This is a genomic window from Pseudoalteromonas sp. MMG024 (assembly GCF_021654175.1).
Lineage (GTDB): Bacteria > Pseudomonadota > Gammaproteobacteria > Enterobacterales > Alteromonadaceae > Pseudoalteromonas.
This window is the reverse complement of the sequence record NZ_JAKFZO010000001.1, coordinates 288,357-387,120: the sequence shown is the minus strand read 5'-3', so window position 1 is coordinate 387,120 and position 98,764 is coordinate 288,357. Positions and strand designations below refer to the sequence as shown.

At 39.6% G+C, this 98,764-nt stretch carries 100 protein-coding genes and 1 pseudogene (1 of these 101 running past the window's edge); 33 read left to right on the top strand and 68 right to left on the bottom strand.

Annotation, left to right across the window (positions count from 1 at the left end):
* Window positions 1–2: 2 nt before the first annotated feature.
* Window positions 3–206, bottom strand: a complete 204-nt coding sequence (locus L1068_RS01810; protein ID WP_237128799.1) for a hypothetical protein — start codon at window positions 204–206, stop codon at window positions 3–5.
* A 210-nt stretch (window positions 207–416) separates the two neighbouring features.
* On the opposite strand from L1068_RS01810, the gene purE reads away from it, so the two are divergent.
* Together purE and L1068_RS01800 are read left to right on the top strand one after the other, a co-directional pair.
* Window positions 417–899, top strand: coding sequence for a 5-(carboxyamino)imidazole ribonucleotide mutase (gene purE / locus L1068_RS01805; RefSeq protein WP_010560067.1), 483 nt, complete (start codon window positions 417–419; stop codon window positions 897–899).
* 1 nt (window position 900) lies between these two features.
* Window positions 901–2,046 carry a 5-(carboxyamino)imidazole ribonucleotide synthase gene (locus tag L1068_RS01800; RefSeq protein ID WP_237128798.1) on the top strand — a complete coding sequence of 382 codons (1,146 nt, stop codon included), beginning with the start codon at window positions 901–903 and terminating at the stop codon, window positions 2,044–2,046.
* Window positions 2,047–2,151: 105 nt separating this feature from the next.
* Here the strand turns inward: L1068_RS01800 and L1068_RS01795 are convergent, their stop codons facing one another.
* Window positions 2,152–2,445: a hypothetical protein gene (locus tag L1068_RS01795; protein ID WP_010560069.1), complete on the bottom strand. Its 294-nt coding sequence runs from the start codon at window positions 2,443–2,445 to the stop codon at window positions 2,152–2,154.
* A 307-nt stretch (window positions 2,446–2,752) separates the two neighbouring features.
* Here L1068_RS01795 and L1068_RS01790 point away from each other — a divergent pair, with 307 nt between their 5' ends.
* Window positions 2,753–5,230, top strand: a complete 2,478-nt coding sequence (locus L1068_RS01790; protein ID WP_237128797.1) for a prolyl oligopeptidase family serine peptidase — start codon at window positions 2,753–2,755, stop codon at window positions 5,228–5,230.
* A gap of 26 nt (window positions 5,231–5,256) precedes the next feature.
* Here L1068_RS01790 and rrtA read toward each other — a convergent pair whose 3' ends face one another.
* On the bottom strand, window positions 5,257–5,847 hold the full coding sequence (rrtA, locus tag L1068_RS01785; protein WP_237128796.1) for a rhombosortase: 591 nt from the start codon (window positions 5,845–5,847) through the stop codon (window positions 5,257–5,259).
* 66 nt (window positions 5,848–5,913) lie between these two features.
* Between rrtA and ggt the strand changes: the two genes are divergently transcribed.
* Window positions 5,914–7,653: a gamma-glutamyltransferase gene (ggt, locus tag L1068_RS01780; RefSeq protein ID WP_237128795.1), complete on the top strand. Its 1,740-nt coding sequence runs from the start codon at window positions 5,914–5,916 to the stop codon at window positions 7,651–7,653.
* A gap of 185 nt (window positions 7,654–7,838) precedes the next feature.
* Window positions 7,839–9,533 (top strand): NAD-dependent malic enzyme, encoded by a 1,695-nt coding sequence (locus L1068_RS01775; protein WP_100913400.1) that lies wholly within the window; start codon window positions 7,839–7,841, stop codon window positions 9,531–9,533.
* 50 nt (window positions 9,534–9,583) lie between these two features.
* Here L1068_RS01775 and L1068_RS01770 read toward each other — a convergent pair whose 3' ends face one another.
* The 7 genes from L1068_RS01770 to ubiG all read right to left on the bottom strand — a co-directional run bounded on the left by L1068_RS01770 (window position 9,584) and on the right by ubiG (window position 18,669).
* The gene (locus L1068_RS01770; RefSeq protein WP_237128794.1) at window positions 9,584–10,297 is read right to left on the bottom strand and encodes a nucleoside-binding protein; all 714 of its coding nucleotides are present in this window, start codon (window positions 10,295–10,297) and stop codon (window positions 9,584–9,586) included.
* Between the two features lie 239 nt (window positions 10,298–10,536).
* The gene (locus tag L1068_RS01765; RefSeq protein ID WP_237128793.1) at window positions 10,537–12,984 is read right to left on the bottom strand and encodes a TonB-dependent receptor; all 2,448 of its coding nucleotides are present in this window, start codon (window positions 12,982–12,984) and stop codon (window positions 10,537–10,539) included.
* Between the two features lie 155 nt (window positions 12,985–13,139).
* The gene (gene yfaE / locus L1068_RS01760) at window positions 13,140–13,403 is read right to left on the bottom strand and encodes a class I ribonucleotide reductase maintenance protein YfaE (protein ID WP_010560077.1); all 264 of its coding nucleotides are present in this window, start codon (window positions 13,401–13,403) and stop codon (window positions 13,140–13,142) included.
* Window positions 13,403–14,533 (bottom strand): class Ia ribonucleoside-diphosphate reductase subunit beta, encoded by a 1,131-nt coding sequence (nrdB, locus tag L1068_RS01755; protein ID WP_237128792.1) that lies wholly within the window; start codon window positions 14,531–14,533, stop codon window positions 13,403–13,405. Before nrdB ends, yfaE begins: the two co-directional genes overlap by 1 nt.
* A gap of 62 nt (window positions 14,534–14,595) precedes the next feature.
* Window positions 14,596–16,881: a class 1a ribonucleoside-diphosphate reductase subunit alpha gene (gene nrdA / locus L1068_RS01750; protein ID WP_237128791.1), complete on the bottom strand. Its 2,286-nt coding sequence runs from the start codon at window positions 16,879–16,881 to the stop codon at window positions 14,596–14,598.
* Window positions 16,882–17,282: 401 nt separating this feature from the next.
* The gene (locus L1068_RS01745) at window positions 17,283–17,957 is read right to left on the bottom strand and encodes an HAD-IA family hydrolase (protein ID WP_237128790.1); all 675 of its coding nucleotides are present in this window, start codon (window positions 17,955–17,957) and stop codon (window positions 17,283–17,285) included.
* Window position 17,958: 1 nt separating this feature from the next.
* Window positions 17,959–18,669 carry a bifunctional 2-polyprenyl-6-hydroxyphenol methylase/3-demethylubiquinol 3-O-methyltransferase UbiG gene (gene ubiG / locus L1068_RS01740; protein WP_237128789.1) on the bottom strand — a complete coding sequence of 237 codons (711 nt, stop codon included), beginning with the start codon at window positions 18,667–18,669 and terminating at the stop codon, window positions 17,959–17,961.
* A gap of 154 nt (window positions 18,670–18,823) precedes the next feature.
* Here ubiG and gyrA point away from each other — a divergent pair, with 154 nt between their 5' ends.
* From gyrA to L1068_RS01690, 10 genes are all read left to right on the top strand, one after another.
* On the top strand, window positions 18,824–21,520 hold the full coding sequence (gyrA, locus tag L1068_RS01735) for a DNA gyrase subunit A (protein WP_237128788.1): 2,697 nt from the start codon (window positions 18,824–18,826) through the stop codon (window positions 21,518–21,520).
* A gap of 122 nt (window positions 21,521–21,642) precedes the next feature.
* Window positions 21,643–22,722 carry a 3-phosphoserine/phosphohydroxythreonine transaminase gene (gene serC / locus L1068_RS01730; protein WP_237128787.1) on the top strand — a complete coding sequence of 360 codons (1,080 nt, stop codon included), beginning with the start codon at window positions 21,643–21,645 and terminating at the stop codon, window positions 22,720–22,722.
* Window positions 22,722–23,999 (top strand): 3-phosphoshikimate 1-carboxyvinyltransferase, encoded by a 1,278-nt coding sequence (gene aroA, locus L1068_RS01725; RefSeq protein WP_237128786.1) that lies wholly within the window; start codon window positions 22,722–22,724, stop codon window positions 23,997–23,999. The genes serC and aroA overlap by 1 nt, the downstream gene beginning before the upstream one ends.
* A gap of 108 nt (window positions 24,000–24,107) precedes the next feature.
* Window positions 24,108–24,797, top strand: a complete 690-nt coding sequence (gene cmk, locus L1068_RS01720) for a (d)CMP kinase (protein ID WP_237128785.1) — start codon at window positions 24,108–24,110, stop codon at window positions 24,795–24,797.
* 77 nt (window positions 24,798–24,874) lie between these two features.
* Window positions 24,875–26,542: a 30S ribosomal protein S1 gene (rpsA, locus tag L1068_RS01715; protein ID WP_054980726.1), complete on the top strand. Its 1,668-nt coding sequence runs from the start codon at window positions 24,875–24,877 to the stop codon at window positions 26,540–26,542.
* A gap of 64 nt (window positions 26,543–26,606) precedes the next feature.
* Window positions 26,607–26,894 carry an integration host factor subunit beta gene (gene ihfB / locus L1068_RS01710; protein WP_010560088.1) on the top strand — a complete coding sequence of 96 codons (288 nt, stop codon included), beginning with the start codon at window positions 26,607–26,609 and terminating at the stop codon, window positions 26,892–26,894.
* Between the two features lie 12 nt (window positions 26,895–26,906).
* On the top strand, window positions 26,907–27,170 hold the full coding sequence (locus L1068_RS01705) for a LapA family protein (RefSeq protein WP_021033007.1): 264 nt from the start codon (window positions 26,907–26,909) through the stop codon (window positions 27,168–27,170).
* Window positions 27,171–27,173: 3 nt separating this feature from the next.
* Entirely contained in the window at window positions 27,174–28,310 is a 1,137-nt protein-coding gene (locus tag L1068_RS01700; protein ID WP_237128784.1) for a lipopolysaccharide assembly protein LapB, read from the top strand.
* Window positions 28,311–28,357: 47 nt separating this feature from the next.
* Entirely contained in the window at window positions 28,358–29,056 is a 699-nt protein-coding gene (pyrF, locus tag L1068_RS01695; protein ID WP_237128783.1) for an orotidine-5'-phosphate decarboxylase, read from the top strand.
* Between the two features lie 86 nt (window positions 29,057–29,142).
* Window positions 29,143–29,532: a hypothetical protein gene (locus tag L1068_RS01690; protein WP_237128782.1), complete on the top strand. Its 390-nt coding sequence runs from the start codon at window positions 29,143–29,145 to the stop codon at window positions 29,530–29,532.
* 23 nt (window positions 29,533–29,555) lie between these two features.
* Here the strand turns inward: L1068_RS01690 and L1068_RS01685 are convergent, their stop codons facing one another.
* Window positions 29,556–30,392 carry a S1-like domain-containing RNA-binding protein gene (locus tag L1068_RS01685; protein ID WP_237128781.1) on the bottom strand — a complete coding sequence of 279 codons (837 nt, stop codon included), beginning with the start codon at window positions 30,390–30,392 and terminating at the stop codon, window positions 29,556–29,558.
* Complete coding sequence (locus L1068_RS01680; RefSeq protein WP_237128780.1) at window positions 30,392–31,726, bottom strand: DEAD/DEAH box helicase; 1,335 nt, start codon at window positions 31,724–31,726, stop codon at window positions 30,392–30,394. Before L1068_RS01680 ends, L1068_RS01685 begins: the two co-directional genes overlap by 1 nt.
* Before the next feature lie 207 nt (window positions 31,727–31,933).
* Here L1068_RS01680 and L1068_RS01675 point away from each other — a divergent pair, with 207 nt between their 5' ends.
* The gene (locus tag L1068_RS01675) at window positions 31,934–32,920 is read left to right on the top strand and encodes a rhodanese-related sulfurtransferase (protein ID WP_237128779.1); all 987 of its coding nucleotides are present in this window, start codon (window positions 31,934–31,936) and stop codon (window positions 32,918–32,920) included.
* 249 nt (window positions 32,921–33,169) lie between these two features.
* Entirely contained in the window at window positions 33,170–33,664 is a 495-nt protein-coding gene (locus L1068_RS01670; protein ID WP_237128778.1) for a hypothetical protein, read from the top strand.
* A 688-nt stretch (window positions 33,665–34,352) separates the two neighbouring features.
* On the opposite strand, the gene L1068_RS01665 is transcribed toward L1068_RS01670, so the two are convergent.
* The 15 genes from L1068_RS01665 to L1068_RS01595 all read right to left on the bottom strand — a co-directional run bounded on the left by L1068_RS01665 (window position 34,353) and on the right by L1068_RS01595 (window position 44,432).
* Window positions 34,353–34,904, bottom strand: coding sequence for a hypothetical protein (locus L1068_RS01665; protein WP_237128777.1), 552 nt, complete (start codon window positions 34,902–34,904; stop codon window positions 34,353–34,355).
* A gap of 536 nt (window positions 34,905–35,440) precedes the next feature.
* Window positions 35,441–36,148, bottom strand: a complete 708-nt coding sequence (locus L1068_RS01660; protein WP_237128776.1) for a hypothetical protein — start codon at window positions 36,146–36,148, stop codon at window positions 35,441–35,443.
* Window positions 36,149–36,229: 81 nt separating this feature from the next.
* Window positions 36,230–36,760 (bottom strand): HEPN domain-containing protein, encoded by a 531-nt coding sequence (locus tag L1068_RS01655; RefSeq protein ID WP_237128775.1) that lies wholly within the window; start codon window positions 36,758–36,760, stop codon window positions 36,230–36,232.
* Window positions 36,761–36,980: 220 nt separating this feature from the next.
* The gene (locus tag L1068_RS01650; protein WP_138632631.1) at window positions 36,981–37,676 is read right to left on the bottom strand and encodes a phospholipase D family protein; all 696 of its coding nucleotides are present in this window, start codon (window positions 37,674–37,676) and stop codon (window positions 36,981–36,983) included.
* A gap of 60 nt (window positions 37,677–37,736) precedes the next feature.
* Window positions 37,737–38,153, bottom strand: coding sequence for a hypothetical protein (locus tag L1068_RS01645; RefSeq protein WP_237128774.1), 417 nt, complete (start codon window positions 38,151–38,153; stop codon window positions 37,737–37,739).
* A 309-nt stretch (window positions 38,154–38,462) separates the two neighbouring features.
* The gene (locus tag L1068_RS01640; protein ID WP_237128773.1) at window positions 38,463–38,648 is read right to left on the bottom strand and encodes a hypothetical protein; all 186 of its coding nucleotides are present in this window, start codon (window positions 38,646–38,648) and stop codon (window positions 38,463–38,465) included.
* A 60-nt stretch (window positions 38,649–38,708) separates the two neighbouring features.
* Window positions 38,709–39,998, bottom strand: a complete 1,290-nt coding sequence (locus L1068_RS01635) for a zonular occludens toxin domain-containing protein (protein WP_237128772.1) — start codon at window positions 39,996–39,998, stop codon at window positions 38,709–38,711.
* Window positions 39,998–40,402 (bottom strand): DUF2523 family protein, encoded by a 405-nt coding sequence (locus tag L1068_RS01630; RefSeq protein WP_237128771.1) that lies wholly within the window; start codon window positions 40,400–40,402, stop codon window positions 39,998–40,000. The genes L1068_RS01635 and L1068_RS01630 overlap by 1 nt, the downstream gene beginning before the upstream one ends.
* The gene (locus L1068_RS01625; RefSeq protein ID WP_237128770.1) at window positions 40,399–41,679 is read right to left on the bottom strand and encodes a hypothetical protein; all 1,281 of its coding nucleotides are present in this window, start codon (window positions 41,677–41,679) and stop codon (window positions 40,399–40,401) included. Before L1068_RS01625 ends, L1068_RS01630 begins: the two co-directional genes overlap by 4 nt.
* Before the next feature lie 115 nt (window positions 41,680–41,794).
* Window positions 41,795–42,022: a hypothetical protein gene (locus L1068_RS01620; RefSeq protein ID WP_237128769.1), complete on the bottom strand. Its 228-nt coding sequence runs from the start codon at window positions 42,020–42,022 to the stop codon at window positions 41,795–41,797.
* A gap of 17 nt (window positions 42,023–42,039) precedes the next feature.
* On the bottom strand, window positions 42,040–42,279 hold the full coding sequence (locus L1068_RS01615; protein ID WP_237128768.1) for a hypothetical protein: 240 nt from the start codon (window positions 42,277–42,279) through the stop codon (window positions 42,040–42,042).
* Window positions 42,280–42,281: 2 nt separating this feature from the next.
* Window positions 42,282–42,599, bottom strand: coding sequence for a hypothetical protein (locus tag L1068_RS01610; RefSeq protein ID WP_237128767.1), 318 nt, complete (start codon window positions 42,597–42,599; stop codon window positions 42,282–42,284).
* Window positions 42,590–43,969, bottom strand: a complete 1,380-nt coding sequence (locus L1068_RS01605; RefSeq protein WP_237128766.1) for a replication initiation factor domain-containing protein — start codon at window positions 43,967–43,969, stop codon at window positions 42,590–42,592. Before L1068_RS01605 ends, L1068_RS01610 begins: the two co-directional genes overlap by 10 nt.
* A complete protein-coding gene (locus tag L1068_RS01600) occupies window positions 43,969–44,169 on the bottom strand; it encodes a hypothetical protein (RefSeq protein ID WP_237128765.1) in 201 nt (66 codons plus the stop codon). The genes L1068_RS01605 and L1068_RS01600 overlap by 1 nt, the downstream gene beginning before the upstream one ends.
* On the bottom strand, window positions 44,169–44,432 hold the full coding sequence (locus tag L1068_RS01595) for a hypothetical protein (protein WP_237128764.1): 264 nt from the start codon (window positions 44,430–44,432) through the stop codon (window positions 44,169–44,171). Before L1068_RS01595 ends, L1068_RS01600 begins: the two co-directional genes overlap by 1 nt.
* Before the next feature lie 160 nt (window positions 44,433–44,592).
* Between L1068_RS01595 and L1068_RS01590 the strand changes: the two genes are divergently transcribed.
* The 5 genes from L1068_RS01590 to L1068_RS01570 all read left to right on the top strand — a co-directional run bounded on the left by L1068_RS01590 (window position 44,593) and on the right by L1068_RS01570 (window position 50,195).
* Window positions 44,593–44,934: a hypothetical protein gene (locus L1068_RS01590; protein ID WP_237128763.1), complete on the top strand. Its 342-nt coding sequence runs from the start codon at window positions 44,593–44,595 to the stop codon at window positions 44,932–44,934.
* A gap of 122 nt (window positions 44,935–45,056) precedes the next feature.
* Window positions 45,057–45,962, top strand: coding sequence for an AAA family ATPase (locus L1068_RS01585; RefSeq protein WP_105171395.1), 906 nt, complete (start codon window positions 45,057–45,059; stop codon window positions 45,960–45,962).
* A gap of 3 nt (window positions 45,963–45,965) precedes the next feature.
* Window positions 45,966–46,940: a DUF58 domain-containing protein gene (locus tag L1068_RS01580; protein WP_237128762.1), complete on the top strand. Its 975-nt coding sequence runs from the start codon at window positions 45,966–45,968 to the stop codon at window positions 46,938–46,940.
* Window positions 46,933–48,879, top strand: coding sequence for a DUF3488 and transglutaminase-like domain-containing protein (locus tag L1068_RS01575; protein ID WP_237128761.1), 1,947 nt, complete (start codon window positions 46,933–46,935; stop codon window positions 48,877–48,879). Before L1068_RS01580 ends, L1068_RS01575 begins: the two co-directional genes overlap by 8 nt.
* The gene (locus L1068_RS01570; protein WP_237128760.1) at window positions 48,876–50,195 is read left to right on the top strand and encodes a Na+/H+ antiporter NhaC family protein; all 1,320 of its coding nucleotides are present in this window, start codon (window positions 48,876–48,878) and stop codon (window positions 50,193–50,195) included. Before L1068_RS01575 ends, L1068_RS01570 begins: the two co-directional genes overlap by 4 nt.
* Window positions 50,196–50,204: 9 nt before the next feature.
* Here the strand turns inward: L1068_RS01570 and L1068_RS01565 are convergent, their stop codons facing one another.
* The 4 genes from L1068_RS01565 to L1068_RS01550 all read right to left on the bottom strand — a co-directional run bounded on the left by L1068_RS01565 (window position 50,205) and on the right by L1068_RS01550 (window position 52,822).
* Window positions 50,205–50,648 (bottom strand): Mpo1-like protein, encoded by a 444-nt coding sequence (locus tag L1068_RS01565; protein WP_237128759.1) that lies wholly within the window; start codon window positions 50,646–50,648, stop codon window positions 50,205–50,207.
* An 86-nt stretch (window positions 50,649–50,734) separates the two neighbouring features.
* The gene (locus tag L1068_RS01560) at window positions 50,735–51,157 is read right to left on the bottom strand and encodes an acyl-CoA thioesterase (RefSeq protein WP_237128758.1); all 423 of its coding nucleotides are present in this window, start codon (window positions 51,155–51,157) and stop codon (window positions 50,735–50,737) included.
* Between the two features lie 2 nt (window positions 51,158–51,159).
* Window positions 51,160–51,975, bottom strand: a complete 816-nt coding sequence (locus L1068_RS01555) for a M23 family metallopeptidase (RefSeq protein ID WP_237128757.1) — start codon at window positions 51,973–51,975, stop codon at window positions 51,160–51,162.
* The gene (locus tag L1068_RS01550) at window positions 51,968–52,822 is read right to left on the bottom strand and encodes a 6-carboxytetrahydropterin synthase (protein ID WP_237128756.1); all 855 of its coding nucleotides are present in this window, start codon (window positions 52,820–52,822) and stop codon (window positions 51,968–51,970) included. The genes L1068_RS01555 and L1068_RS01550 overlap by 8 nt, the downstream gene beginning before the upstream one ends.
* A gap of 146 nt (window positions 52,823–52,968) precedes the next feature.
* On the opposite strand from L1068_RS01550, the gene fabA reads away from it, so the two are divergent.
* On the top strand, window positions 52,969–53,484 hold the full coding sequence (gene fabA, locus L1068_RS01545) for a 3-hydroxyacyl-[acyl-carrier-protein] dehydratase FabA (protein WP_010560104.1): 516 nt from the start codon (window positions 52,969–52,971) through the stop codon (window positions 53,482–53,484).
* A gap of 55 nt (window positions 53,485–53,539) precedes the next feature.
* On the opposite strand, the gene rmf is transcribed toward fabA, so the two are convergent.
* From rmf to L1068_RS01500, 9 genes are all read right to left on the bottom strand, one after another.
* Window positions 53,540–53,710, bottom strand: coding sequence for a ribosome modulation factor (gene rmf, locus L1068_RS01540; protein ID WP_010560105.1), 171 nt, complete (start codon window positions 53,708–53,710; stop codon window positions 53,540–53,542).
* 423 nt (window positions 53,711–54,133) lie between these two features.
* On the bottom strand, window positions 54,134–55,972 hold the full coding sequence (locus L1068_RS01535) for a serine/threonine protein kinase (protein WP_237128755.1): 1,839 nt from the start codon (window positions 55,970–55,972) through the stop codon (window positions 54,134–54,136).
* Window positions 55,973–56,060: 88 nt separating this feature from the next.
* Window positions 56,061–56,822, bottom strand: coding sequence for an SDR family oxidoreductase (locus tag L1068_RS01530; protein ID WP_237128754.1), 762 nt, complete (start codon window positions 56,820–56,822; stop codon window positions 56,061–56,063).
* Window position 56,823: 1 nt separating this feature from the next.
* Complete coding sequence (gene mmsB / locus L1068_RS01525; protein ID WP_237128803.1) at window positions 56,824–57,720, bottom strand: 3-hydroxyisobutyrate dehydrogenase; 897 nt, start codon at window positions 57,718–57,720, stop codon at window positions 56,824–56,826.
* 2 nt (window positions 57,721–57,722) lie between these two features.
* Entirely contained in the window at window positions 57,723–58,826 is a 1,104-nt protein-coding gene (locus tag L1068_RS01520) for an enoyl-CoA hydratase/isomerase family protein (protein WP_237128753.1), read from the bottom strand.
* A complete protein-coding gene (locus tag L1068_RS01515; protein WP_237128752.1) occupies window positions 58,826–59,602 on the bottom strand; it encodes an enoyl-CoA hydratase in 777 nt (258 codons plus the stop codon). The genes L1068_RS01520 and L1068_RS01515 overlap by 1 nt, the downstream gene beginning before the upstream one ends.
* A gap of 10 nt (window positions 59,603–59,612) precedes the next feature.
* Complete coding sequence (locus tag L1068_RS01510; RefSeq protein ID WP_237128751.1) at window positions 59,613–60,770, bottom strand: acyl-CoA dehydrogenase family protein; 1,158 nt, start codon at window positions 60,768–60,770, stop codon at window positions 59,613–59,615.
* A 35-nt stretch (window positions 60,771–60,805) separates the two neighbouring features.
* Window positions 60,806–62,296: a CoA-acylating methylmalonate-semialdehyde dehydrogenase gene (locus L1068_RS01505; protein WP_237128750.1), complete on the bottom strand. Its 1,491-nt coding sequence runs from the start codon at window positions 62,294–62,296 to the stop codon at window positions 60,806–60,808.
* A 51-nt stretch (window positions 62,297–62,347) separates the two neighbouring features.
* Window positions 62,348–63,544, bottom strand: a complete 1,197-nt coding sequence (locus tag L1068_RS01500) for an acetyl-CoA C-acyltransferase (RefSeq protein ID WP_237128749.1) — start codon at window positions 63,542–63,544, stop codon at window positions 62,348–62,350.
* A gap of 287 nt (window positions 63,545–63,831) precedes the next feature.
* Between L1068_RS01500 and L1068_RS01495 the strand changes: the two genes are divergently transcribed.
* From L1068_RS01495 to asnB, 9 genes are all read left to right on the top strand, one after another.
* Window positions 63,832–64,230, top strand: coding sequence for a MerR family DNA-binding transcriptional regulator (locus tag L1068_RS01495; protein ID WP_010560114.1), 399 nt, complete (start codon window positions 63,832–63,834; stop codon window positions 64,228–64,230).
* A 48-nt stretch (window positions 64,231–64,278) separates the two neighbouring features.
* A complete protein-coding gene (locus L1068_RS01490) occupies window positions 64,279–65,454 on the top strand; it encodes an isovaleryl-CoA dehydrogenase (RefSeq protein WP_237128748.1) in 1,176 nt (391 codons plus the stop codon).
* An 8-nt stretch (window positions 65,455–65,462) separates the two neighbouring features.
* Window positions 65,463–67,070 carry a carboxyl transferase domain-containing protein gene (locus tag L1068_RS01485; protein WP_237128747.1) on the top strand — a complete coding sequence of 536 codons (1,608 nt, stop codon included), beginning with the start codon at window positions 65,463–65,465 and terminating at the stop codon, window positions 67,068–67,070.
* A 9-nt stretch (window positions 67,071–67,079) separates the two neighbouring features.
* Window positions 67,080–67,847: an enoyl-CoA hydratase/isomerase family protein gene (locus L1068_RS01480; protein ID WP_237128746.1), complete on the top strand. Its 768-nt coding sequence runs from the start codon at window positions 67,080–67,082 to the stop codon at window positions 67,845–67,847.
* A gap of 11 nt (window positions 67,848–67,858) precedes the next feature.
* On the top strand, window positions 67,859–69,820 hold the full coding sequence (locus tag L1068_RS01475) for an acetyl/propionyl/methylcrotonyl-CoA carboxylase subunit alpha (protein WP_237128745.1): 1,962 nt from the start codon (window positions 67,859–67,861) through the stop codon (window positions 69,818–69,820).
* Window positions 69,820–70,719, top strand: a complete 900-nt coding sequence (locus L1068_RS01470; protein ID WP_237128744.1) for a hydroxymethylglutaryl-CoA lyase — start codon at window positions 69,820–69,822, stop codon at window positions 70,717–70,719. Before L1068_RS01475 ends, L1068_RS01470 begins: the two co-directional genes overlap by 1 nt.
* Before the next feature lie 34 nt (window positions 70,720–70,753).
* A complete protein-coding gene (locus L1068_RS01465) occupies window positions 70,754–71,452 on the top strand; it encodes a CoA transferase subunit A (RefSeq protein ID WP_010560120.1) in 699 nt (232 codons plus the stop codon).
* Between the two features lie 8 nt (window positions 71,453–71,460).
* Entirely contained in the window at window positions 71,461–72,117 is a 657-nt protein-coding gene (locus tag L1068_RS01460; RefSeq protein ID WP_038641568.1) for a CoA transferase subunit B, read from the top strand.
* A 442-nt stretch (window positions 72,118–72,559) separates the two neighbouring features.
* Window positions 72,560–74,221 carry an asparagine synthase B gene (gene asnB, locus L1068_RS01455; RefSeq protein ID WP_237128743.1) on the top strand — a complete coding sequence of 554 codons (1,662 nt, stop codon included), beginning with the start codon at window positions 72,560–72,562 and terminating at the stop codon, window positions 74,219–74,221.
* Window positions 74,222–74,272: 51 nt separating this feature from the next.
* On the opposite strand, the gene L1068_RS01450 is transcribed toward asnB, so the two are convergent.
* The 25 genes and pseudogenes from L1068_RS01450 to L1068_RS01330 form a co-directional block, all read right to left on the bottom strand.
* Window positions 74,273–74,668 carry a hypothetical protein gene (locus L1068_RS01450; protein ID WP_237128742.1) on the bottom strand — a complete coding sequence of 132 codons (396 nt, stop codon included), beginning with the start codon at window positions 74,666–74,668 and terminating at the stop codon, window positions 74,273–74,275.
* A gap of 95 nt (window positions 74,669–74,763) precedes the next feature.
* Window positions 74,764–75,597, bottom strand: a complete 834-nt coding sequence (locus tag L1068_RS22120) for a DUF3137 domain-containing protein (RefSeq protein ID WP_237128741.1) — start codon at window positions 75,595–75,597, stop codon at window positions 74,764–74,766.
* Complete coding sequence (locus L1068_RS01440) at window positions 75,551–75,847, bottom strand: hypothetical protein (protein WP_237128740.1); 297 nt, start codon at window positions 75,845–75,847, stop codon at window positions 75,551–75,553. Before L1068_RS01440 ends, L1068_RS22120 begins: the two co-directional genes overlap by 47 nt.
* A gap of 30 nt (window positions 75,848–75,877) precedes the next feature.
* A pseudogene (locus tag L1068_RS01435) lies at window positions 75,878–76,099 on the bottom strand (LemA family protein); the annotation flags it as partial.
* A 232-nt stretch (window positions 76,100–76,331) separates the two neighbouring features.
* A complete protein-coding gene (locus L1068_RS01430) occupies window positions 76,332–76,697 on the bottom strand; it encodes a hypothetical protein (protein WP_237128738.1) in 366 nt (121 codons plus the stop codon).
* A 151-nt stretch (window positions 76,698–76,848) separates the two neighbouring features.
* Window positions 76,849–77,274, bottom strand: coding sequence for a hypothetical protein (locus L1068_RS01425; protein ID WP_237128737.1), 426 nt, complete (start codon window positions 77,272–77,274; stop codon window positions 76,849–76,851).
* Between the two features lie 32 nt (window positions 77,275–77,306).
* Window positions 77,307–78,005, bottom strand: a complete 699-nt coding sequence (locus L1068_RS01420) for an IPT/TIG domain-containing protein (protein WP_237128736.1) — start codon at window positions 78,003–78,005, stop codon at window positions 77,307–77,309.
* Between the two features lie 131 nt (window positions 78,006–78,136).
* Entirely contained in the window at window positions 78,137–78,592 is a 456-nt protein-coding gene (locus L1068_RS01415) for a hypothetical protein (RefSeq protein WP_237128735.1), read from the bottom strand.
* 46 nt (window positions 78,593–78,638) lie between these two features.
* The gene (locus tag L1068_RS01410; protein ID WP_237128734.1) at window positions 78,639–82,802 is read right to left on the bottom strand and encodes an IPT/TIG domain-containing protein; all 4,164 of its coding nucleotides are present in this window, start codon (window positions 82,800–82,802) and stop codon (window positions 78,639–78,641) included.
* Between the two features lie 14 nt (window positions 82,803–82,816).
* Window positions 82,817–83,578, bottom strand: coding sequence for a TadE family protein (locus L1068_RS01405; RefSeq protein ID WP_237128733.1), 762 nt, complete (start codon window positions 83,576–83,578; stop codon window positions 82,817–82,819).
* A gap of 28 nt (window positions 83,579–83,606) precedes the next feature.
* Window positions 83,607–84,110, bottom strand: coding sequence for a tetratricopeptide repeat protein (locus L1068_RS01400; protein ID WP_237128732.1), 504 nt, complete (start codon window positions 84,108–84,110; stop codon window positions 83,607–83,609).
* Entirely contained in the window at window positions 84,101–84,442 is a 342-nt protein-coding gene (locus L1068_RS01395; RefSeq protein WP_237128731.1) for a DUF192 domain-containing protein, read from the bottom strand. The genes L1068_RS01400 and L1068_RS01395 overlap by 10 nt, the downstream gene beginning before the upstream one ends.
* A 3-nt stretch (window positions 84,443–84,445) precedes the next feature.
* Window positions 84,446–85,309, bottom strand: coding sequence for a type II secretion system F family protein (locus L1068_RS01390; RefSeq protein ID WP_237128730.1), 864 nt, complete (start codon window positions 85,307–85,309; stop codon window positions 84,446–84,448).
* Window positions 85,310–85,318: 9 nt separating this feature from the next.
* Complete coding sequence (locus tag L1068_RS01385) at window positions 85,319–86,167, bottom strand: type II secretion system F family protein (RefSeq protein ID WP_237128729.1); 849 nt, start codon at window positions 86,165–86,167, stop codon at window positions 85,319–85,321.
* Complete coding sequence (locus L1068_RS01380) at window positions 86,160–87,899, bottom strand: ATPase, T2SS/T4P/T4SS family (RefSeq protein ID WP_237128728.1); 1,740 nt, start codon at window positions 87,897–87,899, stop codon at window positions 86,160–86,162. The genes L1068_RS01385 and L1068_RS01380 overlap by 8 nt, the downstream gene beginning before the upstream one ends.
* 5 nt (window positions 87,900–87,904) lie before the next feature.
* The gene (locus L1068_RS01375; protein WP_138629737.1) at window positions 87,905–89,200 is read right to left on the bottom strand and encodes a pilus assembly protein N-terminal domain-containing protein; all 1,296 of its coding nucleotides are present in this window, start codon (window positions 89,198–89,200) and stop codon (window positions 87,905–87,907) included.
* An 8-nt stretch (window positions 89,201–89,208) separates the two neighbouring features.
* A complete protein-coding gene (gene cpaB / locus L1068_RS01370) occupies window positions 89,209–90,096 on the bottom strand; it encodes a Flp pilus assembly protein CpaB (RefSeq protein ID WP_010560141.1) in 888 nt (295 codons plus the stop codon).
* Window positions 90,097–90,114: 18 nt separating this feature from the next.
* On the bottom strand, window positions 90,115–90,345 hold the full coding sequence (locus L1068_RS01365; RefSeq protein ID WP_054979956.1) for a hypothetical protein: 231 nt from the start codon (window positions 90,343–90,345) through the stop codon (window positions 90,115–90,117).
* Window positions 90,346–91,023, bottom strand: coding sequence for a hypothetical protein (locus L1068_RS01360; protein ID WP_237128727.1), 678 nt, complete (start codon window positions 91,021–91,023; stop codon window positions 90,346–90,348).
* Window positions 91,016–91,921: a hypothetical protein gene (locus L1068_RS01355; RefSeq protein ID WP_138629731.1), complete on the bottom strand. Its 906-nt coding sequence runs from the start codon at window positions 91,919–91,921 to the stop codon at window positions 91,016–91,018. Before L1068_RS01355 ends, L1068_RS01360 begins: the two co-directional genes overlap by 8 nt.
* A complete protein-coding gene (locus tag L1068_RS01350; protein ID WP_237128726.1) occupies window positions 91,922–93,334 on the bottom strand; it encodes a pilus assembly protein TadG-related protein in 1,413 nt (470 codons plus the stop codon).
* Window positions 93,335–93,395: 61 nt separating this feature from the next.
* A complete protein-coding gene (locus L1068_RS01345; protein WP_010560146.1) occupies window positions 93,396–93,689 on the bottom strand; it encodes a hypothetical protein in 294 nt (97 codons plus the stop codon).
* Window positions 93,690–93,717: 28 nt separating this feature from the next.
* Window positions 93,718–93,984 carry a hypothetical protein gene (locus L1068_RS01340; protein WP_040641570.1) on the bottom strand — a complete coding sequence of 89 codons (267 nt, stop codon included), beginning with the start codon at window positions 93,982–93,984 and terminating at the stop codon, window positions 93,718–93,720.
* A gap of 128 nt (window positions 93,985–94,112) precedes the next feature.
* Window positions 94,113–94,709 carry a helix-turn-helix transcriptional regulator gene (locus L1068_RS01335; protein WP_237128725.1) on the bottom strand — a complete coding sequence of 199 codons (597 nt, stop codon included), beginning with the start codon at window positions 94,707–94,709 and terminating at the stop codon, window positions 94,113–94,115.
* A 14-nt stretch (window positions 94,710–94,723) separates the two neighbouring features.
* Window positions 94,724–95,443, bottom strand: coding sequence for a hypothetical protein (locus L1068_RS01330; protein WP_237128724.1), 720 nt, complete (start codon window positions 95,441–95,443; stop codon window positions 94,724–94,726).
* A gap of 135 nt (window positions 95,444–95,578) precedes the next feature.
* On the opposite strand from L1068_RS01330, the gene L1068_RS01325 reads away from it, so the two are divergent.
* Window positions 95,579–96,484 carry an OmpA family protein gene (locus tag L1068_RS01325; RefSeq protein ID WP_237128723.1) on the top strand — a complete coding sequence of 302 codons (906 nt, stop codon included), beginning with the start codon at window positions 95,579–95,581 and terminating at the stop codon, window positions 96,482–96,484.
* A 53-nt stretch (window positions 96,485–96,537) separates the two neighbouring features.
* On the opposite strand, the gene L1068_RS01320 is transcribed toward L1068_RS01325, so the two are convergent.
* The 3 genes in view from L1068_RS01320 to L1068_RS01310 are tightly spaced (each overlapping or abutting the next) and all read right to left on the bottom strand, a layout consistent with a single transcriptional unit that may run on beyond the window.
* The gene (locus tag L1068_RS01320) at window positions 96,538–97,740 is read right to left on the bottom strand and encodes an ABC transporter permease (protein WP_237128722.1); all 1,203 of its coding nucleotides are present in this window, start codon (window positions 97,738–97,740) and stop codon (window positions 96,538–96,540) included.
* A complete protein-coding gene (locus L1068_RS01315; protein WP_237128721.1) occupies window positions 97,733–98,521 on the bottom strand; it encodes an ATP-binding cassette domain-containing protein in 789 nt (262 codons plus the stop codon). Before L1068_RS01315 ends, L1068_RS01320 begins: the two co-directional genes overlap by 8 nt.
* On the bottom strand, window positions 98,518–98,764 hold the end of the coding sequence (locus L1068_RS01310) for a DUF3025 domain-containing protein (protein ID WP_237128720.1). The gene runs 563 nt beyond the window's last position; only the last 247 of its 810 coding nucleotides appear in the window; its start codon lies off the right edge, out of view — the gene reads right to left on this strand; its stop codon occupies window positions 98,518–98,520. The genes L1068_RS01315 and L1068_RS01310 overlap by 4 nt, the downstream gene beginning before the upstream one ends.

The following is a 98,764-nucleotide window of genomic DNA, read 5'->3' as shown; positions in this document are numbered from 1 at the left end:
CATTAGGCGCCTTTTTGTTGTTCTCGTTTTAGTTGATTAGGTAATAAGGTTTCAACAATTTCTTTTGCTGGAATGGTATATCGCGTTCCGTCAAACATTACCGAAGCATTTTCGTCAATGCCAGTAATGCCTGTGAGCGTCCAGCCTTCACCACGCTTATCACAATACACAGTTGTCGTTGGTGGTATCACTTTAAATTCAGGCATTGGTTTTTCTAACTAGTGAAACAATTGGCTTAATTTACCTTAGAGAATAGAGAATTCACAGTTTTTAATTGAGAAAACGAAGGGATTATTGGATAATTCGCAACTCGCAATCCCACATCGCGAAAACAATTTTTAACATTCACAATGCGCTTGTTAATAATCTAAAAGTGCAATTAATGTGAATTGAGTGCCTAACTATGAGGAGTGACTATGACTGTTGGCATTATTATGGGTTCAAAATCAGATTGGCCTACCATGCAACACGCTGCAGATATGCTTGATAAATTCGGTGTTGAATATGAAACAAAGGTTGTTTCTGCGCACCGTACGCCACAGTTATTAGCCGATTATGCCAGCACAGCAGCTGAGCGCGGTATTAAAGTAATTATTGCAGGTGCAGGCGGTGCAGCACACTTACCGGGCATGGCAGCTGCATTTACCAGCTTACCGGTACTGGGCGTTCCGGTTAAATCTAAAGCACTTAATGGTGTTGATTCACTTCTATCAATTTGCCAAATGCCAAAAGGTGTAGCGGTAGGTACTCTTGCGATTGGTGATCCGGGCGCTGCAAACGCTGGATTATTAGCGGCGCAAATTCTGGGTTGTCAGCAGCCTGAATTGCTAGCGAAAATCGACGAATTTAGAAAAAACCAAACTGACACTGTGTTAGCACATCCAAACCCAGCAGAATAATATGAATATTTTAGTTCTCGGCGCAGGCCAACTTGCCCGTATGATGAGTTTGGCAGGTGCGCCTCTTGATATAAATATCAAAGCCTATGATGTTGGTTCTAAGCACGTTGTTCACCCGCTAACGCTTGTCGTGTATGAGCAAGACTTAGTTGCTGCAATCGCAGAATGTGATGCGATCACCGCAGAGTTTGAACATATTCCTGATGATGTATTAGCGTTATGTTGTCAAAGTGGTAAATTTTACCCAGGTAAAGATGCCATTAAGGCTGGCGGCGATCGTAGCATCGAAAAAGCGCTATTAGATCAAGCGAATGTACCTTGTGCGCCGTATTTACTTATTACCGAGCGTGAACACTTAGACCGTGCCATTATCGATTTAGGACTGCCACTCGTGATCAAAACCTGTCAAGCAGGCTACGATGGTAAAGGGCAGTGGCGTATTAAAGCAGATTCTAATGTAGATCACATTTGGTCAGAAATGGCTGAGTTTATTGCTGCAGGTAGTGAAGATTTCCCACACACCATTATTGCTGAAAAAATGATTCCGTTTAAGCGTGAAATTTCAGTGATTGGTGCACGCGATAAGCAAGGCAATACTGCGGTTTATCCTGTGACTGAAAACGAACATACCAACGGTGTACTTACGTTATCAGTTGCCACTGATATTGATGATCAAATTCAAAGCCAAGCGTTAGCAGCATTTAATAAACTATCAGCAGCGATGGATTATGTTGGTGTACTGGCAATTGAGTTCTTCGATGTTGATGGCCAATTAATGGTGAATGAAATTGCACCTCGCGTTCATAACTCAGGCCATTGGACACAGCAAGGCACACTGTGTAGCCAGTTTGAAAACCACTTACGTGCAGTAGCTGGGTTGCCATTAGGTGATACCGCTATGATTGGGCCAAGTGCGATGATCAATGTGCTTGGTGAGCCGAGCATTCCTGCTGATGTGTTATCCGTTGCTGGAGTAACCAGTCATTGGTACGGCAAAGCAGTTCGCGCAGGTCGTAAAATGGGACATATTAATGTCGTAGCGAGCAGTAATGTTGAGCTAGGTAAAAAACTTGCAGTGCTTGCGAACTATTTACCAGAAGGTGCTTATCCAGGCGTCGCAGCACGTGCAGTTGAATTGTCTAAATAAGCTGTTTAGTTAACTATACAGCATGTGCATTAAAAAAACGGTTGTACGCGTTAGTGTGTATAACCGTTTTTTATGCGTTTAATTATACTTAAAAGATAAAACCATTTAATTTAATTCTGATTGAATATCTACTTCAACATAAAATGGTACTGCGTTGTTGGTAATGTATTTACCTTGCAATAACCGTTCGTGTCCTTCTAAGTATTGCTCATGGTGACTTTGTTTATTGTTTATCATGGTTTGCCAAAAACTTCCGATATCAAGCGAAATAATTGACTCGTTTCCATCACAATAAAAGTGTTGATAGCGTGACCAGTTTTCAAGTTCATCTTGTTTAAGCCATTTAGCTAAACTTGTTTTATCAGGTCCGCGATAAATACGTAATCTAAACTTGCTCATAACAGGCTATTCAAATTGGATATAGTTAAAGGGTAGTCAATGACTATCGGATTTGAGAAATTAAAATAAATTTTTTGAATAAATTTTGAACTAATCGATGAATCGCACGGTCTATTACTTTGAAACGAGAAATTACTTTTTCGTTTCGACCTAAATTGCTAGCGCAGAGTATTCGGCCAACACCTTGTTGGCCTTTTTTTGTTACAAATGTAATCGCTAAAATCACATAATAAAACGATAAGCGCAGTTTTATTATTGCCAATTGTTTGGTTAAATTAGTGTAATTTTAATTACAAAAAAACACACAATGTATAATAAATCTATTATTGCTCTTGCTGTAACTACGTGTATTAGTTTGGCTGGTTGTAAAACGACTGAACAATCTACCATCGCAGCTGCTAACGAATTTTCACCAGTAGTTGAAACAACGACTCACCAAGGCCCAGAAACGATTACGTTAAAACAAGCTATGGCACACCCAGATTGGTTAGGTCGTCAACCTGAGCGTGCATTTTGGTCGTTTGATTCTAAGTCGGTAAATTATGCGCGCAAACAAGCGGGTAACGAATTACGCGATACCTACACTCGTATGTTGGGCAAGCAAGGCAATGGTGATTTAGTATCGCTTGATAAATTGCACACACTCGGTGCGAAACAATTAACCTTTAGTCAAGATAACAAGTGGGTAGCATATACTTTTAAAGGCAATATTTTTGCTGTTGAGCAGGCAACAGGTAAATTAAAGCAGCTGACCTTAAGCGATGATAATGCATCACAGCTTTTGTTTTTAACTAGCGGTGAACTTGCATATCGAGTTAACAATAATTTTTACAAAATTAATGTAGAAACGGGCCTGCGTTCACAAATAGCCGCACTTAAAGTTGCTGATAAGCCAGAAGGCGTAAAAGAGCCAACAAGTTATATTGCTAAAGAGCAACATAAACTCATTGACTACGTAGCTCTAACCCACAAGAACAAACAAGATAAACACGCCTACAACGAATCATTAAAAACGCAAAACGAAAGCGTTATGAACGATACATATTACCTTGGTAAAGGTAATCGCATTGTCAGTGCAGTCGTATCACCAGCAGGCGACAAACTCATTACAGTTCTTACTAAAAGTTCACCGTGGCGTGATGATGGCGATATTATGCCAAACTACATTGGTCAAAACGGTGAAATTGTTGCTGAAAAAGTAAGACGTCGTGTTGCAGATACCAAGCCGTCTGGCTCAGAGTTGGTAATGATTGACCTCACTGATAACACCCAAACAAGCCTACCATTCGATACATTACCTGGGTTTGATGAAGACGTATTAGCAAGTGTAAAAGCCGAAAACGCAAAAGCACAAGGTAAAACATACAAATCAGAAAAAGCACCTCGTCATATTAATTTAATGATGGACTGGGGTTGGTCACAAAATGCAATTCAGTGGAATAGCGATGGTTCACAAGTGGCTGTGATGCTTGAAGCGTTTGATAATAAAGACCGTTGGATTGCAACTGTAGACTTTGCAAGCAATAAACTGGTCTCACAACATCGCTTACATGATAAAGCTTGGGTTAACTATACGTACAATAATTTTGGTTGGTTAAATCAACAACCAGATACGCTGTATTATTTATCTGAGGAATCTGGTTACAGCCATATTTATACAAAAGCGCTTAAGGGTAAAGCACAGCAGCTAACAAGCGGTCAGTTTGTGGTATCAGAACTAACACAATCTCGTAATAGCCAGTCAATTTTTTATAAAGCAAACAAAAAACACCCTGGCATATACGAAATCTACAAGTTAGATCTAACAACGGGTGAAAGCGTTGCCCAAACCGATTTAAACGGCATGACTGATTACCAGCTTAGCCCAGATGAATCAAAACTATTGTTAACGCACTCAAAATTAGCATTACCGCCAGAGCTGTACGTAACTAATGTTGATGGTGATACGGTAACGCGTTTAACCAATACCGTATCAGATAAGTTCCTAAATACGCAGCTTGTAGCGCCAAAAATTGTAGCCGTTCCGTCAACCCATACTGAGCAGCCTATTTATGCAAAAGTGTATTACCCGCGTGATTACAAAGAAGGTGAAACAGGTAAAGCACGCAAAGCTGTTATCTTTAACCACGGTGCAGGTTATCTACAAAATTCACATTTAGGTTGGTCAGGTTATTTCCGCGAATTTATGTTCCACTCATTCCTCGCAGAACAGGGTTATGTGGTGATGGACATGGATTACCGTGCATCTAAAGGTTATGGACGCGATTGGCGTACCGCAATTTACCGCCATATGGGTAAGCCTGAAATTGAAGATTTAGCCGATGGTGTAAAATGGATGACGGAAAACGCTAATGTTAATGACCAGCGTGTTGGTACATATGGTGGTTCTTACGGTGGTTTTATGACCTTTATGGCATTGTTAACCCGTCCAGAATTATTCCAAGCGGGTGCCGCACTTCGTCCTGTATCGGACTGGGCATATTACAATAATCCGTATACATCGAATATTTTGAACCACCCAGATGTAGATCCAATTGCCTATAAGCGCAGCTCACCGATTTATTTCGCTGAAGGGTTAGAAAAACCATTGTTAATTAATGCGCCAATGATTGACGACAATGTATTTTTCCAAGACGTAGTGCGCTTAGTACAGCGTTTTATTGAACTTGAAAAAGAAAACTACGAAACGGCAATTTACCCGGTTGAGCCACATGGCTTTAAACAGCCTTCTTCGTGGTTAGATGAGTACCGTCGTATTTATAAGTTGTTTGAACAAAACTTATAATTTAAAAAGGCCGCATAGCGGCCTTTTTACTGGGTGATATTTTCACGAAGTGCGTGACGATTTAATTTCGCATAAACAAAAATACCGGATATTGCGCCAATCAAGTGTGCTTCGGTTGCTACCCTTGCGTTAATTAGTTGTCCTAATTCAGCACTTGGTCCAGCATATTGCTCCCATGCGATTTTTAACCAAACACCAATAAACAAAAGATAACCCGTTTTCATACCTTTTTGGCAGTCAATTAACGCGCCAACAATGATTAAGCCATGTAAAACACCACTTAACCCATTATAAAGTGTATTTTCTGGATAAAAAATATAAAGCCCACCGCCGGTGTAGAGCGCCAATAAAAGAAGTGCTAATGCGTATTTTCTCGCATCATAATATTCACCGTGTAACGCCCAGATGAGCGCAACGCCTGCTAGGTTTAACATTAAATGGTAGCTATTTGAGTGACTAAAATGAGCAGTAACAAGTCGCCAGTATTCACCATGAGAAAATAAGCTTCGGTTATATTCAAATAATTCACTGAGCGGCGTTGCAAAAATAATTATCGCGGCAAAAATCAGAACAAGCGGGGCAATGATATAACGTTTATCGGTTGGAAGATTTAACATTCGCTATCTGTGTTAATCAATATCAAATGTCTGTAAGATTATCACAAATAATAGATTTGCTTAATTATGAAAACATTAAAACAGACTCTCTCACAAATACTTATCGCATCAAGCTTATTCTCATTCAATGTTGGCGCCACAATTGTTGGTGAACCAGAAGCAAATACCGGCTTTACTAAAAAACAACAAGTTGTTGCTGATAAGTTTATGGTTGCGGCTGCAAACCCCTATGCGGTAAAAGCAGGTCACGCAATTTTGGCTAAAGGTGGCAGCGCCGTTGATGCCGCAATTGCAGTTCAATTAGTACTCACATTAGTAGAACCTCAATCGTCTGGTATTGGCGGTGGGTTGTTTATGATGCATTACGATAAAGCCAATAGTCATTTAACCAGCTTTGATGGACGTGAAACTGCGCCAGCGAATGCGAGTGAATCTTTGTTTTTAGATGAAAATGGCAAACCAATTCGCTGGATTAATGCGGTAGTAGGTGGGCGTTCAGTGGGAGTGCCAGGGGCGTTAGCTGCGCTAAAAAATGCGCACAGTCGTTATGGTAAATTGCCATGGCATACATTATTTACTGATGCTATAAAATTGGCGCAAGATGGCTTTGTGATATCACCGCGACTTGAAAAATTGGTGAGTCTGCAAATAAACCCTGGAGTTGCTTTAATTGACGACACTAAAGATTATTTTATGCCAAATGGCGAGGCACTCAAAGCAGGCACAGTTAAAACGAATGTAAAGCTAGCGAACTTATATAAAGCGATTGCTAAAAACGGCATCGACGCGTTTTATCAAGGTGAAAATGCAAAGCAACTTGTTGAAACTGTAACAAATTCATCCATTGCGCCAGGCAAAATCAGCCTTCAAGATTTAGCCAATTATAAAAGTGTTGAGCGAAATCCCGTATGTGCACCGTATAGAACATATAAAGTGTGCTCTATGGCGCCGCCGAGTTCCGGTGGCATTACGGTACTGCAAATTATGGCATTACTTGAAAACACTAAAGCACCACTTAATACATCGTGGGAACTTGAATCAATTCATGCATTTACTCAGGCATCACGCTTAGCGTTTGCGGATCGTGATCACTATATTGCTGATCCTGACTTTATCGACGTACCTGTTGCGCAAATGTTGGATAAAAACTATCTACAAGAGCGTAGTAAACTAATTAGTGAAAAAGACATGGGCAGGGCGCAACCGGGTGAGTTTGCACCAGACTGGTCTGTCGCGCAGGTTAATTACGAGCAACCATCAACGTCTCATGTGTCAATTGTAGATAGCGCGGGTAATGCGGTTTCAATGACAACATCAATTGAAATGGGTTTTGGCTCAGCGTTAATGGTGAATGGTTACCTGCTTAATAACCAACTTACTGATTTTACCTTCAATCCTAAGATTGACGGTAAACCTGTGGCTAATCGTGTTGAGCCGAATAAGCGTCCGCGTTCTTCAATGTCGCCGGTTATGGTGTTTAATCATGACGGTAGTTTAAAAATGGTTATTGGTTCGCCGGGTGGTTCACGCATTATCAATTATGTAGCCAAAGCACTTGTTGGCGTACTTGATTTTGGTTTAACGCCACAACAAGCGATTGCGCTTGCCAACATTACTAACCGTAACCGTGTGACGACACTTGAAAAAGGTAGTAGCGTAACACGTTATAAAGCAGCGCTTGAAGCACGCGGTCACAAAGTCGTTATTCGCGATTTAAATTCGGGTATTCACGCGGTAATGATTGAGGGTAATAAACTTATTGGTGCTGCCGATCCGCGCCGTGAAGGCATAGCACTCGGAGAATAACCTGAGGCAAAGTAAATAGATTGATAGCAATACGTTAAACTTGGTTAATTTGAGGCAAGAACCATTGCTTTAACGTGTTGCTACTCAGATAATGTTTTCAATTATTCGTTATTTATCTTATAGTTTTGCATTTTTAAACTTTAGTCTAATAATTAAAGCTATTACAACACACCACCAAGAATACAATGACAGAACACACACATAAAAATTATTTGTACATCCCTTATGCTGGGCCGACGCTAATTGAAACACCGCTATTAAATAAGGGCAGTGCTTTTAGCCAGCGCGAACGCGAACAGTTTAACTTAGCGGGTTTATTGCCGCCAATTTTTGAATCAATCGAAGAACAAGTTGAGCGTTGTTATCAGCAGTACAAAAGCTTCACTAATAACTTAAATAAGCACATTTATTTACGTGCCATTCACGACACTAACGAGACCTTGTTCTTCCGTTTAGTGCGTGATCACTTAGAAGAAATGATGCCGATTATTTATACCCCAACAGTAGGTGAGGCGTGTGAGCGTTTTTCTGATATTTATCGTAAACACCGCGGTTTATTTATTTCGTATGAAGACCGTCATAGTATCGACGATATTTTACGTAACGCCACTAAAGGTAAAGTAAAAGTAATCGTAGTTACTGACGGTGAGCGTATTCTTGGTTTAGGTGACCAAGGTATTGGTGGTATGGGTATTCCTATTGGTAAATTATCACTTTATACTGCTGTAGGCGGCATTAGCCCAGCCTATACATTACCGGTAATGCTTGATGTGGGTACCAATAACCAAGCGCTACTGGATGATCCTATGTATATGGGTCGTCGTCATAAGCGTATTTCTCAAGAACAATACGACGAGTTTTTAGAGCTATTTATTAACGCAGTTAAACGCCGTTGGCCAAATGTTATGTTGCAGTTTGAAGACTTTGCACAACCAAACGCAATGCCGTTATTACAACGTTACCGTGACCGCATTTGTAGCTTTAACGATGATATTCAAGGCACAGCTTCGGTTACCGTAGGTTCATTATTAGCTGCGTGTCGTGTTAAAGGTGAAGCACTGTCTGCACAAAAAGTGGTATTTGTTGGCGCCGGCTCTGCAGGCTGCGGGATTGCCGAGCAAATTATTGCGCAAATGGTAAGTGAAGGTATTAGTGAAGCGCAGGCGCGTTCGCAAATCTTTATGGTTGACCGTTTTGGGTTATTAACCGAAGGTATGGGCGATTTACGTGACTTCCAACAAGTATTAACACAGAAAAAAGACGCCATTAGCGATTGGAATTACAGTGGCGATTATGCATCCTTGCTTGATGTAATGAACTGCGCAAAACCAAATATTTTAATTGGTGTATCGGGTCAACCAGGTCTATTTACTGAGCAGGTAATTAAGGCAATGCACCAAGGTAGTCAGCAGCCGATTATTTTCCCGCTAAGTAACCCTATCAAACAAGTTGAAGCGATGCCTGAAGACGTGATTGCGTGGACCAACGGTGAGGCAATTGTGGCAACGGGTAGCCCATTTGAACCAGTTACCTTTAATGGCAAAGAGCACATTATTCCACAGTGTAACAATAGTTATATTTTCCCAGGCATTGGCCTAGGTGTAGTTGCAGTGGGTGCCAAGCGTATTACTGACGAAATGCTGATGATAGCGAGTGAAACCCTTGCCGCAGAATCGCCAAGAGCAAATACAGGTGAAGGTAGCTTGTTACCGCCGCTAACCAAAGTAGAATCGCTTTCTAAAAAGATTGCGTTTAACGTTGCGAAAAAAGCCATTGAACAAGGCGTGGCGCTTGAGATTTCAGACGAAAAATTAGCGAGTCTAATTGAAAAAAACTACTGGTTACCTGAATATCGTGATTATAAGCGCGTAAGCATTTAGGTTTATCGTGTGATAATAAAAAGCCCTGCAAATATTCAGGGCTTTTTAGTTTAAAAATGATACTTAACTAGTAAATTGACATTGTTTTCGTCAACACCACGTATACCAAATTTATCAAGCCAATAAACGTATTCGATACCTAGGTATAATTTTGAATCGATATTTAAATGTGGAGCAACATCATATTTTAACTGCGACGTGAAGTTCATCTGTGCGTCGCTGTTGTCTCTGCTTGTTGCATAATCAATAAAACCATCATAATAAAGCGGGCCAATTGGTAAACCCCATGTAACGGTTGTTTGGTAGTTATTATCACCATGCTCATTGTTACGGTAGTATAGGTTTACATTGAAAAAATCAAAGTAGGGCACATCAAAGCCAGCACCTACACCGTATAAGTAGTTTGTTAAGCTTGAACCAAAACCATCATGGGATGAAAACGCGCCGTACTCAATTGTAGTGGCAACGTAAAGCGCTTTAACGGGGTTGTTTTTAAACTCGGTAATTTTAAAGCGTGGCGAAAATTCGCCGTAGGTTTCTTTATCACCATTAGCAGATTCCAGACGGTCAACAAAAGTAAAGCTGTCTCCCCAGCTTGTAACCGCAAAGTGCTCTAGCGTTACGATTTGTTTTTTATTGTCGCCCACTTCATAGTTATTACCGTTTAAGTAACTCACACTAAAGTCAGAGAAATGTGTTTTTGCAGAAACCGTTGTTGAAAGACAAAGCGCTGCGAGTGATACAAGGTGTGTTGTTATTTTCACAAAAGCCTCAGGTAGGGTTTTATTATAAATTTAATAGAATTTTAGCAGATTGTAGGAATGTTTCAGATAACTATCATTGATTTAGCGGCTAACAGGTTAAACAATAACCCTTTGTGATATGGCAACATGCCGTTTGATGACGTTTATATTGATGATTTCTCGGTAAGTTACTTATAATACAGGTAGACAATAAAAAAGGGCGTGTTAATACGCCCTTTTTGTTGGTATTTTCTCGGGTATTAGAAATAAACGCGTAGGCCTAACTGTACGTTACGGCCTGGTAATGGTGCGATATCTTTAATAAACGATGTATGGCTGAACGCAAGTTCGTCTGTAATATTTTGCACTTTTGCAAATACAAACGAATCTGTGTTTAACACATCAAGGTTATACTTCGCAGATACATCAAACAATGTGTAGCTGTCGGTGTGAGTTTCGTGTGCGCCTAACTTGTCTTGCTCGAAGTAATGCGTAGCAGCAAAGTTTACTTGCAATGCACGCCAGTCATACTCAGCCTCAAAACCTAATTTATTTTGTGGGAAACGCGGTAAATATTCCGAAGAGTCTTTAACATCGTTGCGAATATGATCACCAATTAATTTTACTAGCAGTTGATCATTTACTTGGTAGTGAACATCAAACTCAATACCGTATAAATCAACATCTGCATATTGATATTGGAAAACACGTGTCGCTTCATCTTCGTCGTGACCATGCGATAGATACTCATCCATAGAAAGCATTTCGTCATGGTGCGCATCAATTACTAAGCCTGTATCTTGCTGGAAATAGAAGTTATCAATCTGATTATAAAAAGCGTTTATAGTATAGCCAAAATTACCATTGAACTTACGTAGTGTAAGATCGATATTATTTGATGTTTCGCTTTCAACGTTTTCTGGCTCAAAGTGAATTTCACCGTCTTCAATTTCATAGCCTAAACCAAGGTCATAGGTGCTGGTTGCGATATGCAAACCATTTGATAGCAGCTCAGCCGCACTTGGCGCACGTTCTGAATGACCGAGGGAAAGTGCTACTGAATGACCTTCTTTGAAATTCCAGATAGTACCTGCAGATAAGCTTACGCTATCGAATTCACCAACATATGCGTATTCTTCACCGTGATGTTCCTCTTCATCATGCGCTTCATGATCGTGTTCGTCATGACCAAGGTGAATTTCTGGTGCATCGATTTCTGTGTTTTCAAAACGACCACCCAATTCAACGCGAAAATCACCGAACGTTTTCTCTTCTAAAACGAAAAGTGCATGCTGTGTCGTATCGCTGTGTGGCGTAAATGCTTCTGCACCATCAGCGCCGTAATCCGAATCATAATAGTGGTAACCTACAACACCGTGCCAACCTAACAGGTTATGTTCGGCGGTTGCACGCAACTCTTTCGATTCATTGGTAAATACTGTGCCTTCCATGCCTTCTTCAATTTCGGCATGGCGGTAATCGGTATAACCAAGTTTTACATCAAAACGCTCAATCATAGAATCATGTAGGCTATAAGTGAAACGCGCTTGATAACGGTCTTGAGTTAATCGAGCGAATACATCGCCATGTTCTTCGTGTTCATCTTCATGCCCATGGTCTTCTTCTTCGTGTTCATGTCCATGATCATGGTCGTGGTGTGCATGAGAGTGACCTGGAATACCGTAGTCTGATTCAATCTTGCCATAAGATACACCAACGACTAGGTGTTCGTTCACATAGCTTGTGCCTAAATTGAATGCAGTTGTGTCAATAAAACTGTTTTCAATTGAGTCTAATACTTCTTCGTCATGCTCATCTGCGTGGTCTTCGCCTTCATGTTCTTCTTCGTGCTCTTCATGATGCGCTTCAAACTTTGGTACTTCAGTATCTTCAGTTTTACGTTTTAAACCATCTAGATGGAAATTAAAGCCATTATCTCCACCATTTAGCACAAATGCTGCTGTATTACCTTCGTTAACGGTATCGTGTTTATATTCAACAGCACCTTCTAACGACTCGTAGTTAGTTGTCGGAATGCGGCCATCAACCACATTAACAACACCACCAATTGCGCCTGAACCATACAGCAATGTTGCTGGGCCACGCAGTACTTCAATTTGATCTGCGCTCAGTGTTTCGTTGGTGTTTGCGTGATCAGGGCCTACGCGCGATGCGTCACTACTTTCTAAACCATTTTGCATAACGCGTACACGTGGGCCATCTAAACCTCGAATAACAGGTGAAGACGCGACAGAACTAAAATATGTTTGGCTAACACCCGGCAGTCTATTTAGGGTTTCACCAAGTGTATTAGATGATTTATCTTTGAGCTCGTCTCCCGCAAGCACTGCTACAGGAGAGGCCATCTCAAGGTTACTTTTGTGAAGCGCTGAAGCATATACAGTGATCGCTTCAATTGATGATTTTTCTAGTACAAAATTGATTGTTTGAGCTTCGTTTTTAACGCTAATGCGTTTGTCTAGAAAACCATCTTTACTGAAATGTAACTGGCTATCTGCATCCAGTTCAATTTGATATTGACCTGCATTATTGGTTGTAACAGTTTTTTCTTTACCATGAACATGCACTGCAACACCAGCAATTGGCTTGCCTGAATTATCAGTCAATTGTCCTGAAATCTGTGCAGCGTGTGAGCTAAGAGGGAATACTACGCTTAGCACTGCCAAGCTAATGAGAGATTTTTTCATAACGAATACTTCAGTAAGATTAAAAAATTACGTGTTATGTGATACTGTAACATCATCGCACGTACAAATAAATAAATTGTTATATCATTACATATATTAATTGTTTCTAATTACGAAATTATTACGGTGATATACAGAAAGGGGAGTAGGCAGCTTTAAAACTTTGGAATGTCTATTTCTATATCTTCAAGTGGTGTTGCGCAACACAATAAAATCTCACCTTTACGAACAAATGCCAACGGTTCCTGTTGGTAGTCGACTTTGCCACTGACTAGCTTACAGCGGCAGGCACCACAAAACCCTTCACGGCAGTGAAATTGTGTTTGGATTTTATTTTTTTCTAAGAAGGTGAGTAGATTTGGCTGATCAGAGTCGAATTCAAGACTCTGATCAGTATTTACAACAGTAACTTTGCTCATCAAAGATCAAAGTCACCAAAGTCAGAAGCATTTACTTCTGAATCAATTTGACCGACAAGGTAAGAACTAATTTCAGCTTCTTGTGGTGCTACCTGTACGTTATCTGAAACTAACCACGCGTTGATCCAAGGAATTGGGTTTGAGCTGGTTTCAAATACAGTTGGTAAACCAACAGCTGCCATACGTACATTTGTGATGTATTCAACATATTGGCAAAGAATGTCTTTGTTTAAGCCAATCATTGAGCCGTCTTTGAATAAGTATTCTGCCCATTCTTTTTCTTGCTCTGCTGCCTTGGTGAACATCGCAATCGATTCTTCGCGGCATTGCGCTGCAACAATCGCCATTTCAGGATCGTCATCACCTTCTTGCATAATGTTTAGAATGTGCTGTGTACCTGATAAGTGAAGGGCTTCATCACGTGCGATAAGCTTGATGATTTTCGCATTACCTTCCATCAATTCACGCTCTGCAAACGCAAACGAACAAGCAAAACTAACATAGAAGCGAATAGCTTCTAAAATGTTTACTGACATGATGCAAAGGTAAAGTTTCTTTTTAAGATCGAATAAGTTGATCTTAACTTCTTCACCATTGATTTGGTGTTTGCCTTCACCGTATTGGTTGTAAATCGTCGTTAAGCTGATTAGTTCATCGTAATAACGCGTTACTTCTTCTGCGCGCTCTGCAATTTTTTCATTGGTAACAATGTCGTCAAAAATCATTTCTGGCTGTTTTGTTACGTTGCGAATAATGTGGGTGTATGAACGGCTGTGAATCGTTTCACTGAACGCCCACGTTTCAATCCAAGTTTCAAGTTCTGGAATTGATACGATAGGGAGTAACGCAACATTTGGTGAACGACCTTGTACACTATCAAGTAATGTTTGGTATTTTAAGTTGCTCAAGAAAATGTGCTTTTCGTGTTCTGGTAAACCTTCAAAGTCGATGCGGTCTTTACTCACGTCAACTTCTTCTGGACGCCAAAAGAATGAAAGTTGCTTTTCAATTAGCTTTTCAAAAATAGGGTGCTTTTGCTGATCATAGCGCGAAACATTAACAGTTTGTCCAAAGAACATTGGTTCTTTTAGTTGGTCATTATGCTCGCGACTAAATGTTGAATACGACATATTATTATTAACTCTAGAGAAAACAAACTAGCGGGCAAAGAGTGTATCTTGCCCGCTGGGATTTAGATTTTACACGCGCCGCCTGCACAGCCATCATCTTCAGGCTCTGGCTTAAGCTCGTCCTGTGAATCCGATGCACCATCACGGGTGTTGTGGTAGTAAAGTGTTTTAACACCAAGTTTGTATGCAGTCAGTAAATCCTTAAGCAATAGCTTCATTGGAACTTTACCGCCTTCAAACTTATTTGGATCATAATTCGTGTTAGCAGAAATGGTTTGGTCGATAAACTTCTGCATAATACCCACTAATTGTAAGTAACCATCGTTGCTTGGAATATCCCAAAGTAACTCGTATGCATCTTGTAAACGTTCGTACTCTGGAACAACTTGCTTTAAGATACCGTCTTTACTCGCTTTAACACTGATGTGTCCACGCGGTGGCTCAATACCATTGGTTGCGTTAGAGATTTGCGATGACGTTTCTGATGGCATTAGCGCAGATAATGTTGAGTTACGCATACCGTGTTTAACAATACTTTCGCGTAAGCCATCCCAATCAAGGTGCAATTGCTCATTACATACTGTATCAAGATCTTTCTTGTAGGTATCAATTGGCATAATGCCTTTTGCGTACGTTGTTTCGTTAAACTTAGGACATGCGCCTTTTTCTTTAGCAAGTTCATTTGATGCTTTCATTAAGTAATATTGAATTGCTTCAAATGTACGGTGAGTTAACGCGTTTGCAGAACCGTCTGAATACTTAACACCGTTTTTAGCAAGGTAATAAGCGTAGTTAATTACACCAATACCTAACGTACGACGACCCATAGTTGCGTTATATGCAGCCGGTACAGGGTAATCTTGATAATCGAGTAAGTTGTCTAGTGCACGTACAGCAAGTTCTGCTAATTCGTCTAATTCATCAAGTGATTTAATCGCACCAAGGTTGAACGCAGAAAGCGTACACAATGCAATTTCACCTTCTTCGTCCATTACGTGTTTTAATGGCTTAGTAGGAAGCGCAATTTCTAGACACAGGTTAGACTGACGAATTGGTGCTACTTTTGAATCAAACGGGCTATGTGTATTTGTGTGGTCTACGTTTTGTAGGTAAATACGACCTGTGCTTGCACGCTCTTGAGCAAACATAGAGAATAATTCAATCGCTTTAATACGTTTTTTACGAATTGATTCATCTTGTTCGTATTGTAAGTATAAGCGCTCGAACTCATCTTGATCTTCAAAGAACGCATCGTAAAGACCAGGCACATCTGACGGGCTAAACAGTGTGATGTAATCGTCTTTAATTAAGCGCGAATACATTACTTTGTTAAACTGAACGCCGTAATCTAAATGACGAACACGGTTGTCATCAACACCACGGTTGTTTTTAAGCACCAGTAGATTTTCAACTTCTAAGTGCCATAACGGATAGAATAGTGTTGCTGCGCCACCACGCACACCGCCTTGTGAACAGCTTTTAACTGCCGTTTGGAAGTGCTTGTAGAAAGGAATACAGCCAGTGTGGAATGCTTCACCGCTGCGAATTGGGCTACCTAGTGCGCGAATTCGGCCCGCATTGATACCAATACCAGCACGTTGGCTTACGTATTTTACAATCGACGATGACGTTGCATTAATTGAATCTAGGCTATCGTCACATTCAATCAGTACGCATGAACTGAATTGACGCGTAGGAGTACGCACACCCGCCATAATTGGCGTAGGCAATGAGATCTTAAACGTCGATGTTGCGTCATAAAAACGTTTTACATAGTCTAAACGCGTGTCTTTCGGATATTTTGAGAATAGACATGCTGCAACTAAAATATAAAGGAACTGCGCGCTTTCATAAATCTCACCGGTAACACGGTTTTGCACAAGGTATTTACCTTCTAACTGCTTAACGGCAGCATAGCTGAAAGTAAGATCGCGAGAATGATCAATATACGCGTCAAGCTCTTCGATTTCCTGCAGGCTATAGTCGGCAAGTAGATGTGGATCATACTTGTTCATTTCAACCATCTTAACCATATGATCATACAGTTTAGGTGGCTCAAATTTACCATAGGCTTTCTTACGCAAATGGAAAATTGCCAAACGCGCAGCAAGATACTGATAATCTGGTGTTTCTTTCGAAATTAGATCTGCAGCAGCTTTGATAATGGTTTCGTGAATATCTTCTGTACGGATACCGTCGTAAAACTGAATATGTGATTTTAGTTCTACTTGCGATACAGATACGTTATTTAGGCCTTCTGCTGCCCATGCAATAACGCGGTGAATTTTGTCTAGGTCAAGCGGTTCCTTGCGACCGTCACGTTTACTGACTGAAAGCTCTTGGTTCATAGTTATGCCTGCAATTTCCTTCAAACGAGCAAAAAATTTTTATTATGTCGAAATATTAAAGTGGACTTTTGTCCTATTATTTAAGCGCACGGCTCAGGCGAAATTACCACTAGTGCTCGTTTTTCGCTTAGCTACTAGATATGGTGTCGCCATCACAGATGATCACAAGATAGAGGGGTATGCGTCTTTTTTCAAGGCCTAGAAAAGCGAGATAATTTGTGATCAATTTTTTACTAACTAGTCTGTTAGCATCCACTAACTTGTTAAGTAAAGTGTGTTTAGTCTATGTGAAAAAACAACGAAAAAAATACGATAAAAAAAAATATTTAAAATTTATTTGTTGCAAATTCACAAGGTATTGTTTTTGGGTCCGAGATTAAAATAACCACAATATCTAGTGGTTAATTTTCATCATGACAACTAGATATATGGTTAAGCAGTGAGCAGGCGTTAGTGAAGCTAAAGTCAGATTGCCAGCTTGAAACAGGGTTGCCATTTAAATATCCCCAAAGCGCCGAAGCTGTTTTCATTCCCGCAGATTTGCCAGCAATGATATCGCGCTCATCGTCACCGATATAAATGCAACACTTAGGATCAACCTTCATTAATTCACAGCTGTAAAGCAAAGGATCAGGGTAGGGCTTGGCGCGTTCAAGTGTGTCACCCGATACAATATTTTTGCAGTTTGCAAATTGTGTTATTTGCGTAACAAGGGGGTTAGTTAGGTGCTTTGGTTTATTTGTCACAATCGACCAAGGAACTGCGTGCTCATCTAAAAACGTAATTAGTGGCACAATACCTTGGTAAAAACTGCTTTTACACCATAAATTGTTTGCGTAAAAGGTAAGAAACGCCTCTTTTAATCGCGCTTGTTCGTCGTTAGACAGATTTTGCCATTCATCACCAAAACCAAGTTTGAGTAATGCAAGCGTACCGTTAGAGGCCTGGGTACGATATGCCTCTGCACTTACCGTCGGTTTATTATGTTTGGCTAACACAAAGTTAAGCGCAGCACCTAAATCATCCGCACTGTCGATTAAGGTGCCATCTAAGTCAAACAATACTGCTTGATACATTTTATGCTAACTTTTCAAAATGGATCATATAGTTAACTGACACATCATTGGTTAAACTATATGTTTGGCCAAGCGGATTGTAACTTAACCCTTTCATAATGCGCGCTTTAAGGCCGTATTTTTCAGCCCAATTAATCAAAGTCGCAGGCTTGATGAATTTGTCGTGGTCGTGCGTGCCTTTTGGCACAATCTTAAGTAAGTGCTCGGCACCAACAATGGCAAATAAATATCCTTTAAGTGTTTTATTAAGCGTTGACATAAATACATGACCACCGGGCTTCACCAATGTTGCTAATGATGCGATTACAGATTCAGGATCTGGTACGTGTTCAAGCATTTCCATACAAGTAACAACATCAAATTGCTGAGGGTTTTGCTCGGCAAACGCTTCAGCGGTCACTTTTTCATAATTAAGGGAAACGCCGACTTCTAATGCATGTAATTTAGCAACATTTAAGGGCTCTTCTCCCATATCAATACCCGTCACTTGCGCGCCTAGCTTAGCCATGCTTTCAGCTAATATACCGCCACCGCAGCCAACGTCTAATACATTTTTTGAGAAAATACCTTGGCTATATAAGTTAATAAAGTCTAAACGAAGCGGGTTTATTTCGTGTAGCGGTTTAAATTCACCATTAAGGTCCCACCAACGGTCGGCCATGGCTTCAAATTTTGCAATTTCACTTGCATCTACATTTTGTTGAACGGTCATAAAAAGCATCCAGAGTGATTTGAGGGCATTATAAAGGGATTTTTTATAAAAAGACTACTGCTTACAACCTGTAAATAATGATTTTTTGTGTTAGCATGCTTTGGTTATAAAAATAATAACTGAATTAATACACGATTGAAGGAAGAGAAATCGGATGACAGATCTCGCCAATGAAATCCTTCCAATCAATATTGAAGATGAATTAAAAAATTCATACCTCGATTATGCCATGAGCGTAATTGTAGGACGTGCGCTTCCTGATGTACGAGATGGTTTAAAACCAGTTCATCGCCGCGTACTTTTCGCAATGAATGAACTCAATAATGATTGGAACAAACCTTATAAAAAGTCTGCACGTGTTGTAGGTGACGTAATCGGTAAATATCACCCACACGGTGATAGTGCGGTTTACGATACGATAGTACGTATGGCTCAGCCGTTCTCACTTCGTTATTTATTAGTTGATGGTCAAGGTAACTTCGGTTCGGTAGACGGCGACAGCGCTGCTGCGATGCGTTATACCGAAGTACGTATGGCTAAAATGGCCCATCAATTATTAGCGGACCTTGAAAAAGAAACGGTTGATTACGTTGATAACTATGATGGTACGGAAAAAATTCCAGCTGTTTTACCAACACGCGTACCTAACTTACTTGTAAATGGTGCCTCTGGTATCGCGGTAGGTATGGCGACGAACATCCCGCCGCATAATCTATCTGAAGTTATTAACGGCTGTTTAGCGGTTATTGAAAACCCAGAAATACAAATTGAAGAGCTGATCGATTATATCCCGGGTCCTGATTTCCCAACAGCGGGTATTATCAGTGGCAAAAAAGGTATCGAGCAAGCGTATAAAACAGGCCGTGGTAAAGTTTATATCCGCGCCAAAGCAGAAGTTCAAGTTAACGAAAAAACGGGTAAAGAAACAATCATTGTTCATGAAATCCCGTACCAAGTTAACAAAGCACGTTTAATTGAAAAGATTGCTGAACTTGTTAAAGACAAGAAAATTGAGGGCATCAGTGCACTGCGTGATGAGTCTGATAAAGACGGTATGCGCATTGTTATCGAAATTAAACGCGGTGAAGTAGGCGAAGTTGTTCTAAACAACCTGTATGCACAAACACAAATGCAAACAGTGTTTGGTATGAACATGGTTGCGCTAGATAATGGCCAGCCAAAACTACTTAACCTAAAAGAAATGCTTGAAGCGTTTGTTACGCACCGTCGCGAAGTAGTGACGCGTCGTACGGTATTTGATTTACGTAAAGCACGTGACAGAGCACATACTCTTGAAGGTTTAGCAATCGCGCTTGCGAATATCGATCCTATTATCGAGGTTATTCGTCGTTCGCAAACTCGTGAAGAAGCAAAAATAGCCTTACTTTCTCGTAGCTGGCAACTGGGCAACGTTAAAGGCATGCTAGAAAAAGCAGGTGAAGACGACGTTGCTCGCCCTGAATGGCTTGCACCAGATTTAGGTATTCGCGATGGTCAATACTACTTGTCAGAAGCACAAGCGAATGCAATTCTAGACCTTCGTTTACATAAACTAACAGGTTTAGAACACGAAAAAATCTTAAATGAATATAAAGAGCTATTAGATCTAATTGCTGAACTACTTTATATCCTCTCAACTCCTGAGCGTTTAATGGAAGTTATTCGTGAAGAGCTAGTTGAAATTAAAGAAAACTTTGGCGATGAGCGTCGCACTGAAATTACAGCAGCTGCGCACGATATTAGCCTTGAAGACCTAATCAATGAAGAAGACGTTGTAGTAACGCTGTCTCACGAAGGTTACGTTAAGTATCAACCGCTTTCTGATTACGAAGCGCAGCGTCGTGGTGGTAAAGGTAAATCTGCAACTAAGATGAAAGATGAAGATTTCATTGAACGTCTATTAGTTGCAAACACCCACGACACGATTTTATGTTTCTCAACGTCAGGTCGTTTATATTGGCTTAAAGTGTACCAGTTACCACTAGCAAGTCGCGCTGCGCGTGGCAAGCCAATTGTTAACTTACTACCACTTGAAGCAGATGAGCGTATTACCACTATCTTACCAGTACGCGAGTATGAAGAAGATAAGTATGTATTAATGGCGACAGCGAACGGTACAGTTAAGAAAACACCACTTACGGCATACAGTCGTCAGCGTGCTTCGGGCATTATCGCAATCAATCTAAACGAAGGCGATAGCTTGATTGGTGCAGATATCACCAACGGCACAAACGACATCATGTTGTTCACTGATCACGGTAAAGTAGTACGCTTTAACGAAAAACAACGTGATTCGGAAACAGGTGAAGTGAAACTTGATGCGGAAACTGGCGAAGAGTTACTAGCGTTACGCCCGATGGGTCGTACAGCGACAGGTGTACGCGGTATTAAGATGCCAGATGACGTGAAAGTTGTGTCACTTATCGTACCTAAGAACGATGGTCCGGTATTGACGATCACTGAAAATGGTTACGGTAAACGTACACTGCTTGAAGATTACCCAGCGAAGAGCCGTGCAACACAAGGTGTTGTATCGATTAAAGTATCTGAGCGTAATGGTAAAGTAGTTGGCGCGGTGCAAGTTGAAGATAATGATGAAATCATGATTATCTCTAACAAAGGAACATTAGTACGCACCCGTGTTAATGAGGTATCTACTGTTGGTCGTAATACACAAGGTGTTATTTTAATTCGTACAGCTGATGACGAACAAGTTGTTGGTTTACAGCGTATCGATGAAATTGAAGAGTCTCAATTCCTTTCTGAAGAAGGTGAAGATGAAGCAGTTTCAAGCGAAAATAATGAAACACCAAATACAGATGAAAATAATTCAGAGCAACCAGCTGAATAGAAAAAATATTCATCTTTATCATGCGGTAATTTGATATTTAATCAGTTACAGTATGAACAATGTTAAAAGCGGCTAACAGCCGCTTTTTTGTTTTCTAATTATGTACAAATGAGGTTTTGGGAATGAGTGTATATAATTTTTGTGCAGGGCCAGCAAGTTTGCCCCGAGCAGTATTAGAAAAAGCGCAAAAAGAGTTTTTAGATTGGCAAGGGCTAGGCGTTAATGTGATGGAAATAAGTCATCGCAGTAACGAATTTATAGCGCTTGCTAAGCAAAGCGAACGTGATTTACGTGAACTAATGAACATATCTGATGACTATGCCGTGTTATTTATGCACGGTGGTGGTCGCGGTCAGTTCGCTGCAGTACCGCAGAATCTTCATGTTGCAAACAAACAAGCGGTCTACATCAATAGTGGCATTTGGTCTGATGGTGCATTCAGCGAAGCACAAAAGTTTACCGATGCTATTGAAATTAATGTACGCGATGATAAAAACGGCGAGTTTAATTGCTTAACGCCTGACCTTTGGCCATTACCGAGCGATGCGTCATACATTCACTATTGCCCAAATGAAACAATCGACGGCATTGAGATTGTTGATACGGTAAAACACAGTGCACCAATCGTCGCAGATATGTCTTCAAACATTCTTTCGCGCGAAATTGATGTTAATCAGTTTGATTTAATTTATGCGGGCGCACAGAAAAATATCGGCCCATCAGGTCTTGCCATTGTTATTGTTAAAAAATCACTGCTTTCACGTGAAGGTACACAGAAGCCGAGCATTTTTGATTATGCCTTAGAAGCTAAAAAAGAAAGCATGTATAACACGCCGCCAACGTATTCTTGGTATTTAGCTGCGGAAGTTTTTAAATGGTTAAAAGCACAAGGTGGCGTTGCAGTAATAGAACAACAAAACATCGAAAAAGCATCATTACTTTATGATTTTATTGATAATAGCCAGTTTTATAAAAATACCGTTGCGCGTGACTTCCGTTCGCGAATGAATGTGCCATTTTGGCTTAACGACGAATCACTGAACAAAGCCTTTTTAGCAGAGTCGAAACAAGCTGGTTTACTCGCCTTAGAGGGACACCGTATGGTAGGTGGTATGCGTGCTAGTATTTACAATGCAATGCCAATTGACGGCATAAAAGCACTAGTAGACTTCATGCATAAGTTCGAACAGGAGCATAAGTAATGGAACAGTTACACTTACAAGCGATTCAGCGTGTAAATGGTGAAGTCACGTTACCGGGCTCTAAGAGTTTATCTAACCGCATTCTATTACTGGCAGCGCTATGCGAAGGCACAACTCAAGTAGAGAATCTTCTCGATAGCGATGATATTCGTCATATGCTTAAAGCGCTCAATGCTATGGGCGTTGAGGTATCGCTAAATGAAGATAAAACAATTGCCCAAGTTCATGGTAAAAGCGGCAATTTTGAAACGCCCTCTGAGCCACTATTTTTAGGTAATGCAGGTACAGCATTTCGTCCGCTTACCGCAGTCTTAGCTACTTCCAATGGTGAATATGAGCTAATCGGCGAACCTCGCATGGAAGAAAGACCGATTGGTCATCTTGTTGATGCACTACACGCATTAGGCGCAGATATTAGCTATTTAAAAAATAAAGATTATCCGCCACTTAAAATCGTGGGTAATCAACTAGCCGGTGGTAAAGTAGAAATTGACGGCAGTATTTCGAGCCAATTTTTAACAGCACTGTTAATGGCGGCGCCGCTTTTTAAAAACAACACAGAAATCACTATAAAAGGCGAGCTTGTTTCTAAACCCTATATTGATATTACCTTGGGCGTAATGGCCAAATTTGGCGTTAGTGTTGAAAATAATGATTATCAATCATTTGTAGTGACAGGTAATCAGCAGTATCAATCGCCTGGTCGAATTATGGTTGAAGGTGACGCTTCAAGTGCGTCTTACTTTGTTGCTGCCGCAGCGATTAATGGCGGCACAATTCGTATTAATGGTGTTGGCGCCGCAAGTGTGCAAGGCGATATTGGTTTTGCAAAAGTGATGGAACAAGTGGGTGCAAAAATCGAATGGCATGACGATTATCTTGTTGTGTCTAAAGGTGAGCTTAAGGGTGTAGATATCGATGCCAATGCAATCCCAGATGCAGCGATGACACTTGCAACCGTTGCACTTTTTGCAAAAGGTAAAACAGCGATACGCAACATTTATAACTGGCGAGTAAAAGAGACGGATCGACTTTATGCGATGGCAACGGAGCTTAGAAAGCTCGGTGCAGAGGTTGTAGAAGGGCATGACTTTATTGAAGTAACCCCTACCGATAACATTCAACTTGCCGAAATAGATACCTATGATGATCACCGAATTGCCATGTGCTTTTCAATGGTGGCGGTAGGTGGTCATGATGTAATTATCAATGATCCTAAATGTACCTATAAGACATTTCCTACTTATTTTGAAACACTTGCATGTGTGTCGGAATAATCGTCTAAAATAGAAATCACAGATTTTTCACCGTAAAGTAGCGATAATTTTTTAATTATCGCGTATACTGCGCGGCGATTTTAGTTTTGTACATTTTGGGAGGTTGTAATGTTGGGTAGTCAACCAGTAATTACAGTCGATGGACCAAGTGGTTCAGGTAAAGGAACCGTTTGCCGTTTATTAGCAAATAAGCTTGGATGGGACGTATTAGATAGTGGCGCGATTTATCGTGTTTTAGCGCTAGCAGCGAGCCACCATATGATAACACCAACAGACGAAGAAGCTTTATTGCCGTTAGCGGCTAATTTAGATGTGCAATTTGTGATAGATAATGAAACCGGCAATGGTAAAATTATTTTAGAAGGTGAAGATGTTACCAAATCAATTCGTACTGAAGAGGTTGGTGGCATGGCATCTAAAATTGCCGCATTGCCGAGTGTTCGCGAAGCGTTATTACGTCGACAGCGTGCATTTAGAAGCGAATCAGGCTTAATAGCTGATGGTCGCGATATGGGCACTGTAGTGTTCCCTGATGCAGTGCTAAAAGTATATTTAACAGCGTCAGCAGAAGAGCGTGCAAATCGCCGTTTTCTTGAGTTGAAGCAACGTGGTGTTGATGTTAAAATAGACAGCCTAGTTGCAGATATCAAAGCACGTGACGATCGCGATATGAATCGCCCAGTCGCTCCGCTTGTACCTGCTGAAGATGCAATTGTTATAGACACTACCGAACTCGATGCAAATCAAGCATTTGAGCAAGTGGTGTCTTTGTGTATCGAAAAGAATTTAATTGGTTAACTCATAGGAAGAGTTGATTTTTATAACAACCCCATGCGGCAGGATAGCCAAATGGATATTTTATTTAGAGACTTATAATGTCAGAAAATTTTGCACAGTTATTTGAAGAAAGCCTAAAGGGTTTTGAAGCAGAACAAGGTTCAATCGTTAAAGGTACTGTTATTTCAATCGAAAACAACATCGTACTAGTAGACGCGGGTCTTAAGTCTGAAAGCGCAATCCCTGCTGAGCAATTCAAAAACACTGCTGGTGAATTAGAAGTAGCAGTTGGTGATGAAGTAGATGTTGCACTAGATGCAATTGAAGATGGTTTCGGTGAAACTATCCTTTCTCGTGAGAAAGCTAAGCGTCACGAAGCTTGGATCCGTCTTGAAAAAGCATGTGAAGAGCAAGAAACTGTTACTGGTATCATCAATGGTAAGGTTAAAGGTGGTTTCACTGTTGAAGTTGACACTATCCGTGCATTCTTACCAGGTTCACTAGTTGACGTGCGCCCAGTACGTGACACAGCTCACCTTGAAGGTAAAGAGTTAGAATTCAAAGTAATCAAGCTTGACCAGAAGCGTAACAACGTTGTTGTTTCTCGTCGTGCTGTTATCGAGTCAGAAAACTCACAAGAGCGTGAAGAACTTCTACAGAACCTTGTTGAAGGTCAAGAAGTTAAAGGTATCATCAAGAACCTTACTGACTACGGTGCATTCGTTGATTTAGGTGGTGTTGACGGTCTTCTACACATCACAGACATGGCTTGGAAACGTGTTAAACACCCAAGCGAAATCGTTAACGTTGGTGACGAAATCTTAGTTAAAGTACTTAAGTTCGACAAAGAGAAAACACGCGTATCTCTAGGTCTTAAGCAGCTTGGCGAAGATCCATGGGCAGCTATCGCTGGTCGTTACCCAGAAGGTTCTAAGCTTTCTGGTCGTGTAACTAACCTTACTGACTACGGCTGTTTCGTTGAAATCGAAGAAGGCGTAGAAGGTCTAGTACACGTTTCTGAAATGGATTGGACTAACAAGAACATCCACCCTTCAAAAGTTGTTAACTTAGGTGACACTGTTGAAGTTATGGTTCTTGAAATCGACGAAGAACGTCGTCGTATTTCTCTAGGTCTTAAGCAATGTAAAGCTAACCCATGGCAAGAATTTGCTCGTCTACAAAACAAAGGCGACCAAGTTACTGGTAAGATCAAGTCAATCACTGACTTCGGTATCTTCATCGGCCTAGAAGGCGGCATTGACGGTCTAGTTCACCTTTCAGACATTTCTTGGAACACGCCTGGCGAAGAAGCTGTACGTGAGTTCAAGAAAGGCGACGAAATCACAGCTATCGTTTTACAAGTTGACCCAGAGCGTGAGCGTATCTCTCTAGGCGTTAAGCAAATCGAAGCTGATCCTTTCAATAACTACCTGGACGCAAACAAAAAAGGTGCTATTGTTAAGGGTAAAGTAACTGAAGTTGACGCTAAAGGCGCTACAGTTGAACTTATCGAAGGTGTTGAAGGTTACATCCGTGTAGCTGACGTAGCAGTTGAGCGTACTGAAGACGCATCAGCAGTTCTTTCTGTAGGTGACGAAGTAGAAGCTAAGTTTGTAGGTGTTGATCGCAAGAACCGCGCTATCAGCCTTTCAATCAAAGCAATTTCAGAAGCTGAAGAGAAAGAAGCGCTAGATAAGCTTAAGAAAGAAGAGCCAGCGTTTGAAAACGCAATGGCAGCAGCTTTCAAAAATGCTCAAAAAGACTAATTAGTCGACTTGGAAGAGCGGCTTAATAGCTGCTCTTCCTATTACAATTATAAAGGGTACTTACATGACAAAATCAGAACTGATTGAAAAACTTGCTGAACAGCACGCAAATATTCCAGCGAAAGATGTAGAAAATGCAGTAAAAGAAGTGTTAGAACTTATGGCTGATTCTTTATCAAGTTCAGATAGAATTGAAATCCGTGGTTTTGGCAGTTTCTCTCTACATTATCGTGCACCACGTGTTGGTCGTAACCCAAAGACGGGTGATAAAGTAGAATTGCAGGGCAAATACGTACCTCACTTTAAGCCAGGAAAAGAACTGCGCGACCGCGTGAATGCAAGTATTGCATAATTTGAGGCTGTTTTGACCAAAATTCTCAAAGTAACTTTTCTCCTGTGCTTGCTATTCGTTTTATTTGTATTGGGGTCGCAAAACCCTCATCTTGTGAAAATTAACTTTATAATAGCAAGTGCAGAAATTCCTCTCGCTTTCATAATAAGTATTTGTTGTGCCTTAGGCCTATTTTTAGGTGTTGCACTCAGTACAATTCTATTGTCAAAAGCTAAACTGCAAAACCGTCGTTTAAGAAGACAAAATCAGAAGCTTACTTCTCAAAGTCATGGATAGTTAATGATCGAATTGCTGTTTTTGTTGTTACCAGTAGCGGCAGCTTACGGTTATATAATGGGTAAAAACAATGCTAATAATGAAGCCCAACAACAAAACCAAGAAATTATTAATGAGTATAGTAAAGGTTTAAAGTTCTTACTTGACCGTGAAGAAGACCAGGGTTTAGAACACCTAATTGGTTTACTCGAAATTTCAGCAAATTCTGTAGAACATTATTTAACTCTAGCAACTTTGTTTCGCCGACGTGGTGAACTAGATCGCGCAATTAAAGTACACGAATTACTATTAAAACATGACGGACTTTCGTTAGAGCAAAAAAAACATGTTCTTTATGAACTAGCGCAAGATTATATGATGGCAGGATTGCTTGACCGCGCTGAAGAGAACCTTGTTTATCTGCACTCATTAAAAGATAGCAACGCGCTTTGTCAGTTGATGCTATTGTATTTACAAAGCCATGATTGGGATAAAGGCATTGCACTATTTCAATCTCATGAGTCCGATTTTAACACCAGCCAATTAAAGAAAACAATCGCTAATTTTTATTGCGAAAAAGCGATTCATGACAAAGACTTAAAACCTCTCGATGTCATTACCGAACTAACGCAAGATCTCGTTAGGCCAAAGTACATGCTTGGTGAAAACGCATATAACGGTGGTGATTTTCTTCAAGCGATTAAATACTGGGGCAGTTTACTCGATAAAAATATCGCGTTCGCACCAATTTTTTTAGATAGACTAGCAGTAAGCTATGAAAAGCTGAACTTACAAGACAACTATTTCTCTCATTTGTCTAAGCATTTAAAAAGCGACAGCGTACTTATCAAAATACATTATTGTAAAAGTCTTATGGCTCAAGGTAAGGTTGATGAAGCGAGAAATTATATTACACAAGTTTTACGTAAGCAGCCCAATATTAGGGGCTTTAGTTACTTATTAATGTTGATGTCTGAACAAAGTCAGGACATTAAAACTGTATTAACGGAAATAAATAATTTAGTCCAAGACTACATCGCCACAAAATCATTATACCAATGTAACCATTGTGGCTTTACAAGTAAAAAAATGTATTGGTTTTGCCCTTCTTGTAAACATGTTGAGTCATTGGTGCCATTGAGTGGCGTAGACGGGTTTTAAACAAAACACATAATATGTTATTCCTTTTTTTGAGTTAGGATTTATTAATGAACCACGATGCCAAAGTATTAATTGCATTAGATTACGCAGATGAAAGCGCCGCGTTAGATTTTGTAAAACGCGTTTCACCACAGGATTGCCGCTTAAAAGTAGGCAAAGAAATGTTTACGTATTTTGGCCCTCAATTTGTGAAGAAGTTAATTGATTTAGGCTTTGATGTATTTCTAGATTTAAAATTTCACGATATTCCAAATACAGTTGCAAAAGCAGTTGCCGCAGCGGCGGAATTAGGCGTTTGGATGGTTAATGTACATGCCAGTGGCGGCCCAGAAATGATGCGCAAAGCCAAACAAGCACTTGAAAAGTATGGTGATGACGCACCATTGCTGATCGCAGTAACAATACTAACATCAATGGACGAAGCAGAATTAAAGCGTTTAGGCGTTGATAAAACACCAAACGAACAAGTTCAGTTTTTAGCGAAATTGGCAAAAGAGGCAGGCCTTGATGGGGTAGTGTGTTCTGCTCAAGAAGCGTCGGTATTAAAGTCGACTTTGGGTAGCGAATTCAAGTTAGTCACCCCAGGTATTCGACCAGCAGGTTCTGATAAAGGCGATCAAAAACGCGTTATGACACCTCGTGAAGCGATTGATGCAGGCAGTGATTACCTTGTTATTGGTCGCCCAATTACGCAATCACCTGATCCACAAGCTACTTTAATTGAAATAAATAACACTTTAAGTTAATCTAATTAAAGTAGTTGCACTAATGTAAATTAAGACATTAGTGCATTTCCGTCTGAAGCTAAAAAGAATAAGAAGAGTAGTACTTCATGCGTTTTATTTTTGCAATTGCTGCGATCGTTGCAGCCTACCTAGGTTATCAACATTACGATAACGAAACACGCCAAAATGCGTTTATAGATATACTAGATACCATTAATAGCCAGCCTATTAATCAATTTGAATTAAAGCTTTCATTAAATACGCAAGTTGAGGCTCGATGCCAAGCGATTGGTAAAAACGAAACTGATCTAGCAAAAATGGAAGAATGCTTGAATTTAATTGAAACATATAAAGACGAATGCGAGCTGCAAATTTTCCGTTTAGCGCCTATCGAGTTCGAAGACGGGAATGCGGCATTAGATTATGGTAAACGTTATCAGAAATGTGTTTACAGTAATCAATTTGCTGATCTCGTTGATTCAACAAATCATCTATAAAAAAGGCACGCAATGTGCCTTTTTTATTTAACTAACGTAATCTTAGTCGCGGCAAGGTCAATCTTACCTTCCTTAAACAAATGCCCAATGGCACGCTTAAAGTTAGCTTTACTGCAACCAAATGCTTTTTTGATGGCGATTGGATCTGATTTATCACCTAAATGAATAACACCGTGTTCCTGTGTCAGCTTATCGTAAATGACATCTGATAATTCGTTCGACCCTGCAACGCCAGGCTTACTTAAACGAATATCTAATTTGCCATCTTCACGTAATTTAGCAACATAGGCCTTTAGCTTTTGACCAATAAACAGAGGTTTGAAAACTTGGTCAGTAAACACCATGCCCCAGTATTCATTATTAACAATCACTTTAAAACCAAGATCTGTGCGACCAGCTACAATAATGGATACTTCTTGCGACTTTTTAAAGCCAGTTGCTTCTTGTTTAACAAACTTGTTTAGGTTTGACGAACCACATAAGCGCTGAGATGCCTTGTCTAAATAAAGGTGTACTAAGTATGAACGTGATAATTCAAATTTTGGACGCTGCTCGTTGTAAGGTACCAGTAACTCTTTGCCAATGCCCATATCAACGAACGCACCAATGGCATTAATTGATGTCACTTGGAGTAGGGCAAAATCACCTAATTGCGCTATTGGGGTTTTGGTTGTTGCAGTTAAGTTTCCTTGCTCCTCAAATACAAATACCTCAATTACTTGTTTCACTGCTAAGTCATTGGGCATCTCTTCTTTTTTAAGAAAAACTTCACCATTGCCGCTATCGTCTGTTAAATACGCACCTTCATACGCAATTTCATTAACAACTAAACTATTCATTTTACCAAGTTGAATTGTCATTATTCTTCATCCTTCTTTGGGCGACGCTTTAATGGTGCAACACCATCAACATCAAACGGTGCCGGAATAGCCTTTGCAGTTTTGGCTTTATTTGGCTTTTTGAATGGCTTTTTGTGTTTGCTTGTTTTTTTACTGACAGATTTTGCTTTCAAATTCTGTTTTGGTTGATGTGTTTTTTCTTTAAACCCTTTAAATTTACCTACTAAGCCATCAATTTCTGAAAAACCAATACGCTTAGATAAGTAACTTTCAATTGCTTTAAAACTCTGCCAATCTTTTGCACTTACTAAAGACAATGCGTTACCTTTAAATCCAGCGCGTCCAGTTCGACCGATACGGTGCACATATTCTTCGGCTTGCTTAGGTAAGTCGAAATTAACAACTTGTGATACATTGAGTAAATCTAGACCACGAGATGCAACATCTGTCGTCACTAAGATTTGTGCTTGGCCACGAGAAAACGCATCCATAATAGAATTACGTTTGCTTTGATTCATATCGCCCGATAACGCAAGCGTTTTATAGCCTTCTTGCTCTAAGATTTCGGATAACTTTACCGTGTCATCACGGGTTGCGGTGAACACGATTTGTTGGCCGGATTCAGCGCTTTTTGTTGCGGCGATTAATAGCGCAATCTTATGATCTAAGTGATCCGCTAAGAAAAACTTTTGCGTAATGTCGTTGTGTTCTTGTGCACTGGCATCAATGGTTACGCGTTTTGGATTCTTAAGTAAATTACGTGAAAGCGCATCTACTTCAGCATGCTCTAATGTTGCCGAGAAAAACAAAGTTTGGCGTAAACGGTGATTTGCCGCTGTGTTTATTCTTTCGATTTGTTCTTTAAAACCGAGCTCTAATACTCGATCGGCTTCATCAAGAATCAATAATTCAAGACCTTCTAAATAGAAATTACGGTCGTCAAGATGGTCAACTAGTCGACCTGGTGTTGCAACAACAAATTGTGGTTCTTTAGAAAGCGCTTTAACTTGGTCATTATAATTATCGCCGCCAACAATTTTTGTCGCTTTTAATCCTGTGCCCGCAATAATCAAGGTTAACTGTTTATACACTTGATTCGCCAATTCACGTGTCGGCGTAATAATTAACGCACGCGGATCACGTTTACTTAACGCTTTTTGCTTACTTAAGCGTGTAATTGCAGGTAATAGAAATGCAAATGTTTTGCCAGAACCTGTTTTTGATTGGGCTAGTAAATCGTGTCCAGCAATGGCAACAGGAACTGCTTGTCGCTGGATATCCGTCGGCGTAGTGATACCAATGTGTGAAAGTTGACTTGCAATTCGCTTATCAACGCCTAAATCTTCAAAGGACAAATGTGTCTCTCCACTTAATGTGTTTGTGGCATAAAATAAAGCGTGCATTTTACATGAAAGACAAAAACATAGCTAATTAGCGATGGTTTTGTGTGCAAAATATAGACAATAGAATTGAACAGCACAAAGTTTCTGATACAATAGCGACCCATTTTGGCGCCGGAATTACGCTCCGGTTAGTATTTAAAGCTAAACATTAGGAAAATTATGTCTCAACAATACGTCGTGTGTGCCCTTTATAAATTTGTTTCTTTACCTAACTATAAAGAAATTCGTCAACCTTTACTCAATACTATGGAACAACATAATGTGCGCGGTACATTATTGTTAGCGCAAGAGGGTATTAACGGAACGGTTGCCGCAAAGCGCGAGGGTATCGATGCATTATTAGCGTGGTTAGATAAGCAACCAGGACTTGATAATATTGTATCGAAAGAATCGTTTGACGACGAATGTCCGTTTTACCGCACCAAGGTAAAACTTAAGAAAGAAATCGTTACCATGGGTGTACAAGGCATTGACCCTAAAGAAGTTGTTGGTACTTACGTAAAACCAAAAGACTGGAATGCACTTATTTCAGACCCTGATGTTGTGCTAGTTGATACACGTAATGATTACGAAATCGAAATTGGTACTTTTGAAAATGCCGTTGATCCAAAAACCAAAACATTCCGCGAGTTTCCCCAATGGGCTGAGAAAAACCTCGATCCGAGCAAAAATAAAAAAGTAGCAATGTTCTGTACCGGTGGTATTCGCTGCGAAAAATCAACAGCTTATATGAAAGAGCAGGGCTTTGACGAAGTTTATCACCTTGAAGGCGGTATTCTTAAGTACTTAGAAGAAGTACCAAAAGAAGACACCATGTGGAAAGGCGAATGTTTTGTATTTGATAATCGCGTAGCTGTGGACCACGACTTAAACAAAGGCTCATACGATCAGTGTCATGCGTGTCGTATGCCAATTACCGAAGAAGAAAAGCAACTTGAAGCTTATCAAGAAGGTTTATCATGCCACCATTGTATCGATACAGTAAGTGACGAGCAACGTGAGCGTTTTGCAGAGCGTCAAAAGCAAATTGAGCTAGCAAAAGCGCGTGGCGAAGGTCACATTGGTAATGAAGCACAAGAAGCTATCATCAAACGTAAAGCTGAAAAAGCAGCGCGTAAAAAGGCACAATCTGAAAAAGCTTCATAGCAATATTAAAACGTTGTTTTACATTAAAATCCGATGGCGTGTAGTCATCGGATTTTTTTATTCTTTCAATAAACGCTACTCAATAATTCACGTAAAAAAGTGAGTACCAGTAACAAATAAACCATGGGTTTATAAAACTCTTATCTATTGATGAGCATTCAGTAAAAACATGGCCTGATATTTGTAAATTAACATACGTATTTATTTAACTGTTCGCACAGCGAACAAAATAAAGGATAAGGGATTATTATGTTGTTATTTAGCACATCATCAACCAACGCAGATCACAAGATTAAGCAACCAAACCACAACAACAACGTTAATGAAAATAAAACTGGCAAGGAAATGCCGCTAGCTGATGAAAATTCGGCAACATTTAGCCACGCATTGACAAAAGAAATGCCCAGTCAGACTGCATCTGAAACATCACAAAAGTATCAAAATAAAAGCATGTTTGAATCAGATCGCAACGTGAGTTTTTTAGAAAAAATTCAAGAAGCGATTTTAATGCAACGACTCGGCGTCGATCTTGAAAAAGTGAAACAGTTGAAAGAAAAAATAGCCGAACTTGAAAGCATGCTCGAAACGGGTGACATTAGCCAAGAAGATTTTCAAAAACAAGTTTTAGCATTAGAAGAAATGATTGCTGAAGAATATCAAAAAGGCCAAGAACGACGTCAAGAAAGGGAATTAAAACAAGCTAACGATCCCCAAAGTACCAAGCACGAATCATTAACTTCTTAGCTTTGCTGGTTATGTTATTTCTGCTTACTAAAACTTTTCGTCACAGTTACTCATTTTTAAGTCGAAATACCATATCACGAGTGAAATTGTTAATTTTATTCATGAGGCAATATAATTTCCTCATTTATTAGCGTACATACTTAAATTGTCACTATGTATAGAAAACATATTTAAGTAGATGTTTTTAAAAAGTACGGGACTAACAAACAACGTGCATATCCTTGTTAACGAGTTATTTAAACGCAAAGTGTTACATCATTTTAAAATAAGAAACTAACGCAATCACAGCCCACATAAATAAAGCACTTCCAATTATTAGACACATGTATTTAAATATATTTTGTGTTTTTGCAGATAGATCTGGTTGATTTCTTCCATATAATTAAAGTTTTATGTTTAAAATCAATTAATTAAAAATTTAAAATCTAGCAAAGATGAATTTATTAAGATGTGAGGTTTGATATGAATTATGAAGTTAAATCATGGATTGAAAGTAATGAATGCAACTTAACTAGCAAAAGTAATCAAATAATAACGCGCTCATAATGTATAGTATGTGATTGAAGAGGAAATGATATTTTCCTCTTTTTTATTAGAGAGTTAAATAAATATTTAAATATGTCAAAGTGACATTTTTGTGTTTAGCGTATAAATCAGTGAACGCTTTTTTCGGCGCCAGCTGATTTTATCAGATTGGGCTCCACCCCCCCCATTTACTAGTTAAGTCAATTTTGACACCCAATAAGTCACTACCAACCTTTTTACTGAGGCAAGTGAAGAAAACTTTTTCAGCAGCAGCAGCAGCAGCAGCTGCGCCTCCTGAAATTATCGCAGCAATAGCGGCTGCAACTGCGGCTTGCTTAATGCAATCTTCTACTGCACCGCTTATGTCTATAGGTGCACTTGTGGTCACTCTTAGAGTAGCGGTTCTATAAAGCCATTTTTTATAAGCTTTCCATCCACAACAAGTTTTAACTGGACCTATCCGGCACATCTTTACACATTTCGCTTTGGTCTTAGGCGGCGTAGTTAGGTCTTTCCAGCGAGCTAGCCGTCTTTCATAAAGCGTCCTAGATGTCGAACTGGTTCCTGACTGATCCAGTATGTACGGGTGGCTTTCATCAACTTCAAACTCAACGTCATCAGATAGGATGTCTTGCGCTGGAATATCTTTAATGTCGAAATATATTATTCCGTCAAAGCCTGATTGCTGTTCAGCGGGTTCAATTGTGTTGCTCATAGTTATTTCCTTGATGTAATTTTCCCTATGAATCACTACGTCAAGATCTGCTTAGGGTACAGACCCAAGTAAACCTAATAATTTAATATCAAACCTTTTAGTCGTTTGCTTAATGAGGTGTGGTTAATTTTTATACTTTCACCATTTCTAACACACTAATGAACTTGTTGCAAAAATATGCTTTTAATCATTATATAAAGGATAGAACGATCAAATTTGTCGTTTTCCTGAATATAGGAGAAACACATAGCGACTGGACATAAAATCAGAACAGAAAGAGCATTTTCTAATCGCCGTTATTCGAGGTCGGATACATAATTAAATAAATAGAATTACTTGAGCTAAATATTAATCAGTGTACTTAGTGAGCAAGTAAGGTTAATAAGTTAGCAGCCTTTAATATGTAGTATGTGATTGAAGAGGAAATGATAGTTTCCTCTTTTTTGTTAATGAGTTAAATGAAATTCTGATTATGTAAATTTGACATGTGAAGCTTCTGATATCTGTACAGAATCATCTACTTCTTGATGTACTTATTATTTAGGCGACTTGTATCGAGATTTCTGCTCAACACAGGCAAACTGAAGACTTGCTATAAGCATATTTGATGCGCGTTTGTAACTAATCATCGCTACTAATGCAAATCCAGTAAATAAAATAACATAAAGACACGTTTCAAAATTATCTTTTAAAAAATCAGTGTCAATTACATTACCCGATATACTAATCAACCGTAATTCAAAGTTCATTAAAAGGATATATAACCCCCAAAATGATCCAATGATCCATTTATAAAAATTAATTCTTTCTTCTATACGTTTATCAACTTTATCAATGTTTTGTTCGAGAAGTTCTATGTCTTCTTTATTTTGCACATTGTGATGGTCAAGTATTTCAACGATTTTACTTATATTCTTTTCTGTTACTCCATAAAAGGCGTAACTACTAGGTGTGGAAAATGTCACGAAGAGTAGTGCAACCCAGATACAAAGATTAAATGAAAAAAGGAAGACTTCTTTACGCATTTCTATGCCAGAAGAGAGCAACAATAATACAATTAATAGAAAAAAGCTTATCATAGACCAAATAGCCATAGGCTTTGTTAAGTTGCCGAACCCCATTTTCAGATATATGAGTGGATAAATACATACTCGTTGAACCGGTTTAAGTAAACTTAGACTTGTTGAAAATCCTAGCAGTTCTGATTCAGAAGCTTCTAAAATGTCATTTGTTTTTTTGAACATTTTAAATTATCCAAAGCCATTTAACAGCAACACTGCTTTGTTTTATATTGAACGAAACGAACTGTCTTATAAGTAACTCATTCATATCTTTTCTACTGCCTTGTCTGTTGCTGCAACAAGGTCTTTAAAAAAACGAATGCATTTTTGTAATTCATCACGCTTAATGATGTGAGGCTTATTACTTTCCGTGACGGCTCTGTGAACTGCATAACCTCGTTTATTAATCCACTTATTCAAAGTCTCCCTTGACTGTTTAGGGAGATAATTATTCCAACTCCAATCTTGAGTTATGTCATACCCAAAAAATTCTTCGAAGATTTGTTTTGTTTTGGAAGAATTTGGGTTATGAAAGGTTTTAAGTCGTAGTTCCAACTGCCTATCCATAAAGCTTCCGATCTGACTCCCATGTAATGCTCCAAATTTATTCTCAAATATTTCTGTTATCACATCTTCAACATAAGTTTCCCACGCAGTTAAAGTCATTATTAACGCAGAACGTTTTAATGCATCCGAACCAGTATGTTCTTGAGAATTATTTAAAATATCATAACAATGTAGAAGATCTTCGGCATCACTGATAGCAAACTGAAATGATTTGAATGAATTTGACACTTTAGAGGAGCCTCCTTGGCAAAAATGAAATTTGAGTGGTACTAAAATACTCGCGACCTGATGTTAACATACTGATTAAAATTAGCTTAATTATTCAAGTAAGTAAGAATTATAAAATAACACCCCTTAATATGTATTAACTATAAAAAAGGGAATAATAGAATTCCCTTTATTTTCAATGAATTAAGGTTTATATTCCATATGTCGTGTTGACATATGCTTAACTAAAAGCTTCTAGAGTTTTATCTTCAAACCAAACGAAATATTCACCAAACCTTTTACTCTTTTTAAGCTCACCACCCAAAGCTTGTGATTTTTCAGTGAGAGAATGCTTATCACCCTCTAGACTTAAGTAACCATTAGATACCATCATTTCTAAAAGCTCAGGTGTTTTAACCCCTAATTTTTTAGCAATTTTCGAAGATGAGAGCTTACTGTTTGCATCTGTTTCTTCACTAGCTTCAGAGGAAATTTTTTCTAATTTAACTCTAACCTCATCACTAATTCTGATAATGCGCTGTGCCTCGTCATATGCATCACGATACAATTCTGCGTCGTCATCTCGAGAAACATATATACCCATTTCATTATTATTAACTTGGCTAAATTCATACAAATTTAAGCTAGTAATTATGCATGAAGATTCATTGATGTAGCACTTAGCATGTAAATTTTTACAAAAACTAGTTCTCACATAAGTTAACTCATTAAGCCAACTAATCTCTTCAGGTTGTAATTCACTTTTGCCATACACGATTCGAATATCGAGCTTTAGGCGATTTTTGTCTTCTAACAACTCTTTAATTCGTTCATTTAACTTTAAAAATGGACTTATCAAAATTAAACGTTCGGATGATGATTTGATCAGTTCTTCGAGGTAATAGTTGGTTGCGCTTGTGTTTAGAAATTTTGCCATTGAATGTACTCCTTGACTCAATGCAATTTAATGGAATTGACTGCCTTAACTTAAATTAAATCAGCCAGCTTTTCTAGCTAATTTAGCAACAATATCAAGTAATGCGTCTTGTATTTCATCACTATTGGATAGTTGCTCTAATTCAGAGATCCTTTTTCTTGCCGTTTTAAGTTGTTCAGTAGCTCTATGTGCAGCCCATTTATAGTTGTGTAAGTAAGCCAAATCGCCAGAAGTAACTTGACCGTAAGGGGAGTGCATTACTCCGTCTTTATCGATATAGGCATCATGCCAACCATTAGAATTAGGTAAATACCCTCGGTAAATTATATCCGTTAGTATTCTTACTGTATTGCATACTCTACCAGTCTCGATATAGCGCCTTATTTGCCTTGGTGATTTACCGAGCTTTTTAGATGCTAATTCGTAATCAGTGCCGAATAGTGAATAGAATTGACTTTGAAAGTCTGCCTTAACCATTGTTAACTCCTTATATTTCAGTGGTTAAGGGGTTGAATTATTGTTTTCATAGGATTGTATGCAATTACATTTAAGTACCATGCACAGGGTGTTTACGTGCACATGCTGTAAAATTTTTGCTCCCCCCCTATTAGTATTAGGGGGGAGGGCTGACACATCGGAGTTAAATTTATACATTGTTTTGGTTTAGCAGGGGGCGAACCAGCCACTTTTATACAAGTGTTGCTGGTTTTACCCTTGTCGATTTGATGTACGGGTATTGATATGTGGCATGTTGGTTTTGCATCAGGGGCGAGCCCCTAATAACCCCTAAACGGCTTTAGCAAATCGGCCTGTTTTTATGCTCTTAGCCATGTAGGGAACATGATAGGGGTTTTCTATACAAAACTCGGCCATTTGCTTGAATTCAATCTCAGCGTTCACAGGAAGCCATAGGGTGACTTTTTTAAGGCCTTTTTGTTTCATCTTTTCTTCATATCGTTTATTTCGATTCATAATGTCACCAGTGACGTATTGTTAAATTGTAAATCTGATAGCTATGATTCCGCGCTACGCTCAGGCTCCGCTTGGCGCGGAATCAAAGCTATCTGTTTGTGGTGGTTGGTATCTAATTGGATTGCAAAGCGCCTTATACTCAGACTGGCCTTGTTGTATCGATACGTTACAAATACCGTAAAACTTCGTTGTGTAACCCATTTCTAATAAGTCGATATTGTTTAGCGATAGTTCGCCATAATCGGGTGTCTGTAGAGTAAAAATAATATGTCTCGATAGCGCTGCACCGTCGCGTTTTTGCACAACACCAGAAACAAATATATTTGACGCATTGTAAGGCAGCTCTAGAACAGGAACGCTGCTATCACCAGTCGGAACACGAGCATTACGACTAGAAACACTAGCAGTTTTTTGAGCAGTTTGAGTAGTATTCGAATTGGTGTCTTTAGGTACGGTTTTAGTATCTGAATCACCGGAAAGAAAAATAAATGCAGCAATGACCCAAACGAGTATCGCAGCACCCATAATGGCGAGAGGAAGGCTTGCGATATTTTTACCGCGTCCCGCTGTAATAGCGCCCGTTGCGGTTGATTTGTAGCATTTGTGGACATCGAGCGGGACTTTCTTCCAGTTTGTTGCGTCACCTTTTGTGATTGTTTTGCCGTCGAGTTTTGCTGGGTGGAGGTGGATTCTCGGGCGTCTGTAGAAGTACGGGATCCAACTAAGTCCTGAAAAGTATTTGTGACAATAGGCTTCCTCTGAGACGTTTCTGATGTACTTGTGAACGCTTGTAATGTCAGGGGTTGCGACGACGATATCCCAGTTGTATTTGCGGTGTCGCATGTAGGCTTCTTTGAGGTTTTTAGGGTATATAATGTGGCCATGTTCGTTGAATAACTCCCGTCCTGTATCATCAACGTCTGCTGATGAAAGCTGTTCTGGTTTGATGCTATCTAGCTTCTCTATGTGGTAGTCGTACCAATGCGAGGGTAATAAATCTTTAAACGTTGATATGTGTTTATAAACACATTCAATCTCTGGTTTGAATGTGCGCTCTGTGGGGTAAACGTCTTGCACTTCATCAATAAGAATCAATGCGCCAACAGGAGCCCAGCAAAACCAATTTCGCCATAGGTTCAAACCGTCTTCATTTTGTGATGACAAACGCCATAATTGGGCGGTTTCTGGAAATTCTTCTTGTAGTGCGATTTCGATTTCTTCAAGCGGGTAAATGCCCTCAATGTTAGTTATAACAATGCGACCTTTGCGAAGCGCTGGAATGATTTCAAACCATGTTGCGGTAGCTGATTTAAACGAACCTGGAGGACCATGAAATATCGATGCAGCCATTACATGAACCTCATAACAAAGCGAGAAACGCCCGCTTGAATAATGAAGTTAAGACCATCAAAAAAACGTATATCAATAAGCATTGCTTTTACGTCCTGAGGTAACGCCTCAGCTTGTGAAATTATGCGGCTTGCTATGTCGTAATTTTCTAATATACGTTCAGCAACAGACCACGACAGCTTTACCATTTCAATTTTCACTGCAATGTAGCCTATCGTTATATATTCAATGTAATAGGAATACATTCGCTGTATAAAGTTAGGTACGTCTGATTCGAAGTAAGACCATAAGTCGGTAATGAAATCACCGTGCATTTGTGCCACGCCTTGCTCGCCTGTGTATGTATCGGCCAGTACGAACAACGGTAAAAAAAGCATTATTAGTAAGAGTGTTTTAGTCTTCATTCCCATAATAAAATCCCTAAAGCAATGATTGAACAAACCAATAAAACGATTGGCGCAAGTTGTTTAAAAAGGTTCTCAGATAAGCGTTGTGCGCCTACCTCTTTTTGGTGTCCTTTCCAGTTAATTGTGCGTGATTCATATGTACCCGAAATGCTATTACTGAAATTGAAGCGGTCAGTCACATCATTTTGAATTTGTGTGTAAACATCAGTTAATTGCTGTTTTTTGTTTTCAAGTTCTATTACTAATTGCGCCTTATCTTCCTCTGTGAAGAAGTCATTTAAGCCGCCAGTTTTGCGGTTAGCACTAGCTGTAATTGCCTTGTCTTTATCTTCTTTGTCTCGTATCTCAGCTAATAACGCGGTTTGCTGCTGTAAAGCACCTAGTGATTTACCTGTATTTTCCTCAATTGAGTCTAGATAAAGGTTGGAGTTATCTATGTTGTCTTTGATTAGATTTAGGCGTTCTGAGTTAGCATCAGACGCTGTGTTAATTGAATCATTGATAATCGTTAAATTGTCGTTTATCTGATTTAGAGCGTCGATATCGGCAGTTTTATCTGAATCGTCGCCCTCTGAATTGTCGTCTGGTGTAGGGTCGTCTGCGTCCGGTGTTTCGGGAACATCTGGCATTGGGTCAGGGTCAGGCGTATCTACGGGCTCATCATGACAAGTTGCGACTTCTTGAGATGCGTATTGACTAGGAAGAGTATAATCACCATTTGAATCAGTAGATATTTTGCATTGAGAACCATCAGGATTTGTATAGCAATAATCTTGTGCGCCATTACCAGTGCCAAATATTGGTATATCGTTAGCGGTCGGCTCTGGACAACTGTTGTCGGGCTCTATGGTCTTAACGCAATACATATCACCGTCTGGTGCTAAGTATTCAATATCATATTCAGGATATAAGGAATTAGGACAGCTTGGTATCTCTTGACCGCCCCTATTATAAGAGCGGGCAGTTTTATAAATATTTCTTTTTGAACGTGTACCATCAGACATGATTACATAGTAGATACAATGTACCTCGGCGGATGTTTGTTTGGACGATAAAACAGAACAACTATCATAGCCTGAGTCGCCAGCATACTTGGCTGCAACAGGTGCAAAACAAGCTTGAGGACTTATATCACTTGTAACTTTTGAAGCAGATATAACACATTCATAAATCGTTGACTCCCTAAGCTCCGGCTCTTTTAAGTCTGATAAATCTAAGTTATTTGCAGACAAATTAAAGGATATTAGTGATATAAAAAATAACAAAAAACGCATAGTTCACCGATAAAAAAGGCGGGAAAACCCGCCAGTTAAGATGTTCTAATAGCTGAGCTAAACCCCTCAAAAGCACAGTAATAAACTGCGACAGCGAGAAATATAGACGTAAGCATTAGCCTTTCTTCATTGCGCTGATAATCATCCAGAAGCCGAAACCAAGAACAGCAAAGCCGAAAATAGCTAGGTAAAGCGTTGTTAAGTTGGCATCTGTTTGAGTGCTTGCTTCAGTGATTTTTGTTGTTAAATCCTGAGCTTGCGCTGATGCAGCCGCTAAACCTGTAGCGATTACTAAACCTGCTTTTGCTGCTTTGCTTTTTGCGTGTTTCATGAATTTTTTCATAGTGATATTTCCTTTCATTAATGTTTGCCCATAGCGCGGACGATACGTCCTAAACCATGGAAAGAGATAAAGGCAACAGCTAGTGATGACGATGCAAAACTAAATATTGCCAAGTCAAAGGCGAATAGCTCAGTAAGCAAATTCGCTAATCCTTGCATACCTAGGTTTAGGTATTCTTCCTGCGTAACGATTACAAAATCACAAGCTGTGTTACTGGCCTGTAAAGTACCGTCTTGTAATACCGTTACGCATTGCATAATTAGTCCTTAGATAACGCGATATCAGTTACGATGTTGCGTGCTGGATTTTCTGGGTCGGGAGATAGTGTTAGGTCAACGTCACACACACCATGTTGAACACTTAGCTTTTGAACCTTGTTGAATAGGTCGGTGCTGTGTTGCATGTTTACTGACTTCTTATCAAACCCGCATTTATCGATGTTATGGTCACCAGCGTGATAACTGCTTGCAGGTACAATGTAATCAATAGATGCAATTGAATATGGTTTTGGTGTACCAGATTTAGTGCTGATACCATTGCCTAATGTGGCGCCTAATAAAACAACTTTTAATGACATGGGATGTTCTCCGTTTGGTTAAAATTCGGTGGCATAACGAACGTTTGCCTTATCTTGGTTGGCATGTCATCAACAGCCAATCCTTTGGTTAATTGTTTAACGATTTCGCTATCTGATAGCTGTAATGCCTGTTTCATGTAGTTCACGCATTTGCCGTAAGCGAGTTTGTGATACTTGAATAAGCGTTGCTCTGTTGCTTCTAGCTGGATGCGAATATCAACAAGTCTTGAATCCATTTTTTTACGTTTAGTTGTTTCGATAACTAAGCGTTTTTCAGATACAAAGGCGAGGGCAGGATAGGCCGCTGCAAATACCGCATCTGTGTTAATCAGTGCATCAAGTGGAATAGTGCGGTCAGTTGCGCGCAGTTCTAGCTCAGCACGCACCCAATTAGGATTAGTTTCGCATTCCATTTGACGGCCTTTTTCATAGGCTCTAAACATTTTGCCGTTAGAACGTGAGCCAACATAAAGCGTTGAACCAGCATTAGGTACTAAGTCATATTTCTTTTGCCAGCCATGCTTTTTCTTAAAATCGGATTGTTGTTCTTTAGTTAAAGCAGTGTATGTACCACCACAAATATATGACCAGTTAGGCATTTGGTTAGTTAAAGCAAAATTACCCATTTCGTATTGGCGTAAGTATTCATCAACAGGTATTTCGCCTTGGTAGTCATCGTAAGCAATGTCTAATCGTGTAATTTTTGCGTGAGGCATTTTTGAAAGCATTTTATGTAATAGCGTTAGGTCTAAGCCTTTGCAGCCAGTGCCCGAAAAAGAAACCATACAGCCAGCGTTATTTGCGCCCCACGCTACAATGCCGCTGTTTACCCCGTGGCGGTAAAGAGTTGCTGAATGGTCATAAGTAAACATTCCGCCTGTGTTTTGGCGAATAGTCCACGGTTGTTCATCTGCGTTCATACGGTCGGCTTTGGTAGCAACAACTGTATTTAATAGGGTTAAGAAGTGTTGTAGTTCGCCCTCGATAAGGCTATCTAATACTTTATATTTCTGTGTTTTTTTAAAGACTACTTTGCAAAGCGCTATCTTTTCGTCATAAGGCATGTTGTTTGGATAACGTTTATTGTTATCAAATAAATCGTTGTAAGCCTTTTCAGATTCGTCGGTAAAGAAACGGTCAGTAGTGCGTTTTGTTTCGGTGACGATATCAAAGTCGTCTGTGCCGTTTTCGTCGAATACCTCGGCACAAATAAGCGCGTTGTACGCTTCGCGATAGTGGTTATATTCACCCGTTGAAACGTGCCATTTAGCCATTGTTTTAAGGCGTTGGATTTCAGCAGGGCAAAAAGTAACTGTAAGGTAATCGACCTTAGTTACGTTCTGGTGTTGTGGTTTAGGCGCTAGTTTCATTAGTCAAACGCCCCCGACATTAACAAATCTTCGCGATTGTTTTCGTCAACTTCTACTAGCTCAAATTCCGCACCTTGTTGGTAATCAATTATCCAAGCCAACATTTCAGATTTTGAATAAAAAGATAAATACGTGTCCAGGCCGCTAAACATAAGCCCGTATTCATCTTGGTTTGGGATTTCTTGCCAGTAAAATTTCATTAGTTAGCAACCATTGGAGTTTTAAGAACAAATGCAGTTGCTTCTAGTGATGTTTTAACAATAGATACATCGCGTTGTTGTAGGTTTGATTTGTAGTTGATTAGCTCGTAACAGATTTTGTGTAACTCAGCTATTTCGAGATCCATTTGCTGTAGGATGCCATTTTCAACAACGCCAGTTTGAACAGAACGGATGTATGCTTTTTCTCTAATCTCGTTGTTAACGATTACAGTTAGAATGTTTAAAGTTTTATCTGAAAGCATAAATATCTCCTTATCAAATCCGTCTTAAAATGACCGTATGTCAATTTTGATATTTAGCGTAATGTCAATTTTGACATGTGTCAATATGTCAAATGTGATATTTTCCAAAATGTCATTTTTGAGATTTTGTATTTATAATAGATTTATAAAGGAGGCACTTATGGCTTTTAGTAGCGAACTTATTGATAAGTATAAAAAATTTAAAGACTATACTCAGGATAAACAAGTACTGTCTGATGTTGAAAGTTTACATCAGGGTAACTTGTCTAAAATTAGAAAAGGTGAAAGACACCTGACAGCCAACCAAGTGATATACATTGCCGAAGCGATGGAAATGGATGTTAAAGAGGCTTTATTGCAATTAGCATTAGAAAAATCGAAATCAAAAGAAGAATCGGCAGTATGGACAGATGTTATAAAAAAGATTAGTGCTGCTTGTGCGATTGTGGGTCTATGTTTAGGGCTTGCAGCAGAACCAGAAAGTCAGGAGACTTTCGCTTAAACCATATAGCCCATAATGTATATTATGTTAAATTGGATATTTGATACTGTTTTCCTATTTGTTGAGCCCACATCTTTGTTATATCCTGTTATGAATTATTAGTTTATTTAAACATTAGCATAATGAACAAAACACTCGACCAGATAATACAACAACTCAATTCGGTCATTTTAGGCAAACAACAACAAATAAAACTCTCAATATGTTGTTTGCTTGCAAAAGGTCACTTATTAATTGAAGACTTACCTGGTATGGGTAAAACCTCTTTGGCGCATGCGTTATCCAATGTTCTTGGTCTTAATTATCAGCGTGTGCAGTTCACTAGCGATCTTTTACCGTCGGATATTACCGGCAGCACCATCTTTGATCCAAATAAGCAAACTTTTCATTTCCATGCAGGCCCACTATTTAATCAAGTTGTGTTGGCAGATGAAATAAACCGCGCAGGCCCTAAAACCCAAAGTGCCTTGCTCGAAGCAATGGAAGAACAACAAGTGAGTATCGATGGTAAAAGTCACACACTTCCTTCTCCTTTTTTTGTGATAGCTACACAAAACCCAATGCATCAAGCTGGCACCTTTCCATTGCCAGAGTCTCAGTTAGACCGATTTTTGATGCGTATCGGTTTAGGTTATCCAGATAAAGCTTCAGAAAAATCAATTCTTCTTGGTGAAATAAATAACGCGGCAAAGAAAATTAATGCATTACTTTCACCAGAGCTTTTAGTCGAGATGCAGCAAATCGTTAGCGAGGTCGTACTTTCTTCAGTTGTTGCTGATTATATTTTAGATTTAGTAAATGAAACACGCGATAGCCCTGATTACCCAATGGCATTATCGCCACGAGCATCCATCGCGATAGCAAACGCAGCTAAGGCGTGGGCGTTTATACACCAACGTGATTATGTTATCCCAGATGATGTACAAGCTATATTTCCATCGGTTGCAGAACATCGTCTTGGATTAACCAGTAATACCTCAAATAGTTTGTCATACGACTTATTAAATAAAGTTAAAATCAACCCTTAAGTTATGTCCGATACTAAAACTAGTCTTGTGCAGTCAATAAAATCGCACGTAAATGTTTGGTTTAACAATCAATTAAAAAAACGTAAGCACAGCGAAACGTCTATTACCCTTACTCATAAAAATATTTATATTTTACCGAGTAAGTTTGGCATGGCGTATTTGATATCGAACGTTTTGGTCTATGTGTTAGGTATTAATTACCAAAACAACTTAGTAATTATGTTTAGTTACTTAATGTTTTCGTTTCTTTTAGTGAATTTTATCGTTGCGTTTGTCAATCTGTATAATCTTAAAGTAACACTTTCTCACACAGTAGCGGGTTATCAGCACACCGGGTACTTTGCCTACTTTCAATTGGTCAATAAAGATGGCACCACGAGTTTAGAAGTTAGTGGTGATCATATTCGCAGCCAATTTTTTGATAGTATTGAAGAGACTACGCAAAAATTAGAATTACAAATTAATATCGCTAATCGCGGTCTACATAGTTTGCCACGGTTAAAGTTTTTTTCTCGCTATCCTTTTGGTCTTGTAACCACTTGGAGTTACTTCGTTCCCGATAAAAAAACGTATGTATACCCCACTCCACTGTCGTTTTCATTTCACCAAGTAAGCCAAGCTGAAATTGAATCAGACAGTCAATCTCAATCTAACCAAGCAACGGTTAGTGAGAACTATCAAGGAGTTAGGCCTTATACTGATGGCGACAAAGTGAATCGCATATCGTGGAAACATTATGCTAAACACCAAGTACTTGCAACTAAAGACTTTTCTTCAGGCAATACCAGTGAATACGAATTCAGCTTGCAAACAGTACCCGGCAACCTAGAGCAAAAACTGCAACATCTAAGCTATTTAGTAACCCATGCGGAAAATGAAAATTTACGATATAGCCTAGTGTTACCAAACGCTAAAGTAGATTTAGGTTCGGGTACACCGCATATGACCAAATGTTTGGAAGAATTAAGCAATGTTTAATCATCAAAGCGTTAAAAGCTTATCTGCGCTGATCATCGCTATTGTTAGCGCCTTATTATTTGATGAACTTGCGGTACTATTTGTTGCTACCGTTGCACTTTTAATTATTTGGGTATTTGCAATTGCTTACACAAAGGCCAGTGCACCAACTGTTATCGTTGGTAATGTACTCGCTTTGGTATGTACGCTTACCTTATTCTTAACAATAGGCATTAGTGAGCTTGTAAATTTATTTATTGCCATGTTATTGCAAGCCAATTGTCTGAAACTATTGATTGCTGAAAAGCCACGTCAAATCAAATCAATTGTGTTAGTTAACTTTTTCATTTCAAGCTGTGTGTTTTTGTTTTATCACTCGCTGCCGGTTACGCTTTTGGTTTTGTTTTTATTTTTGCTCAACATCACCGCGCTGTATTTACTTACCAACCGTAAAATCATAAAACAAAGCGGCGCACGTGCTTTTAAAATATTACTGTTAAGTTTGCCAATAACCTGTGTACTTTTTCTGTTTTTACCAAAACTGCCAGCCTTTTGGCGAATGCCGAGTTTATCTACCGCGCAAGTTGGATTATCTGAATCAGTAAACCCTTTTAATATCTCTGATCTCACGAAGTCAGACAAACTCGCATTTCGTGCTGTTGTGCCAGACAATATTACTGCTCCTTACTATTGGCGTACTATGATACATGAAGAGTTTGATGGTCGTTCATGGAATATCGTTGATTCAGCAGATTTAAAATTACGCAACAGCGCGCTTAAAAAAGGCGGTCGCGAGATTAAAATCTACCATGAACAAACATCATTAAATTGGCTACCCGCTTTATATGCAGGTTCGTCAAGCACCGGTAATATCTTCACTACAATTGACGGTGGTTTATACCGAATTAACCCTAACAACCAAAAATTTACGTATGACATAACCGAAATAGACTTTGCTGACGATTTAACGTCTAGTAAACGACGGTTAAATCTCACATTACCACAAGATATCAATACACAAGCCATTGCGTTAGCTGCTCAATTAAAAGCACAATCAACATCAATCGAGCAGTTTATTCAATTGCTGTCACGCTATTACACTCAACAACAATTTAGCTATACGTTAAAGCCACCCATTTATAATGGTAGCAATTCAATTGATGAGTTTATGTTTGTGGCAAAACGAGGTTTTTGTGGGCATTATGCAAGCAGCAGCGCCTTTATATTTCGAGCAGCGGGTATTCCTGCTCGTGTCGTATCGGGCTACTTAGGGGGGGAAACTTCAAGTAGCGCTAAATATTTATCAGTTTATCAATACGACGCACACGCTTGGACAGAAGTTTATGTACCTTCAAAGGGTTGGATTAAATTTGATGCGACGGAATTTGTCGAACCTGATCGCCTATATGGTTCTCTCTCTCAACTTAATAATACACGCGATGACTTCGAAGATAATATTGGCGTGGGCCTAACCGCGTTAAGTGATATTGCTGTTTTTAATGAACTAAGGCTTTATCTCGAACAATTGGATTATCAATGGACAGCATGGGTGCTGAGTTTTGATAACGAAGCACAAAATAAGTTATTCAAAGAGCTTATAAAGGAAACCAGTGCGCTCAAAATAGCAGTGATTGTGATGTCGTTAATTGGATTATTTTTGGTAAGCTTTTTAGTGATAAAACTATGGCAACGACGTACGCAAATTGACGACCCAGTTGCTGCTTACTTAATTGCATTAGAGCATTTTGCGAAAGGCAAAAATCTCGCACGTGAAAATGGCGAAACTGTAGCACATTTTTTAACTCGATTATGCGAACATTTCCCTAATAATAAAACCGATTTAATGAGCTTCTTAAGCCTTTATAGTCGTCACCGTTATGGTGAAAAAACGCTTACAAAGGCACAAACTAAGATGCTTAAACGTAATGTCAATAACATAAAATATAAGAGACAATTATGAACTCAGTCGTACTCGGCGTTAGTGTAATGCTGATTTTAAGTTTACTGCGTATTAATGTGATTGTAGCGATGACAATCGCCGCAATTACCACAGGATTAACCGCGGGTCTTGGCCTTGAACAAACATTGCAAGCATTTAATGATGGTTTGCAAGGCGGTGCAAAAACCGCTCTAAGTTATGCAATGCTTGGCGGGTTCGCAGTTGCTATTGCCAAATCAGGCTTAACCGATATCGTGGCAGACAAATTAATTAACCAGATAAAAGGTGAACAAACTCAATACTCACAACTCTTTATCAAAGCGAGCGTATTGAGCTTAATCTTACTTGTATCAATCAGTTCACAAAACTTAATTCCAGTGCATATTGCGTTTATTCCAATTTTGATACCGCCTCTGCTTATTATTTTTGATCATTTAAAACTCGATCGCCGCGCAATAGCATGCGTGTTGACCTTTGGTTTGGCAACCGCCTATATGGTGCTGCCTTACGGCTTTGGTGGAATATTTTTATATGACATTGTGCACACTAATCTTGAAAAAAATACGCTAGAAATTGACGCTACCAGTGTACCGTTTGCGATGATTATTCCGGCTATTGGCATGTTAATTGGTTTGATAATCGCGGTGTTTTTTACTTATCGCAACGAGCGAACTTATCAAGCGTTAAACCAAACATCCGAGATTAAACTGCCTAAAAACAAAAGCAAAGTGATTGCTGTTGGCTTTATTGCGATAGTGACTTCTCTTTATGCGCAAACCATTACCAACTCAATGATTCTAGGAGGCTTAATCGGCGTACTTATTTTTACTATTTTTGGTGTTGTAAAATGGCAAGAGTCGTCTGATATTTTCAGTAAAGGTGCTGCAATGATGGCGATGATCGGGTTTATTATGATCTCAGCCCAAGGCTTTGCCTCTGTTATTCAGCAAACCAATGAAGTATCAACGCTTGTGCAAAGTATTTCGAGTTCTATTGGTGATAGTAAAGCATTTGCCGCAGCACTTATTTTAATAATTGGCCTGTTGATCACTATGGGCATCGGTAGTTCGTTTTCCACAGTGCCAATCGTGGCGACGATTATTGTGCCACTTGGCATAACACTTGGCTTTTCGCCAATGGCTACTGCTGCGTTAGTGGGTACGGCGGGAGCATTAGGTGATGCTGGTTCCCCTGCTTCTGATTCAACCCTAGGTCCGACATCTGGTCTCAATGCCGATAATCAACACGACCATATAAGAGATACAGTTATACCAACCTTTATTCACTTTAACATTCCGTTATTAATATTCGGCTGGATTGCTGCAATGGTATTATAAAAAAAGGCCTTATTTGGCCTTATACTTTTTATCAAAACTAAAAATCGGATTAAATACCCAGGCAGGCCCTATGAGTAAAAAGCTCAAGTCATCAAAAAATGATGGCTTTTTACCTTCTACTTTATGCCCCACAAACTGAAATATCCAAGCGACAACAAATACCGCAATGGCAATTTCAATCAGATAAATTGAAATACTGCTCGCAACGTAAATACAAAGCCCAGTAAAAATTGACATTACAAAACCAAGTTTAATGCTCAGTATAAAATAAAAGAGTAATGCGGCCAGCGAGATAACACCAAGAATAACGAGTCCCGTTAGCCCTGGTATTGCACTAATTAGCGCTACAACAGAGAAATAAATAAGCGGCACTGCGACTTTGTGGATTTTAATGTTGGTGGGGTTTTGATGGCTTTCGCCATACAAAGAAAACCATTGTTCAATCGTTTTCATAATTACCTCAGTGTTATTAGATTTATTAGAATAATTACACTAACAACAATAATACACTGAGGTATAAAAAGCTAATTTACTATATTCTATCCGAAACCATTTATCATTTTGTCACATACAACCGGTGTTGGCTTATGCTCGGCATCGACAGCAACAAATGTAAAACTACCTGAGATGGCTTGGTGTTTATCGTCTTTGTGCATAGTTTCAAGGTAAATAACTACCTCTACTTTCAAACTGGTATTACCTACGTGTACCACTTTAGCTACAAGCTCGGCAAAGCTGCCTGCAGGAATCGCCTCTTTAAAATCAACGCGATCAGAAGAGATGGTTACTAAAGGTTTACGACAAAAACGTGTTGCAGCAATAAATGCCACTTCGTCCATCCACGCAAGTGCATCACCACCAAATAAGGTGTTATGATGATTCGTACGACCTGGAAATACCGTTTTAGTTACAGAGGTAACTGAGTCTTTAATACGTTGTTCAATAATATCTTGATTTGTCATGATTACTTTTGTTTACTCGCAAGCTGAACTTGCATTAATAGTGCGGGATCTAGGCGAACTTGCCCCCAGTTTAAGCGCCAATCTAAATGCGGGCCAGTTACTCGCCCTGTTGCGCCTATTTCAGCGATTTTATCGCCTAATTTGACTTCCTGACCTTCTTTAACGTGCAGTTTATGAAGGTGAATGTAGGTTGTGGTTACGCCATAACCATGGTCAAGAATAAGCGTACCACCTGAGTAGTATAAGTCATTATTGGCAAATACAACTTTGCCTGAAACTGGTGCATAAACAGGTGTACCGGTTTTGTTGGCAATATCTAACCCAAAGTGTGGACGTTTAGGGGTGCCATTGAAATAACGCTGACTACCATATACGCCAGAAATACGTCCTATCGCAGGGCGATAAAGCGGCGATAAAAAATCTTCTCGATGAGAAAAGGTGTTGCGTGCTTCTTTAACGGCTTTAGCTTCTTTTTTAGTGCGAGCAAGCACCGATTTTGGCGGAGAAACATATTTCTTTTCTACACCAGTAATTTTATCAATGTCGTAATCACGCTTGGTTATTACGAGCGGTTGCGTTTTCCAGCTGCCATCAGCAATTTGCCAAGAAAGTGTGTGTGTTAACGTTTCATCGCGGCCAAAACCAAAAACAAAGTGGCCACCGGGGGTAATCGCAAGCGGCTTATCGTTTAGCTTAACCTGCTTAGCGTTTTCTATATGGCCCGTTACTAAGCCACCTTGGGTTAAATGCCCTTTTAGCTCTAATGCTTGTGCTGAACTTATAATAGAAAGACTTAATGCAAACAGTTTTTTAAGCATATGCAATAGCTCCTTTGCCGACACCTTCATAGGCTGCAACGCGATAAGAATTCTCTGGGTTATCATTTTTTAATGTTTGCACAACATGCTGTGCAATACACTCAACGGTTGAATCAACCGGTAAAATATCGGTAACCGCTTCACTAATGCTTAGCTCAAAATACCCTTGCGATGCGTTGTAGGCCGAGTGAACACCATTTTCAATTGGTGCTACAAACTTAAGTTCGTCTGCGTTGATACGATCTTCTGCACTTACAAGGTAAATATCTTGCCATTTTTGACACCAAAGTTTGTTAAGTCTTGGGCTGCGCATGCCATTTTCTTCAATTTCAATGGTGCTGCGATGACCGTGAATAATACGCTGACAATTTCCATCGTGTTTTTTCAAACCATGACTGTAATGATAATAAAAACCGTTGGTGTGTTCTGGTCTTAACTTAAGTACGATTTTACTTACGTTACTAGGTAGTTGCGGCAGTATTGTTTGTTCTAAAAAGCCTTTAACACTGGTTTCGTTAATTTTATCTGTATCAATCAAACAAAACGCTTGATGAGGCGAACTGACTGCAAGCTGATGCTCGCCAAAGCTAAAACTAACATTGGTTTGTTCACCGGCTTCAGAAATAACCGCATCGCCTTGTGTTGCAATCGCTAATTTATGGTCAATCACATCATCTATAATGCGTTTCACTTGTTTTTTAACCAGTGAAAAATCAAGCACCATTGATTCGTCGTTTAAATCGCCATGCATTTCAAGGTCGACGATCCAACTTTCACCCAATGGACCACGTTCTTTACAAAGGTAAGAAAAATCAATAACGGTTAGGTCTTTTACAAATAAAATCATAGATAAGCTGCGCTTTTTAACAATGCTGTAATTATAAAGGGATAACGTGGCTATTAGTAGCAAATTGTTGTAATTCAACTGTTCGGAGTTGTTTGGCGTACAAGTGTAAGCTAAAGTAGCCTGAAAAATTTAAGAAGAAAGAAGTTATGGAACAGAAAAACAGTTATAGCAAAGCCGAATTAGAAGCATGTGGTCGCGGTGAAATGTTTGGTGAAGGCAATTGCCGCCTTCCTTCAGATAATATGCTAATGATGGACCGCATCATTAAAATCGCCGATGAAGGCGGTGAATACGGTAAAGGCGAAATCATTGCTGAGCTTGATATCGACCCTAGCCTGTGGTTTTTCGACTGTCACTTTAAAGGTGACCCAGTAATGCCAGGTTGTTTAGGTCTAGACGCTATGTGGCAGTTAGTGGGCTTTTTCTTAGGTTGGTCTGGTGGTCCTGGTCTTGGCCGTGCATTAGGTGTTGGCGAAGTTAAATTTACAGGCCAAATCTTACCAACAGCTAAAAAAGTGACGTATCGTTTAAATATGAAACGTGTAATCAAGCGTAAATTATTTATGGGTCTTGCAGATGGTACGGTAGAAGTTGATGGCCGTGTAATCTATGAAGCAAAAGATTTAAAAGTAGGTCTTTTCCAAGACACTAGCGCGTTTTAATTTAAAACGAGCAGATACAAAAACGCCCACTTTATGTGGGCGTCATCTCCTAAAACTATGATTTAAACATTGTGCGATCTTCCATCGCTTCTCGCCATCCACCGAGCCATTGAGATCTTGGGTCAATATTGTCATACGGACACATTTCTTTGGAACGACCTGCTAGGCCCGCTTTGTAACCTTGAGAATGTGCTCTTTCTAAACGATCTCTTTTTTGTCTCTTCATAGGTAATGTCCTCACCTTCTTATTAAACTAATTGGATGTTGAAGTTGGGCAAAGGCCCTTAACCAATAACTTAAAAAATTCGTAACGGTTTCACGTTACAGTTACGGTGTTTAACATTTCCTTGTCAGCAATCGTTGCTAACAAATGGAAGTGCTCTACATAGATTTAAGTTGCTCCTTTTTACATTATGAGTAAGTGAACTGGCTCAAAGGCCACATGTCTAGAAGACCATATTTATAAGGTTAGATCAAACATAGAAAACATGTTAGATAGAATAAACATGACAAATGTATGAAGATTTAATTGCATATTTGGGAAATCAATGCAGTTTTGTGTAAATAGGAAAATTATTTTTTAATGATGTTTCAATAAGCGAATAAATATTTTTATTTTTGTTTTTTTCAAAACAATTTTTGAACTTTATTAATTACGCCTATCTATTTGATTTTCAATGAATAGTTTTGGGTTTTTTGGATAGTAAAAGCTAGGGTGTTGATCACAAAGAGAAAACTCACGAGTGTTTTTATACGGCAACTTCATAAAGCCCGCAACACCATGATCTTTGATACGTACGATGTTTGCCATAATGCGGTTTAGCAGATTTTCGAATAGACCTTTTTTGTTAGGTTCTAACAAGCGATAGTAATAATGCACTTTGATACGTTCAGGCAAGGATTCAATAATAATACAACCTGTATGGTGAATTTGGTTTAAGCCAAATACTGCTTTTAAAATTTCATTGGGTAACGTTAGTTGCTCGTCTGGATCTTTACCATCTTCAAAGTAACTGTGTGGCCTTACTATTTCGCTATCAGGCATTTCAGAGACCGAATAATGCAAGGTTGGCATCTCATCGAAAATAAGTGCACCTTCTTGGTCGCGCTCAAGCTGAATAGTTTGCCTTGCATCGAATAAACAACACTTAAATAACCCTTTTTGCTTAATGCCTTGGGCAATACGAATGGTATTGTTTACCGCTTGAGTAAAGGCCGTGCGATATGACTCATCGTGCAGCACTAAATTAGATTCAACATACAAATTATCTTCACGCCATTGATAACTTAAGCCGCCTACGACTGGATATTTAGCTAAGCGTGAAATAGACGCTAAAAACGCTTTTTCAGTATCGCCCATATCGACTAAAAACTCTTTGTAGTAGCGATCTAACTGCGCATCTTCAACCTTAGCGAGTTGTTTTTCATGGTCGGCTTGGCGTAAAAATTGTTTTCGAGAGCTGTACACTACGGTATCAGGCTTATCGTCAAATGGGTGATGCCAAAATGGAATAAGTGCTTTGTCTTTATGAAGTGGTAAGTCAGGCAAATAGCTTTTGGCAATTTTCGGCATATTTTTAATAAAATAATCGCCAGATAAATCACGAGTTGTTTTATCTTTACTTAGCATGCCATCTATTATTTTGGCAAACTCAATCGGCAAGCCTAAGCTTTTCGCTGGCAGCACAAGATTACCAAACCGACATGATTGCGCAGACGCTAACGCATAAAGCGTGGATGCAACGCCCTGCTCGTCAAAACGCGGCGAGGATTTAGCGCCCGACATCTGCTCATCACCAATAAAATAAACATCACCCATGCGTGCATTAGAATAATTGGCATCATGGCCCATTAAATCCATCATGTTAGCGGCAACTGGATTACCAAAACCGTCTTCTTGGGCAAACACACTTGAGCCCCAATCAACTAGCGAAAACTGGTTTGTGTTTTCATCCCACACAATATTAGAAGGTTTAATATCACCATGCACTATAGGTTGCTCAGTAAATCCCGTTTTATGATTACGAAGGGCCAGCAATATATTGCGAAGTTCAAGACCTAGGTTTACCAAAAAAGGCACAGAAACACGGCCGAGCCTTAAGCTTACTTGTTCTAGGTTATCGCCTTTAGCGTAAGCCATCATTAAAATGCCCTGCTTTTTTATACGCTCAAAGGCATAAAATTCGGGCACCATGAGATTTTTTACCTGAGAAAGCATATAGCCTTCATCTTCTAGGCGATCACGTACACTTTGTGCAAGTGTAATACGTGAAAACTTAAATACGCATTCTTTACCTTGGGTATTGGTGCCAACAAAAACAAAACCAAACGCGCCTGAGCCAATCACTTTAACGTCATGGTAGCCAAGTTTTTCGAGCTGCTTTTCACAAATTTTCAGCCATTGCTTATGTTTTTTAGCATCAATGTGCGAAAGCAAATAAATAGATTGCTCTTCATTGATATAAAAATTACGAATGGCTTTAGACATGAAAGGAAATAAACTGTGTTTTTATTGATTATAAAGAAAAAAACGAGTGAAAGACCACTCGTTTTTAAATTTAAACGCACTATAATGGTTAGAAAGTGATGCCACCATCAATTTCCATTACACGCCCTGTCACAAAGTCATTTTCAAAAATAAAGTTTGCTGTATGTGCGATTTCGTCTGCTTCACCTAAACGACCAACAGGTTTCATTTTAAGTAAACGCTCTTTCGCTTCAGGTTTCATTGCATCTGTCATAGCAGTGCGAATAACACCTGGTGCAATCGCAGCGACACGAATACCATAACGACCTAATTCACGTGCCCAAGTGGTCGTCATTGCTACAACCCCCGCTTTTGATGCTGCGTAATTGGTTTGTCCCATATTGCCTGCTCGGGCAACACTCGACATATTAATAATAACGCCTTTATTACCGTTATTAACCATATGGTTTGCCGCTTCACGGCCACACAGAAATACACCCGTTAGATTAACATCAATAACCGATTGGAACTGCTCTAGTGACATTTTTTTTGCCACTTTACCTTCTTTGACTTTTAAAAATAAACCGTCACGTAAAATACCTGCGTTATTTACTAAGCCATCAATCTGACCAAAGTCGCTATTAATTTGGTTAAAGGTGTCTTCAACTTCTTGTTCTTGCGTAACATTACATACATAAGTGCGAATAACGCCCGTTGTGGTGCCTAATTCAGATTTCGCATTTGCAAGCATCTCTTCTTGCATATCAATAAGGGCAATGCTTGCGCCTTTATCTGCAAAATGTTTTGCCATCGCAAGCCCTAAACCTTGCGCACCTCCGGTAATAACAATGGTTTTACCATTTACTTGCATATTATGAATCCTTATTAAACAACTTAAAGATTGAAGAGAAATCGAGATTACCCATCTCTTGATTTTGCATTAACTGATATAAGCTTTGCGATAAACGGCCAAGTGGTACATTTGATTGACTGCTGTTTGCTGTATCCATCGCAAGGCCAAGATCTTTTGCCATTAAATCAACCATAAAGCCACCTTTATAGTCATTTGAACTAGGCACATTTTCAAGCACATTCGGACATGGGTTATATAATTCTAACGTCCAGTTACGGCCAGAACTTTGCAGCATAATGTCTGATAAAACCTTAGGATCAAGGCCGTTATCGATACCCATTTGAAGTGCTTCGCTGGTTCCGGCCATTAAAATTGCAAGTAGCATGTTATTACAGATTTTAGCTACCTGACCTGCACCATGGTCGCCCGCATGAAAAATGTTTTTACCCATATCAGCTAATACGGTTTTAGCATTTTCAAATTCAGTAACACTGCCGCCAACAATAAAGGTTAATGTGCCATTCGTCGCGCCCGCTACGCCACCAGAAACAGGTGCATCTACAAAACTAACGCCGCGTTTGGCAAGCTCGCTTGCAACAAATTTTGCCGTATCGGCATCAATTGTGCTGCAATCAATTACTTGCGTATTATTTGTAAGCGCTGCGCCAACACCGTTTTCATCTAAATAAATAGATTTAACATGCTTGCCAGCAGGTAGCATGGTAATGACAAAATCTTTCTCTTCCACGCATGCTAAGGCTGTTGTAGCGCTATTAGCACCTTTTTCAACCAGTTCAGACACAGCAGATTCATTTAAGTCAAATACCGTAACTGCATGACCTGCTTTTACAAGATTTGCAGCCATTGGGCCGCCCATATTACCTAAACCAATAAATCCAATATTTGCCATGATTATTCCTATAAATCCGTTAGTGGATGCCCGTTTGGCCATTCAACATTAAAGAATGATTCAATCACATCGCTATCTACATTGCTGATGGCGTCAAATTGCCATTGAGGCGCATTGTCTTTATCAATCAATAATGCGCGCACACCTTCTTTAAATTCACCAAGCTGACCACAGCGTACGCTCATACCAAGCTCCATTTGAAAGCAGGCTTTGAGTGATAAGCCATTTGCACGCTTAAGCTGCTGATATACTAAATGGGCACTCAAAGGGCTACCATGCGAAAGGCCTTTTTGCGCACGCGTGAGCCATTTATCGTCTGTTTCAAACGATAATATTGCATCTACTTTATCGGTAAGTTCGTCTACTTCTGCCATTGCAGCAAATACTGCGTTGTGCGATTCCACATTGGGTGCCAGGTCTATATCACTTTTTGCATTAAACGTTGTTAATAAATGACTTAACGCTTGATGGTTTTCATCAGCATTGGTTGACCACTTTGTACTTATAAGTGAATCGATTAACTCACTTTTAAACTGATGCTCAATTACCGTATCGCCTAAACCAATATAAAGCGCATCTAAGGCGTTCACCGATGCACCGGTTAATCCTAAAAATAAGCCTACTTGCGTTGGCATTTTATTTAGAAAATAGCTGCCACCGACGTCTGGGTATAAACCAATGGTAATTTCAGGCATCGCGATACGCGATGATTCAGTTAACACACGGTGAGATGCACCAGCCATTAAACCAAGGCCGCCACCCATAATAATGCCGTTACCCCACACACATAGTGGTTTTGCATAATTATGGATAAGGTAATCTAAACGATACTCTTTGCTGAAAAACGTCTCGATATAATCGCTTGGCTCACCGGTATGCATTGCATTGTACAAGCTAACTACATCACCACCGGCGCAAAACGCTTTATCGCCCGCACCTTGTAACAGCACCATGCTAACGTGTTCATCACTTTGCCAATCAAGTAACTGGTTATAAAGCAGCTCAATCATTTCAAGATTAAGCGCATTCAGTGCCTTTTCAACGTTTAAGGTTGCGATACCGATAACAAAGCCGTTATCGGTATTTTTTGTTTCAAACGTAACAACAGCCATTAGCCGTTCACCCAGTTTGCTTTGCGTTTTTCTAAAAAGGCATTCACGCCTTCTTTTTGATCTTGCGTATCAAATAGGTTGATGAAAAGTTCGCGCTCAAGTGGTAACGCAGAAGTCATAGTGCCCGAGCGGCTATGTTGGATCAGTGATTTACACGCAGCAACCGAAGTTGGGCTTTGTTCTTCAACTTGTTTTGCAAGAGTCATTGCTTTGTCAAATGCTTCACCTTTGCCAACAACCTCTTCCACAAGTCCAATATTATGGGCTTTTTCGGCAGTTAATCGCTCACCACATAAAATCATGCGTTTCGCCCAGCCTTCACCTACCAGCCATGCAAGGTTTTGCGTACCGCCAGCACAAGGTAATAAACCCACTTTTGCTTCAGGCAATGCCATTTGCGCTTGTTCTTCAGTAATACGTAAATCACATGCAAGTGCAACTTCTAAACCGCCGCCCATGGCGTAACCATTAATTGCAGCAATTGACACACCACGGAAGTTACTTAACGCTTCAAACGCCTGGCCAAAAATAATCGACATTTCAGCGGCAACGCCTTTGTCGCCACTTGCAAATAGGTTTAGGTCAGCGCCAGCTGAGAAGAATTTTTCACCTTCCCCTGTGATCACAAGCGAATACACATCTTTATTGTTATTCAGATCAGCTACCATATCACGCAGTTGTGTAAGTGTTTCTTTTGTCCACGTATTTGCCGGTGGATTAGACATAGTAACAACTGCAATATGCCCTTCAATCGATAATTTGATTTGTGCGCTCATTATGCTCTCCTTACAGAATTTCTTGTGTACCTTCAGCTAAAATTCGACGACCAATAATAAGGCGCATAATTTCATTTGTGCCTTCTAAAATTTGGTGTACACGCACATCACGGAAGTGACGCTCTAATGGGTATTCTTTGATGTAACCATAGCCACCGTGAAGTTGCAGTGCATCGTCACATACTTTAAAACCAACATCGGTTGCATAGCGTTTTGCCATTGCGCAATAGGTAGTGCGCTCAGGATCTTTTTCATCCAATTTAAATGCAGCAAGGCGTACCATTTGACGAGCAGCTACAAGTTCTGTGTTCATATCAGCTAGTTTAAATTGCAATGCTTGGAACGCTGCTAATGGTTTGCCAAATTGCTTACGCTCACGCATATAATCTTTTGCTGTATTAAGTGCTTGCTGCGCAGTACCAATTGAACAGGTCGCGATATTAATACGGCCGCCATCTAAGCCCATCATGGCAAATTTAAACCCTTCGCCTTCTTGACCTAATAGGTTTTGTTTTGGAATACGCACACCATCAAACGAAATAAGACGTGTAGGTTGCGCATTCCAGCCCATTTTTTCTTCTGCTTTGCCGTATTCAATGCCCTCAGCATTTGCATCAACAACAAACGCCGAAATACCTTTCGGACCATCCTCACCAGTGCGCGCCATAACCACTAATAAATCGGTTTCTCCAGCGCCTGAAATAAACATTTTTGAACCAGAAATCACATACTCATCCCCTTCTAAAACCGCTTTGGTTTTAAGAGATGCAGCATCAGAACCGGAACCTGGCTCAGTTAAACAGTACGATGCTAACAATTGACCCATCACAAGTTCATCACAATACTGCGCTTTAACGTCATCAGTACCAAAACTTGCAATCATCCAGGTAGCCATATTGTGAATGGTTAACATGGCAGTCGTTGCCGTGCAGCCCATTGCCAACTGCTCGAAGATAATGCTCGAATCAAGACGCGATAAACCAAGACCGCCAGCTTCTTCTGGCGTATATAAACCACAGAAACCTAGTTCACCCGCTTTTTGGATTACGTCTTTTGGAAAAATATGTTCTTGATCCCACTTGCCCGCATTTGGCAATAATTCACTCATAGCAAACTGTTTAGCGGTTTCTGCAAACGCTTGTTGATCTTCAGTTAGATTAAAATTCATAGTCACCCCTTTGAACGGCAGATAAGGCAAATGCCTTATCGTAGGTTGATACTCATATTTGGACCGGTTGCGATATCATCTTCAAACCAGCGTGCAGTAATTGTTTTAGTCTCAGTGTAAAAACGAACACCTTGTTTACCATAAGTGTGTTGGTCGCCGTAGAATGATCCTTTCCAACCTGTAAATGAGAAGAAAGGAAGAGGTACCGGAATAGGCACATTAATACCCACTTGCCCTACTTCAATGTCATGCTGGAATTTACGCGCTGCAGCACCGCAAGCAGTAAATAAAGACGTACCATTACCGTAAGGACTTTCGTTGATGATTTGGATTGCCTCTTCTAATGTATCTACGCAAATACACGCAAGCACAGGACCGAAAATTTCTTCTTTGTATAAGTCCATTTCGCGCGTTACATCAGTAAATAGCGTTGGGCCTACCCAGTTACCTTTGTCATAACCTTCGACAACAAAGTCAGAGCCATCAATTAAGCACGTTGCACCTTGCGCTTTACCACTTTCAATAATTGATAAAATACGTGCTTTTGCTTGTGGCGATGTTTGTGGGCCATAGGCAGCTTCTGGGTCGTTCCAAACGCCCGGGCGTACTTTAGTAAATTCTTCTTTTAATTCGTTAATCCATTCTTTTGATTGACCAACAAATACAGCAACTGAAATCCCCATACAGCGTTGACCAGCAGCACCAACGGATGCACCAACAAGGTTTGAAATGGCACGCTCTTTTTTCGCATCAGGCATAATTACCATGTGGTTTTTAGCACCAACACAGGCTTGAACACGCTTAAGATTCGCTGTACCACGTGAATAGATGTACTCACCAACACCACATGAACCAACAAATGAAATTGCACGTACACTTGGCTCGTCTAAAATACGGTCAACTTGGTGTTTTGTGCCGTGAACTACTTGAAGAACACCTTTAGGTGCGCCAGCTTCTTCAAACAGTTCAACTAAACGCATTGGCGTAAGTGGATCTTGCTCAGACGGTTTTAAAATGAAGGTATTACCGCAAACAATCGCCATTGGGAACATCCAAAGTGGGATCATTGCAGGAAAGTTAAACGGAGTAATACCAGCACACACACCAAGTGGCTGCATATACGAATAGGTATCGATATTACGCGCTACGTTTTCAACGGTTTCACCCATCATTAATGCAGGCGCATTAGCTGCTTGTTCAACAACTTCAATACCACGCCACACATCGCCTTTAGCATCTTCAAAGGTTTTGCCTAATTCGTGACAAATAATTGTTGCTAATTCGTCATGGTGTTCTTTTAAAAGCGCAGCGTAGCGCATCATAATGCGTGCACGTTCTGTTACCGGTACGTTTTTCCACGTTTTAAACGTTTCTTTCGCAGACGCAATGGCTTCATCAATTTCACTGTCTGTTGCTAATGGCACGTGTGCCAGCACCTCTTGGTTAGCTGGATTTACAACATCTAACCAGTCATTTGATTCCGATTGGCGCATTTCGCCATTAATATATAAAGGAACCTTTACCATTATTCTTCTCCCCAAATAAAAAAGGCGCATTAACGCGCCTTTAATTTTTAATTATTTTACTTCAATTGCCATTGCGACCGCTTCACCACCACCAATACACAGTGATGCAACGCCTTTATTTAGGCCACGGTTTTTTAGTGCATGAATAAGCGTTACTAAAATACGCGCGCCACTGGCACCGATTGGGTGCCCAAGTGCACATGCACCGCCATTCACGTTTACTTTATTGTTATCAAGTTGCATTTCGTTAATCGCAAGCATCGTCACCATGGCAAATGCTTCGTTAATTTCCCAAAGATCAACGTCTTCTTTCGACCAGCTCGCTTTTTCTAACACTTTTTCCATCGCACCAATTGGTGCTGTCGTAAATTCAGCAGGAATATGTGAATTTGTCGCATGGGCTTTAATTTCACAAAGTGGTGATAAACCAAGTTCTGCTGCTTTAGACGCTTTCATTAAAACAAGTGACGCTGCACCGTCAGAAATTGACGATGAGTTTGCCGCTGTAATGGTGCCATCTTTTGCGAATGCAGCACGTAGTGAAGGTATTTTCTCAGGACGCGCATTACCTGGCTGCTCATCAATTGCTACTGTCACATCACCTTTACGACTCGCATAGGTATGTGGCGCAATTTCAGCTTCAAATGCACCACTTTCAATTGCAGCGCTGGCTTTAGAAAGAGATGAAATGGCAAACGCATCCATATCGTCACGGGTTAAGCCATACTTATCAGCTGTTTCTTGGGCAAAGCAGCCCATTGCTTTATTGTCGTATGCATCTTCTAAACCATCGGCCATCATATGATCTTTAATTTCACCATGGCCCATACGGAAACCGCCACGTGCTTTTGGTAAGAAGTAAGGTGCGTTACTCATGCTTTCCATACCGCCTGCAACCGCAACGTTAATACTGTCTGCTTTAATTAAGTCATGGGCTAACATCGCTGCTTTTAAGCCTGAACCACATACTTTATTAATCGTTGTTGCGCCTGTTGCTAAATTAAGCCCTGCTTTTATCATTGCTTGACGTGCAGGTGCTTGGCCAAGACCAGCTGGCAGTACGCAGCCCATAATTACTTCGTCAATCATATCAGCGTTTAAATCGCAGCTTTCAATACTACTTTTAATTGCTGTAGCACCTAAATCAGTTGCATTTACCGATGATAAAGCACCCATAAAACCGCCCATTGCAGTGCGTTTTGCACTCACAATTACTACCGGATCGATTTGAGAATTTTCAACAGACATTTGTTATCTCCAAAATTTATATGTTTTCAGCATACATAAAAATTACGTTTACGCAAACGTAAATCTAGATGTCATACCTTTTATAGTGTTAAGAAATAATGACAATGAAGGGTAATTGTGTAATGAAATTAGTCCGCTAAGGCTGGTGTGCTTTGAAAGTAGTGAAGTGTCTACCCTGCTAATCTAAGACTAATTGGCTAACATAAACACCTTACACAAGCTCACAGCTTTACCTTTACGTAAACTTCACTTATAGTTAATTACCAAATTAATGAGGTGTAGTTTAGATGAGTACAGAAAATACAGAACAGACCTTTAGTATTAGCGAACTTGCAAAAGAATTTGACATAACAACTAGAAGCATTCGTTTTTATGAAGACCAAGGTTTGGTAACGCCCCGCCGTCAAGGGCAAACACGTATCTATAGTAAACGCGATAAAGTGCGTTTAAAACTGATCTTACGAGGTAAACGCCTAGGATTTACGCTAGCTGAAACAGGCCGCTTGTTCGAGCTATATGATGCCGACAAATCAAGTGCAACTCAACTTAAAATTATGCTTGAGCTAATCTCTGATAAAAAAGCGCATCTTGAGCAGCAAATGGATGACATTAAAGTTGTTTTAATGGAACTCGTTACCGCTGAACGTCGCTGTCGTGACACACTTAAAAACCTAGACGACGCTTAAAATAATAATCACACCTTATGACAACAATACATCAATAGGATACACACAATGAGCACCGTTTCTCTTTATAAAGAATTAAATTTTGGTCTTGGTGAAACAGCCGACATGATCCGTGACCACGTAAATAGTTTTGCAACCAACGAAATTGCCCCACTCGCAGAAAAAACTGATATCGACAATATGTTTCCAAACGAACTTTGGCCAAAGTTTGGTGAAATGGGTTTATTGGGCTTAACCGTTGATGAAGAGTTTGGCGGTTCAAACTTAGGTTACCTTGAACATGTAATTGCAATGGAAGAAATCAGCCGTGCTAGTGCGTCTATTGGTTTAAGCTACGGTGCACATTCAAATTTATGTGTAAACCAAATTGCCCGTAACGGTAACCAAGCACAAAAAGAAAAATATTTGCCAAAACTTATTTCAGGTGAACACATTGGTGCGCTTGCCATGAGTGAACCAAATTCAGGTTCAGACGTTGTTTCAATGCGTTTAAAAGCCGAAAAGCGTGGCGATAAATTCATTCTTAACGGTAATAAAATGTGGATCACTAATGGTCCAGATGCAGATACCTTTGTTATTTACGCAAAAACAGATTTAGAAGCGGGTCCTAAAGGCATAACAGCCTTCATCGTAGAAAAATCGTACCCAGGTTTTAGCCAAGCACAAAAACTCGATAAATTAGGTATGCGCGGCTCAAACACTTGTGAATTAGTGTTCGAAGATTGTGAAGTACCAGAAGAAAACATTCTTGGCGAATTAAACCAAGGTGTAAAAGTACTGATGAGCGGCCTTGATTACGAACGTGTTGTTTTAGCCGGTGGTCCGCTTGGCATTATGCAAGCCTGCATGGACATTGTTGTACCTTATATTCATGAACGTAAACAGTTTAATACTGAAATTGGCAACTTCCAGCTAATTCAAGGCAAGATTGCTGATATGTATACGCAAATGAATGCCGCGCGTTCATACGTTTATACCGTTGCAAAAGCCTGTGACCGTGGTGAAACAACCCGTAAAGATGCTGCTGGCGCAATTTTATATGCTGCAGAGCTTGCTACCAAAATGGCACTTGATGCAATCCAAATTCTAGGTGGTAACGGTTATATCAATGAATATGCCACAGGCCGATTACTGCGTGACGCAAAACTGTATGAAATTGGTGCGGGTACATCTGAAATTCGCCGTATGTTGATTGGTCGTGAACTATTTAACGAAAGTAAATAGGGAGTACCATGACCATATTAACTTCAAATATTAACCCGCTTGATTCAGACTTTTTAGCAAAAGCTGAATCAATGCAGGCACTTGTTGATGACTTAAAAGCTAAAACGCAAGAAATAACTCAAGGTGGTGGCGAGCGCTTAGTTGAACGTCATCGCGGTCGCGGTAAATTATTTGTCCGTGACCGTATAAATTGTTTATTAGACGAAGGTTCACCGTTCTTAGAAGTATCACAATTTGCAGCTTTTGGTGTGTACCCAGAACAAATCCCATGTGCAGGTGTAGTCGCAGGCATTGGCCGCGTTAAAGGCGTTGAATGTATGATCATCGCAAATGACGCAACAGTTAAAGGCGGTACCTACTTCCCTATTACGGTAAAAAAACACCTGCGAGCACAAGAAATTGCAGAACGTTGTCATTTACCGTGTATTTATCTTGTTGATTCAGGCGGTGCTAACTTGCCTGAACAAGACGAGGTATTCCCAGATAAACTGCACTTTGGCCGTATTTTCTATAACCAAAGCCGTATGTCAGCAAAAGGTATTCCGCAAATTGCTGTGGTAATGGGCTTATGTACCGCAGGTGGCGCTTATGTGCCAGCAATGGCAGATGAAAGTATTATCGTAAAAGAGCAAGGCACCATCTTTTTAGCAGGTCCACCTCTTGTAAAAGCAGCAACCGGTGAAGAAGTATCCGCCGAAGAACTTGGCGGCGCAGATGTGCACTGTAAAACATCCGGTGTTGCCGATCACTACGCTGAAAATGATGCGCATGCCCTGTCAATTGCACGCCAATGTGTTTCGCGTTTAAACCATACACGCCCGACCGCACCAATTTTAACAAATTTCAAAGCACCGCGTTATGATGCGAAAGAAATTTACGGCATTGTAGGTACCGATCTTAAAAAACCATTTGATGTTCGTGAAGTGATTGCCCGTGTTGTGGATGATTCATCGTTTGATGAATTTAAACAATACTTTGGCGAAACATTAGTTACTGGCTTTGCTGAGATTTTTGGTATGCCTGTAGGCATTGTTGCCAACAACGGTATTCTTTTCTCAGAATCAGCGCAAAAAGGCGCGCACTTTATTCAGCTTTGTGCCCAGCGCAATATTCCATTGGTGTTTTTACAGAATATTACTGGCTTTATGGTGGGTAAAAAATACGAAGCTGAAGGTATCGCAAAACACGGTGCGAAAATGGTAACAGCTGTAAGCTGTGCCGATGTGCCAAAATTTACTATTTTGATTGGTGGTTCGTATGGCGCTGGTAACTACGGCATGTGTGGCCGCGCATTTGAGCCAACCATGATGTGGATGTGGCCAAATGCTCGAATTTCAGTAATGGGTGGTGAACAAGCCGCTGGCGTATTAACCCAAGTAAAACAAGACGGTTTAAAACGTAAAGGCCTTGCAATGAGCGACGATGAAGTTGCTGCCTTTAAAAAACCAATTATTGCGCAGTATGAAGAACAAGGTCATCCGTATTATGCCAGTGCACGATTATGGGATGATGGCATCATCGACCCTGCTGAAACACGAAACGTACTCGGACTTGCTTTAAGTGCAGCGAAAAATGCACCAGAGCAAGAATCGAAGTTCGGCGTATTTAGAATGTAGGAGTAAGTGATGTCTGTAACCTTAACAATAACAAAACAAAAAGTTGCGACCCTTACAATTGAACGCAGCGAAGTACATAACGCATTTGACGCACACACTATCGCACAACTGATCCAACAAATTGAATATGCCAACACATTGGATATTCGCGCGTTAGTATTAAAAGGCGAAGGCAAGCATTTTAGCGCGGGTGCTGATTTAAACTGGATGAAATCCATGGTGTCGAATACGTTTGAAGATAACGTAGCGGATTCAATGAAACTTGCCCGTTTAATGCAGGTACTGTTTGAAACCAAAGTGCCTACCCTATGTTTAGTGCAAGGCGCAGCTTTTGGTGGTGCACTTGGTTTAATTGCCTGTTGTGATATTGCTGTGGCTGATGAGAAAGCGAAATTTTGCCTAAGCGAAGTAAAACTGGGCCTTATCCCGGCGGTAATTAGCCCATATGTGATTAATGCCATTGGTGAGCGACAAGCGCGCCGTTATTTCCAAACGGCCGAAGTGTTTTTTGCTGATAAAGCACTTACGCTTGGTTTAGTTCATGAAGTGTCAGATTCACCTGAAGATACACTCGACAACCTACTTCATGCAATTTTACAAAATGGTCCAGAGGCTACAAAGCAAGCTAAACAGTTGATTTGTGATGTAGCAAACAAACCGATTGATATCGATTTACGACAACTGACTGCAGAGCGTATTGCCCAAATTCGTGTATCGGATGAAGGACAAGAAGGTCTGCAAGCCTTTTTTGATAAACGCAAACCTAGCTGGCAATAGAGAGCATCACCATGATCAATAAACTTTTAATAGCAAACCGCGGTGAAATTGCGTGTCGCATTATCAAAACAGCACGTCGTTTAGGCATTAAGACAGTTGCGGTTTATTCTGACGCTGATATTCATGCAGAGCATGTAAAAGCAGCGGACGAGGCCTACCATATCGGCGCTGCACCAAGTCGTGAATCGTATTTAGATGGCGATAAAATTATAAACGTCGCGATTAAAGCTGGCGTAAATGCTATTCACCCAGGCTATGGCTTTTTATCAGAAAATACGCATTTTGCTGATAAGTGCGAGCAAAATAATATTATCTTTATCGGCCCAAGCAGCGACGCAATTAACGCAATGGGCTCAAAATCACGCTCAAAAGAACTGATGTTTGAAGCTAATGTACCACTGGTACCTGGCTACTATGGCGAAAAGCAAGACCCGGCCTTTTTACTTACAGAAGCGGAAAAAGTAGGTTTTCCCGTTTTAATTAAAGCGACTTATGGCGGTGGCGGTAAAGGTATGCGTGTGGTGCGCGATAGCGCATCATTTAACAAAGAGTTAGAAGGTGCAAAGCGGGAAGCACTTGCAGGCTTTGGTAACGATAAAGTTTTGATTGAACGCTATGTTGAGGCGCCTCGTCACGTAGAAGTACAAGTTTTTGCAGATAACTTCGGTAACTGTATCTATTTAGGCGATCGCGACTGCACACTGCAGCGTCGTCACCAAAAAGTGATTGAAGAAGCCCCTGCGCCAGGTTTAAGCGCAGAGCTTCGTAAAGAAATGGGAGAAGCGGCGGTACGCTGCGCTAAAAAAATTAACTATAAAGGCGCAGGTACCGTTGAATTCTTATTGTGTGGCGATGAATTCTTCTTTATGGAGATGAATACACGCTTGCAAGTAGAACACCCTGTTACTGAATGTGTGGTAGGTCAAGATTTGGTAGAATGGCAATTAGCCGTTGCTAGTAACGAGCCACTACCACTAGAACAAGACCAAGTTGTTATTTCTGGCCATGCTTTCGAAGCACGTATCTACGCAGAAGAGCCAAGTGATGACTTTATGCCATCTTCGGGTTTATTAAGCCTATTTGATATGCCAAATGAGCATACAAGTGATCTTTCAGCAGTAAGAATCGATACGGGTGTAATTGAAGGTTCTGAAATCTCGGCATTTTACGATCCGATGATTGCAAAACTGATTGTGCATGGTGCAAATCGTAAAGTTGCGTTACGCCAGCTATCACTTGCGCTTGAGAAAACAGCCATTTCAGGTGTTGCGACTAACGTAAGCTTTTTGCATACCTTAGCAAATCACCCAAGTTTTATTGAAAGCCCAACTAGCACCCATTTTATAGATGATCACATTAGTGAGCTAACGCAAAAAGATGAGCAAGAACAGACTCTGCAATTACTAATGGCTGCACTTGTTTATATTAATGCAAATACGTGTCAAACAAGTACATCACCTTGGAATACGCTTACCGCATTTAGCTTAAATGCCAGTAATCATTACACCTTACCATTTGTAGATTTTGACCTTGAATGTCAACGTAATAACGATGCTATGACCTTGGTTTACGATACTGAACACTTTGCAGTAAATGCCGATTTTAACGGTAATAACCTCACGGCGTTTATCAATGGTGAAAAACACACCGCGAAGTTTGTATTAGATGAGCAATCTATTGCTATTATGCACAGTGGTAATACCCACCAGTTTGCATTGAAAAGTAAGCACTATGTGGCTGAAAAGCAAAACGATGGTAATAGTTTACAAGCACCACTTAATGGCACTGTAGTCAAGCAAGTAGCAAGCGTTGGCGATAACCTTAAACAAGGTGATGCAGTTATCATTATTGAAGCGATGAAAATGGAATACACCTTAACGGCACCATTTGATGGCCAGTTAAGCCAATTTTATTTTGCTGAGGGCGATCTTGTATCGCACGGTGACCTACTTGCTAAAGTTGAGGAAGCCTAATGCAACCAAAGTTTGTAAAAGTAGTTGAAGTAGGTGCTCGTGATGGCTTGCAAAATGAAGGTTCAGTTTCAACCCAAGATAAAGTATTGCTGATAAACGCGCTTGCAAAAGCGGGTGTTAAGCATCTCGAAGCCGGTGCATTTGTGTCACCCAAATGGGTGCCACAAATGGCAGATTCTAGCGACGTATTAAGTCAAATTGATAAAACTGAGCTCACTACATTCAGTGCGCTTACTCCCAATTTAAAAGGCGCTGAGCTTGCATTTAATGCAGGCGCTAATGAATTTGCGATATTCACGGCGGCAAGCGAAGCCTTTACCCAAAAAAACATTAATTGTTCGATTGATGAATCAATAACACGTTTTCAACCTGTAATGGATTTTGCAAAGCAACATAATATTCCAGTACGCGGTTATGTGTCGTGTGTTATGGGTTGCCCCTACGATGGTGCTGTTAGCCTTGATACTGTTGTAAAAGTAACCAAAAAGCTTTTAGCTATGGGCTGCTACGAAGTATCGCTTGGAGACACCATAGGTGTTGGCACACCTCAATCTACCGAACAATTATTAAACGCCCTGCTTGAGCAAGTATCAGCTGACAAGTTAGCTGTACACTTTCACGATACCTACGGCCAAGCACTTGCTAACGTGTATACCGCGCTTAATATGGGCATTAAAACCGTGGACAGCGCAGTTGCAGGCCTTGGTGGCTGCCCTTATGCTGCTGGTGCGTCAGGAAATCTTGCCACTGAGGATTTAATTTATATGCTTAATGGACTTGGCATTGAGCATGGAATTGATTTAGAAATGCTAGCCCAAGCAGGTTGGCAAATTAGTGAAGCATTAAATAAACAACCAACAAGTAAAGTTTCACTGGCATTAAAAGCCAAACTAACTTAACCGATTTCTCGCCCTACTCGTTCAGGAGAATTTTATGGCAGGTTTTAATAAGGTCGTCGACAATTATCAAGACGCACTTGAAGGCATTAAAGACGGTGATACTGTTATCGCAGGCGGATTTGGCTTATGTGGTATTCCAGAGGGCTTAATCGCAGAAATTAAACGTAGAAAAACCACTGATCTTACCGTGGTTTCAAATAACTGTGGTGTGGATGATTTTGGCTTAGGTATTTTATTACACGATAAGCAAATTAAAAAAATCATCGCATCATATGTGGGTGAAAACGCGATTTTTGAACAGCAATTACTTAACGGTGAAATTGAAGTTGAGTTAACGCCACAAGGTACGCTCGCTGAAAAAATGCGCGCTGGCGGAGCCGGTATCCCTGCATTTTATACCGCAACGGGTTACGGTACACCGGTAGCTGAAGGCAAAGAAGTAAAAGAATTTGATGGTCGCCCGTATATTCTTGAAGAATCAATTACCGGTGAATTTGCCATTGTAAAAGCGTGGAAAGCAGATCGCTACGGTAACTTAGTGTTTCGCCACACAGCAATGAACTTTAACCCAATGGCCGCTACAGCAGGTAAAATTACCGTAGCTGAAGTGGAAGAGATTGTTGAGCCTGGTGAACTATCACCAAGCGAAATCCATACTCCAGGCATTTATGTTAATCGCGTGATTAAAGGTAACTTTGAAAAACGCATCGAACGTGTAACAACAAAAGATTAGGAGGCAACATGGCGTTATCAAGAGAACAAGTTGCAATGCGTGTTGCACAAGAACTTCAAGACGGTTATTACGTTAATTTAGGCATTGGTATTCCTACCTTAGTGGCAAACTATGTACCCGATGGTATGGAAGTCATGCTGCAGTCTGAAAATGGTTTGTTAGGTATGGGGCCATACCCTACTCGTGACCAAGTTGATGCGGATATGATCAACGCGGGTAAAGAAACCGTTACAGCAGCCACAGGTGCGGCAATATTTAATAGTGCCGAAAGCTTTGCAATGATCCGTGGTGGTCATGTAGATTTAACAGTACTTGGTGCCTTTGAGGTTGATCAACAAGGAAATATTGCTTCTTGGATGATCCCTAAAAAGCTCGTGAAAGGCATGGGGGGCGCAATGGATTTAGTGGCAGGTGCCAAAAATATTGTTGTTACCATGACCCACGCCAATAAGCACGGTGAATCAAAGTTACTTGAATCATGCACGTTACCACTGACAGGCGTTAACTGCGTTAAGAAAATCGTAACCGATTTAGCCGTGTTAGAAGTTAAAGACGGTGCATTTTATTTATTAGAGCGCGCACCCGGTGTAAGCGTTGATGAAATTATCAGTAAAACGGCTGGTAAGTTAATCGTTGAAGGTGACATTCCTGAGATGACAGTGTAAACGGCTTACACAGTAACAGTTCCTCATTCCCGGTGTAATGAACACTGAGAAACCCAACAAAAACCCCTCAATTGAGGGGTTTTTTCTTTTAACCCTATCGACAAAACGACTTGATAAATTTATCACGTCGCATTAAAAGGCTAATAAATGTCTTTGTTAAAGCCAAAATCAAGTTTTTTGATTAACTGCATAAACTAGCTCAAAAATACTTTTTTGTGCGAAAAACACACTAAATTATCGATTTGATAATATTTATTATAAATCATCGTTAATTATTAATAATCCAATCATTGTAAGCTTGAATTTTTAACGAATTAACAATCAAATTGATAAATCATTATTTTTTGTTCATTTTGATGTGACATTTGATTTTTGGTTTGGTACAAATTAATTAACAAACTTATCCAAGATAAGAAAAATTGACAGGAATGAGGAAAGAAGTATGTGTTCAATTTTTGGCGTACTAGACATTAAATCAGATGCAACGCAGTTGCGCTCACAAGCAATCGAAATGTCGAAGTTACTTCGTCACCGTGGCCCAGATTGGTCAGGCGTATATTCATCAGAAAAAGCAATTTTGGTACACGAGCGTTTAGCCATCGTTGGTGTTTCAAGTGGCGCACAACCACTTTATAACCCAGAGCAAACACACGTACTGGCAGTAAACGGTGAAATTTATAACCACAAACAATTAAAACAAGACCTAAACGTAGACTTTGAATTTCAAACTCAATCAGATTGCGAAGTTCTACTGGCACTTTATAAACAAAAAGGGCCTGAATTCTTAGATGACTTAAACGGTATTTTTGCATTTTGTTTATACGATGAAGAAAAAGACGCTTACTTAATTGGCCGTGACCACATTGGTATTATTCCACTTTATACCGGTCATGATGAGCATGGTAACTTTTATGTTGCATCTGAAATGAAAGCACTTGCACCTATTTGTAAAACCATTGAGGAGTTTCCTCCAGGTCATTACTTATGGAGTCAAGATGGTGAAATTCGCCCTTATTACGCACGTGACTGGCAAAGTTATGATGCGGTAAAAGATAACGAAGCAAAAGTAAGCGATGTAAAAGAAGGCTTAGAAGCAGCAGTTAAACGTCAATTGATGTGTGATGTGCCTTACGGCGTATTATTATCGGGCGGTTTAGATTCATCGGTAATCTCAGCAATCACGCAAATGTTTGCAGCAAAACGTGTTGAAGATAACGATGAATCGAGTGCTTGGTGGCCTCAGTTACACTCTTTTTCTATTGGCTTAGAAGGTTCGCCAGATCTAGCCGCTGCACAAAAAGTTGCAGATAGTATTGGCACAGTACACCACCCTATTACCTTTACAATTCAACAAGGTATCGATGCGCTTAAAGAGGTTATCTACCACATAGAAACATACGATGTAACGACCATTCGTGCGTCTACGCCAATGTACTTAATGGCACGTTATATTAAAGCCATGGGCATTAAAATGGTGCTATCAGGTGAAGGTGCTGATGAGCTATTTGGCGGTTATTTATATTTCCACAAAGCGCCCAATGCTAAAGAGTTCCATGATGAATTAAACCGAAAAGTAAGTAAGTTACACCAATTTGATTGTTTACGTGCAAACAAATCGATGGCAGCTTGGGGTGTTGAAGCGCGTGTACCATTCTTAGATAAAGAATTTGTTGATACCGCAATGCGTATCAACCCTGAAGGTAAAATGTGTAAAGACGGTAAAATCGAAAAACACATTATTCGTGAAGCATTCGATGGCTACCTACCAGATGAAGTATTATGGCGTCAAAAAGAGCAGTTCTCGGATGGCGTTGGTTATAGTTGGATTGACACCTTAAAAGAGCATGTTGAATCAATCGTAAGTGACCAAATGATGGAAGCTGCTGCGTTTAAGTACCCGATTAACACGCCACAAACAAAAGAAGCCTATTACTATCGTTCAATTTTTGAAGAGCACTTCCCAGGTGATGCTGCAGCGAAAACTGTACCACATGGTAAGTCGGTAGCCTGCTCTACTGAAGCCGCTCTTGAATGGGATGAAAGCTTTAAGAACAACGCCGATCCATCAGGTCGTGCAGCGGGCGTTCATAACGAAGCGTATTAATAATTCACTTTATATAACATGAAAAAGCCCGAATTATCGGGCTTTTTTTATTTAAAACGGTCTTGGGTTTTTAGTGAAAAACGCGTCTAAGCCTGTAGTTGAATTAAATTTTATAACAGCTATGTAACTTACATCACTATCAATCGAAGCGGGTTTAGTAAATACAACCTCATTGGTTACTGCGTTATTTCCCGACACTTGCCAATTAAGAGAGAGCTTCGCATTTTTATAATGCGTTTGCGGAAAACCTGTCGCACAATAACGCTTTGGCTCTACAAGCGTGCAACTCACCATTTTCCCAGTCTCTGTTACTTTAAGCGTTACATTTTCAATGGTTTCGTTGCTGTCGTTGTAAAAAGCCAAACCCGAGACCGTTAGTTGATTATCAACATGTGAACTGCAACCAAATAACGCGCTAAATAAAGCCATAAAGGCTAAGTTACGCATATTGTTTTGCACTGTGTAATACCCCTTTACATAAAAAGAGCGCCTTTAATATCAAGCGCTCTAGCCATAAAACCATAAATAAAACACACAAACGATTATTGATTTACGGCCATTTGTGCATTTGACACTTTTCGTGCTGCCATTAAATCAAGGTTAAGTTGTTTTGATATAGAAGTTAATAATTCAAGTTCTTGCTCAATCAGTGGTAACGCATCAATATCGTAAGCTGACTGACTTATCCACGCTGGTTCAATCAGATTAGTTTTATAACTAATTAAAAATATCGCTGTGTTATCAATAAATTCACACTCAAAGCCTTGTGCATCGGCTTTTTGCATAAACATGGTGTAAAGCGCTAGGATCTGTTCCATCATCACTGGCGTAAGTATATAGCGAGCAAGCACTTGATCAGTTGAAAATACTTCGAATGCTTGTTCAAAGTAGTTGTTTTCTAATTCAACTTTTTGTGTTGCTTTGGGGTCTTTTGTTAGCAAGTTTGCTACTTTACCGCGATCTTGCTGAACGATAGTGTGTGAATTAAAATTAAAGGGCATGGTTAACTTAACCATACAGCCTTTAAAAATTGTGTGTCGGCCATTATTACCACTGCGCTCAAGCTTTAGTTCACAAAATTGAAAGCCTATATTATCAAGCTCGCCAACAATGCTATCTTCTGTTTCAATGTGGTCAAAGCTAGGTGAGATCGCGAGTTTTTTAATCTCGTCTTTTTTGATTTCTGAGGTCAGTGAATAACTAAATTCACCATACATTTTAACTAATATCGGCATCACGTTTCGTTTGTAAAAGTGGATATAATCAAGCGCTGGTTTATACGTCCAACTAGTGCCAATACAAAACGCAAATATAAGTGTAGAAAAGAAACTACCATCGCCCCCTAGCGCAACCACTAACAAAACAAGAGTTACCACTGCAGGAAACACCTTTAAAATTAAGCAGGCGCTTTCGCTTTTCAAACTCGCTGTTAAACGAATCTCGTTGCTGTTCAATGAGATCTAACTTAGGTTTGATCTTATGTTCAAACGTGTTTTTTAAGGTGTCTGATGCTGGTACATCGGTAGCATTTTTTTTATGACGTCTGAAACGTATTGACAATGCGTCAATATACCCTTTTATTTCTTTCGACAAAAAATCTGAAAACTCATGTTTATCCGATGACATAAACTCTCCTTGTTGCTATAAAGCCCGTAACTAGTTTAAAAGTTCTTCGGCGTTAACCGGCTGTCGTTCAGATTCAGAAATTTCAAAAAATGCCATCGCTTTCACACCAACCATGGCGGCTATGATGTTGCCTGGAAACACTTGAATTGCGTTACGTAATGCACGATTAGCGCTATTAAAATTACGTCTTGCTGCGGATATATGCGCTTCTACATCGGCATAGGTACGCTGCGCATCAAGCATGGTGGCATCAGATTTTAGCTCTTGTTAATTTTATTTTTCGCGTCGTTAGACGTAACACCCAATCCGATACGCTATTCAAACTGCGATAAGCAATCATAAAAAATCAACAGTTTTTAATAACTAACAATTCGTACAATGTTACTCTTTGAAGACGCGTTTTCGACGTATAACTGCAGACCTGCAGCGTTATTGGGAACATCAAATTGTATTTGTGTACTGGTGACGTTTGACGGGGTTACTTTTAATGCGCCAATGACAATTTTGCTGTCTTTTGTAAAACCAACGCCGTTTGTTCGTTATCGTAAATTACAACCACAGGATCTTTAATCTTGTCGATGCCCATACCGGTCAGGGTAACTGTATCGCCGATGCGATAACGCCCTTTTTCAAGTTTGTTATTGAAGTTGCCTGATATTCGTGACAATTGAATCATCGGTAAATCTTCTATCGACATTATTTTAACTTTCTGCTCTGGTGCGCTGTCAAACACATCTAGCACTTTATCATAATCGGTGTCTTTTTCAGTTTGACTACTTAATACTGACCCAGATGCCATTACATTCGTTGTAAACAATAAGATAGGTAGCAAATAAGTAAGGTTCTTCATGTACTTCCTTGTATATCTATTTTAAGTTGAAAAAATGCATACGTTATATAATATGAGCGCTACTAACACTAATTGATAAATCATAACAATCCTTGTCATTTATGTTAGCAGTCAAATCACTGTTAAGAAGCAACCTTCATAAACAAAAACACTATAAGTGAATTCTCCATAACTCGCTATCTTTAATTTTTTCAAAAACACAACCGTCATTTGATGAAAATTTGTCCCCATTAGTCCAATTTATGAGTACTTCTGCGAAGTTATCTTGCGTTTTATCTGAAAGACGTTTTTCTTTAACGATATAGTTACCGGCTTTTGACACTCTTTGTTCAAAGCGGGCTGCTTTCTTTAACAGAGCTTGCTCAGCTCTCTTGGCTTTACTTCCTTCAAACCACACTTTGTCTACAAATGACTTTAGAGTTTCTAAGTCTCCCTCTTTTTGCGCTTGTTGATAAACATCGCATTTTTCTATAAAAACTGGATCTTGATTATTTTTGGCAGTGATACCGTAGTTTGGTGATGCAATTAAAGGTGCGCTAGACAATGCTAGCGCTAAAATAGTCCATCTAAATGTCATAACAGTCCTTATTTAGCTTGGTATGTAAATCGTTAATTATACTTGAATACGCGAATACTATTGCTTTGCGCGAATTTATTGCGTACTTGAAAATCACGAACATTGGTTGACTTTGGTACTTTAAATGACAATGAATCGTTTGATACTCGCGTAGGTTTAATACTTATATCTCCAAATTCAACTTTTGTATCTGTGTCAAACCCTGTACCAGTTATGGTAAATTCTTTACCTTTGTTTAAGATAACAGAGGTACCGCCAAAAATGAGTGGTGTATTTGCGCTAAAAGGTTCTAAATCCATTTCATTAGTTCTTTGATTGTCACTATACACAAATACTTTATAAGTTGATTTAGGTATCTTTAATTTGAATGAGATGCCCTTTTGAACTAACTCCACTTGCTTTATGTTGTAAGTCACTTGATTATTGTAAATTACCACAACGGGTTCTTTTAATTGGTTTAAGCCCATGCCGGAAATCATAACTGTATCACCGATGCGATAACGCCCTTTTTCAATTTTGTTATTGAAGTTGCCTGATATTCGTGACAATTGAATCATCGGCAAATCTTCTATCGACATTGTTTTAACTTTTTGCTCTGGCGAACTGTCATAGATATCAAACACTTTATCATGATCTGTGTCTTTTTCAGTTTGACTACTTATTACTGACCCAGATGCCATTACACTGGTTGTAAACAGCGAAAGAAATAATAAATTTGCTAACTTACTCATCTTTATCCTTTGCTAAGTGATTAAATACACTGTTTTACCAGTTAAGGTCACGTATTGTTAGAGTCAAACTTGAGCGCGAGTTGACCTTTATACAAGCGTTAAATTCTTCTCTAACAAATGACTTTTGCGCTCTATTTAAGTAAGTTCAGCATATACCAGTTATCATCTATATATCCAAACTCACAATATCCACCAACTGATTGTTCTTTTTGAGTTCTTACTATCGTTGTATCAAATGTATACCTGATTCGTAATAGCTTTGTGGCCCCCCATTTTTCATGACTCCTTCGAACTGAAGAAACCTTATGACTTTGAGGTTGCTTTATAAGCTCATAATCAGTTGTTTTAAAGTTTGCTATGCCGTTATATCGAGAGCCAAAGTACTTGTTATGTTGTTTTGTAACCAAACGTTCAAGCGCACCGGTATTATTCGACAGTACCTCCGGTAAAAATGATTTAAACGTATCATAGTCTTGGTTCGTTACAATGTCTGACGCTGTTGCACATTGGTTTTCTTGCTCACTATATTCGGAAGCATATACGTGACCTAGTGAAAACAAGCATACAACACAGAATAATTTTTTCATTTCAACTCCTATAAAAGCCCTTAAAAAAGGGCTTTATTTAGATTAACTATTTCGCTGCACATTCGTCATCTGTTGAGCGTGCAAATTCAGATTGTTTTACCATTACATGTTGTGTAACTGCTTGATAATGAGTGCCTGATTGACCTACTTCTACTTGATAGCGCTTAACAACATCAGGACATAAATCTCTGCCTGACTGCGCATCGCCGGAAACACTTAAAACATCACCGCCGAACTGTATGTAGTACGTACCAATACCATCATCAGCTCGAATACCCGTAAGTTCAACTGAGTGTGTTCCCTCATCTAGAGATACATAGACAGGCCCTACTTTTCGTTTTGGAGAGCTGTTGTCATATTTAACTGCGCCATTTACAGATAGTTTGTAAACGTCATCATTAAAGTTGCCGTTGTCGCCAAATATAATTTCTAGCTGACTTGGACCGAAGAAAGGATATTCGTTACTTAAATCACCATTTACTTCAACAGTAATAAAGCCGGTTTGAACCTGATTCGGCACTTTAACTACGAGCACTTCGGTAGTGGCTGAAACAATCGTCGCACTGATTCGTGTATCATTCGGGCCTGTGAATGTAACTTTATTATCTGAAATTTTTGTACTGAACCCAACGCCTTCAATTGTTACCTCAGTTCCGGGTGGCGCTTTATTAGGTGTAACATTTGTGATTGAAAGACTAGAGTCAATTAGTATTTCATAACCTAACTTTGCTTCATCGCCTCGATGTCTAACATAAACCGTGAGAGGACCAACTGCTTCTTCTATCTGTTGGATATTATCGAGTGTAAATGTTAGTTTTGTACCCTCTTTGTTTACATACTGAACATCAGTATCAAGCTCTTTACCCGTAACGCTATCAATAACAATTACTTCTGGTTCGTCGTCCCAAATTCCTTTTACAACAGCCATACCACTGCCGACAATCTCAAATGATTTTTGGGTATTATCTTTGAAAATTGTTCGTGGTGTGATGTCTGAAAGCGTTAGCCCCCACGAAACAACATAGTCGATTTTTGTCGGAACCGCCGCCATATCTTTTAGCGTTTTAGCCATATCTATCATTGCGGACGCAACCATCGACGCATCATATGCCGTGTCTATGGCCCCCCAACCAGGGAATAATTTCTTAGCAAGCTTTTCAGCAAGTGCCTTCCTAAAATCAGGCATTTGAATTTCATAGGCAGAAAGAATCGCCTGAGTAGCTGGGCCTACCGGTATGTTTGGCAATTTACTCATATCCATCGTTAGAATTGGTTGAATTTCTTTCTTATAAAGTTCTTGACCAATATTATATGCAAGATCCTTCCAATCCTGCTCAGTCACAGTGTCCTTAGCGGCTAGAGCTTCAACCTGATCTGTGATTGCAGGCATATGCTGATATACTGCCATAATAACATCGCGTACCATTTTAGCTTTTTTGGCGTTGTCAGCTGGTATACCAATTCCAACAGCATCAATTAGCGTATTGTAAAAGCGAATTACAATGTTATCGATGATCGTTCTAATCGCTAACATTTTCTTAGCTTTTTGGCCCGATAAATTATAACTTTCGGTACCTTTTAAACTAAAAGGACTGATGCCATAGATGCCATCTACACCAGGCGTGATTATTTGATACAAGCAGTCTTTATAAACGCATTTATCAATTAATGAATCAGCTGACCAAAATTCTAATCCAAGGAAAGTGCCACTCGTAGGTCCCATCATATCTTTGTGATAAGGCGTATCGACATGCTCTTGAAGTGGGTTATTTAAAGCACCGTCCTTTAAGTTACCGGTCATGGGGTTTACCTCATATACACGGTAACTTAAGTACAATTGGCTTCGGTTTTGTAACTCGACACAACCATCGTAATGAAGCACTTCGTGCCATTTAGGGTCTACGCCTTCACCACACTTATGTCCGGCAACAAACTTATTCTCTAGAAAGGTAGTTGCCTCCATAGACATATCGAAAAGCGCCCAAGTTCCGTTAGTTTCAGGGTAAGAAACAATACTTGGTTCAATTGACGTATCAGTATTGGTAGAAATAAATTTATTTGTCGCGCCAGTTTCACCACTGGCTTTAGCAACTCGATGCTTTTCGGCACTGTTAGGCCTAGTTACTTTGTCTAAAATTTTACGTCCATATTGGTTCAATAGCGCAATACGCTCCTGACGAGGTTCAGTAAATGAGAAAAACGCCGAGTCTTGTTTTAAATAAGCCACAGACTGTTCGATATAGTCTTTATACTCCTCAAATTCAGCGACTTTCTCTAAAAACTCCTGTGGTCCAATACCCGCACCTAATAACATTAAATCAAGATAAGCAACCAGTGCTGAACTCGCTGTAGACTCATCACTAAATTCGATTTTACGTTGACCAGGAACCAACAGCGTACTCAAATAAGTTTCACGCTCACCTTGTTGATTTACTGTATAGCTATAAATCACTTCAGGTTGGGTACCGAGTACTTGGTGCTCAAATGTATTTCCTGTTATAGCGGAACCATGGCTAGGTAAAATTCCGCCGATATGGGTAATTTCCTTTACATTGTTTGACGTTACATTAAATTCAACATTTGTGTTCAATATGTAACTAACAGCGTTACTTGCGCCATGTGTGTTAGTAACCCAATATGAACCACCAGTGATGCCTTCTGGCACTTGCACCGTGATTGTGTTTTCGTCAATCAAGCTTGCTTTAGCCGCTTTACTGCCAAAAAACACACTTGTGTCGTTATCAAAATTATCACCTGATAACGTTAACAAGTCTTTTTCTCCTATCGTTCTAATCTCATTAGACAACAGCGGTAAACTTGATTCGTGTACAGTGAAAGGCATTTCCTCAGAAATGTAATCTCCTTCATAGGCTACTTTTAGATAACCATTACCAACAGTATTTGGTACCTCTAAAGCCAATCTATAATTATTATCTTGATCTTGCGTGATTTGAGGCTTTGAATTTGTTACGACGCCGTTTACTTTGTATGACACCACAACATTCTGCGTTTGTTCTGTTAAACCACTTACGATTAACTCAGCCTTGTCTCCAGCTCTAACAAAATCTCTTACCGTATAAGCTGTTGACGTTACATTATTCGCCCAGCGCAGCATGATGCCGTTTTCTTCTATAGCGGTAATACGCGATGCGTGTTCCAAACGCTTTTGGTCATATACATCAAGAATATCATCATTGTCATCATCTAAATCTAAGTGGTCGATAAACGAATCATTGTCAAAATTATTGGGATTTTTTGGGTCGCCACTTTCTAACTGGTCGTCAATATTATTTCCGTCCGAATCCCTATCGATGTAATTTGGGAAAAAATCGTTATTTAGATCGTTGATACCTTCAATTTCATCACTAAATCCGTCTCCATCCGCATCTTCATCGAACCAGTTTGGAATACCATCCTCGTCGAAATCAATATGACTTGGTGCAGCCATAAGCGCGTACTCGAAGCCGTCCTTAATCCGATCTTTATCGTTATCTTGAGATACTAGACTAGATCCAAATGCATATTCCTTCATGTCATCAAAAGCGTCTACATCTTCATCGGTAAAAACACTTACGTTGTATATTAGGTCGCTTCCACCGGCGTAATTGTTATCCATTACACTTAGGTTATATGTACCGGCATTTTGAATTTGAAAGTTAACAATCACAACGTTTGGACTTACTGAACGATACATTTCATAAGATTCAAGCACTTCACCGTCTGCATTTGACAAATAAACTTGTGGTGAAAACCTTGGTGCATCTGTTCTAAAAATCGCGGTAATAAATTTAGTGTCTTGCACTTCGAACGCGAATAGATCGCCTTTATCAAGGTTTGAAGAAATCACACCATTAACGATAAACCCATGTTCTAAGCTTACTGGATTAGCAATTGATGGATTGTCATTAGGCTCCTGTTCAAAGAATTCCGGATAACTATTTTCATTAGGGTCGAAAGGTAAGTCATCCTCTAAATCAGGTGTACCATCTCCATCTTCGTCATTTTTTTCCCATGTACCTGTCGAAGGATCAATTACATCACCACCGTCGTTACCGTCAGTGCCATCATTTCCGTTTCCATCATCAGTCCCCCCATTTCCATCATCTGGTTGTACCGTATCAGGCTCTGTTTCTATAGGGTCGTTACATCCAGCTAATCCGAGTGACATTACACCACTCAAAAACATCGCTATAAGCGTTTTAGTCTTCATTAGTTGTCCTTTTTCTAATCTTTTATATCCGGTATAGATGAATCTTGTTGTCTATATGGGGTTTGCATTCTCGCAATCGCGTATGACTTAAGTGAAATGTAATACTCGTTAATATTAAATGTACCATCGGCGCCCGATACTAGGCCGAGCGCATTACAACCAAGTTGATGAGTACTCGGTACATAATTTACATATTTTTCGTCAAATGGATTAATTGAAACGTCGGTAAACGTTAAGATTTTACCGATTACCCAATTGGCAATGGGTACTTCAAGTTTTTTACACCAATTTACTTCTATCTTGAGTAAATTGGCATCTTGTACATTTAGAAATACATCGCCTTTAATATGCTTTTGTACTGGATTTCGATACATTAAATTATCGTTTGGGATTTCATACCAGACATTGCCGCTGCCATCTTTTCTTAAAACCTTATGTTTCTCGTAGACTTCGTTGGTAGGATGTAGTTGTTTAATTTGCGCACCTACCCCAAGCATATTGCTCCCTTCAACATAAGCTCTTGCAAGCAAATAAGCTCTACCGACCTCAATACCAGACGACTCATCACGCATAAATAATGGTGTCATACCTTGTGCTAACGCTTCTCGCATTTTTGCCATACTACCGTGATTCAATGTCCCCGATCTCACGGCATCAAACGTTGCTGCGTTTAATGTCATTTTGTCTCGGTAAATCGTCGCCCATTGAATCAAAAGCATGATTAATACAAGTACTATCGGAGCTAAAAATGGCAGACTAATTGAAAACTCAGCCATCGATTGTCCCAATTGGCCCCTTTTAACATTATAAGTTTTCATAGCTCGCTACTTTCGATCCCTGATTCTTAGCTGATTGAATCCGCATTAGCTCAAGAAACAGTTGGTCCATTCTATCTTTCGCCGCGGTGTCTACCACCAAATGGTTCTGAGCTTCAATTAAAACATCAGTTGCTTGTCTAACACGTGCAATCGCAAGGTTGTGCCAAGCTTTTGCATGCTCGTTGTCACTTGATATGCTGTTTTGATACGCATTAACCGCCGCGTCAAGACGGTTAGTGCGGGTGTAAATATTTCCCAACCGAAACCATGCTGGTGCATAATCTTTTTTATACGAAAGCAATTGACGATAAAGCCCTTCAGCTAGTTCTAAATGACCAGATTTGTATGCTGTATCTGCGTTACCTTCTAACACCAATAAATCAATATTGTTCTCTTGTGCAGCACTTTTCGGTGCATTTGCAGTTGAACATCCTTGTGTGAGTATTATCGCAAACACGAACGCAATGCATCGAATAAATTTTAACCCCATGAAATTACACTCCCTTCTTTTAACTTAAGCTTCTCTGCGTTACCAGACTTTAGCTCCAATACGTTTTTTGCGTTTTTGCATCGCGCGAATCTCCAAGGTGCTAAATGTTGATGTATTGAAGTTATACGTCCTTTACTATCCAAAAACACTGCATCGATATCGTAGGCCATCCACATTGTGTGAATGCTATTACAAGGCATAATAATTAGACCAAAATTATTTGATATTTTACGTCCAAGCAATCCCCGAAAGCGTAACCAAATTGAATCTGCAATACCCAAATCAAAACCTGCTATGTACTCACCATCGAGCATTAGTCTATTAACTCTCATAACTCACACTTCGTATATAAATTTCATAACGATAGGGAAAAATAAGATTGCAAATGTCACAGGAAATATGAATGCAACCAGAGGAAACACAAGTTTAACAGGCGCTTCTAGTGCCTTTTTCTCAGCACGTTGAAATCGTTCTACTCGTCTTTGATCAGCTTGTATCCGTAACGTAGAACCCAAACTCGCACCAGTACGTTCAGCTTGTGCTAAAGCACTTACTAAGTTGTTGATTTCACTTATGTGGACACGCTCAGCCATCGATCTAAATGCGTCAATTTTGCCAACACCAGAACGTAAATCTCGCATTACTTTTTCAAGTTCTACTTTTAATGGCCCTTCAGGGCCTTTATCGACAGATTGCGCAATCGCACCTGTTAAGTTAAGGCCTGCTTCCACCGCCATCGTAATAAAGTCCAGATAAACAGGAAGGGCTTTAACTATTTTTAATTGACGCTTTTTTTTCAAATCACTTAACGTGACTAACGGCAAAAAGTAACCAGCAATCAACGCGAAAACAATATAGTCTAACGCCATAGAGTCCAAAGCAGATAAACAAAACCACGTCATTAAACCGCATATTATTGACACAACAAGACGAATGCCAAAATAGTCTTCTGCTGAGATAATGTAAGAAAGACCAGAGATTTGAAGCTTTTTATTGGTTTTAACCAAGTAATCAATTGGTAAACGTTCACCGATGTAGTGGGAGGCAATTTTAACCAAAGGCCATATTATCTTTAACGATGGTGGCAGTGGGTCCATAAAATCGCGCGTATCTTCAGGCACTTCCTGTTTTATTTTAGTAACGCTATATATACCCAGGCATATTGATGCGCCAAAGAAAAAAAGTATCCAATAAACCATTTTTACCTTCTAAACATCTATGTTAACTATTTTCTGAATAAAGAAATATCCGATGTACAACATGACTGATGACCCAGCAATGACAATCCACCCCATCGGTTCTGTAAACAATCGTGACATGTGTACTGGCTCCATGTGATAAAGCACGTACCCCAGAAATATAGGTAAACACGTCATCACAATTCCCTGAATTCGACCTTGCGCAGTTAAACTGTCAATCTTACCTTCCATCTCTATTTTCTTTCTAAGAGTCTCGCCTAAACGTTCGAGCGTTTCTGCCAAATTGCCACCGATTTCTTTCGAAATTTGCATACCCGAAACTACCAGTTTAAAGTCTTGTTCAGGCATTCTTTCGACCATGTTGTCCAGGGCTTCCATAAAATCGACTCCCAACCGCTGCTCTCTTAAAAAGAGCGAAAACTCTTGAGAAATTGGTGCTTCAGCTTCTTGCACCATAGCCTCGATGGCGTTAATTAAACTTGAACCTGAGCGCATTGATGCGCAGATCATATTCAATCCATCAGGCAATTGTTGAATAAACTTTTTACGACGTCGTTTTTGTAAATACTTGTACAAATAAGGCGGTAAAATTGCCATACCAATAACGGCAATTAACGCAACAAACCATACGCCTGTATAAGCCCACACAACAATAAAAGTGACTACCATTAAGACAATGTTTCCAACAAAAAGCTTTCCAGGCTCAATAAATAGAAACATGTCTGAAAGGTTACGCTTCGCATTGTATTTGAAGGTTTCATGGTATTTTTGCGCTAACTCTTGTGAAATAAAAGAGCCTCCGAACACCAAAATAGCAACGGATATCCCAACTATTGCCATCAGTAAGATACTAGACATTTGGCACCTCAGGTTTGAAGATACTGAGATCTACATCAATACCACGATCGCGGAGGTTTTCATAAAACTCAGGCACCATACCTGTAGCCATATAGTGCCCAACGACCTTCCCGTTCTGGTCATACCCTGTTTGCTTAAATTTGAAGATTTCAGACAATTGCAAGGTGTTACCTTCTACGCCGGTAACTTCTGTAATTGACGTAACACGCCTTGAGCCATCGCTAAAACGTGATTGTTGAACAATCATATTAACTGCTGAGCCGATTTGTTCGCGTATCGCCATTATTGGTAAATCCATTCCCGCCATCATAACCATGACTTCAAGACGGGAAATACAGTCTCGCGGTGTGTTTGCGTGAGCGGTAGTTAAAGAACCATCGTGACCCGTATTCATCGCTTGCAGCATGTCTAACGCTTCACCGCCACGACACTCACCTACTACAATTCTGTCCGGGCGCATACGTAGACAGTTTTTGACTAAATCTCGAATTTCAACAGCACCTTTGCCTTCTTGGTTGGGTGGTCTTGCTTCCAGTGATACTAAGTTAGGTTGATAGAGCTTAAGTTCGGCAGCATCTTCCACTGTAATAATACGTTCGTCATCTGGAATAAAGTTTGATAACACATTAAGTAACGTCGTTTTACCCGAGCCTGTACCACCAGAAATAACGACATTTCGCTTATTTAAAACAGTTGTTTTTAAAAAGTTAGCCATATTTTCATTCATCGAACCAAAGTTGATGAGATCTTCTATCTCTAACTTCTTCTCCATGAACTTACGAATTGTGATGCAAGGTCCCTTTAATGCTAATGGCGGAATTATTGCATTGACTCGAGAACCATCTTTTAAGCGCGCATCAACCATTGGCTGCCCTTCATCGATGCGGCGCCCAATTGGAGTCACTATTCGCTCAATTGCACTAAGCACTGCTTGTTGGTCGGTAAAGCTAATATCTGAAAGAAAAAGCTTTCCGGAACGTTCATAAAAGATCTCATCATAAGCGTTTACCATAATTTCAGACACATCTTTGTCGTTAACGAGTGCTTCCAAAGGGCCTAAACCAACAGATTCATCCAAAACCTCTTTAGCGAGCTCTTGTCCATCAATATGCGGAGGTACACTTAATCCTTTAATTATGTTTGAGATTAAATTTCCACTTTGAGAGCGCAATTCCTCATCAGACATTTCAGATACATTGACTCGTCGTAAATCAATCTGATTAATAAGCTCCTTGTGAACACGTCTACGCCATTCATTACGCTCTCTAATTTTTTGTCGTGTCTCGTCGTTGTCACCTTGAGCCAAATCATGACCTTCGATTTTAGTTTCAGGTATTGGCTTGCTCGGAACTGAAATGTCAGTTTCGAGTTCTGCGCCTAAAGGTCTATTTGTTAACGCGCTTGTATTAAACGATTGGTTAGAATTTGAAGAATGTTTGTTTTCAGCTTTTACGTAAATATGATAACCACCAATTTCGATTCTATCAGACTCCGATAAAGGTCCTGCAGACTCAATTTTTTGGCTATTAACAAATGTACCTGTACGACTCGCTCTGTCTTCTAAAAAAATACCTTCGGGACGGTAATATAATTTAGCGTGTTCTTTTGACACTTTAAAACCGTGTAGTTTAATGTGGTGATGCTTGTCTTTACCGATCAAACAAGATGGTTCACTGCAACGAACTGTGCCTACATCTGTACCCTTAGCTGTTTTTATACTTATCTCAAACATAATAACTAATCCAAGATATTAAACATGTCGAGCTTTTCAGCGTCACCGATCAACTCTTTAGCACGTTTTAAACGGTTTTGATGAGATTCGTCTTCAATTGGCACTATTTTTGGTGTAACTAGTATCACAAGCTCACTTTTCTTGTCGATAAAGTCGCGAGATTTAAAGAGCTCTCCTAAAATTGGAATGTCGCCTAACAATGGTACTTTGTTAACAGATTTAGACATATCACTATTAACCAGCCCTGAGATTACGAGTGTTTCACCATTTCTTACATTCACAACTGATTCTGTTTCACGGGTTTGAAAACCTGGGTAACCGGCAACCGTAACCGACGGGTCGATAGCACTAACTTCCGCTTTTACATAAGACACGATGTTGCCACTTTCATCTGATGTCGGCTCAATTTCTAATTTAACGCCATACTCTTTATATTCGACATTAAGCCCGCCATTAGAATCAGTAATTGGAATAGGAACTTCACCACCCGCTAAAAACTTAGCCTTTTCACCGCTTCGAGTGCTTAACGTCGGTCTTGCCAAAGTACGGGAATCTCCCTGCTCGTCTAACAATTGAATTTGCGAGGCAAGTCCAGTCACGATACCAAATGACGCATAACCGCTGCCTCCGATTGCAACATCACCGATAGACTCAACAATTTTGTCGCCAATATCACTTTGTGTATACGTTGCAAATAAATCATTATGCACAAAGTTCTTTACTCCACCGTAAGCAGGGCCTGCCATTGAATTGTCCCACTTTACACCAACATTTTTTAATGTGTTGTTACGCATTTCAACAATTTGCACATCCATGCGGATCATGTGCTTAAGATCAACCGATTGAGGAGATAAACTAAGCATTGAGGTTAAGTTTGGAATAACCTGAGACAATTTAAGTGCTTGTTTCATTGTTTCACTACTCACCTCACCCTCTAAAACAACGAGTGAACCAACTTGTTTGGCGCTAACCCCGGGCAATCCTGCAACTAGCACACGTACTTGCTCGACAAGTTGCTCCATATTGACCGAATCTACATTGACATAAATCTTTTTAGTATTGTTTGCCTCATCCCAAATTTGAATTTCAGTCTGTCCAAACTCTTCGGCAATAAGTAATAAGCGGTTGTCATCTAATACTTTCGCACTAACGATGCCACCTTTACCAACCACCACTCGCGTAACTTTAGAAACCGGCAAAACCTCTATAGCACCCACATGCATATCAAGTTTAATGCTTGCCAGCAAATAACTAGGAAAAAGCGCTACGACACACATCGCTAAATAAAATAAACTTCTCATTTTTATCCCTAAAACTTGTTATTCACATTATTTGCGAATGATTTCAATGTACTTAAATTTTCTTTAATTTTATTTTGACTGTTTACGCCTTCAGCTATACCACCGCTGCCACCAATAATGTATTCAACGTGATGCTCTCTTTCGTTATGTAAAAAAACGTCAGCCTCTTTTACTAGGCGATTTGTAACTTTAAGTTCATCAGTACGATTTCTAAGTAATGCCACGAAGTTTCCATACTCTTGTGCCAATGATACTCGCCCCGCGTCTTTAACCGACAGATCCAAAGTGACTGTAGAATAATCTTCGCTCTCGCCAAAAATACTTTGTTTGATTTTGTCCTTCTCAGATATGCTCTGACGCCCTGTCGCTAGCACAGTCACACGCTCTAATATTAAATGCAGGCTTTTTTCATCTTGGCTTTGGGATAAATACAAATCAATGAAATCTCCAGGTTTTAACATGTTTGCATTAGAGTTATTTTCATTAATATTTATCGTTACTGCACGACGACCATCTTGAAGGATGTCAGAGAACTGCTGTTGACCCGTTTTTGGTACATAAGAACGTAAAATCGGCTTTCCTGGTTGTACGTCATTTAGCATGATTTTGTTCGCGATTTGTCCAAAGTCATTTGGGTGCACTGCATCATCTGGCACATAGTCACTTGGGATTTCACGTACAACAACTGACTCAGGAGTTATTACATCACCTCGTGACAAAGGTGAAACCGCCACTACTACAGGCACTTTAACAATATCGGTACGTGCATACTGTTGTTTGATCTCTCCCTCTTTTACTTTTAGATAGTTTCCCACTGCCCAAGCAGCAATGCCCCCTAACAACAGTGAAACGAATAACAGTATCCAGTTTCTATCCAAAAATTTTATAGACTTCATGTAACTAAAACCTCTTCCTTAGTTGTTTGTTATATTTGTAGGGATTGGTGTTATGCTTTTTGCATAACTATATGCAGCGTAACTTTCTTTAATTTTTATCGTTAAAATTTCGATAGCATTTTTACCTTGATGCTCTTGTAAAAAACCGCCTAGCTCATTGCTTGGTATTGGCGTGAGTAACGCAGCAACCAGTGCCCCCGTAACAACGAAAAACTCGACTGCAGATTGTCCTTTTTGTGTCTTTTTCATCTATATGTCCGTGTCAACTTTAATTGCAGTAACAAAGGTTTGGTTATTTTTTCTTTCAAACGTTACGTTAAATTCGTTAGGCCCTTTACGAGCAAGTAAAACACCCAATGTACGCTTTGGATGTACTTGTGCTTTCTCAACCGAGAAACCTTTCTTTTGAATAAACGTTTGATAAAAATTCATATTTTTAGAAATCGTACGACTATTCTTTAAGACCAAGGTGTTTGAATATTTAGCACCATCTTTTGCTTTAATATTATTTAAAATCTCACTTCCGCTTGGGCTCGGTAAGTCTTCAATTTTTCTAACAATTCGTTTTAATGAATTTGATGGCTCTTTGGATACTGAAACTACAGCGATAGAGTGAGGAAAATGTTGAATAACCTGTGCAGTATATAGGGCGTCGTCGTAGAGTTTACTTACTACAGTTTCGGTTTTTAATGTCGTAACGCCAAAGTTATTACCATTACGCTTCCACTGTTCAGCGTAAAACGCTGCATGATCTTCGCGGCTCATTTTACTCTCTATTTGCCAAATAGAGACTTGTTTACTATCGATGAAAAGGTCGCGACCAACAACTTTTACTGATCCATCCTTTGGAAAATCAAGCGTAAACGCATAAGACTGGTTACAAAAAATAAGTGTTAATAGTACATATAAAATGTTGCGCTTATTCATTTCGATACCTTTCCTTAGGAAGCTCTTCAATGGCTATATGGCCAAATTTTAAGTCACTTGGACCGAGTTTTTTAACAATTGGAACACCTGATTTTGACAATAGATTGCGGGCCTTATTTAAGATATCACCGTCTAAGAATGACGACGGCACAAGACCTCGTACTTGGTTATAATTATGTTTTGGACCGCCGACGTTCCAACCATCGGCTAAAAGTGACAGTGAGCTATTCATTACAAATTCAAATTCGCTGCGACGCTTTGTTTCACGACCACTGATATTCGACGGCTGATTTCGAAAACGCTCATCCTCTAGTAACAAATGACTCGCAATTTGTATTGAAGAGCTACCCGTAAAAAAGCTTTTATCATTGAAGTCTGTGCCACCCAATTCAAGCAGGTTTAACGAACCATTTGTGATACTCGAAATTTTACCCGGCGCTTTTCCGTTTCCAGACTCAACCTTGAAAAATTGTTGTTTGCTTTGTTCCGCATTAGGATTAAAAGCTGCGAATAAACTCTGAGCATCATTTCGTTTCGATTGATTAAATTGGAATGTTGCATAACCATGTTCTTTTGCATTCCAAACCAATGATGACGGCAAGCTCGAGTTAATGGCTTTTTCTATCTTACCAAAAACTCTATCAGGCACCTCTTTTGATATGTCCGTGGTTTGCTTTACTGCCAGTCTACCGTAACCGCTATTTGCGTAGTTTTCTGGTCCTTTTTCTAACCATACGGTTTTTTCAAACGCGACATAACGTGCGGCCATGTCGTTGTAATGTCTCGCTTCAATGAGCTTTGAGAAATACGGCAAAATTAGCATTAACGGTGCAATTACAAATGCCAACAATACTGATAGCTCTACAAGCGACTGTCCTTTATTGCGTGATATAAACATTTAGGCACCTGCTAAGTTAAAGGAAGCTAACAAGAGAAGAAGATCTCTACGTTGATTATTATCGATATCGGACAGGGTATTTTGCCAATACGGGTTATATAGATTACCGTATTCAAACTTACTGTTTTTCCACAGATCATTCGCGCGATAATAATAAATACGGGCTTTTGATGCTGATGATTGTTGATTTCTCGGCACTTGTACGTGTTCTTCAATATGTATGTCTATTTCTTTAGTCGTCGCCTCGTTAATAGTGCCTATATTTAGCGATTTTGAAGATTGAATATCATTGATTGATTTCGACACAACTATTGTGACTGGTGGAGCATCATTTGATTTGTTAATTTTTTTTATCGAATAGAAATCATAAATGCCGCCGTACGCATTGTTGAATTCCGATTCGTTGTACCTTGCTCGGTTTGACGCATCGCGATTTATCATGCGTGAACGTCCATAATATTGACGATTTCTAAACTGCCCTGTATCTTTATCCTCGCCAGCATGCGCGGCACCCCAGCCGATTTCTAATTCGCTGCGACGACAACCTGAGCTGAATAAACTTTTTTTAAACCACTCTTTATGCCAACTTAATGTGTCCATTGATGTCCACGTTTCTGGGTCATATCTACCATTGTTAACAAGGTCTGTACCGCCTGCCTGTTTGGTCCAGTAATTCATACTCATACCCAAAAAGCAGAAACTAATAATGTCGATCGTAAAAGGGAATGGCCACTCATGTGAGCGGTTTTTCATAAATGGGTCTCGAGAATTTAAGATAACTTTATAGAAATCATTGTACCTGCCGGAATTATCTTGTCGGTTAAAGTCTCCTTGAAACCCACGCCAATCATTAAAAAGTGTATTGGCTAATGTAGGAGCGGCAATCGCATCAAGAGATGCTTGGTTGTCATTGACTTTAATTACGTCATTAAGCGATTCAATCATGGTCGCAGACGAGGCGTAAGCCATAATATCTTGTGACATGGAAAGGGCATTATTCACCAAATCAGTCGCTCTAACCGCAATTTCCATTCCTGGCTGAACAGCAACTTCATTGATATTGTCTACCCACGCTTCAGCCTGAGAAAAAACAGGACCAACATAAGGAATATATCGAGCCACGTCCTCAATGTTATCGATTGTTTCAACAAGGAAGTTAAACCATGACGCGACACCTACATATTGTCCGACTGCTACATGGTTGGCTATCATTGCGCGGTTTGTATATGCCTTGAAATTTAATTCTCTTACTAAATATTGTGAGCTACTCAATACGGCTGCATCGGCTGTATTCTGTAATCTCGTTTTATGAAGGTTTTGCTGAGAAACGTTATACAAATAAAGTATGAACAGAACAATAATTGGCAGAAACATGAGCCCTACAACCAACGACTGACCACGCTGCTTTTTCATTTTCATCTCCATATGTAGTTCTAGGAAGCGAAACTCCCTAGAACTATTTAACTAACAATCCCTAATCGACGCCACCAGAACCACTACCGCCGCCACCTGAAGCTTTATTTGCGCCTTCATTGTAGTTTCCAAGGTTGTAGTTCTTATTAGCTGTGTTGCTCGCGTCATCTGCGGCGTCTTTCGCTGCTTGGATTTGATTGCTTGAATCGACACCCGATATTTCAGTTGAAATCGCAGCAGCTTGGTTGCGGACCGTTTTCCCGAAAAAACTGTAAACACCAATTGCCGCTACCGCTATTAACGCAACAATAATGATGTATTCAGTCATTCCTTGACCATGTTGGTACCGTTTCATAACCCACCTCAACTAAATAATGTTTAGCTTAGTTTGATGACTTATTAGCAGCTTCGTTGTAGTTACCAAGGTTGTAATTCTTATCCGCTACCTTAGCTCCGTCTTCTGCAGCCGTTTTAGCAGCTTGAATTTGAGTTGACGAATCAGTACCACCAACTTCTGTCGCTAGCGCTGAAACCTGGTTACGTACCGTTTTACCAAAAAAGCTATACACACCAATCGCTGCAACAGCAATTAAAGCAACAATAATAATGTATTCGGTCATACCTTGACCAAGTTGACGTTTTTTCACAATTTTCTCCTTAAATAGAATAAACGCAATAAAATGGTACGTGCTTTAGATTGAATGTTCTATTCACCAAATGGAGGATTAGATTTTGTTACAAAATTAAACAAGGGTAAAAAATACTCCGTTTGGCGTACTTAAAAAAACGCGGTTTTACTTATTATTTGCGTTCTGTTTTTTGCGCCTGTTTTCTTTAAAATACGTTGCACATGTGTTTTTACGGTTGCAGGAGAAATCGCTAACTCTTTTGCTATTTCTTTATTCTGAAGGCCACTTTGAATATATGTGACTATTTGATTTTCTTTGCGAGTGAGTGCACTAATAGGTTTAAATTCAAGCACGCGATTTTGCAAATATTCCAACGCAATCTTAGACAATGCTGCCCTACTATAAATCAGCTCCACATTGCTTAACAAAAGTTGTAATAGATCGATAATTTGCTGTGGCGGTAGCGTGGTATCTATAATTCCGCGATATCCTTCTCGCATATACACACATTCCTGCTCTAAGCTAATCCGTTTTGATAGCACCACAATCGAAGTTTTATCAAATTGACGAGTTAATTCGCCTGATAAACAATCAGACTCGACGAAGCAAACAGCATTGAGTGTATTATAAATTTTTATAATACTGTCGTCTGGCATTACAAAGCGCACTTTAACGTCAATTAAGCAAGCACATTTAAAGACCTTGCTCGCAAGATCATGCTCTTTACCAATAATGTAAAAATCCATTTTAATCTCTGATATTAACGTTTAGTCATTTGATAGTTTTTTGGTAGGTTCTCTAAAAAAAGCGTGTTATTCAGGCGCTCAATAGATTTTAGTTTAAATGTTAACGCATACATTTTGTTTGTATATTTTGAAAACATCATTTGAGGTTTTTCACTCAACATATAAAAAATATCGAGTGGTAAAAAATCAATTAAGCCCATTTTTGCGAGCGCCATTTTTTTACGTTCTACAACTGCGTGTTTTATTAGTTTTAACTCATCAGTTGTTAATGAATACTGGTTACCTAAAACTGGCGTTACAATGTAAAGTTGCTCACCCTCATTTTCGGCGACAAAGACGTTGCCTTGTTTTTCAAAATCTAAAAAGCGTGGGTACCCAGATTGTTTTTCCATTTGTAAAAGTAATTGGTGAAATTCGTCATCTGACTTTTTCCAATTCATTTGCTTTTTAACACGATTTTTATAACTTTTATCGTCCAAAACATAATGCTGTTTAGAATCGTGTTTATATAGCGATGATATTCTTTCGTTAAACAATACAACTTCTGTCATATCGTGTTGTGCTTCAATATTCAGATCAAATCGTGTGGCTTCGGCACTAATCCATAACTCACTCTTACCATAAGGTGAATCATCATGAAGCACTTGATAAGTTAACTTAATTGATTTCGCATGTAGAGAATTACACAAAGAGAATAATACGAATACAATGGTCGTAAGTAGGCTACGCAGCATAGTTTCAATCCTTGAAGCATTTTTCAGTAATTAGAGGTTTTACTTAAATCTTTTTTATGGGAACATATTATTTTACATTTTGCAACGCTTTGTAATTTAGTAACTTTATAAATTCAGAACAACATAGGACGTGTTATGAAAATCAGCCCCCTTGCTATTTGTGCCACAATAGCAATTTCTGCATCATTCGCTTTAAATGCAAAAACCAATCAACTAGCGCAGTTTATGTCGAATATTGAAGGGTCTTCGATAACCCATCAAGATTACAAAAAGTACGTTAAAAAAACCGTATTGGTTGGGTTTGAACAAACTGGCTATCAAGGTAAAGATGTCAAAGGCTCGCTTAGCTCAACTAGCTATAGTATTCCGCTTACGTTGAGCGAAGTGGATGTTGTTGAGCAATATCAAGCAGCGCTTGAAAAAAGTGGTTTTACCCTATTAAGTCAATGCTCTGCATCGGCATGTGGCAGTATCGCGAGTATGGCTAACGCACTAGGTATTTCTGCACCATTTGGGTTTGATGAGACACAAGAGTTTCGCTCTTTTGCCATTAAAGACGACCTTTATGTCACCATATATGCAACGGGTTACGATAAAGCACGCAATCTGAATGTGCAGGTTGTAGAAAAACGCAATAATAATTCAACGGTATCTGTCGACAAGGCGTATATTGATTCGCTTATCGACAAACAAGGAAAGTATCAAATCCCTAATATTCAATTTAAGTTTGACAGTGATGAGTTAACCGAATCTTCGGGTAAAAGCATCGAAAAGCTGGCTACTTACCTAAAATCTGTGCCTAATCAAAACTTCTATTTAGTCGGTCATACGGATGACAGTGGTAATGCTCAGTACAATCAAAAATTATCGAAAAAGCGCGCGTTGGCTATTCAAACTAAGTTAAGTGATTTAGGTATTGAGAAATCGCGTTTAGTTGCAATTGGTGTCGGTGAGTTTTCACCTAAAGAAAGCAATGCATCAGAAAACGGGCGTTTATCTAACCGCCGTGTTGAGCTAGTTAAACGCACAGACTTGCTGTAAACAAAAACGCCCAACAGATGTTGGGCGTTTTAAAATTCTATTTTTCAAAATTGTTATCTAAATAACACTTCTTCTTTCTTAAACCAATGTACACATGCAGCCATTAATACACCAGCTAAAACAGCGGTAGCGATAAAAATCATGCCAACATAGCTGTAATCTACTGTGCCTTTAATAATTTCTTTAATTGCTAATGCCACATTGGTAATTGGCACCATAGCTGTACTCATGTTGAGTTCCATATTTGGCATCATGGCAACAATCAGCGGTAAAAACGCCAGCATTGACAATGGTCCCATATAGTTTTGCGCTTCTTTAAACGAACGTGCGTAGATTGAAATCGCAAGCACGAGTGAGGAAAATACGCACGCAAGTGGAATTAGTAGTAATAAGATTAATGCAAAGTCCATAAAACCTAGCATTGAAAATGCATCAGTTATTTTTTCGACGTCAAAGAAGCTACTTGCCAACTTCATCCAGACTCCCATACTGGCAACGGTTATTAATGCCGTGGCAAGCGAGGTAAAAAGTACTGTAAAGAACTTGCCCAATACCAGTTCGGTGCGCGGAATTGGTGTAAGCAGTAAAGTTTCTAATGTACCGCGTTCCTTTTCACCCGCGCCTAAGTCAATGGCCGGATAACTTGCACCAGCAAGCACTAATGGGATCAATAAATATGGAATTAACGCGCCGAGCTTTTCACCTAAGTTTTCACGTAAATCGGCGGTATCGACTTTTTCTAGTACAACAGGGTTTAACAGTGATTCTTGATGCTCTTTCGCAATACCAAGCTTGTTAAATTGCTCACTTTGTAATGTTTGCGAAAACTCTTCAGCCATTTCTTTAATGCGGGTAAAAATAAAACTCAGTGAAGATGCATCGTTAAATACAATTTGCCATTCATTACTGCTACCACTTTCCAACGCGTCTCGCGCATCTGAAGGAATAACAATACCTACATCAATTACTTCGTCTTTCACTGCTTGTTTTAATTCTTCAACGGTTTTGAAGTCACCTTCTACCAGCTTAAAGTTTTTATGAAAAAACAATTTGTCTTTAAATTCTGGTGCGTACTCAGCGTTGATAATTGCATAGTTATGAACCTTTTGCTCAGCTTCTAACGCTGCTTTACTCATTAGAAAGCCCATCAGCGCAAAAATCACTGGAAAAATTGCAACCGGTAAGGCAACGACAAAAATAAGGGTTTTTCTATCGCGCAGCAGTTCTTTTAACTCTTTTAAAAATACCTCAAACACCTTGTTGCTCCTTCAAAATCGTTAAAAACGCATTGTTTAGTACATCGCTCTGGCCACGTGCTTTAAATTCGTCAATCGTACCATCAAAACAGGTAATGCCTTTATCAATCACACTTACGCGTTCACATAAAAGCTCAACTTCATCCAAATGGTGAGTTGAGAAGATAACCGGTGTGCCCTTAGCTTTAATACTTTGAATAAAGCTGATCACAGTTTGCGTTGTCATAATATCAAGGCCCGTTGTTGGCTCATCAAGCACAATCACTTCAGGGTTGTGCACTACTGCACGGGCAATATTGGTTTTTTGCTTCATGCCGGTTGATAAATGCTCCGCTCGCTTATCTAAAAAGCTATGCATATCAAGCATCTCAAATAACTCTTCACAACGCGTTTTTACCTCTTGCTTATTCATGCCATGAAGCCGCGCAAAATACTCGATGTTTTCCTTCGCGGTTAAACGCCCGTAAAGTCCGGTAGAACCTGATAAAAAGCCTATCTTTTTACGTGCTTCAAGTGGCTTTTTAACAACGTCTATACCGTTAATTTCAATTTTTCCAGCATCGGGCCCCAATGCAGTTGAAAGCATGCGTAATGTCGTGGTTTTACCGGCTCCATTTGGTCCTAATAAACCCAGTACTTCGCCCTTATTACAGGTAAACGACACATCACGAACTGAGTGAAAGTAATCTTTGTCTTCTCTAGGATCCTTTTTTTCTTGGTTTTTTACTTTGTGATCTTTAGTAAGCTTAAAACGCTTTTTCAGCGCCGACACTTCTATCATTTCAACTTCCTTCGTTTAGGGCGAAAATAATCGGTATTTTCGTAAAATGCTTTTTCTTTGTTTTGCTCGTACCAATTTGGTACGCCAAGTAACGGTAATGGAAACAAACTGCTGTTATCGCAAAGAATGTCTTCGTTTTCAATAAGATTTTCAAGATAACTATCTAGCCAAGCATACCTATCTTTCAGGCATTTTGGCATTAATTGATGTTCAACGGTGATATACAGGGCTTTTCCGGTTAAT

Bases quoted from the DNA above. Each gene is read 5' to 3' on its own strand.
- L1068_RS01410 (WP_237128734.1), bottom strand. From the start codon at position 82,802: ATGAAGACTAAAACGCTTATAGCGATGTTTTTGAGTGGTGTAATGTCA.
- L1068_RS01420 (WP_237128736.1), bottom strand. From the start codon at position 78,005: ATGAGTAAGTTAGCAAATTTATTATTTCTTTCGCTGTTTACAACCAGT.
- L1068_RS01565 (WP_237128759.1), bottom strand. From the start codon at position 50,648: ATGAAAACGATTGAACAATGGTTTTCTTTGTATGGCGAAAGCCATCAA.
- L1068_RS01535 (WP_237128755.1), bottom strand. From the start codon at position 55,972: ATGTCTAAAGCCATTCGTAATTTTTATATCAATGAAGAGCAATCTATT.
- nrdB (WP_237128792.1), bottom strand. From the start codon at position 14,533: ATGTCGTATTCAACATTTAGTCGCGAGCATAATGACCAACTAAAAGAA.
- L1068_RS01620 (WP_237128769.1), bottom strand. From the start codon at position 42,022: ATGAAAAAATTCATGAAACACGCAAAAAGCAAAGCAGCAAAAGCAGGT.
- L1068_RS01360 (WP_237128727.1), bottom strand. From the start codon at position 91,023: ATGAATAAGCGCAACATTTTATATGTACTATTAACACTTATTTTTTGT.
- rmf (WP_010560105.1), bottom strand. From the start codon at position 53,710: ATGAAGAGACAAAAAAGAGATCGTTTAGAAAGAGCACATTCTCAAGGT.
- L1068_RS01610 (WP_237128767.1), bottom strand. From the start codon at position 42,599: ATGTCATTAAAAGTTGTTTTATTAGGCGCCACATTAGGCAATGGTATC.
- purE (WP_010560067.1), top strand. From the start codon at position 417: ATGACTGTTGGCATTATTATGGGTTCAAAATCAGATTGGCCTACCATG.
- L1068_RS01675 (WP_237128779.1), top strand. From the start codon at position 31,934: ATGTCTCAACAATACGTCGTGTGTGCCCTTTATAAATTTGTTTCTTTA.
- L1068_RS01510 (WP_237128751.1), bottom strand. From the start codon at position 60,770: ATGAATTTTAATCTAACTGAAGATCAACAAGCGTTTGCAGAAACCGCT.
- L1068_RS01520 (WP_237128753.1), bottom strand. From the start codon at position 58,826: ATGGCTGTTGTTACGTTTGAAACAAAAAATACCGATAACGGCTTTGTT.
- L1068_RS01485 (WP_237128747.1), top strand. From the start codon at position 65,463: ATGACCATATTAACTTCAAATATTAACCCGCTTGATTCAGACTTTTTA.
- L1068_RS01775 (WP_100913400.1), top strand. From the start codon at position 7,839: ATGACAGAACACACACATAAAAATTATTTGTACATCCCTTATGCTGGG.
- L1068_RS01555 (WP_237128757.1), bottom strand. From the start codon at position 51,975: ATGCTTAAAAAACTGTTTGCATTAAGTCTTTCTATTATAAGTTCAGCA.
- L1068_RS01640 (WP_237128773.1), bottom strand. From the start codon at position 38,648: ATGAATCGAAATAAACGATATGAAGAAAAGATGAAACAAAAAGGCCTT.
- L1068_RS01400 (WP_237128732.1), bottom strand. From the start codon at position 84,110: ATGGGGTTAAAATTTATTCGATGCATTGCGTTCGTGTTTGCGATAATA.
- L1068_RS01335 (WP_237128725.1), bottom strand. From the start codon at position 94,709: ATGGATTTTTACATTATTGGTAAAGAGCATGATCTTGCGAGCAAGGTC.
- L1068_RS01405 (WP_237128733.1), bottom strand. From the start codon at position 83,578: ATGGCTGAGTTTTCAATTAGTCTGCCATTTTTAGCTCCGATAGTACTT.
- L1068_RS01630 (WP_237128771.1), bottom strand. From the start codon at position 40,402: ATGAAGACTAAAACACTCTTACTAATAATGCTTTTTTTACCGTTGTTC.
- L1068_RS01745 (WP_237128790.1), bottom strand. From the start codon at position 17,957: ATGTATCAAGCAGTATTGTTTGACTTAGATGGCACCTTAATCGACAGT.
- ggt (WP_237128795.1), top strand. From the start codon at position 5,914: ATGAAAACATTAAAACAGACTCTCTCACAAATACTTATCGCATCAAGC.
- rrtA (WP_237128796.1), bottom strand. From the start codon at position 5,847: ATGTTAAATCTTCCAACCGATAAACGTTATATCATTGCCCCGCTTGTT.
- L1068_RS01365 (WP_054979956.1), bottom strand. From the start codon at position 90,345: ATGAAAAAGACACAAAAAGGACAATCTGCAGTCGAGTTTTTCGTTGTT.
- L1068_RS01670 (WP_237128778.1), top strand. From the start codon at position 33,170: ATGTTGTTATTTAGCACATCATCAACCAACGCAGATCACAAGATTAAG.
- L1068_RS01800 (WP_237128798.1), top strand. From the start codon at position 901: ATGAATATTTTAGTTCTCGGCGCAGGCCAACTTGCCCGTATGATGAGT.
- L1068_RS01440 (WP_237128740.1), bottom strand. From the start codon at position 75,847: ATGTCATCGGATAAACATGAGTTTTCAGATTTTTTGTCGAAAGAAATA.
- L1068_RS01330 (WP_237128724.1), bottom strand. From the start codon at position 95,443: ATGCTGCGTAGCCTACTTACGACCATTGTATTCGTATTATTCTCTTTG.
- L1068_RS01570 (WP_237128760.1), top strand. From the start codon at position 48,876: ATGAACTCAGTCGTACTCGGCGTTAGTGTAATGCTGATTTTAAGTTTA.
- L1068_RS01645 (WP_237128774.1), bottom strand. From the start codon at position 38,153: ATGGTTAAGGCAGACTTTCAAAGTCAATTCTATTCACTATTCGGCACT.
- L1068_RS01635 (WP_237128772.1), bottom strand. From the start codon at position 39,998: ATGGCTGCATCGATATTTCATGGTCCTCCAGGTTCGTTTAAATCAGCT.
- aroA (WP_237128786.1), top strand. From the start codon at position 22,722: ATGGAACAGTTACACTTACAAGCGATTCAGCGTGTAAATGGTGAAGTC.
- L1068_RS01350 (WP_237128726.1), bottom strand. From the start codon at position 93,334: ATGAAAAAGCAGCGTGGTCAGTCGTTGGTTGTAGGGCTCATGTTTCTG.
- L1068_RS01550 (WP_237128756.1), bottom strand. From the start codon at position 52,822: ATGATTTTATTTGTAAAAGACCTAACCGTTATTGATTTTTCTTACCTT.
- L1068_RS01450 (WP_237128742.1), bottom strand. From the start codon at position 74,668: ATGCGTAACTTAGCCTTTATGGCTTTATTTAGCGCGTTATTTGGTTGC.
- L1068_RS01325 (WP_237128723.1), top strand. From the start codon at position 95,579: ATGAAAATCAGCCCCCTTGCTATTTGTGCCACAATAGCAATTTCTGCA.
- L1068_RS01560 (WP_237128758.1), bottom strand. From the start codon at position 51,157: ATGACAAATCAAGATATTATTGAACAACGTATTAAAGACTCAGTTACC.
- L1068_RS01650 (WP_138632631.1), bottom strand. From the start codon at position 37,676: ATGGCAAAATTTCTAAACACAAGCGCAACCAACTATTACCTCGAAGAA.
- L1068_RS01665 (WP_237128777.1), bottom strand. From the start codon at position 34,904: ATGAGCAACACAATTGAACCCGCTGAACAGCAATCAGGCTTTGACGGA.
- L1068_RS01595 (WP_237128764.1), bottom strand. From the start codon at position 44,432: ATGCTTTCAGATAAAACTTTAAACATTCTAACTGTAATCGTTAACAAC.
- L1068_RS01575 (WP_237128761.1), top strand. From the start codon at position 46,933: ATGTTTAATCATCAAAGCGTTAAAAGCTTATCTGCGCTGATCATCGCT.
- nrdA (WP_237128791.1), bottom strand. From the start codon at position 16,881: ATGAACCAAGAGCTTTCAGTCAGTAAACGTGACGGTCGCAAGGAACCG.
- L1068_RS01685 (WP_237128781.1), bottom strand. From the start codon at position 30,392: ATGACAATTCAACTTGGTAAAATGAATAGTTTAGTTGTTAATGAAATT.
- cmk (WP_237128785.1), top strand. From the start codon at position 24,108: ATGTTGGGTAGTCAACCAGTAATTACAGTCGATGGACCAAGTGGTTCA.
- L1068_RS01810 (WP_237128799.1), bottom strand. From the start codon at position 206: ATGCCTGAATTTAAAGTGATACCACCAACGACAACTGTGTATTGTGAT.
- fabA (WP_010560104.1), top strand. From the start codon at position 52,969: ATGGAACAGAAAAACAGTTATAGCAAAGCCGAATTAGAAGCATGTGGT.
- L1068_RS01790 (WP_237128797.1), top strand. From the start codon at position 2,753: ATGTATAATAAATCTATTATTGCTCTTGCTGTAACTACGTGTATTAGT.
- L1068_RS01515 (WP_237128752.1), bottom strand. From the start codon at position 59,602: ATGAGCGCACAAATCAAATTATCGATTGAAGGGCATATTGCAGTTGTT.
- pyrF (WP_237128783.1), top strand. From the start codon at position 28,358: ATGAACCACGATGCCAAAGTATTAATTGCATTAGATTACGCAGATGAA.
- L1068_RS01585 (WP_105171395.1), top strand. From the start codon at position 45,057: ATGAACAAAACACTCGACCAGATAATACAACAACTCAATTCGGTCATT.
- L1068_RS01625 (WP_237128770.1), bottom strand. From the start codon at position 41,679: ATGCGTTTTTTGTTATTTTTTATATCACTAATATCCTTTAATTTGTCT.
- L1068_RS01530 (WP_237128754.1), bottom strand. From the start codon at position 56,822: ATGCAAGTAAATGGTAAAACCATTGTTATTACCGGAGGTGCGCAAGGT.
- ihfB (WP_010560088.1), top strand. From the start codon at position 26,607: ATGACAAAATCAGAACTGATTGAAAAACTTGCTGAACAGCACGCAAAT.
- L1068_RS01765 (WP_237128793.1), bottom strand. From the start codon at position 12,984: ATGAAAAAATCTCTCATTAGCTTGGCAGTGCTAAGCGTAGTATTCCCT.
- gyrA (WP_237128788.1), top strand. From the start codon at position 18,824: ATGACAGATCTCGCCAATGAAATCCTTCCAATCAATATTGAAGATGAA.
- L1068_RS01390 (WP_237128730.1), bottom strand. From the start codon at position 85,309: ATGGTTTATTGGATACTTTTTTTCTTTGGCGCATCAATATGCCTGGGT.
- L1068_RS01315 (WP_237128721.1), bottom strand. From the start codon at position 98,521: ATGATAGAAGTGTCGGCGCTGAAAAAGCGTTTTAAGCTTACTAAAGAT.
- L1068_RS01380 (WP_237128728.1), bottom strand. From the start codon at position 87,899: ATGTTTGAGATAAGTATAAAAACAGCTAAGGGTACAGATGTAGGCACA.
- L1068_RS01505 (WP_237128750.1), bottom strand. From the start codon at position 62,296: ATGGTAAAGGTTCCTTTATATATTAATGGCGAAATGCGCCAATCGGAA.
- L1068_RS01470 (WP_237128744.1), top strand. From the start codon at position 69,820: ATGCAACCAAAGTTTGTAAAAGTAGTTGAAGTAGGTGCTCGTGATGGC.
- L1068_RS01385 (WP_237128729.1), bottom strand. From the start codon at position 86,167: ATGTCTAGTATCTTACTGATGGCAATAGTTGGGATATCCGTTGCTATT.
- L1068_RS01615 (WP_237128768.1), bottom strand. From the start codon at position 42,279: ATGCAATGCGTAACGGTATTACAAGACGGTACTTTACAGGCCAGTAAC.
- serC (WP_237128787.1), top strand. From the start codon at position 21,643: ATGAGTGTATATAATTTTTGTGCAGGGCCAGCAAGTTTGCCCCGAGCA.
- L1068_RS01415 (WP_237128735.1), bottom strand. From the start codon at position 78,592: ATGAAAAAATTATTCTGTGTTGTATGCTTGTTTTCACTAGGTCACGTA.
- L1068_RS01580 (WP_237128762.1), top strand. From the start codon at position 45,966: ATGTCCGATACTAAAACTAGTCTTGTGCAGTCAATAAAATCGCACGTA.
- L1068_RS01425 (WP_237128737.1), bottom strand. From the start codon at position 77,274: ATGACATTTAGATGGACTATTTTAGCGCTAGCATTGTCTAGCGCACCT.
- L1068_RS01465 (WP_010560120.1), top strand. From the start codon at position 70,754: ATGGCAGGTTTTAATAAGGTCGTCGACAATTATCAAGACGCACTTGAA.
- L1068_RS01500 (WP_237128749.1), bottom strand. From the start codon at position 63,544: ATGTCTGTTGAAAATTCTCAAATCGATCCGGTAGTAATTGTGAGTGCA.
- L1068_RS01700 (WP_237128784.1), top strand. From the start codon at position 27,174: ATGATCGAATTGCTGTTTTTGTTGTTACCAGTAGCGGCAGCTTACGGT.
- ubiG (WP_237128789.1), bottom strand. From the start codon at position 18,669: ATGACCGTTCAACAAAATGTAGATGCAAGTGAAATTGCAAAATTTGAA.
- rpsA (WP_054980726.1), top strand. From the start codon at position 24,875: ATGTCAGAAAATTTTGCACAGTTATTTGAAGAAAGCCTAAAGGGTTTT.
- L1068_RS01495 (WP_010560114.1), top strand. From the start codon at position 63,832: ATGAGTACAGAAAATACAGAACAGACCTTTAGTATTAGCGAACTTGCA.
- L1068_RS01475 (WP_237128745.1), top strand. From the start codon at position 67,859: ATGATCAATAAACTTTTAATAGCAAACCGCGGTGAAATTGCGTGTCGC.
- L1068_RS01605 (WP_237128766.1), bottom strand. From the start codon at position 43,969: ATGAAACTAGCGCCTAAACCACAACACCAGAACGTAACTAAGGTCGAT.
- L1068_RS01490 (WP_237128748.1), top strand. From the start codon at position 64,279: ATGAGCACCGTTTCTCTTTATAAAGAATTAAATTTTGGTCTTGGTGAA.
- L1068_RS01355 (WP_138629731.1), bottom strand. From the start codon at position 91,921: ATGTTTATATCACGCAATAAAGGACAGTCGCTTGTAGAGCTATCAGTA.
- L1068_RS01430 (WP_237128738.1), bottom strand. From the start codon at position 76,697: ATGAAGAACCTTACTTATTTGCTACCTATCTTATTGTTTACAACGAAT.
- L1068_RS01660 (WP_237128776.1), bottom strand. From the start codon at position 36,148: ATGTTCAAAAAAACAAATGACATTTTAGAAGCTTCTGAATCAGAACTG.
- L1068_RS01795 (WP_010560069.1), bottom strand. From the start codon at position 2,445: ATGAGCAAGTTTAGATTACGTATTTATCGCGGACCTGATAAAACAAGT.
- L1068_RS01590 (WP_237128763.1), top strand. From the start codon at position 44,593: ATGGCTTTTAGTAGCGAACTTATTGATAAGTATAAAAAATTTAAAGAC.
- asnB (WP_237128743.1), top strand. From the start codon at position 72,560: ATGTGTTCAATTTTTGGCGTACTAGACATTAAATCAGATGCAACGCAG.
- L1068_RS01375 (WP_138629737.1), bottom strand. From the start codon at position 89,200: ATGAGAAGTTTATTTTATTTAGCGATGTGTGTCGTAGCGCTTTTTCCT.
- L1068_RS01345 (WP_010560146.1), bottom strand. From the start codon at position 93,689: ATGAAACGGTACCAACATGGTCAAGGAATGACTGAATACATCATTATT.
- L1068_RS01690 (WP_237128782.1), top strand. From the start codon at position 29,143: ATGCGTTTTATTTTTGCAATTGCTGCGATCGTTGCAGCCTACCTAGGT.
- yfaE (WP_010560077.1), bottom strand. From the start codon at position 13,403: ATGAGCAAAGTTACTGTTGTAAATACTGATCAGAGTCTTGAATTCGAC.
- L1068_RS01460 (WP_038641568.1), top strand. From the start codon at position 71,461: ATGGCGTTATCAAGAGAACAAGTTGCAATGCGTGTTGCACAAGAACTT.
- cpaB (WP_010560141.1), bottom strand. From the start codon at position 90,096: ATGAAGTCTATAAAATTTTTGGATAGAAACTGGATACTGTTATTCGTT.
- L1068_RS01395 (WP_237128731.1), bottom strand. From the start codon at position 84,442: ATGAGAGTTAATAGACTAATGCTCGATGGTGAGTACATAGCAGGTTTT.
- L1068_RS01600 (WP_237128765.1), bottom strand. From the start codon at position 44,169: ATGAAATTTTACTGGCAAGAAATCCCAAACCAAGATGAATACGGGCTT.
- L1068_RS01480 (WP_237128746.1), top strand. From the start codon at position 67,080: ATGTCTGTAACCTTAACAATAACAAAACAAAAAGTTGCGACCCTTACA.